The 109,985-nt window shown below is 71.5% G+C and carries 111 protein-coding genes, 3 tRNA genes and 1 pseudogene (2 of these 115 cut by a window edge); 44 read left to right on the plus strand and 71 right to left on the minus strand.

What is annotated here, in order from left to right; genetic code table 11:
* From FHX46_RS06690 to FHX46_RS06705, 4 genes are all read right to left on the minus strand, one after another.
* On the minus strand, positions 1 to 326 hold the start of the coding sequence (locus FHX46_RS06690) for a J domain-containing protein (RefSeq protein WP_167111619.1). It extends 730 nt beyond the left edge of the window; only the first 326 of its 1,056 coding nucleotides appear in the window; its start codon is at positions 324 to 326; its stop codon lies off the left edge, out of view.
* 163 nt (positions 327 to 489) lie between these two features.
* On the minus strand, positions 490 to 882 hold the full coding sequence (locus FHX46_RS06695; RefSeq protein ID WP_167111621.1) for a DUF2237 family protein: 393 nt from the start codon (positions 880 to 882) through the stop codon (positions 490 to 492).
* An 87-nt stretch (positions 883 to 969) separates the two neighbouring features.
* Positions 970 to 2,307 carry an MFS transporter gene (locus FHX46_RS06700; protein WP_167111623.1) on the minus strand — a complete coding sequence of 446 codons (1,338 nt, stop codon included), beginning with the start codon at positions 2,305 to 2,307 and terminating at the stop codon, positions 970 to 972.
* A 110-nt stretch (positions 2,308 to 2,417) separates the two neighbouring features.
* Positions 2,418 to 3,056: a TetR/AcrR family transcriptional regulator gene (locus FHX46_RS06705; protein WP_167111625.1), complete on the minus strand. Its 639-nt coding sequence runs from the start codon at positions 3,054 to 3,056 to the stop codon at positions 2,418 to 2,420.
* 65 nt (positions 3,057 to 3,121) lie between these two features.
* Between FHX46_RS06705 and FHX46_RS06710 the strand changes: the two genes are divergently transcribed.
* The 3 genes from FHX46_RS06710 (at position 3,122) to FHX46_RS06720 (ending at position 6,298) form a co-directional block, all read left to right on the plus strand.
* A complete protein-coding gene (locus FHX46_RS06710; protein WP_167111627.1) occupies positions 3,122 to 4,918 on the plus strand; it encodes a bifunctional sugar phosphate isomerase/epimerase/4-hydroxyphenylpyruvate dioxygenase family protein in 1,797 nt (598 codons plus the stop codon).
* 92 nt (positions 4,919 to 5,010) lie between these two features.
* Entirely contained in the window at positions 5,011 to 5,454 is a 444-nt protein-coding gene (locus FHX46_RS06715) for an SRPBCC family protein (RefSeq protein ID WP_313886047.1), read from the plus strand.
* A gap of 46 nt (positions 5,455 to 5,500) precedes the next feature.
* Positions 5,501 to 6,298 (plus strand): aminotransferase class IV family protein, encoded by a 798-nt coding sequence (locus tag FHX46_RS06720; RefSeq protein ID WP_167111629.1) that lies wholly within the window; start codon positions 5,501 to 5,503, stop codon positions 6,296 to 6,298.
* A 50-nt stretch (positions 6,299 to 6,348) separates the two neighbouring features.
* Here the strand turns inward: FHX46_RS06720 and FHX46_RS06725 are convergent, their stop codons facing one another.
* Positions 6,349 to 7,824: a flavin-containing monooxygenase gene (locus tag FHX46_RS06725; protein ID WP_167111631.1), complete on the minus strand. Its 1,476-nt coding sequence runs from the start codon at positions 7,822 to 7,824 to the stop codon at positions 6,349 to 6,351.
* Positions 7,825 to 7,960: 136 nt separating this feature from the next.
* Between FHX46_RS06725 and FHX46_RS06730 the strand changes: the two genes are divergently transcribed.
* Both FHX46_RS06730 and FHX46_RS06735 read left to right on the plus strand, forming a co-directional pair.
* A complete protein-coding gene (locus FHX46_RS06730) occupies positions 7,961 to 8,512 on the plus strand; it encodes a TetR/AcrR family transcriptional regulator (RefSeq protein ID WP_167121197.1) in 552 nt (183 codons plus the stop codon).
* A 230-nt stretch (positions 8,513 to 8,742) separates the two neighbouring features.
* Complete coding sequence (locus tag FHX46_RS06735; RefSeq protein ID WP_208400033.1) at positions 8,743 to 9,213, plus strand: hypothetical protein; 471 nt, start codon at positions 8,743 to 8,745, stop codon at positions 9,211 to 9,213.
* 4 nt (positions 9,214 to 9,217) lie between these two features.
* Here the strand turns inward: FHX46_RS06735 and FHX46_RS06740 are convergent, their stop codons facing one another.
* Positions 9,218 to 9,439: a DUF3618 domain-containing protein gene (locus FHX46_RS06740; RefSeq protein ID WP_167105021.1), complete on the minus strand. Its 222-nt coding sequence runs from the start codon at positions 9,437 to 9,439 to the stop codon at positions 9,218 to 9,220.
* Between the two features lie 101 nt (positions 9,440 to 9,540).
* On the opposite strand from FHX46_RS06740, the gene FHX46_RS06745 reads away from it, so the two are divergent.
* Together FHX46_RS06745 and FHX46_RS28765 are read left to right on the plus strand one after the other, a co-directional pair.
* Positions 9,541 to 9,614 (plus strand) — tRNA-Leu (locus tag FHX46_RS06745).
* 97 nt (positions 9,615 to 9,711) lie between these two features.
* Positions 9,712 to 9,834 (plus strand): hypothetical protein, encoded by a 123-nt coding sequence (locus FHX46_RS28765; protein WP_279589422.1) that lies wholly within the window; start codon positions 9,712 to 9,714, stop codon positions 9,832 to 9,834.
* A gap of 296 nt (positions 9,835 to 10,130) precedes the next feature.
* Here FHX46_RS28765 and FHX46_RS06750 read toward each other — a convergent pair whose 3' ends face one another.
* The 5 genes from FHX46_RS06750 to FHX46_RS06770 form a co-directional block, all read right to left on the minus strand.
* Complete coding sequence (locus tag FHX46_RS06750) at positions 10,131 to 10,604, minus strand: helix-turn-helix domain-containing protein (RefSeq protein WP_167111635.1); 474 nt, start codon at positions 10,602 to 10,604, stop codon at positions 10,131 to 10,133.
* 192 nt (positions 10,605 to 10,796) lie between these two features.
* Positions 10,797 to 12,515, minus strand: a complete 1,719-nt coding sequence (locus tag FHX46_RS06755) for an LCP family protein (RefSeq protein ID WP_167111637.1) — start codon at positions 12,513 to 12,515, stop codon at positions 10,797 to 10,799.
* 85 nt (positions 12,516 to 12,600) lie between these two features.
* On the minus strand, positions 12,601 to 14,739 hold the full coding sequence (locus tag FHX46_RS06760) for a phospholipase A2 (protein ID WP_167111639.1): 2,139 nt from the start codon (positions 14,737 to 14,739) through the stop codon (positions 12,601 to 12,603).
* Between the two features lie 682 nt (positions 14,740 to 15,421).
* Positions 15,422 to 16,717 (minus strand): diguanylate cyclase, encoded by a 1,296-nt coding sequence (locus tag FHX46_RS06765; RefSeq protein ID WP_313886048.1) that lies wholly within the window; start codon positions 16,715 to 16,717, stop codon positions 15,422 to 15,424.
* A 548-nt stretch (positions 16,718 to 17,265) separates the two neighbouring features.
* Positions 17,266 to 18,459: an MFS transporter gene (locus FHX46_RS06770; RefSeq protein WP_167121201.1), complete on the minus strand. Its 1,194-nt coding sequence runs from the start codon at positions 18,457 to 18,459 to the stop codon at positions 17,266 to 17,268.
* A 437-nt stretch (positions 18,460 to 18,896) separates the two neighbouring features.
* On the opposite strand from FHX46_RS06770, the gene FHX46_RS06775 reads away from it, so the two are divergent.
* A complete protein-coding gene (locus FHX46_RS06775; protein ID WP_167111641.1) occupies positions 18,897 to 19,790 on the plus strand; it encodes an SDR family NAD(P)-dependent oxidoreductase in 894 nt (297 codons plus the stop codon).
* 26 nt (positions 19,791 to 19,816) lie between these two features.
* On the opposite strand, the gene FHX46_RS06780 is transcribed toward FHX46_RS06775, so the two are convergent.
* A complete protein-coding gene (locus FHX46_RS06780) occupies positions 19,817 to 21,604 on the minus strand; it encodes an AMP-dependent synthetase/ligase (protein ID WP_167121203.1) in 1,788 nt (595 codons plus the stop codon).
* A gap of 141 nt (positions 21,605 to 21,745) precedes the next feature.
* Between FHX46_RS06780 and FHX46_RS06785 the strand changes: the two genes are divergently transcribed.
* Positions 21,746 to 22,906 (plus strand): kynureninase, encoded by a 1,161-nt coding sequence (locus tag FHX46_RS06785; protein WP_167111643.1) that lies wholly within the window; start codon positions 21,746 to 21,748, stop codon positions 22,904 to 22,906.
* A 165-nt stretch (positions 22,907 to 23,071) separates the two neighbouring features.
* Here the strand turns inward: FHX46_RS06785 and FHX46_RS06790 are convergent, their stop codons facing one another.
* Genes FHX46_RS06790 through FHX46_RS06805 form a run of 4 tightly spaced genes read right to left on the minus strand, consistent with a single transcriptional unit; the run spans position 23,072 to position 26,544 of the window.
* A complete protein-coding gene (locus FHX46_RS06790; protein ID WP_167111645.1) occupies positions 23,072 to 23,713 on the minus strand; it encodes a response regulator in 642 nt (213 codons plus the stop codon).
* Positions 23,713 to 25,209, minus strand: coding sequence for a GAF domain-containing sensor histidine kinase (locus FHX46_RS06795; RefSeq protein ID WP_167111647.1), 1,497 nt, complete (start codon positions 25,207 to 25,209; stop codon positions 23,713 to 23,715). The genes FHX46_RS06790 and FHX46_RS06795 overlap by 1 nt, the downstream gene beginning before the upstream one ends.
* Before the next feature lie 46 nt (positions 25,210 to 25,255).
* Positions 25,256 to 25,669, minus strand: a complete 414-nt coding sequence (locus FHX46_RS06800; protein WP_313886049.1) for a pyridoxamine 5'-phosphate oxidase family protein — start codon at positions 25,667 to 25,669, stop codon at positions 25,256 to 25,258.
* A 56-nt stretch (positions 25,670 to 25,725) separates the two neighbouring features.
* Positions 25,726 to 26,544: an inositol monophosphatase family protein gene (locus FHX46_RS06805; protein ID WP_167111651.1), complete on the minus strand. Its 819-nt coding sequence runs from the start codon at positions 26,542 to 26,544 to the stop codon at positions 25,726 to 25,728.
* Between the two features lie 45 nt (positions 26,545 to 26,589).
* Between FHX46_RS06805 and FHX46_RS06810 the strand changes: the two genes are divergently transcribed.
* Complete coding sequence (locus FHX46_RS06810) at positions 26,590 to 27,105, plus strand: FBP domain-containing protein (protein ID WP_243871235.1); 516 nt, start codon at positions 26,590 to 26,592, stop codon at positions 27,103 to 27,105.
* Positions 27,106 to 27,532: 427 nt separating this feature from the next.
* Here FHX46_RS06810 and FHX46_RS06815 read toward each other — a convergent pair whose 3' ends face one another.
* Positions 27,533 to 30,124: a bifunctional FO biosynthesis protein CofGH gene (locus tag FHX46_RS06815; RefSeq protein ID WP_167111653.1), complete on the minus strand. Its 2,592-nt coding sequence runs from the start codon at positions 30,122 to 30,124 to the stop codon at positions 27,533 to 27,535.
* A gap of 147 nt (positions 30,125 to 30,271) precedes the next feature.
* Here FHX46_RS06815 and FHX46_RS06820 point away from each other — a divergent pair, with 147 nt between their 5' ends.
* Entirely contained in the window at positions 30,272 to 31,852 is a 1,581-nt protein-coding gene (locus tag FHX46_RS06820) for an IS1634 family transposase (RefSeq protein WP_243871236.1), read from the plus strand.
* A 4-nt stretch (positions 31,853 to 31,856) separates the two neighbouring features.
* Here the strand turns inward: FHX46_RS06820 and FHX46_RS06825 are convergent, their stop codons facing one another.
* Positions 31,857 to 33,458 carry a RecQ family ATP-dependent DNA helicase gene (locus FHX46_RS06825; protein ID WP_167111655.1) on the minus strand — a complete coding sequence of 534 codons (1,602 nt, stop codon included), beginning with the start codon at positions 33,456 to 33,458 and terminating at the stop codon, positions 31,857 to 31,859.
* 50 nt (positions 33,459 to 33,508) lie between these two features.
* Between FHX46_RS06825 and FHX46_RS06830 the strand changes: the two genes are divergently transcribed.
* Positions 33,509 to 34,030 (plus strand): NUDIX hydrolase, encoded by a 522-nt coding sequence (locus FHX46_RS06830; protein WP_167111657.1) that lies wholly within the window; start codon positions 33,509 to 33,511, stop codon positions 34,028 to 34,030.
* Here FHX46_RS06830 and FHX46_RS06835 read toward each other — a convergent pair.
* Complete coding sequence (locus FHX46_RS06835) at positions 34,027 to 34,353, minus strand: hypothetical protein (protein WP_167111659.1); 327 nt, start codon at positions 34,351 to 34,353, stop codon at positions 34,027 to 34,029. The two genes, FHX46_RS06830 and FHX46_RS06835, sit on opposite strands and share 4 nt — an antisense overlap.
* A 119-nt stretch (positions 34,354 to 34,472) precedes the next feature.
* Here FHX46_RS06835 and FHX46_RS28985 point away from each other — a divergent pair.
* Positions 34,473 to 34,550, plus strand: a pseudogene (locus FHX46_RS28985) (four-helix bundle copper-binding protein); the annotation flags it as partial.
* Here FHX46_RS28985 and FHX46_RS06845 read toward each other — a convergent pair.
* The 3 genes from FHX46_RS06845 to FHX46_RS06855 are packed head-to-tail and all read right to left on the minus strand — an operon-like array spanning position 34,542 to position 37,752.
* Complete coding sequence (locus tag FHX46_RS06845; RefSeq protein WP_167111661.1) at positions 34,542 to 36,074, minus strand: glycoside hydrolase family 13 protein; 1,533 nt, start codon at positions 36,072 to 36,074, stop codon at positions 34,542 to 34,544. The pseudogene FHX46_RS28985 and the gene FHX46_RS06845 sit on opposite strands and share 9 nt — an antisense overlap.
* Entirely contained in the window at positions 36,071 to 36,511 is a 441-nt protein-coding gene (locus FHX46_RS06850) for a hypothetical protein (protein WP_167111663.1), read from the minus strand. The genes FHX46_RS06845 and FHX46_RS06850 overlap by 4 nt, the downstream gene beginning before the upstream one ends.
* Positions 36,512 to 36,546: 35 nt before the next feature.
* On the minus strand, positions 36,547 to 37,752 hold the full coding sequence (locus FHX46_RS06855) for a site-2 protease family protein (RefSeq protein WP_167111665.1): 1,206 nt from the start codon (positions 37,750 to 37,752) through the stop codon (positions 36,547 to 36,549).
* A gap of 170 nt (positions 37,753 to 37,922) precedes the next feature.
* On the opposite strand from FHX46_RS06855, the gene FHX46_RS06860 reads away from it, so the two are divergent.
* On the plus strand, positions 37,923 to 38,285 hold the full coding sequence (locus FHX46_RS06860) for a hypothetical protein (protein ID WP_313886050.1): 363 nt from the start codon (positions 37,923 to 37,925) through the stop codon (positions 38,283 to 38,285).
* A gap of 28 nt (positions 38,286 to 38,313) precedes the next feature.
* Here FHX46_RS06860 and FHX46_RS06865 read toward each other — a convergent pair whose 3' ends face one another.
* From FHX46_RS06865 to FHX46_RS06880, 4 genes are all read right to left on the minus strand, one after another.
* Positions 38,314 to 38,526, minus strand: a complete 213-nt coding sequence (locus FHX46_RS06865; RefSeq protein ID WP_167111669.1) for a hypothetical protein — start codon at positions 38,524 to 38,526, stop codon at positions 38,314 to 38,316.
* Complete coding sequence (locus FHX46_RS06870) at positions 38,523 to 39,203, minus strand: PfkB family carbohydrate kinase (protein WP_313886051.1); 681 nt, start codon at positions 39,201 to 39,203, stop codon at positions 38,523 to 38,525. Before FHX46_RS06870 ends, FHX46_RS06865 begins: the two co-directional genes overlap by 4 nt.
* Positions 39,204 to 39,267: 64 nt before the next feature.
* The gene (locus FHX46_RS06875) at positions 39,268 to 39,495 is read right to left on the minus strand and encodes a hypothetical protein (RefSeq protein WP_167109605.1); all 228 of its coding nucleotides are present in this window, start codon (positions 39,493 to 39,495) and stop codon (positions 39,268 to 39,270) included.
* A 20-nt stretch (positions 39,496 to 39,515) separates the two neighbouring features.
* The gene (locus FHX46_RS06880; RefSeq protein ID WP_167111671.1) at positions 39,516 to 39,989 is read right to left on the minus strand and encodes a hypothetical protein; all 474 of its coding nucleotides are present in this window, start codon (positions 39,987 to 39,989) and stop codon (positions 39,516 to 39,518) included.
* Positions 39,990 to 40,037: 48 nt separating this feature from the next.
* Here FHX46_RS06880 and FHX46_RS06885 point away from each other — a divergent pair, with 48 nt between their 5' ends.
* Positions 40,038 to 40,631, plus strand: coding sequence for a TetR/AcrR family transcriptional regulator (locus FHX46_RS06885; RefSeq protein WP_167111673.1), 594 nt, complete (start codon positions 40,038 to 40,040; stop codon positions 40,629 to 40,631).
* 66 nt (positions 40,632 to 40,697) lie between these two features.
* Here the strand turns inward: FHX46_RS06885 and FHX46_RS06890 are convergent, their stop codons facing one another.
* Positions 40,698 to 41,900 carry an FAD-dependent oxidoreductase gene (locus tag FHX46_RS06890; protein WP_167111675.1) on the minus strand — a complete coding sequence of 401 codons (1,203 nt, stop codon included), beginning with the start codon at positions 41,898 to 41,900 and terminating at the stop codon, positions 40,698 to 40,700.
* A gap of 106 nt (positions 41,901 to 42,006) precedes the next feature.
* Between FHX46_RS06890 and FHX46_RS06895 the strand changes: the two genes are divergently transcribed.
* On the plus strand, positions 42,007 to 43,032 hold the full coding sequence (locus FHX46_RS06895) for a glycosyltransferase family 4 protein (protein WP_167111677.1): 1,026 nt from the start codon (positions 42,007 to 42,009) through the stop codon (positions 43,030 to 43,032).
* A 95-nt stretch (positions 43,033 to 43,127) separates the two neighbouring features.
* Complete coding sequence (locus tag FHX46_RS06900; RefSeq protein WP_167111679.1) at positions 43,128 to 43,589, plus strand: DUF4383 domain-containing protein; 462 nt, start codon at positions 43,128 to 43,130, stop codon at positions 43,587 to 43,589.
* Here FHX46_RS06900 and FHX46_RS06905 read toward each other — a convergent pair.
* Entirely contained in the window at positions 43,586 to 44,191 is a 606-nt protein-coding gene (locus tag FHX46_RS06905) for a maleylpyruvate isomerase family mycothiol-dependent enzyme (protein ID WP_167111681.1), read from the minus strand. The genes FHX46_RS06900 and FHX46_RS06905 overlap by 4 nt on opposite strands.
* Before the next feature lie 75 nt (positions 44,192 to 44,266).
* On the opposite strand from FHX46_RS06905, the gene FHX46_RS06910 reads away from it, so the two are divergent.
* Entirely contained in the window at positions 44,267 to 44,686 is a 420-nt protein-coding gene (locus FHX46_RS06910) for a MarR family winged helix-turn-helix transcriptional regulator (protein ID WP_167111683.1), read from the plus strand.
* 24 nt (positions 44,687 to 44,710) lie between these two features.
* Here the strand turns inward: FHX46_RS06910 and FHX46_RS06915 are convergent, their stop codons facing one another.
* From FHX46_RS06915 to rfaE2, 3 genes are read right to left on the minus strand one after another with little or no spacing between them, the layout of a single operon-like run.
* Complete coding sequence (locus FHX46_RS06915; protein ID WP_167111685.1) at positions 44,711 to 45,418, minus strand: methyltransferase domain-containing protein; 708 nt, start codon at positions 45,416 to 45,418, stop codon at positions 44,711 to 44,713.
* 5 nt (positions 45,419 to 45,423) lie between these two features.
* On the minus strand, positions 45,424 to 46,224 hold the full coding sequence (locus FHX46_RS06920) for a glycosyltransferase family 2 protein (protein ID WP_167111687.1): 801 nt from the start codon (positions 46,222 to 46,224) through the stop codon (positions 45,424 to 45,426).
* Positions 46,221 to 47,726 carry a D-glycero-beta-D-manno-heptose 1-phosphate adenylyltransferase gene (gene rfaE2, locus FHX46_RS06925; RefSeq protein WP_208400035.1) on the minus strand — a complete coding sequence of 502 codons (1,506 nt, stop codon included), beginning with the start codon at positions 47,724 to 47,726 and terminating at the stop codon, positions 46,221 to 46,223. Before rfaE2 ends, FHX46_RS06920 begins: the two co-directional genes overlap by 4 nt.
* Positions 47,727 to 47,879: 153 nt before the next feature.
* Between rfaE2 and FHX46_RS06930 the strand changes: the two genes are divergently transcribed.
* Positions 47,880 to 48,917, plus strand: a complete 1,038-nt coding sequence (locus tag FHX46_RS06930) for a glycosyltransferase family 9 protein (RefSeq protein WP_313886052.1) — start codon at positions 47,880 to 47,882, stop codon at positions 48,915 to 48,917.
* 7 nt (positions 48,918 to 48,924) lie between these two features.
* Here FHX46_RS06930 and FHX46_RS06935 read toward each other — a convergent pair whose 3' ends face one another.
* Positions 48,925 to 50,025, minus strand: coding sequence for an FUSC family protein (locus FHX46_RS06935; RefSeq protein ID WP_167111693.1), 1,101 nt, complete (start codon positions 50,023 to 50,025; stop codon positions 48,925 to 48,927).
* Positions 50,026 to 50,056: 31 nt separating this feature from the next.
* Between FHX46_RS06935 and FHX46_RS06940 the strand changes: the two genes are divergently transcribed.
* Positions 50,057 to 50,587 carry a GNAT family N-acetyltransferase gene (locus tag FHX46_RS06940; protein ID WP_167111695.1) on the plus strand — a complete coding sequence of 177 codons (531 nt, stop codon included), beginning with the start codon at positions 50,057 to 50,059 and terminating at the stop codon, positions 50,585 to 50,587.
* On the opposite strand, the gene FHX46_RS06945 is transcribed toward FHX46_RS06940, so the two are convergent.
* Both FHX46_RS06945 and FHX46_RS06950 read right to left on the minus strand, forming a co-directional pair.
* The gene (locus FHX46_RS06945) at positions 50,535 to 51,281 is read right to left on the minus strand and encodes an ANTAR domain-containing response regulator (protein ID WP_167111697.1); all 747 of its coding nucleotides are present in this window, start codon (positions 51,279 to 51,281) and stop codon (positions 50,535 to 50,537) included. The two genes, FHX46_RS06940 and FHX46_RS06945, sit on opposite strands and share 53 nt — an antisense overlap.
* Positions 51,282 to 51,584: 303 nt before the next feature.
* Positions 51,585 to 52,013 carry a cupin domain-containing protein gene (locus FHX46_RS06950; RefSeq protein WP_167111699.1) on the minus strand — a complete coding sequence of 143 codons (429 nt, stop codon included), beginning with the start codon at positions 52,011 to 52,013 and terminating at the stop codon, positions 51,585 to 51,587.
* A 94-nt stretch (positions 52,014 to 52,107) separates the two neighbouring features.
* On the opposite strand from FHX46_RS06950, the gene FHX46_RS06955 reads away from it, so the two are divergent.
* From FHX46_RS06955 to FHX46_RS06965, 3 genes are all read left to right on the plus strand, one after another.
* Entirely contained in the window at positions 52,108 to 52,905 is a 798-nt protein-coding gene (locus FHX46_RS06955; RefSeq protein ID WP_167111701.1) for an SDR family NAD(P)-dependent oxidoreductase, read from the plus strand.
* 154 nt (positions 52,906 to 53,059) lie between these two features.
* Entirely contained in the window at positions 53,060 to 54,133 is a 1,074-nt protein-coding gene (locus FHX46_RS06960) for an NAD-dependent epimerase/dehydratase family protein (RefSeq protein WP_167111703.1), read from the plus strand.
* Between the two features lie 11 nt (positions 54,134 to 54,144).
* Positions 54,145 to 55,734: a phytoene desaturase family protein gene (locus tag FHX46_RS06965; protein WP_167111705.1), complete on the plus strand. Its 1,590-nt coding sequence runs from the start codon at positions 54,145 to 54,147 to the stop codon at positions 55,732 to 55,734.
* A 451-nt stretch (positions 55,735 to 56,185) separates the two neighbouring features.
* On the opposite strand, the gene FHX46_RS06970 is transcribed toward FHX46_RS06965, so the two are convergent.
* Both FHX46_RS06970 and FHX46_RS06975 read right to left on the minus strand, forming a co-directional pair.
* On the minus strand, positions 56,186 to 56,620 hold the full coding sequence (locus FHX46_RS06970; RefSeq protein ID WP_167111707.1) for an SRPBCC family protein: 435 nt from the start codon (positions 56,618 to 56,620) through the stop codon (positions 56,186 to 56,188).
* 56 nt (positions 56,621 to 56,676) lie between these two features.
* Positions 56,677 to 57,042: an STAS domain-containing protein gene (locus tag FHX46_RS06975; protein WP_167111709.1), complete on the minus strand. Its 366-nt coding sequence runs from the start codon at positions 57,040 to 57,042 to the stop codon at positions 56,677 to 56,679.
* Between the two features lie 244 nt (positions 57,043 to 57,286).
* Here FHX46_RS06975 and FHX46_RS06980 point away from each other — a divergent pair, with 244 nt between their 5' ends.
* On the plus strand, positions 57,287 to 57,718 hold the full coding sequence (locus tag FHX46_RS06980; RefSeq protein WP_167111711.1) for an ATP-binding protein: 432 nt from the start codon (positions 57,287 to 57,289) through the stop codon (positions 57,716 to 57,718).
* Positions 57,719 to 57,761: 43 nt separating this feature from the next.
* Here FHX46_RS06980 and FHX46_RS06985 read toward each other — a convergent pair whose 3' ends face one another.
* From FHX46_RS06985 to FHX46_RS07005, 5 genes are read right to left on the minus strand one after another with little or no spacing between them, the layout of a single operon-like run.
* A complete protein-coding gene (locus tag FHX46_RS06985; RefSeq protein ID WP_167111713.1) occupies positions 57,762 to 59,069 on the minus strand; it encodes a PP2C family protein-serine/threonine phosphatase in 1,308 nt (435 codons plus the stop codon).
* The gene (locus FHX46_RS06990) at positions 59,066 to 60,064 is read right to left on the minus strand and encodes an ATP-binding protein (RefSeq protein ID WP_167111716.1); all 999 of its coding nucleotides are present in this window, start codon (positions 60,062 to 60,064) and stop codon (positions 59,066 to 59,068) included. The genes FHX46_RS06985 and FHX46_RS06990 overlap by 4 nt, the downstream gene beginning before the upstream one ends.
* Complete coding sequence (locus FHX46_RS06995; protein WP_167111718.1) at positions 60,061 to 60,486, minus strand: anti-sigma regulatory factor; 426 nt, start codon at positions 60,484 to 60,486, stop codon at positions 60,061 to 60,063. The genes FHX46_RS06990 and FHX46_RS06995 overlap by 4 nt, the downstream gene beginning before the upstream one ends.
* The gene (locus FHX46_RS07000; protein ID WP_167111720.1) at positions 60,483 to 60,860 is read right to left on the minus strand and encodes an STAS domain-containing protein; all 378 of its coding nucleotides are present in this window, start codon (positions 60,858 to 60,860) and stop codon (positions 60,483 to 60,485) included. The genes FHX46_RS06995 and FHX46_RS07000 overlap by 4 nt, the downstream gene beginning before the upstream one ends.
* Entirely contained in the window at positions 60,860 to 61,732 is an 873-nt protein-coding gene (locus FHX46_RS07005) for an STAS domain-containing protein (protein WP_167111722.1), read from the minus strand. The genes FHX46_RS07000 and FHX46_RS07005 overlap by 1 nt, the downstream gene beginning before the upstream one ends.
* 150 nt (positions 61,733 to 61,882) lie before the next feature.
* On the opposite strand from FHX46_RS07005, the gene FHX46_RS07010 reads away from it, so the two are divergent.
* The 6 genes from FHX46_RS07010 to FHX46_RS07035 all read left to right on the plus strand — a co-directional run bounded on the left by FHX46_RS07010 (position 61,883) and on the right by FHX46_RS07035 (position 69,240).
* The gene (locus tag FHX46_RS07010; protein WP_167111724.1) at positions 61,883 to 62,251 is read left to right on the plus strand and encodes an STAS domain-containing protein; all 369 of its coding nucleotides are present in this window, start codon (positions 61,883 to 61,885) and stop codon (positions 62,249 to 62,251) included.
* A 166-nt stretch (positions 62,252 to 62,417) separates the two neighbouring features.
* Entirely contained in the window at positions 62,418 to 62,831 is a 414-nt protein-coding gene (locus FHX46_RS07015; protein ID WP_167121211.1) for a DUF6292 family protein, read from the plus strand.
* A gap of 80 nt (positions 62,832 to 62,911) precedes the next feature.
* The gene (locus FHX46_RS07020; RefSeq protein ID WP_167111726.1) at positions 62,912 to 63,265 is read left to right on the plus strand and encodes an STAS domain-containing protein; all 354 of its coding nucleotides are present in this window, start codon (positions 62,912 to 62,914) and stop codon (positions 63,263 to 63,265) included.
* Positions 63,266 to 63,274: 9 nt separating this feature from the next.
* Positions 63,275 to 67,327: a SpoIIE family protein phosphatase gene (locus FHX46_RS07025; protein WP_243871237.1), complete on the plus strand. Its 4,053-nt coding sequence runs from the start codon at positions 63,275 to 63,277 to the stop codon at positions 67,325 to 67,327.
* A gap of 143 nt (positions 67,328 to 67,470) precedes the next feature.
* Complete coding sequence (locus FHX46_RS07030; protein WP_167111727.1) at positions 67,471 to 68,274, plus strand: helix-turn-helix domain-containing protein; 804 nt, start codon at positions 67,471 to 67,473, stop codon at positions 68,272 to 68,274.
* 69 nt (positions 68,275 to 68,343) lie between these two features.
* Complete coding sequence (locus FHX46_RS07035) at positions 68,344 to 69,240, plus strand: sugar kinase (protein WP_167111729.1); 897 nt, start codon at positions 68,344 to 68,346, stop codon at positions 69,238 to 69,240.
* A 69-nt stretch (positions 69,241 to 69,309) separates the two neighbouring features.
* On the opposite strand, the gene FHX46_RS07040 is transcribed toward FHX46_RS07035, so the two are convergent.
* Positions 69,310 to 70,386 carry a carboxylate-amine ligase gene (locus tag FHX46_RS07040; protein WP_167111730.1) on the minus strand — a complete coding sequence of 359 codons (1,077 nt, stop codon included), beginning with the start codon at positions 70,384 to 70,386 and terminating at the stop codon, positions 69,310 to 69,312.
* A 151-nt stretch (positions 70,387 to 70,537) separates the two neighbouring features.
* Here FHX46_RS07040 and FHX46_RS07045 point away from each other — a divergent pair, with 151 nt between their 5' ends.
* Positions 70,538 to 71,164 (plus strand): SAM-dependent methyltransferase, encoded by a 627-nt coding sequence (locus FHX46_RS07045; RefSeq protein WP_167111732.1) that lies wholly within the window; start codon positions 70,538 to 70,540, stop codon positions 71,162 to 71,164.
* A gap of 289 nt (positions 71,165 to 71,453) precedes the next feature.
* Here the strand turns inward: FHX46_RS07045 and FHX46_RS07050 are convergent, their stop codons facing one another.
* The 11 genes from FHX46_RS07050 to FHX46_RS07100 all read right to left on the minus strand — a co-directional run bounded on the left by FHX46_RS07050 (position 71,454) and on the right by FHX46_RS07100 (position 83,532).
* Positions 71,454 to 72,080 (minus strand): class F sortase, encoded by a 627-nt coding sequence (locus tag FHX46_RS07050; protein ID WP_167111734.1) that lies wholly within the window; start codon positions 72,078 to 72,080, stop codon positions 71,454 to 71,456.
* On the minus strand, positions 72,077 to 72,682 hold the full coding sequence (locus FHX46_RS07055) for an excalibur calcium-binding domain-containing protein (protein WP_167111736.1): 606 nt from the start codon (positions 72,680 to 72,682) through the stop codon (positions 72,077 to 72,079). The genes FHX46_RS07050 and FHX46_RS07055 overlap by 4 nt, the downstream gene beginning before the upstream one ends.
* A gap of 491 nt (positions 72,683 to 73,173) precedes the next feature.
* The gene (locus FHX46_RS07060; RefSeq protein ID WP_167111738.1) at positions 73,174 to 73,971 is read right to left on the minus strand and encodes an SDR family NAD(P)-dependent oxidoreductase; all 798 of its coding nucleotides are present in this window, start codon (positions 73,969 to 73,971) and stop codon (positions 73,174 to 73,176) included.
* A gap of 70 nt (positions 73,972 to 74,041) precedes the next feature.
* Positions 74,042 to 74,911, minus strand: coding sequence for an alpha/beta fold hydrolase (locus FHX46_RS07065; RefSeq protein ID WP_167111740.1), 870 nt, complete (start codon positions 74,909 to 74,911; stop codon positions 74,042 to 74,044).
* A 145-nt stretch (positions 74,912 to 75,056) separates the two neighbouring features.
* Positions 75,057 to 76,157: a substrate-binding domain-containing protein gene (locus tag FHX46_RS07070; protein WP_167111742.1), complete on the minus strand. Its 1,101-nt coding sequence runs from the start codon at positions 76,155 to 76,157 to the stop codon at positions 75,057 to 75,059.
* Between the two features lie 75 nt (positions 76,158 to 76,232).
* Positions 76,233 to 77,540, minus strand: a complete 1,308-nt coding sequence (gene mmsB, locus FHX46_RS07075) for a multiple monosaccharide ABC transporter permease (RefSeq protein WP_167111744.1) — start codon at positions 77,538 to 77,540, stop codon at positions 76,233 to 76,235.
* A complete protein-coding gene (mmsA, locus tag FHX46_RS07080) occupies positions 77,537 to 79,090 on the minus strand; it encodes a multiple monosaccharide ABC transporter ATP-binding protein (protein ID WP_167111746.1) in 1,554 nt (517 codons plus the stop codon). Before mmsA ends, mmsB begins: the two co-directional genes overlap by 4 nt.
* Before the next feature lie 41 nt (positions 79,091 to 79,131).
* Entirely contained in the window at positions 79,132 to 79,983 is an 852-nt protein-coding gene (locus FHX46_RS07085) for a fumarylacetoacetate hydrolase family protein (RefSeq protein WP_167111748.1), read from the minus strand.
* Positions 79,980 to 80,933, minus strand: coding sequence for a VOC family protein (locus FHX46_RS07090; RefSeq protein WP_167111749.1), 954 nt, complete (start codon positions 80,931 to 80,933; stop codon positions 79,980 to 79,982). The genes FHX46_RS07085 and FHX46_RS07090 overlap by 4 nt, the downstream gene beginning before the upstream one ends.
* Positions 80,934 to 80,963: 30 nt before the next feature.
* Complete coding sequence (locus tag FHX46_RS07095) at positions 80,964 to 82,400, minus strand: aldehyde dehydrogenase family protein (RefSeq protein WP_167111751.1); 1,437 nt, start codon at positions 82,398 to 82,400, stop codon at positions 80,964 to 80,966.
* Positions 82,401 to 82,428: 28 nt separating this feature from the next.
* Positions 82,429 to 83,532 (minus strand): NAD(P)-dependent alcohol dehydrogenase, encoded by a 1,104-nt coding sequence (locus FHX46_RS07100; RefSeq protein ID WP_167111753.1) that lies wholly within the window; start codon positions 83,530 to 83,532, stop codon positions 82,429 to 82,431.
* 162 nt (positions 83,533 to 83,694) lie between these two features.
* Here FHX46_RS07100 and FHX46_RS07105 point away from each other — a divergent pair, with 162 nt between their 5' ends.
* Positions 83,695 to 84,366 (plus strand): GntR family transcriptional regulator, encoded by a 672-nt coding sequence (locus tag FHX46_RS07105; RefSeq protein WP_167111755.1) that lies wholly within the window; start codon positions 83,695 to 83,697, stop codon positions 84,364 to 84,366.
* A 24-nt stretch (positions 84,367 to 84,390) separates the two neighbouring features.
* Here FHX46_RS07105 and FHX46_RS07110 read toward each other — a convergent pair whose 3' ends face one another.
* The 3 genes from FHX46_RS07110 to FHX46_RS07120 form a co-directional block, all read right to left on the minus strand.
* Entirely contained in the window at positions 84,391 to 85,065 is a 675-nt protein-coding gene (locus FHX46_RS07110; protein ID WP_167111757.1) for an HAD-IA family hydrolase, read from the minus strand.
* Positions 85,066 to 85,143: 78 nt separating this feature from the next.
* On the minus strand, positions 85,144 to 86,214 hold the full coding sequence (locus tag FHX46_RS07115; RefSeq protein ID WP_167111759.1) for a Gfo/Idh/MocA family protein: 1,071 nt from the start codon (positions 86,212 to 86,214) through the stop codon (positions 85,144 to 85,146).
* Positions 86,211 to 87,041 carry a sugar phosphate isomerase/epimerase family protein gene (locus FHX46_RS07120; protein WP_167111761.1) on the minus strand — a complete coding sequence of 277 codons (831 nt, stop codon included), beginning with the start codon at positions 87,039 to 87,041 and terminating at the stop codon, positions 86,211 to 86,213. Before FHX46_RS07120 ends, FHX46_RS07115 begins: the two co-directional genes overlap by 4 nt.
* 147 nt (positions 87,042 to 87,188) lie before the next feature.
* Here FHX46_RS07120 and FHX46_RS07125 point away from each other — a divergent pair, with 147 nt between their 5' ends.
* Positions 87,189 to 88,208, plus strand: coding sequence for a Gfo/Idh/MocA family oxidoreductase (locus FHX46_RS07125; protein ID WP_167111763.1), 1,020 nt, complete (start codon positions 87,189 to 87,191; stop codon positions 88,206 to 88,208).
* 123 nt (positions 88,209 to 88,331) lie between these two features.
* On the opposite strand, the gene FHX46_RS07130 is transcribed toward FHX46_RS07125, so the two are convergent.
* The 3 genes from FHX46_RS07130 to FHX46_RS07140 are packed head-to-tail and all read right to left on the minus strand — an operon-like array spanning position 88,332 to position 90,966.
* Positions 88,332 to 89,123, minus strand: a complete 792-nt coding sequence (locus FHX46_RS07130) for a crotonase/enoyl-CoA hydratase family protein (protein ID WP_167111765.1) — start codon at positions 89,121 to 89,123, stop codon at positions 88,332 to 88,334.
* Positions 89,120 to 90,160: a quinone oxidoreductase family protein gene (locus tag FHX46_RS07135; protein ID WP_167111767.1), complete on the minus strand. Its 1,041-nt coding sequence runs from the start codon at positions 90,158 to 90,160 to the stop codon at positions 89,120 to 89,122. Before FHX46_RS07135 ends, FHX46_RS07130 begins: the two co-directional genes overlap by 4 nt.
* Positions 90,160 to 90,966 (minus strand): MBL fold metallo-hydrolase, encoded by an 807-nt coding sequence (locus FHX46_RS07140; RefSeq protein WP_208400037.1) that lies wholly within the window; start codon positions 90,964 to 90,966, stop codon positions 90,160 to 90,162. Before FHX46_RS07140 ends, FHX46_RS07135 begins: the two co-directional genes overlap by 1 nt.
* 118 nt (positions 90,967 to 91,084) lie before the next feature.
* On the opposite strand from FHX46_RS07140, the gene FHX46_RS07145 reads away from it, so the two are divergent.
* Complete coding sequence (locus FHX46_RS07145; RefSeq protein ID WP_167111771.1) at positions 91,085 to 91,435, plus strand: winged helix-turn-helix transcriptional regulator; 351 nt, start codon at positions 91,085 to 91,087, stop codon at positions 91,433 to 91,435.
* Between the two features lie 101 nt (positions 91,436 to 91,536).
* Here the strand turns inward: FHX46_RS07145 and FHX46_RS07150 are convergent.
* A tRNA-Lys gene (locus FHX46_RS07150) sits at positions 91,537 to 91,609 on the minus strand.
* Positions 91,610 to 91,785: 176 nt separating this feature from the next.
* Between FHX46_RS07150 and FHX46_RS07155 the strand changes: the two genes are divergently transcribed.
* On the plus strand, positions 91,786 to 92,976 hold the full coding sequence (locus FHX46_RS07155; RefSeq protein WP_167111773.1) for a L,D-transpeptidase: 1,191 nt from the start codon (positions 91,786 to 91,788) through the stop codon (positions 92,974 to 92,976).
* Positions 92,977 to 93,390: 414 nt separating this feature from the next.
* On the opposite strand, the gene FHX46_RS07160 is transcribed toward FHX46_RS07155, so the two are convergent.
* The 4 genes from FHX46_RS07160 to FHX46_RS07175 form a co-directional block, all read right to left on the minus strand.
* A tRNA-His gene (locus tag FHX46_RS07160) sits at positions 93,391 to 93,466 on the minus strand.
* Positions 93,467 to 93,538: 72 nt separating this feature from the next.
* Complete coding sequence (orn, locus tag FHX46_RS07165; RefSeq protein WP_167111775.1) at positions 93,539 to 94,147, minus strand: oligoribonuclease; 609 nt, start codon at positions 94,145 to 94,147, stop codon at positions 93,539 to 93,541.
* 83 nt (positions 94,148 to 94,230) lie between these two features.
* Positions 94,231 to 95,157 carry a S1C family serine protease gene (locus tag FHX46_RS07170; protein WP_167111777.1) on the minus strand — a complete coding sequence of 309 codons (927 nt, stop codon included), beginning with the start codon at positions 95,155 to 95,157 and terminating at the stop codon, positions 94,231 to 94,233.
* An 80-nt stretch (positions 95,158 to 95,237) separates the two neighbouring features.
* Entirely contained in the window at positions 95,238 to 96,017 is a 780-nt protein-coding gene (locus FHX46_RS07175) for a ribosomal RNA small subunit methyltransferase A (RefSeq protein ID WP_208400038.1), read from the minus strand.
* A gap of 236 nt (positions 96,018 to 96,253) precedes the next feature.
* Here FHX46_RS07175 and FHX46_RS07180 point away from each other — a divergent pair, with 236 nt between their 5' ends.
* Positions 96,254 to 97,237: a DNA-3-methyladenine glycosylase family protein gene (locus FHX46_RS07180; protein ID WP_208400039.1), complete on the plus strand. Its 984-nt coding sequence runs from the start codon at positions 96,254 to 96,256 to the stop codon at positions 97,235 to 97,237.
* 55 nt (positions 97,238 to 97,292) lie between these two features.
* Here the strand turns inward: FHX46_RS07180 and FHX46_RS28415 are convergent, their stop codons facing one another.
* Complete coding sequence (locus FHX46_RS28415; RefSeq protein ID WP_390622592.1) at positions 97,293 to 97,643, minus strand: hypothetical protein; 351 nt, start codon at positions 97,641 to 97,643, stop codon at positions 97,293 to 97,295.
* A 533-nt stretch (positions 97,644 to 98,176) separates the two neighbouring features.
* Here FHX46_RS28415 and FHX46_RS07190 point away from each other — a divergent pair.
* Positions 98,177 to 98,905, plus strand: a complete 729-nt coding sequence (locus FHX46_RS07190; RefSeq protein WP_167111779.1) for a M50 family metallopeptidase — start codon at positions 98,177 to 98,179, stop codon at positions 98,903 to 98,905.
* Between the two features lie 51 nt (positions 98,906 to 98,956).
* Positions 98,957 to 100,198, plus strand: coding sequence for an aldehyde dehydrogenase family protein (locus FHX46_RS07195; protein WP_167111781.1), 1,242 nt, complete (start codon positions 98,957 to 98,959; stop codon positions 100,196 to 100,198).
* A 60-nt stretch (positions 100,199 to 100,258) separates the two neighbouring features.
* Here FHX46_RS07195 and FHX46_RS07200 read toward each other — a convergent pair whose 3' ends face one another.
* The 3 genes from FHX46_RS07200 to FHX46_RS07210 form a co-directional block, all read right to left on the minus strand.
* Complete coding sequence (locus FHX46_RS07200; protein WP_167111783.1) at positions 100,259 to 101,212, minus strand: adenylate/guanylate cyclase domain-containing protein; 954 nt, start codon at positions 101,210 to 101,212, stop codon at positions 100,259 to 100,261.
* 7 nt (positions 101,213 to 101,219) lie between these two features.
* On the minus strand, positions 101,220 to 101,669 hold the full coding sequence (locus tag FHX46_RS07205) for a universal stress protein (protein WP_167111785.1): 450 nt from the start codon (positions 101,667 to 101,669) through the stop codon (positions 101,220 to 101,222).
* Positions 101,670 to 101,986: 317 nt separating this feature from the next.
* A complete protein-coding gene (locus tag FHX46_RS07210) occupies positions 101,987 to 103,048 on the minus strand; it encodes a chromosome segregation protein (RefSeq protein ID WP_167111787.1) in 1,062 nt (353 codons plus the stop codon).
* 278 nt (positions 103,049 to 103,326) lie between these two features.
* Here FHX46_RS07210 and FHX46_RS07215 point away from each other — a divergent pair, with 278 nt between their 5' ends.
* Together FHX46_RS07215 and FHX46_RS07220 are read left to right on the plus strand one after the other, a co-directional pair.
* The gene (locus FHX46_RS07215) at positions 103,327 to 103,701 is read left to right on the plus strand and encodes an SPW repeat protein (protein ID WP_167111789.1); all 375 of its coding nucleotides are present in this window, start codon (positions 103,327 to 103,329) and stop codon (positions 103,699 to 103,701) included.
* Between the two features lie 29 nt (positions 103,702 to 103,730).
* A complete protein-coding gene (locus tag FHX46_RS07220; protein WP_167121218.1) occupies positions 103,731 to 104,321 on the plus strand; it encodes a TetR/AcrR family transcriptional regulator in 591 nt (196 codons plus the stop codon).
* Here the strand turns inward: FHX46_RS07220 and mce are convergent.
* Positions 104,318 to 104,761, minus strand: a complete 444-nt coding sequence (gene mce, locus FHX46_RS07225; RefSeq protein ID WP_167111792.1) for a methylmalonyl-CoA epimerase — start codon at positions 104,759 to 104,761, stop codon at positions 104,318 to 104,320. The two genes, FHX46_RS07220 and mce, sit on opposite strands and share 4 nt — an antisense overlap.
* A 117-nt stretch (positions 104,762 to 104,878) precedes the next feature.
* Here mce and FHX46_RS07230 point away from each other — a divergent pair, with 117 nt between their 5' ends.
* Both FHX46_RS07230 and meaB read left to right on the plus strand, forming a co-directional pair.
* Positions 104,879 to 106,066: an acetyl-CoA C-acetyltransferase gene (locus FHX46_RS07230; protein WP_167111794.1), complete on the plus strand. Its 1,188-nt coding sequence runs from the start codon at positions 104,879 to 104,881 to the stop codon at positions 106,064 to 106,066.
* Positions 106,066 to 107,031, plus strand: a complete 966-nt coding sequence (gene meaB, locus FHX46_RS07235) for a methylmalonyl Co-A mutase-associated GTPase MeaB (protein WP_167111796.1) — start codon at positions 106,066 to 106,068, stop codon at positions 107,029 to 107,031. The genes FHX46_RS07230 and meaB overlap by 1 nt, the downstream gene beginning before the upstream one ends.
* Here the strand turns inward: meaB and pdxR are convergent.
* Positions 107,015 to 108,382, minus strand: coding sequence for a MocR-like pyridoxine biosynthesis transcription factor PdxR (pdxR, locus tag FHX46_RS07240; protein WP_167111798.1), 1,368 nt, complete (start codon positions 108,380 to 108,382; stop codon positions 107,015 to 107,017). The genes meaB and pdxR overlap by 17 nt on opposite strands.
* Positions 108,383 to 108,428: 46 nt before the next feature.
* On the opposite strand from pdxR, the gene FHX46_RS07245 reads away from it, so the two are divergent.
* Both FHX46_RS07245 and FHX46_RS07250 read left to right on the plus strand, forming a co-directional pair.
* On the plus strand, positions 108,429 to 108,893 hold the full coding sequence (locus FHX46_RS07245; RefSeq protein WP_167111800.1) for a carboxymuconolactone decarboxylase family protein: 465 nt from the start codon (positions 108,429 to 108,431) through the stop codon (positions 108,891 to 108,893).
* Positions 108,890 to 109,603, plus strand: a complete 714-nt coding sequence (locus FHX46_RS07250; protein WP_167111802.1) for an isocitrate lyase/PEP mutase family protein — start codon at positions 108,890 to 108,892, stop codon at positions 109,601 to 109,603. Before FHX46_RS07245 ends, FHX46_RS07250 begins: the two co-directional genes overlap by 4 nt.
* A 49-nt stretch (positions 109,604 to 109,652) precedes the next feature.
* On the opposite strand, the gene FHX46_RS07255 is transcribed toward FHX46_RS07250, so the two are convergent.
* On the minus strand, positions 109,653 to 109,985 hold the end of the coding sequence (locus FHX46_RS07255; protein WP_167111804.1) for a class I mannose-6-phosphate isomerase. Its footprint extends 693 nt past the window's final position; the window shows 333 of its 1,026 coding nt (coding positions 694-1,026); its start codon lies off the right edge, out of view; it ends in the stop codon at positions 109,653 to 109,655.

Genomic DNA, 109,985 nt, shown 5'->3' on the forward strand with positions numbered 1-109,985 from the left:
GCCGCGTCCCACCACTCCAGCGCGTCCGGGTCGAGCACGGGCAGTTCGGCCGTGAAGCTCGGATCCTCGCCCAGCCGACGGCCCGGCCGGCGCGCCCGGACCGGGCTGGCGGTCGCGGCCGCGCGATCCAGTGCCCGGTCGTACGCGGCGCGCTGCAACGGGTCGACCAGCACCTCGTACGCCTGCCGCAGCGCCTGGAACTCGTCGGGTGAACCGCCGGCGTCCGGGTGCACGGTCCGCGCCTTCTGCCGGTAGGCGGACTTGATCTCCGCCGTGGAGGCATGCCGGTCCACCCCGAGCAGGTCGTAGTAGCCCTCGCCGCGCACGCGGTCACTTTATGTGGTCCCCGGTTCCCGCCCGCAGCTGGATGGAGTCGTGCGGTGACCGCTTCCCGGGCGCTCGACATCGTGGGCAGGCTCGGCTCTCGCACGAGCCGGATCGCCGCCACGCCGACCGGGCTGGTGGCCGCCGTGCCGGCCCGCCGGAGGCTCAGGTCAGCGAACCAGGATCCGCGGGCACATCCACCGCGTGCTGCCGCAGGGCTTCCAGCGGAACGATGTCCAGTGCGCGTTCGTGGGTCGACGCCAGCACCACCGGCGCCGCCACCCCGGCTTCGTACGCCTGCCGCCACCGCGCGGCGACGACGCACCAGCGGTCCCCGGGTTGCAGCCCCGGGAAGCCGTATTCCGGGCGCGGCGTGGACAGGTCGTTGCCGACGGTGCGCTGGTACTCCAGGAACTCCTTGGTCACCACGGCGCACACGGTGTGGCTGCCGAGGTCGTCGTCACCGGTGGTGCAGCAGCCGTCCCGGTAGTACCCGGTCATCGGATCGGTGCCGCAGGGCTCGAGTTCGCCGCCCAGAACATTGCGATCGGTCGTCATGGCAGTCCGTGCTGTCGTTTCCCATCGGCCTCGGCCAGAGCGTACTCGACCGGGCCGGGTTTCGGTGCCCGGAAAACCTGATGCGCGTCAGGCCGCCGCACCGCCTGGCGAGGTCATCGTCACCCGGTCCGCGTCCCGGCTCTTGCGGCCCAGGTCGGCGGTCGGCACCCGGTAGTTGTCCCGGCCGGTGAGCACCGCGAGCACGGTCAGCAGGCACAGACCCGCGGTGAAGGTCGCGACGCCGACCCAGTTGGCGCTCTTCGCCCCGGCGATGCCGGCGGCGATGGTCGGCGTGAACCCGGCGATCGCGAACCCGATCTGCGTGCCGATCGCCATGCCGGACAACCGCACGCGGGCCGGGAACATCTCGCCGTAGAAGGCCGGCCACACCGCGTTCGTCGCGCTGTAGACGACACCGAACATCAGGATCCCGGTCACGAACACCAGCACGTAGTTGCCCGCCGAGATCGCGCCGAGGTAGGCGAAGATCAGCACCGCGCAGCCGAGCGAGCCGCCGATGAACACCGGCTTGCGCCCGACCCGGTCCGCCAGCCGCGCCCACAGCGGGATCGCGGCCAGCGCGACGATGTTGGCGAGCACGCCGACCCAGAGCATCGGGGAGCGGGCCAGCCCGGCCGAGTTGACCGCGTAGGACAGCGCGTAGACGGTGAAGATCGTGCTCACCGCGGCGATCAGGGCTGCGACGACGACCCGCAGCACGTCGGCCCAGTGGTCCCGGAACAGCACCGCGACCGGCAGCTTCGCGCGTTCCTTGCCGGCGACCTCGCGCTCGAACACCGGGGTCTCCTCCAGCCTGCGCCGGATCACGAACGCGACGACGACGACCACCGCGCTGGCCCAGAACGGCACCCGCCAGCCCCAGCTCTGCAACGCGGCGGTGGGCATCGCGGCGACCGGCAGGAACACCGCGGTGGCCAGGATCTGCCCCGCCTGGGTGCCGGACAACGTGAAGCTCGTGTAGTACGCGCGCCGGTGTGCCGGGGCGTGTTCGAGCGACATCGAGTTGGCACCGGCCTGTTCACCGGCCGCGGACAGGCCCTGCAGCAGGCGCAGGATCACCAGCAGGACCGGCGCGAGCACGCCGACCTGCCGGTAGGTGGGCAGGCAGCCGACCAGGAAGGTTGCGGCGCCCATCAGCAGCACGGTGAGAACCAGGACCTTCTTGCGGCCGAACTTGTCACCGACGTGGCCGAGGATGAACGCGCCGACGGGCCGGGCCAGGTAGCCGACGCCGAACGTGGCCAGCGCGAGCAGTGTGCCCGCCGTGGGGTCCGAGCTGGGGAAGAAGATCTTGCCGAAGACCAGCGCAGCGGCGGTGCCGTAGATGAAGAAGTCGTAGTACTCCAGCGCGCTGCCTATCCAGGCCGCGACCGCGGCTTTCCGGGGCTTTCCGTGCTCGGCCACGTCACTGCTCCTGTCGCTCCGGTGCGGGAGTGTTAATGTACCGTTTGGTTACGTACCAAATGGTGAGTTAGCGGTCCGTGGCTTGTCAACCCGCGAAGGGAACGAAATCGTCAGTGCGCGGTCAGGTATTCGACCAGCAGGTCGCCGAGCATCTTCCGGTAGTGCTCGCGCCGGCCGGGGTCGAGCATGTCGCGTTTGAAGATCGCGTTGAACGTGTACCGGTTGGCCGTGCGGAACACGCAGAACGCGCTGATCATCATGTGCACGTCCAGGGCGTCCACGTCGTCCCGGAACGCCCCGGCGGCCCGGCCCCGGTGCAGGATGCGGGTCAGCACGTCCAGCGCGGGGTTGGCGAGCCGGGACAGCACCTCCGAGCGTCCGATGTGCTCGGCGTTGTGGATGTTCTCGATGCTGACCAGCCGGACGAAGTCCGGATGCGACTCGTGGTGGTCGAAGGTCAGCTCGGCGAGCTGCCGCAGGGCCTCGACCGGGTCGAGGTGGTCGACGTCGAGCTCCTGTTCGCGGGCGCGGATGCCGGCGTAGGCGCGTTCGAGCACCGCGATGTAGAGGCCTTCCTTGCTGCCGAAGTAGTAGTACAGCATCCGCTTCGTGGTGCGGGTCTTCGCCGCGATCTCGTTGACGCGCGCCCCGGCGTAGCCCTGGTCGGCGAACTCGCGGGTCGCCACGTCCAGGATCTCGGCGCGGGTGCGCTCGGCGTCGCGCAGGCGTTCGGCGCTTTCGGTCGGCATATCGGCACCGTAGGACTCACCGCCTGGTTCATCCAACACCGGCCCGTGCGAGAGGAGCCCCGGCCATGAGGCGAGGGATCGCGACCGTGTGCCTGTCCGGCACGCTCGAGGACAAGCTGGCTGCGGCGGCGGCCGCCGGTTTCGACGGCGTCGAGATCTTCGAAAACGACCTCGTCGTCTCCCCGGCCTCGCCGGCCGAGGTCCGGCGCCGCTGCGCGGACCTCGGCCTGTCGATCGACCTGTACCAACCGTTCCGGGACTTCGAGGCGGTGCCGCCGCCGGTGTTCGAGGCGAACCTGCGCCGCGCCGAGCGCAAGTTCGACGTGATGGAACAGCTCGGCACCGACACCATGCTGGTCTGCTCCTCGGTGTCCCCGGACGCCGTGGACGACGACGATCTGGCGGCCGCGCAGCTGCACGAACTGGGTGAGCGGGCGGCCCGGCGCGGGATGCGGATCGCCTACGAGGCGCTGGCGTGGGGCCGGTTCGTCGACACCTACGACCATTCGTGGCGCATCGTCCGGCGGGCGGACCACCCGGCCGTCGGCCTGTGCCTGGACAGCTTCCACGTGCTCTCGCGCGGCAGCGACCTGTCCCTGATCCGCACCATCCCCGGCGCGAAGATCTTCTTCCTGCAGCTGGCCGACGCGCCGCGGCTGCACATGGACGTGCTCCAGTGGAGCCGGCACCACCGGCTGTTCCCCGGGCAGGGCGCCTTCGACCTCACCGCGTTCGTCGGGCACGTCCTGGCCACCGGGTACGCGGGTCCGCTGTCGCTGGAGGTCTTCAACGACGTGTTCCGCCAGGCCGATCCGCACCGCGCGGCGGTCGACGCGATGCGGTCGCTGCTCGGGCTCGCGGAATCGCTGGGGGAGCCGGCGATCGCGGCGCCGGAGCTGACCGGGCACGCGTTCACCGAGCTGTCCGTGGACGAGACCACCGGGCCGCAACTGGCCGCGGCGTTGTCCGCCATGGGGTTTGCGTGCACCGGGGAGCACCGGTCCAAGCCCGTGCAGCTGTGGACGCAGGGCGACGCGCGGGTCCTGCTGAACGCGACGGGCGGACCCGCCGAAATCAGCGCACTGGCCGTGGCGAGCGCGGACCCGGTCCGCTCCGCGCGGCGGGCGGAGTCCTTCCACGCCCCGGTGCTGCCGCGCGAGCACCGGGCGGACGAGGCCGACCTGTCCGCGGTGGCCGCCCCGGACGGGACGGCGGTGTTCTTCTGCCGGGACGGGTGGCTGTCGGACTTCACCCCGACCGGGGCGGTCGGCGTGACGTCCGCGGGTGCCGGGCTGCGCGGAACGGACCACGTGTCGCTGACCCAGCCGTTCGACAACTTCGACGAGGCCGCGTTGTTCTACCGCACGGTGCTCGGGCTGCAGCCGGACCTGCCGACCGAGTTCGCCGCGCCGTTCGGCCTGATCCGCAGCCGCGCGGTGACCAACCCCGCGAACACCGTCCGGATCGCGCTCAACGTGGCCCTGCTGCGCCGCGGCGAGTGGGCGCCCGGGGTGCCGGACCCGCAGCACATCGCGTTCACCAGCGACGACGTCCTGGCGAGCGCGAAGGCGATGCGGGCGGCCGGTGCGCCGCTGCTGGAGATCCCGGCGAACTACTACGACGACCTGGACGCCCGGCTGGCCCCGCCGCCGGACCTGCTCGCGGCGCTGCGCGAGTACTCGGTGCTCTACGACCGCGACGAGCACGGCGAGTTCCTGCACTTCTACACCGAGGTGCTGGGGTCGCGGGTGTTCCTCGAGGTCGTTCAGCGGATCGGCGGCTACCGCGGGTACGGCGCCGCGAACGCCCCGGTGCGGATGGCCGCGCACCGGCGGTTGCGGCTGGCGCGCCGTTCCGGCTGACGCCGGGATCCGGCCGGTCGGCTGGGGAGTCCATTGAGGACGACCGACGCCGTGGGTGCGGCTGGTCGTGGTGTTCGCGACGCCGGTGGACGGTGCGAGTCGACGTGCGCGCCGAGGTCGTGATCGCTCGGGCGCGGGAGGCGGTGGCGGCCTACGTCGCCGATCCCGCGAACGCGGCGGAGTGGTGCGCGAACGTCGTCGACGTGGAATGGCGAACGCGGCCGCCGCTGCGGGAGGGTTCCCGGCTCGGCTTCCTCACGCGATTTCTGGGCCGCACGGCGCGCTACACCTACCAAGTGGCCGAACTCGTGCCCGGGGAACGGCTCGTCCTGCGCGCCGCCCGGCCGTTCCGCCAGGAAATCGCTTGTACCTGCGCATCGGTGTCCCCCTGCCGCACCGGCCGGACGCTGCACCACCGCGCCGATCCGAAGTTCGGCGGCCGGGTTCCTCGCCGGCAGCATCCGGCACGGGAACCGGCGGGACCTGCGGCGGCTGCAGAACGTCCGGGAAACCAGGCGCCGCTGATGCGCCCCTAGTGGCCGGTTGACCTTCACAGCGGTATGAAGCCCTAGCGTCGCATCCATGAACGTTTTCGTGGCCCAGCGGAACGGACGGGCGGCGACGGCCGAGGACCTGGCACCGCTCGCCTTCGCCGGTTACGCGCACTTCACCGCCATGCAGGTCCGGGACGGCCGGGTGCGCGGCCTGGACCTGCACCTGGCCCGCCTCCGCACGGCGTCGGCGGAGTTGTTCGACCGCACGCCCTCCGACGAACTGGTGCGGACGGCGCTGCGGTCCGCGATCGCGGCGGGACCGCGCGACCTGTCCCTCACCGCGACGGTGTTCGAGCCGTCGGGGGAGTTCACCGGCTCCGGCCGCGAACCCGAGGTGCTGGTGCGCACCGGACCGGCGGCGGTGCCTCCGGCCGGCCCGCTGTCGCTGGCGGCGGTCGAGCACGAGCGCGCTCTGCCGGCGGTCAAACACGTCGGCGAGGTGGCGAAGACCTACCACCTCCGCCAGGCACGCAAGCGCGGATTCGACGACGCCGCCTTCGTGGACCGCCGCGGCAGGCTGAGCGAGGCGACGATCTGGAACCTGGCCTTCTGGGACGGCAGCACCGTCGTCTGGCCGGTGGCGGACATGCTCGGCGGGGTCACGATGGGCATCGTCCGCCGGCAACTGGACCGGCTCGGCGTGCCGCAACGCGCGCAGGAGATCACGACGGCCGACCTGCCCGCGCTGCGCGGCGCGGTGGTGATGAACTCGTGGACGCCCGGCGTGCCGGTGCACCGGATCGGCGGTGTCGAGCTGCCGACGCCGCCGTCCTTCGTCGAGACGCTGCACCGCGCCTACGAGGCGGAGCCGCTCGTCGCGCCCTGACCCACCCGGCCGGCGTGCGACGTCGTCGCCGCACGCCGGCCGGGCAACCGTCAGTGCGTGCCGACGAGCTCGAAGTCCGACGGCCGCAGCTTGCGCGTCGCCAGCCAGTACCGCCAGGTGAACCCCGGCCAGATCGTCCGGTTCACGCCCTTCGCGTCGAGGTACCAGCTCTTGCAGCCGCCCTGGGTCCACACACCCTTCGCCAGCTTGTGCTGGATCTCGGCGTTGAACCGCTCCTGCACCTCCGCCCGCGGCTCCAGCGCCGCCGCTCCACTGGCCTCGACCAGCCGGATCGCCTCGGCGACGTACCGGATCTGGGACTCGATCATGAACACGACCGAGTTGTGCCCCAGGCCGGTGTTCGGCCCGAGGAGGAAGAACATGTTCGGGAACCCGTTGACCGTGATCCCCAGGTGGGTACGCATGCCCTCGGTCGCCCACTCCTTGTTGAGCTTGCGTCCCTCCAGCCCGATGATGTCGAGGTGGTCGAAGGCGTCGGTGACGTGGAAGCCGGTGCCGAAGATGATCGCGTCCACTTCGCGCTCCACCCCGTCGGTGCCGACCACGCCGGTCTCGGTGACCTCCGCGACGCCGTGCGTGATCACGTCGACGTTGTCCCGGTTCAGCGCCGGGTAGTAGTCGTTGGAGATCAGCACCCGCTTGCAGCCCATCACGTAGTCCGGCGTCAGCTTCGCGCGCAGCGCCGGATCGTCGATGTGCTTGTCGATGTTGGCCTTGGCGAGCTTCTGCGCGAGCTTCATCAGGCCCTGGTGGCCGTTGAACCCGATCGCGCGTGCCTCGAGCAGCCAGTACAGCAGGTTGCGGTAGGCGCGCTGCGTGCCGGGGATCTTCGCGAACGCGGCCTTGGCCCAGTCCGGCATCGCGTGGTCGGGCTTGGGCATCACCCAGGCCGGGGTGCGCTGGAAGACGTGCAACTGCTCGACCTCGGGCGCGATGGCCGGGATGAACTGGATCGCGCTGGCACCGGTGCCGACCACGGCGACGCGCTTGCCGCGCAGGTCGTAGTCGTGGTCCCACTGGGCGGAGTGGAAGGTCCGGCCGCGGAACCGCTCGATGCCCTTGAGGTCGGGGATCTGCGGCAGGTGCAGCGCGCCGACGCCGTTGACCAGGAACTGGGCGCTGAACGTGTCCCCGCTGCGCGTGGTGACGTGCCAGCAGTGCTCGTCGGGGTCCCAGCGCGCGCCGGTCATCTCCTGGCCGAACCGCGTCCGCGCGTACAGGTCGTACTTGCGGGCGACGCCGCGCAGGTAGTCCCAGATCTCCGGCTGCGGCGAGAAGGAGCGGCTCCAGTTGGGGTTCTGCTCGAAGGAGAACGAGTACATGTGCGACTGGACGTCGCAGGCGCAGCCCGGGTAGGTGTTGTCGCGCCAGGTGCCGCCGACGTCGTCGGCCTTCTCCAGGATCACGAAGTCCTCGCGGCCCTCCTTGCGCAGCTGGATCGCCATGCCCAGGCCGGAGAACCCGGTGCCGACGATGATCACGCCCGTGCGCGTGTGCTCTGCCATGTACCTTCCTCCACACTGAGCATTAGGTGTTACCGCGAGTCCATCTTACTTGGAGTAGGTTACTTCCGGTAGAGTCAGTTTCATGACCGGGCCGACGCGCCGCCGACGCATGCCGCGAGCTCAGCGCGAACAGCAGATGCTCGAGGTCGCCGAGGTCGTGTTCGCGGAGCGTGGGTTCGCCGCGGCGTCGATGGACGAGATCGCCGAGCGGGTGGGCGTGTCCAAGCCGATGCTCTACGAATACTTCCACTCCAAGGAGGGGTTGCTGCTCGCGTGCGTCGCGCAGGCCAGGGCGGAGCTCCGCGAGGTGACCGAGCGCGCGGTCGAGGGCTGCACCGATGCCCGTACGGCCCTGCGCAGCGGACTACGGGCGTTCTTCGTGTTCGCACGCGAGCGGCGGCAGGGCTGGTCGTTGCTGCGGCACGAGCTGGCGCTGATCGGCACCTCGGCCTCGGAGGCGCTGGAGGCGACCCGGCGGCAGCAGACGGACCTCATCGCGAGGCTCATGGCGCAGTACTTCGACGCCGGGGCGGGAGCGCTGCTGCTCGACGCCGCGGCCGAACTCGTGGTGGGCGCGAGCGAACGACTGGCGATCTGGTGTGAACAACACGATGAGGTGACACCCGATCTAGCGACAGATCTCGCCATGGAAATTCTGTGGCCCGGGCTGGCCCTTCGCGCTCAGTGATCAGACGTTCGCGCAGCTCGTTGCTCCATCTGGTCGTCACGCATCGCACATTTCCGCCCAAAACTTGTCACGCAGAGTTCTGTTGATGTATCGATAGAAGCTGACAGAGCGTTAAGCGAATGGCGGCAGAAGCACGCCCGATCGGATGAACACGATCGGCGTCATGACGGGGCTTCGGAGTGCTCCCTCAAAGTGGAGTTGCAGCCGAGAGCGGCAGGGGTGTGAGACTCATGGCGGTACCGATCACGGCGATCTACGTGCAGGAGGACGACGACTGGGCGGTCACCGTGACCGGTCAGGGCAGGAGTCTGACCGCGCGGGCGCCCGGCATCATCGCGGCGCGGGACCGCGTCGACCAGTTCGTCGAGGAGCTGGGCGAGGTGGCGAAGGGGGCCACCGTCGTCCACCTGCTCAACGGGAGTGCGCTGGAGTTCACCGCGGCGTACATGACGGCGCGGCTGACCCGGCCGGAAGCGGCACCCGTCGACGTTCCGAAACCGGCCGCGGCGGCGACCGCGGAGGAGGCACCGGCTGACGTACCAGAGCAGCCGGCGCCCAAGCCGGACAAGAAGCCCAAGGCGAAGCTCACCGCGGACATCGGGGACGCCCTGACGGCCGCGCGGCCGGCATCGCCGGTGCCGGCGGCCACCTCGTCGGTCAAGGTGACCGCGGCGGCGACGACGCCGGCCGCGCGGGCCTGAGACCTCAGCGGAAGAGCTTGCGCAGCAACAGCGTCGCCACGAGCGCGCCCACCCCGATCAACGGGAACTTGACCCTGGGGTCGTCGAGCTTGGCGCGCACGGTCGTCTTGGCGTTGTCGGCCAGCCGCTTGGGGCTGGCTTTCTCGCCCAGCTGATCCAGTGTCGACGCGAGCGCTTCGCGGGCCTTCACGATCTCCCGCTCGATGGTGTCCGGGTCGCGAGCCACAGGTCCTCCTCACCTTCGCAGGGCACAACCGTAGATCACCGCCTCGGACGGGCGGCACCGGCCACGCCGTACCGCGCCCGGACGATAGGCTGGGGCGGTCGGGGCCCGTAGCCCAATTGGCAGAGGCACATGGTTTAGGTCCATGCCAGTGAGAGTTCGAGTCTCTCCGGGCCCACAGTTAAGCTCTGACCACCGGCAACAGCATAGAGCTGACCGGCCGCCGCCGCGCGGGCGCGGGGAACGCCGGTCCCGCTGCCGCCGGATGTCCTCTGGTGCTCGTCATCACCCAGGACCTGTCTCCGGTCGAAGCCCTCCTGACCGGGCGCGGCGCGGCGGATGATGCGGGCCTCGCCGCCGGCACCGTGTCGTTCGTCGTGTCGCCGCGCCTCGCCTGATCGTGCTCAGCCGGACCGGCACGACCTTCGGGTCCGGTAGCCCTGGCGGCCGGTGCGCGTCGATCTTCCTCGGCTCCGGGTTCCCGCGCGGAAGCAGAACAATGTGGACAGTCAGGGCGGATTTCGTGCTCGTCGCGGGTGACCGCGCTCGCCGACCGACGCGTGCCGTCCTCGGTGGACGTGCGCCAGGAGATGCGCGGGCGGGTTCGGGTCCACGGCCGTCGTGTTCTCCTGGCGCCGGCACCGTTCCCCGCCGCCGCGGTGTTCTCAGCTGAACGCCCGGCGGGGAGGGTGTCCTAGTCGTCTTCGACGCCGGCGATGGCGTGCAGGCGCTCCAGCAGTTCGGGAACCGTGAGACCGCACAGCTGCGCCATCCACGTCATCGCGGAGCGGTCCAGCCGCACCTCGCGCGGGGCACTGGGCTGGCGCAGCCGGTCCTCCGCCCAGCGGCGCAGGGGCAGCAGCTCGGCCCGGTCGTCGGCGACGATGTGGGTCAGGTCCAGCCGCACCTTGCCCGGCTCGTCGGCGAACACCCGCCGGTGCACGCGGGCGAGCAGATCCTGTGGCAGCTCGTCCATCGCCAGGCACAGCTCCACCAGCCGCACCACTGAGCACTGCCGTGTGCCCAGCTCGTAGGTCGCGAGCGTCTGCAGCGAGATGTCGCTCTGCAGGTGCTGGTTCAGCTCCTTGCGCGTCCAGCCCCGGCGCCGGCGCAGCTTGCGAAGTTCCTCCCCCAGGATTCGCTGGTAGAGGTCATTGTCGATGTGCACTCCCCGTCCCCTGCTCTGACCTTGCGGCGCGCCGCACCCCTGCCCTGGTACGCCCGGTCGGACTTCAGTGGTGTTCACGGGTATGAAAGTCGCTGAACGCGGATTCCTTACGCGACTTTGCCAACTCGGTGTCGTTGACAGCGGTTATTAGGCCGAACGGGCTAACCCGGAAGTGGGTGCCCCGGCCGGGGGTCAGTTGACGCAGGTGATGCCGTTGGCGGTGATCGGCTGGTCGTCGCCCGGGGCCGGCGCCGGGTTCTCCGTGGGCTCGGCCGCCGCCTGCTGCGCCACCCGGTCCGACGAGGCCGAATAGTCGTTCCCGATCAGCACCACGAGATGGCCCGCGGTGACCGTCGGGTCCTGTTCGATGGTCGCCCCCGACCCCAGCGCGTCGGCGACCTGCTGGGCTGCCGCCTGGCCACCCGCGGGGTAGCGGACCACGGTGGACTTGCGTGCGGTGGTGTTCGAGGTCTGGCCGCCGGTGTAGCCCTTGCTGGTGAGGGTCTGCAGGACCGTCGACGCCAGACCCGCGCGGCTGGTGCCGTTCCGGACGTCCACGGTGGTCGCCGGTTTCGCCGGTCCGGCCCCGGTGGGCTGGGCGGGCTGGGACTCCCCGGTCGTGCCGCTCACGAACTTGCGGATCTGGGCCGGGTCGACCTGGATCGCCTGGCCGTCCTCGGGGGTGTTGTAGTCCATGTTGAGGACCGGGATGGTGCGGAACTCCAGCTGGCCGCCGGTGAGGCCCTTCATCTGCTGGGCGAACCCGATGATGTCCCAGCCCTGGTTGAGCACGACCGATTTCTTGACCGCGTCCGCGAGGCTGCTCAGCTTGCCCGGGTCGGCGAGGGTGCCCGCGGAGAGCACCTTGCGCGCCATCCCGGCCATGAACACCTGCTGGCGCACGACCCGGTCCAGGTCGCCGCGCGGCAGCCCGTGCCGCTGGCGGACGAACTCCAGTGCCTCCACGCCGGAGATCGTGTGCTGCCCCTTGGTGAACTTCGCGCCCGAGTACGGGTCGTCGACGTTGTCCTTGAGGCACACGTCCACGCCGCCGATGGCCTTGGTGATCTCGGAGAAGCCGAGCAGGTTGACCGAGGCGTAGTTGTCGATCGTCGAGCCGGTGAGCTGCTCGACGGTCTGGATGAGCGTCCTCGCCCCGGCCTGGTTGCTCTGCACCTCGATGGACTTGCTGTCCGTCTGGCCCGCGTCCTGCAGCTTCTTGCGTTCGGCCGCCTTCGCGCGCGCGTACGCGGAGTTGATCTTGTGCTTGCCGAAGCCCGGGATGGCGACGTAGGAGTCGCGGGGCAGGGAGATCGCGACGGCTTTGCTGCCGTCGTTGGGGATGTGGACGAGGATCAGGGTGTCGGTGTTCGCCTCGCCGTCGGAGACTCCGGCGCGGAGCTGGTCGAGGAGGCCCTCGGGCAGCGGGTTGCCCTGGGCGTCCGTGCGGCTGTCCATGCCGACCAGGAGGATGTCGCGGGCCCCGTCGGCGGGCTTGTTGCCGTCGATGACGTCGGTGGTGGTCAGTGCGCTCACCAGGCCTTGCATCGCGGCCCACGCGTACCCGGTCAGGCTCATGACCAGCAGGGACACCAGTCCGACGGCGATCTTCGCGCCGCGGTGCGACTGGTCCTGCTTCCGTGGCGGCGGGGGCGGTGGGCGGCGGCGGACCGGGGCGGGCGCCGCCCGGCCCCGGGAGGCCGGTGGCCGCCCCGCGCGGCTCGCCGGTGGGCGGCCCGCGGAGGTCCGGTTGCCTGCCGGCCGGCCGGCACGATCGGTGGGAAGGCGCCCGGCCGAGGTCCGTTCACCCGGGGTGCGCCGGACGGGGCCTTCATGGCGGGCGTCGATCTGGCGCGGCTGACGCGGCCGAGCGGGCCGGCCGGTCCCACGTTCGTTCCGCGGGTCGTCCACGCCAGGTACTCCTCTCGCGACCGTCGTCCACCTACTTGGCCGTAGCGTCGCACACGGCCCTCCCGAAGTGGCTCACAACACTCGGTTACGTGTTCTGCACCACCGCCTTGGCGGGAACGAGCGTGCTCGCCACCGCCACGAGCGCGACCAGGGCCGTTACGCCATGTACCGCCATCGTCACCGCGTCCGCTGCTTCCAGCAACGCCGGAAGGCACGCCAGCCCGGTCACGACCCACGTGCTGCGCGCCGCGCTGAACCCTGTCCGCACCGTGTGCAGCAGGAATACCCCGATCAGCAGCTGGATAAGGTTCTGAATCGGGTCGACCGGCAATCCGACGATCGTGCCGTGGTCGCCGCCCAACCGCGTCAGCGCGAAGCCGAACAGCCCGACCACCGCGAACCCGGTGCCCAGCACCGTCGCCGCATGGGCCTGCCAGCCCCCCGCGCCGAGGGTGTCGAGCACCGGAACGGCCCGGCGGGGGTGGCGCTCGAACCACCAGAACACCATGACCGCCGGGACGGCGAGCAGCGCCAGTGCGACCCAGGTGCGCGGGTCGGCGAGCCAGACCAGGATCGCCGACGGGTGGTCCGGCAGGTAGACCAGCGCGACGACCAGCAGCATCGTCGCGAGGAACCCGAGGTACAGGCTCATCGGCGCGCGCAGCGCCACTCGCGCCGCACCCGCGAAGCGGGCGGCGAGCTGGGTGATCGGTTTCGGGGCCAGCCCGAGCAGGGCGATCTGGGCGGCGCCGAGCAGCAGGACCGGCAGGGCCGGCGCGGACAGCGCGGGCGGCGTGCCGGGTGCGCCGAGGAGGTCGCGGCTGACCCCTCCGACCGTCGTGAGCAGGACCAGTCCGGTGACACCCGCCGCGAGGACGGCGGCCGGCACCAGGCGGTGGGTGGCGCGGATCCGGCCGAATGCGACCTGCTGGGCGAGCAGGGCCAGGGCGAACGCCGCGAGGTAGTGCGGGACGGCCGAGCCGAGGGCGTGGGCGGCCAACTCGGCCAGCCCGACGAGCACGACCAGGCCGGCGACCGAAGCCACGGCGGCGCGGCGGTGCAGGGCGAGCATCAGCGGGGTCGCGACCACGGTGAGCAGGTAGACGCCCACCAGCCACAGCGGGTGCAGCGCGATGCGCATGATCGCCGCGTTCGTGCCGTCCGGGATGCCCAGCAGTTCGAGCGCCAGCGGGACGAGCAGGGCCACGACGACGAAGATCAGGGCGGGCCGGAGGAGCCCGCTCGCCCGGTGGGCCAGGTACTGCCGGTACCCGCCGCCGCTGTCCCGGGTCGCGCACCATCCCACCGCGTTCGCTCGACCCCCGGCGAAGAAGAACACCGGGGCCAGCTGCGCGAGCCAGGTGAACGGCCACAGCCACTCCGGGCCGGCGCCGGCCCACCGCGCCAGTGCGATCGCGGATTCGCCGAGGATCAGCAGCACGAGACTGCCCACGGCGAGCGTGACCCACGGCGACAGCGGCGCCGGCGCGACGGGCGCGGGAGCCGGGGCACGGACGTGCCGCTGCTGGAGCCAGCCGCGGAGACGGAAGACCAGGAGGCACGCGATCACCGCGACCCCGGCGAGGAGCGGCCCGATCGGGTCGCCCACCGGCGGTCCCCAGCGCTGGTGCCAGGAGTTCACGACGAGGCCGGCGGAGTAGAGGCTCGCCACCAGGCGGCACTTGCGCGGCGAGCCCATCGGGTTGATGCCGCAGGTCGCGTGCATGTCCGTGGACAGCCGCTGGTCGAGCGCCGCGCGGATGTCCGGGCCGAGCGGGTGCCCGACCGCTGCGGCGTAGCGGAGCAGGTCGTAGCCCAGGTCGTGCGCCTTGCACGGGACCGCGTAGTCCCACTTCGTGTTGTCGTCTCCCCAGGGCGTGGAGCAGCCGCCGTCGACGTGGACGGCGCGGACCGTGCCGTCACGCGCCTGCATCTGGCCGGGGACGACGCCGGTGACCCGGGTGAAGTCCTTCGGCAGCAGTGCCAGGGCGGTCGGCTGCGGGCCCGGGTGGACCAGCGCCTCGATCGCCTGCTGGGCCGCGAGGGCGCCGCCCGTGGGCGGCCGCTGGTCCGGCGGGGTGTGCGGGCGCGACGCGACGAACCCGAAGGTGAGTACGGCCAGCGACAGCACCAGCAGCCAGGCGGAGGTGGCCAGGCGGCGGCGTACCCGCGGCGCCGGCCGGGCGCCGGGCGGGTGGTCGGTGAAGGTCGCTGGAGTGATCATCGCCTCCCAGGGTGGCAGGGGATCGGCCATGGCGGCCACCAGGGAAACCCCGGATCGTGGTTCCTTGAGCGCGCCACTCTAGTGGGTGACCGAAGGCGGGTCGGGGCTCTGGGGTTCGTCTGGACGGTGAATCGCCTGGTCAGATGGGGTGTGGCCGGCCGGGCGGCGGTCGGCGCGTACGAGTGGACACGTCGTGTAGGGGCGAATGCGGTTTTCGGGTTCTGGGTGAGTGGACCAGTGGTGCGACGAGGTGGTGCGGGATCGGTGCATTCGCGAGTGCCGGGCGTGGCGGCGCTCGGTGCAGGTTTCCGGAGTGGGGTGCGGGGCGGGGGATTGGCGCGGTTCGGCGACTGGGGCGTGACGAGGCCGACCGGTCCGGCGTTGCGTGCGGCTGGCATCGGCCGTGTGGGAGGTCGGCCGGTCGCGTCGGGTGGAGCAGCCAGACGCGGCAGCGGTGCTCGGGCGGCACGGCGTGACTGAGGCTCGGCACGGCGGTGCCAGGGCCGGGGCAGCGCGCAGTGGGTGTCGGACGCGGTGGCCGGGCTCCGGCGGGAGGTGCTCGCCCGTGCCCTGCGCCGGTCCCGGGACCGGCGCAGGGCGCTGTGGTGCTCGATGGGCGCGGGGACGAGCCAGGTGAGGGAGGCGGGGCGCGGTCAGGGGCACCTGGGCACGGCAGCGCGGGTCAGTGGCTGACGTGCCTCGCTTCCCGCGGAGGGCTCGCCGGGGGCTGCGGGGGGCGGGCGATGCGGACCTGGTTGCGTCCGCTCTCCTTCGCCTCGTAGACGGCCGCGTCGGCGGCCTGCATCAGGCTCGGGAGGCTGTCGCCGTGCTCGGGGAACACCGCGACCCCGATGGAGGCCGTCCGTTCGGACACCAGCGTCCACTCACCGCGCTTGTTGGTCGTCCTGATCCGCAGCGCCGCCACCGCCGCGCGGATGCGCTCCCCGGCCACTGTCGCCGCCGCCTGGTCGGTGCCCGGCAACAGCACCAGGAACTCCTCGCCGCCGAACCGGCCGACCACGTCGCTCGGGCGCGTCACCTCGTCCAGCAGCTGCGCGAGGTTCCGCAGCACGTCGTCGCCCGCGGGGTGGCCGAACGTGTCGTTGATCCACTTGAAGTGGTCCAGGTCGATCATCAGGATCGCCACCGGATCGGCCGCTTTCGCGGCCCGGCTCAGCGCCCGTTCGGCCGACTCGGTCCACCCGCGCATGTTCGCCACCTGCGTCTTCGGGTCCGTCCGCACGTCGGCCTGCAACTGCTCGATCTCGGCGAGCCGGTTGAAGACCACCGTCACCACCGCCATGATCGCGACCGCCGGTGGCATGATCACCAGCAGGATGGCCGTCACCGCCCCGAGACCGATCGTGATCGCCTCCAGCACGTTGTCCGCCGGGCTGCCCAGCACCGTCCGCGCGTTCGCGTTCTGCGGCGCGGCGAGCGCGATCACGGTGCCGATGTAGACGATCTGCACCCCTTCGTAGACCAGACCGGCCACCAGCATCCAGGCGAAGTCCACCAGCGACCCGCCGATGCCCAGCGCGCCCCAGGCGTGCGGGCCCAGCGCAACGAACACCTGGTGCGCCAGCGTCGCCGCCAGCATGTGGGCCACCGTGGAGTACACGAAGTTGTGCGCCGGCCGCCGCGCGACGAACCAGCGCTGCACCCGGACCAGACCGACGACCAAGATCGTCAACGGCACCGGGAGAATAATCGCGGCCGGAACGATCCACACGGCGGTGAGGTCGATGAGCACGCGGCCGCCGGCATTTCGCCGCCGTTCTTCCTGTCGCCGGGTCAGCTGAATGTGCGCCGTCGCGCCCGCGGTGAGAATCGCGAACCGCAGCCAATCGAGACCGCTCGGCGCGCTCGCGTTCACGAATGCGATCGCGAGCCACGCGACCGCAATCAGTTCGGAGACGAGCAGGAAAACGATGAAACGCTTCGGCCGGCGCCACAATGCCCAATTGCGGGGCATCATGGCGCGCGGCGTGCTCGACGCATCACTCTTTGTGTTCGGCTCCGCTCGCAGGGGCGCGGACTGGCGGGGCACCGAATTCTGCTCCTCGATGACCGGAACGCCCTCCCTGAGGTCCGGATCGCCGTGCAGTGTAGGCGATCGCCGACGCGTGTGCGGCAGAGGCACCGGCTCACCTTCCCTCGACATCGAGTACTGCCGCCGGGTAACTTTGCTGTGCCCGGAACGACGCCGGGTACTTTCCATCAACGGGTATCATCTCACCGCACGCGATGCGACGCGTACCTCCGCCACGAGCGGCCGTACCGACGCGACGCGTCCGGACCACAGGCACCGAATGGAGGTGTTCCTCGTGTCTGACCGCGACTTCTGATCCTGGGTTGTGAATCGTTTTCGTTTTCGGTCCCGAGGAAGAGGTGTTCGTCGTGCGCGACCGCGACTTCTGAGCCGTTGTGGATTTGTCATTGTGTCGGCCCGAAAAACGGGAGGTGAATGATCGTGCGTGACCGTGACTTCTGAGACTTCCGATCTTCCGAATGGACGCGTTGCTGTCAGTCCGTGCCGGTTGCATCGCTGTCCGTGCCCAGCACTCGTCCCCACGCCACGGCGAGGGGAACGCCGAGGACCACCCCGGCCGCGCCCGCGATCATGATCGCCGTGGTCGCCGTACCCGACCACTGCGCGAGCAACCCGCCGAACGCCACGCCGACGCCCTGCGCGACCCGCAGGCCGGTCCGGTACAGACCGCCGGCTCCGCCGCGGAGCTCATTGGGCACCCACGTGATGAACGTGGCCCCTACGGTGATGATGTACGCACCCGCCGCACCGGCGAGCGCGAGGACGCCCAGGGCGAGGACGAGCTCCGGCCGCAATCCGAACGCGAGCAGAAGTGCCGTCGGGACGACCGCGAGCACGCCGACCGACCGGCGGCGCGACGAAGCCGAAACGTAGCGGGACAGCACGAACACGCCCAGCGCGAACCCCAGCGGGTCCGCGGCCAGCAGCCATCCCACCGCCTGATCGGGCGCACCGATCTCGCGCGCCAGCGGGGCGGCCAGGCCCGCGGGCACCATCGCCAGTCCGACCAGCCAGGACAGGCCGAGCAGGACGCGCAGCCTGCGCTGCGCGGCCACCCAGTGGATGGCGCCGAACCACGAGCCGTCGCCGTCGCCGGCGGCCGGCCGCGGGCGCACCCAGTGGTGCAGGGCCAGCGCGCTGACCGCGAACGTCAGCGCGTCCAGTGCCAGCGCCAGTGACGGCCCGGCGGCCGTGACGATCACGCCGCCCAGCGCCAGGCCGGCCAGCATCGTGGTGTTCGTGGTGATCCCGCGGATGTCCTGGCTGCGCAGGTAGAGCTCGTCGTCGGTGAAGATCTCGCGGGTCAGCGCGTTCTGGGCCGCGTTGGACGGCGCGCCGGCCAGGCGCGCCAGCATGACCAGCACGCACAGCCACACGACCGGCGTGCCCGGGATCGCCATGACGGCGATGAAGCCGGCCTGCACCGCCGCGGTGACCACGAGGATCGTGCGGCGCGGATACCGGTCGGCCAGCTGGGCCAGCCCCAGCCCGCCGGCCAGTGCGGGCAGGAAGGTGAGCGCGTAGGCGACCGCGGACCACAACGCCGAGCCGGTGCGGTGGTAGACGGTGAGGGCCAGCGCCACCGTGGTCAGCTGGTCACCGAGCACCGACTGTGCCTCGGCCAGCCACACGGTGCGGAACTCGCGGTTCGCGAGCGCCGCACCCATGGATGGGCGAGTCGTGGTCTTCACACCTCTCCCCACTTCCCCCTCGTCGGGTGGCCGCCTGTGCTCACTGATTCTGTCGCTGCCCGCCCCGTTCCTGTGACCGTAGTCACTCAAATGACACGTCCCGCGACAATCAGTATGCCGCGAACCACACGCGAACGAACAGGAACAGCGTGACCGTATCGCGGGATTGCGCCCGTACGGCCGTAGACATTCTTACTTCTGGGTTACGACGAACGGTGGGCAGTTCCGGTGCCCGTGACCGGCGGCGGGGTCAGCCCGGCCGATCAGACGTCACTCGTTCAGCGCAGTGGGCGGACCGTTCGTCGGCCGTGCTGACCGCGGGGCGGTTCGTGCGCCAAGACTGGACGCACAGGCCAGGAGACAGCTGAGGACGGGCTGGAGCTCGGGGACTGGCCGGTGGGGAGTGGAAACCGATGAACATGCTGATGCAGGACCGGGCCGTCGTGGTCACCGGCGCGGCCCGCGGCCTCGGTGAGGCGTTCGCGGTGCACCTCGCGCAGGCCGGCGCCGCGGTCGTGGTCAACGACATCGACGCGGACCTGGCCGAGCGCACCGCGGCCAACATCCGGGCGCACGGCGGCCGGGCGGTCGCGAGCGGGCACACCGTGACCGATCCGGAGGAGGCCCAGGCGATCGTCGACCTGTGCGTCGCCGAGTTCGGGGCGATCGACGGCCTGGTGAACAACGCCGCGCTGAACTACGAATCGCTGCCCTGGGAGGAGGACCTCGACGAGGTCCGCGAACTGGTCGAGGTCAACGTCCTGGGTGTGATGTACACCGGGATCGCGGCGGTCAAGGCCATGGTCGGTCAGGGCCGCGGCGGGTCGATCGTCAACATCTCCTCCGGCGCATCCCTGGGCCAGCGCAAGCTCGGCGTCTACGCGGCGAGCAAAGGAGCTGTGGCATCGCTCACATATTCCTGGGCGCTGGATTTGGAAGATTCCGGCATCCGGGTGAACGCTGTCTGCCCGCTGGCGCACACCCGGATGGTCTGGAAGTCGGAGCGTTCCCTGCGCAACTGCCCGCCCGATCGGACGCCGGCGCGAATCGCGCCCGTCGTGCTGTTCCTGTTGAGCGACGACGCCGAGGGCATCACCGGTCAGCTCGTGCGGTGCAACGGGCCGCAGCTGCACATCGTCGGCCAGCCCTACCTCAAGGCGCCGATCCTGGAGCGGCAGACGTGGGACACCGAGACCGTGCGGCAGGCGTTCGACGAGGTGTTCAGCGCGCACCTCGAGGCTTACGGCCTGGAGAAGCGCGTCCCTCCCCGGCTCCGCAAGTGGACCACCCCGCTCCGGTCGGCCTAGGCGGGCAGGTCACGGGCGGATGACGCCTACTGGTCGGCGGTGTAGAGCGCGGCGATGTCCGCCGCGTAGCGGTCGTTGATCACCCGGCGCTTGAGCTTCAGCGTCGGGGTGACCTCGCCGCTCTCCGGCGTCCACGGCTTGGCCAGGACCTGGTACTTCTTGATCTGCTCGACCCGGGACAGCCGGGCGTTCGCCGACTCGACCGCGCGCTGGATCTCCTCGCGCACGGCCGGGTGCTCGGCGAGCACGACCGGGTCGCCGCCCTCGATGCCCTGCTGGGCGGCCCAAGCCGGCAGGAACTCGTCGTCGAGCACGATCAGCGCGGTGACGTAGGGCTTGTCGTTGCCGATCGCGACCGCCTGGCCGATCAGCGGGTGCTCCTTGAGCAGCCCCTCGATGCGGGTCGGCGCGATGTTCTTGCCGCCCGAGGTGATGATCAGCTCCTTCTTGCGGTCGGTGATGGTGACGAAGCCGTCGGCGTCGATCGTGCCGATGTCGCCGGTGTGGAACCAGCCGTCGGCGTCGACCGCGGACGCGATCGAACCGTCCTCCTGCAGGTAGCCCATGAACACCAGCGGGCCGCGCACCAGCAGCTCACCGTCCGGCGCGACCTGGATCTCGGTGTCGGCCAGTGCGCGCCCGACACTGCCGGCGCGGAACGCCTTCGCCGAGTTCGACGTGACCGCGCCGGAGGTCTCGGACAACCCCCACACCTCGTGGATCTCCACACCCAGCCCGGCGAGGAAGTACAGCACCTCGACCGGGAGCGCGGCTGCGCCGCTGGCGCAGAAGTGCACCCGGTCGAACCCGAGCAGGGTGCGCACCGGGGCGAGCACGGTCCGGTCGGCCTCCGCGATCTTCGCCGCCAGGTCGTCCGGCACCGCCGCACCGGCGTTGCGCAGCCGGTAGCCCTGCTGGAGCAGCTCGCTGGCCGCCAGCAACGGGCTGCGCCGGTCCTCCGGCAGGTTCGGCAGCATCGCCTTGAGCCCGGCGGCGATCTTCTCCCACACCCGCGGCACGCCGAAGAAACCCTGCGGGTGGACGCGGCCGAGCGCCGCCGCGACCTGCGTCGGATCGGCCAGGGTGTGCACGTGACCGGCGTAGACGATCGGCATGTAGATCGAGATCTCCCGCTCGGCGATGTGGGCCAGCGGGAGGTAGGCGATGTTCGCCGGGTGCATCGGGGTCTCGTGCAGCGCGTGCACGGCGTACGCCTCGAAGATCACGTTGTGGTGGGACAGCACCACGCCCTTCGGGTCGCCGGTCGTGCCCGAGGTGTAGATCATCGCGATCGGGTCCTCCGGGCGGATCCCCGCCCAGCCGTCCTCGAACACGCGCGGGTCGGCGCGGTGCAGTTCGGCGCCGCGCCGGCGCAGCTCGGCGAGGCTGACGAACCGCTCGTCGCCCGCCGGCACCGCCTCCGCGTCGATCATCACGACGTGGCGCAAGGCGGGCAGCTCGTGCAGAACCTGCTGCCACCGTTTCAGCTCGTCCATGCCCTGCAGCACGACCACTCCGGCCGCGCTGTGCCGGGCCACGTAGGAGATCTGGTCCGGGCTGAGCGTGGCGTACGCCGTGCACGAGATGGCGCCCAGGTGGGTGGCGGCGAGGTCGGCGATCAGGTGGTCGGGGGTGCTCGGCGCCATGATCAACATCCGCTCGCCCCGCGGTAGGCCCAGGTCCGCCAGTCCGCGGGCGACGGCCGCGACCTCGTCCCTGAGGGCGGACCAGCTCAGCGTCTCGCGGTCCGGGTCGTCCAGCGACGTGAGCGCCGGCGCCTCGCCGTACTCCGCGGCGTTGCGACGGAGGAGCATGGGGATGGTCAAGCCCTCGGCCTGCTCGGCGACGGACGGTTGGCTGGTCAACTGCGACCTCCTCGTGATCGGCTGGCGAAGACAACCGGAGCCACCACTCTATGTGACCGCCGACACAGGCGATAGAGAGAAAGGGACACGATGTCGCTGCGAGACGAAGCGGCCGAACTGGACATGCGGGACCCGCTCGCCGGGAAGCGCGCCGAGTTCGACGTCGACCCCGATCTGTCCTACCTGGACGGCAACTCGCTCGGCGCGCCGCCACGCGGGGTGGCCCCGCGGCTGGCGGAGGTCGTGGGCGAGCAGTGGGGCCGACGGCTCATCCGGTCGTGGGACGAGGGCTGGTGGGACGCGCCCGAGCGGATCGGGGACCGGATCGCGCCGCTGGTCGGAGCCGCGCCGGGTCAGGTCGTGGTGGGCGACTCCACGACCGTGAACCTGTTCAAGGCTCTGGTCGCGGGCGTGCGGCTGAACCCGGATCGGCCGGAAATCCTGCTCGACGCCGCGACGTTCCCCACCGACGGCTACATCGCCGAGAGCGCCGCGCGGCTGACCGGTCACCGCGTGCGACGGGTACCGGTGCGGGAGATGGCTTCCGCGGTCAGCTCGCGGACCGCGCTCGCGCTGGTCAACCACGTCGACTACGTGACCGGCGAGCTGCACGACCTGCCCGTGGTGACCGAGGCGTTGCACTCCGCGGGCGCGCTCGCGGTGTGGGACCTGTGTCATTCCGCCGGGGCGGTACCGGTGCCGCTGGACGCCGCCGGCGTGGACCTGGCGGTCGGCTGCACCTACAAGTTCCTCAACGGCGGGCCGGGGGCACCGGCCTTCCTGTACGTCGCCCGGAAGTGGCTCGACGTGTTCGACCAACCGCTGAGCGGATGGGCCGGGCACGCCGACCCGTTCGGGATGACGCCGTCCTACGCCGGCGGAACCGGGATCAGGCGCGGCCGCACCGGGACGCCGGACATCCTGTCGATGCTGGCCCTGGACGCGGCGCTGGACGTGTGGGACGACGTGACGATCGACCAGGTCCGCGCCAAGGGGCTCGCGCTGGGGGAGTTCTTCCTGCGGTGCCTGGACGAGCTGGTCCCGGACGCCGACGTCGTCACCCCGCGCTCCCGCGGCAATCAGATCTCCGTGCGCCGGCCGGACGCCAAGGCGACGATGGGGGAGCTGATCGCCCGCGGTGTCATCGGCGACTACCGGCCGCCGGACGTGCTGCGGTTCGGCTTGGCCGCGTTGTACGTGCGGTACGCGGACGTGCTGCGGGCCGCGGAGGAACTGCGGGCGTTGCGCTGACGGTCCACAACGGACAACAGTGGGCCGGGGCAGCGGGAGGGTTGGGAGGCCGCTGCTCCGGCCCGTCCTCTCAGCCCGCGGCGACCGGCGCGGCCGAGAATTTTCTGTTGGCTCCGCCAGCTTCACCGACGCCGGGCATGCCGACCAGGGTCCAACGGCCCTGTTTCAGGGGCTCCGCCGCCGGGTGGCGTAGACCGCGGCTTCGGTGCGCCGCGCGAACCCCAGCTTGTGCAACACCGCCGACACGTAGTTCTTCACGGTCTTCTCCGCCAGGTGCAACTGCCGGCCGATCTGCCGGTTGGTCAGACCGTCCGCGATCAGGTCCAGCACCCGCCGCTCCTGCGGGCTGAGCTGTGCGTACCGGGGATCGGCCGGACCGGTCCCGCCACGCAACCGGTCCATGACCGCCGTGGTCAGCTCCGGGTCGAGCAACGACGCGCCGGCCGCGATCCGCCGCACCGACCCGATCAGGTCGGTGCCGGACACCTGCTTCAGCAGGTATCCCGCCGCCCCAGCCATGATCGCGCCGAACAACGCCTCGTCGTCCGAGTACGACGTCAGCATCAGGCACGCCGGCGGCGGTTCCATCGCCGACCGGATCTCGCGGCACACGCCGATCCCTTCGCCGTCGGGCAGGCGCACGTCGAGGATCGCCACGTCCGGGGTGAGCGCCGGGATCCGCCGCAGCGCCTCGGCGGTGGTGCCGGCCTCGCCGACCACGCGGATGTCGCCTTCGGACTCCAGCACCGTCGTCAAGCCGGTCCGGACCAGCTCGTGGTCGTCCAGCAGGAACACCGAGATCGTCATCACGCACCCTCCGCACCGGCGAGTTCGGCCGTCCACACGAGTGTGGTGCCACGCTTCCCGGCGCGCCGGACGGAACACCGGCCGCTCCACCGCGCTGCCCGCTCGCCCAGGTTGACCAGCCCGCTGCGCCGTCCGGACTCGTCCGCGATCCCGACCCCGTCGTCACTGACGGTCAGGGTCAGCGACCGCGCGGAGCGGTCCACCGCGACCTCGATCGACACCTCACCGGCCCGCGCGTGCCGCGCCACGTTCGCCAGGGCCTCCCGCACGGTCGCCACCAGGTCCACGCGCACCTGGGCCGGCACCGCCGAGTCCACCGGACCGGTGAACCGCAGGCGTGGCGCGAAACCCAGCGCCTCCGTGCAGTCCTGCGCCAGCCGCAACAGCTCCGCGCGCAGGCTCCCGTCCGGCTCCTCCGGCTGGGTGAGGGAGAAGATGCTGTTGCGGATCTCCCGGATCGTGCGGTCCAGCTCGTGCACGAACCCGGTGAGCCGGTCGGCGACCTCGGGCTGCGTGATCAGCGGCCGCAGCCCCTCCAGGCCAAGGCCGGTGGCGAACAGCCGCTGGATGACCAGGTCGTGCAGGTCGCGGGCGATCCGGTCGCGTTCGGTGAACACGGCCAGCCGCTGCCGGTCCTCCTCGGCGCGCGCGAACTCCATGGCCAGCGCGGCGTGCCCGGCGAACGTCCGGGCCAGCACGACCTCGTCGTCGGTGAACGGCGACGTGCCGCCGACTCGCGCGACCAGCAGCACGCCCAGCGTCTCCCCGCCGACGGCCAGCGGCACCGCGACCGCCGAGTCCAGCGCCCTGATCGCCTCGGGCACCTCGATCCCCGCCTGTTCCCTGGCGACGTACCGTCCGTAGTCGCGCACCACCACCGGCGTGCCGGACCGGAACGCCGCACCGCTGGCCGTGCCGTGCAGCGGCACCGTCAGGCCGGCGAGACCCGGCGGGGCGTCCGCACCCGTCGCGACCACGTCGAACGACAACGTGTGCGGATCGTCCTCACGCGGGACCGCGACCGCCGCGGCGGAGGCGCCGGACACCACCCGCGCGTGCTCGGCGATCAGCCGCAGCGTGCGCTGCGGATCCTCGCCGGTCAGCAGGGCCGCGGTGACTTCGTGCGACGCCTCCAGCCAGCGCTCGCGGCCCCGCGTGCGCGCGTACGCGGCCGCGTTGTCGATCGCCATCCCGGCCGCGGTGGCCAGCGCGGCGACCGCCTCCCGGTCGGCGCCGGTGAAACCGCCCGCCTTGCCGGTGACCCGCAGCTCACCGAACCGGCCGCGGCCGGCGTGCAGCGGCACGCCCAGCGCCGGACCGGGCGCCGGATCGCCGGAACTGACCGGCGCGGCGTGCGGTACCTCGACGACGGCGTGCCGGGCGCCGGTGAGCGCGCGAGCGCTGGCGACGACCTTGGTGAGGATCCCGGGCAGACTGAGATCAGCCGCGATCCCGACGACGGCTTCGACAAGCGCGCGTGCGTCCGGTCCGATCACCGCTGCCCTCCCGGCGGCCGGCCGCCCGGCGGGTGTGCCTCCGGCGTTACCTCGTGAGCCGCCGCCCCGAGACTACGTCGAGCGGCAGCCTGATCCAACGGTCGTCCGCGGACGACGCCGGCCACGCGTGGCCCGGCCGCCGGGTGGCGTGGGCGCGGCCCAGCACCGTCACCCACCAGCCGGCCTCCAGGTCCGGGTCGAAGGCGTCGGCTTCGAACGCGACGACCCCGTCGCTGGCCGCGGCGAACAACGGGCCGGCGGCCGGGGCGGCGAACGACACGGCGTCACCGGCCAGCACGAAGCGGACCGGCTGGACCGCGGGCAGGCCGCGCATGGTGAACACGATGCGCCCGAAGCCGGCGGTGGCGAGCAGCTCGAGGCACTGCTCCCGGCCCAGCACTTCCAATCCGAACGGATCGAGCATCGAGGGGACCGGCCCTTCGCGCACGGGAAACGTCACGGTTGGCACGATCACCCGGTGCGGTCCGGAACCGGTAGGGCCATTGGACCCGGTGCTCAGCCGAGGACGGTGGCGGCCAGCTCGTCGGCCAGGGCGCGGGTCGCGGCGGCGACACCGGACCAGCGGCGCGTCAGGTCCGGGTCGATCTCCAGCGGACGGCCGTGCACGTCGATCACCGCGCCACCCGCCGCGGGCACGGTGACCATCGCCGTCGCCAGGTCCACCAGACGGTGGGTGTCCGAGCCCGGGTCGCAGAACGCGTCGACCGAGCCCTCCGCGACGAGCGCGCATTCCAGCACCGTGGTGGACAGGATCCGCACGCGCTGCGCCCGGCTCGCGACGCGCAGCCACGCCTCGGCGTTGCGCTGGTGGGGGCGGAGCAGGTTCACGGTCGCGCCGTCGAGGCTCGCGCGGCCGCTGGTGCGGAACGGCACCGGCTCGCCGGCGCGGGCGTGCCAGGCGCGGCCGGTGTCCAGCCACACGGTGAGCGCCTCGGTCGCCCGCCCGTCGACGGCGACGGTGCCGCCGAAGCAACTCAGCGGGACCCCGGAGGCGGCGTTGTTGGAACCGTCGACCGGATCGACGACGAGGGTGACCGCGGAACCGTTGTCGACGAAACCGACCTCCTCACTGAGCAGGTTCACGCGGTGCCGGTCCGCCTCCTCGGCGATCGCGCCCTCGACGATCTCGTCCACCCGCATGGTCGGGGTGCCGTCCGCGCCGTCGGCGACCTTCTCGGCCAGCTCGGCGCGTGTGTGCCGGCGGCGGGCGTCCCCGTAGGCCGCGCTGGCGGCGCGGGCCATCGCGGCGAGTGCGGGGTGGACGGTCGCGGGGAGTTCCGGGGCGGGCACCGGCCACGTGATCTTCGTGCTCATCACCGCCGATCCTAAATGACTTGCCCGGTCACGGCGGTGCGACGGATGATGCCCGCCGTGCAACCCCTCGACGAAACCCGGATCCGCAAGTCGTTCATCAACTGCTCCAAGGGGGAGGCGCAACGACTGGCACTGCCGCCGGGACTGACCGGACTGGACTGGTCCGAAGTGGACTTTCTCGGCTGGCGGGACCCGAAGGCCGCGCAGAACGCCTATCTCGTGGCGCCCTACGGTGACGAAGTGGTCGGCGTCGCGTTGCGCGCGGCGGCCAAGCACCGGAGCTCGGTGAAGTCGTCGGTGTGCGCGTTCTGCGGGACCATCCACGCGGCGACGGACGTGTCGCTGTTCGCGGCCCGGCGGGTCGGTGCGGCCGGGAAGCAGGGCAACACCGTCGGTACCTACGCGTGCGCGGACCTCGCCTGCGGGCTGTACCTGCGGGGCAAGCGCCGCCCGGCCGTGCACAACCCGGTGGATCGGGCACCGCTCGAGGAGCGGGTGGAGCGGATGCTGGCCAACCTCGCCCGCTTCCTGGACGAGGTCACGACCGACAACGTCAGCTGACGCCCAGCGGCAGACACGCCGCCCGCGGCGGCCGACACGCCGCCGGGAGCGGTGAACACGGCGCCGGGAGGGGCGAACACGGCGCCCGGGGCGGTGAACACGCCGCCGGGAGCGGTGAACACGGCGCCCGGGGCGGTGAACACGGCGCCCGGGGCGGTGAACACGGCGCCCGGGGCGGTGAACACGCCGCCGGGAGCGGCGAACGCGCCGCCGGGAGCGGCGAACACGGCGCCCGGGGCGGCGAACACGCCGCCCGGAGCGGCGAACACGCCGCCCGGAGCGGTGAACACGGCGCCCGGAGGGGCGAACACGCTGCCCGGGGCGGTGAACACGCCGCCGGGAGGGGCGAACACGCTGCCCGGGGCGGCAAACACGGCGCCGGGAGGGGTGAACACGCCGGGTGGGCGGCGTGTTCACCGCTCGGGTGTCAGCTGACGATCGGGAGGGACAGCGGGCGCCGCACGGCCTGGGCGACCCCGTCGGAGGCCAGCGCCGCCGCCACCCGGTCCGGGGACGGGCGGCCGTAGGTCGTGGTCCGCTGGACCAGCGGGCGGCCGATCGGCTCGACCATCGCTGCCAGCTCGCTGATCGTCTTGTACGAGCCGTTGTCCGCGCCGGCCATGCGGCTGATGGTCTCCTCCATCAACGTGCCGCCGAGGTCGTTGACCCCGCCGTTCAGCACGTCGCGGCAGGTGTCCTCACCAAGCTTCACCCACGAGCACTGGATGTTGTCGATCAGTCCGTGCAGCAGGATCCGCGACAGCGCGTGCACCGCCCGGTTCTCCCGCTTGGTCGGGCCCGGCCGGGACAGCCCGGCCAGGTAGATCGGCGAGTTCTGGTGGATGAACGGCAGCAGCACGAACTCGGTGAACCCGCGTCGCCCGGTCCTCTCCAGCGCCCGCCGCTGCAGGTCGGCGATCAGCTTGATGTGCCCCACCCAGTGCGCCGGCGTGTCCACGTGCCCGTACATCATCGTCGAGGTCGTCGGGATGCCCAGCTCGTGCGCCGTCGAGACCACCTCGATCCAGCTCGACGTCGGCAGCTTGCCCTTGGTCAGCACCCACCGCACATCGTCGTCGAGGATCTCCGCCGCAGTGCCGGGCAGCGAGTCCACACCGGACTCGTGTGCGCGCGTCAGCCAGTCGCGGATGGACAGGTTCGTCCGGGACGCGCCGTTGACCACCTCCATCGGGCTGTAGGAGTGCAGGTGGATGTCCGGCTGCCGCCGCTTCACCTCGGCCGCGAGGTCGAAGTACGCGGTGCCGGGCATGTCCGGGTGGATGCCGCCCTGCATGCAGATCTCCGTCGCCCCGGCCTCCCACGCCTGGTCGACCCGGTCGCCGACCTGGGACAGCGACAACGTGTAGGCGTCGGCGTCGGTGCGCCGCTGGGCGAACGCGCAGAACCGGCAGCCGGTGTAGCAGACGTTGGTGAAGTTGATGTTGCGGGTGACGACGAACGTGACTTCGTCGCCGTTGACGTCGCGGCGCAGGCCGTCGGCCAGCGAAGCCAGCGCCGTCAGCTCGGCGCCGTCCGCGTGCAGCAGGGCCAGCGCGTCCTCATCGGACAGACCGGCCGGGTCGCGTTCCGCGCGGCGCAACGCTTCCGCGATGTCGGTGTCCATCCGGCGTGGCGCGGTCGGCACCTTCTCCGCCAGTTCTTTCCAGTCGCCGTAGACGGAGTCGAAGTCGCTGCGCCGGTCCTCGGTGCGTCCGGTGGTGTCCACCTCGACGTGCAACTCCGTCCGGCCGGTACCGGCCTGGTCCTGCCAGCCGCCGTCCGGCTCCTGCCACGGCCGGCCCTCCAGCACCGCGTCCTCGCGCGCCAGCCCGGTCTGCGGATCGGCCAGCGCCGCGACGTGCCCGGCCACGCGCGGGTCCAGCCAGGGCTCACCGGCGAGCAGGTACTCCGGGTAGATCGTGAGCCGCTCGCGCAGCGTGTAGCCGGCCCGCTCGGTCTGCCGGGCCAGTTCGTCGATCTGCGGCCACGCGCGCTCGGGGTTGACGTGGTCCGGGGTGAGCGGGGACACCCCACCCCAGTCGTCGATGCCCGCGCGGATCATCAGGTCGTACTGGCTGCCGATCAGGTTCGGCGGTGCCTGGATGCGCATCTTCGGGCCGAGCACGAGGCGCGCGACGGCGATCGTGGCGGCGAGCTCCTGCAGGTCGGCGTCGGGGGTGGCGCGCATCTTGGTGTCCGGCTTGGCGCGGAAGTTCTGCACGATGACTTCCTGGATGCCGCCGTACTGCCGCGCCACCTTGCGCATGGCGAACAGCGCGTCCGCGCGTTCTTCGTAGTTCTCGCCGATCCCGATCAGGATGCCGGTCGTGAACGGCACCGACGAGCGGCCGGCGTCCTCCAGCACCCGCAGCCGCACGGCCGGGTCCTTGTCCGGCGAACCGTAGTGCGGACCGCCGCGCTCGCTCCACAGCCGGGTCGCCGTGGTCTCCAGCATCATCCCCATCGACGGTGCCACCGGCTTGAGCCGCTGGAAGTCCTGCCAGGTCAGCACGCCGGGATTGAGGTGGGGCAGCAGACCGGTCTGCTCGAGCACCAGGATGGCCATCGCGCGCACGTAGGACAGCGTGTCGTCGTAGCCGTGCGCGTCGAGCCACTCGCGGGCCTGCTTCCAGCGGTCCTCCGGCCGGTCGCCGAGGGTGAACAGCGCCTCCTTGCAGCCCATCGCCGCGCCCTGCCGGGCGATCTCCAGCACCTCGTCCGGCGACAGGAACGGGGCGTCCAGTTTGCCCGGAACAGTCGCGAACGTGCAGTACCCGCACCGGTCCCGGCACAGCCGGGTGAGCGGGATGAACACCTTGCGGCTGTAGGTGATGATCCCGTCGCGGCCGGCCTCGGCCAGCCCGGCGTCGCGGATCCGGGAGGCGTGCTCGGACAGCGTGCGGAGGTCTTCGTCGCGCGCGTGCAGCAGCACGGTCGCCTCGGTGACGTCGAGGGTCTTGCCGTCGCGGGCACGGGCCAGCGCGCGGCGCATCGCGGAGGCGGTGGGAGCGGATGCCATACTGGAAACGCTAGGACCGGCGTCCCCGGACCTGCCAGGACCCGGCCGCGCAAGATCGGCCACACCGCACCGGCGGCACCCTGTTTGCGCTGCTCACCGTGGCCGGGGTCATTGCGCCGCGGGGCGCGCGAGCGTATTACCTAAAGTGTGGCTTCGGTGATCGGCAAGCGGGTCGGCGGCAGGACCTACTACTACCTCGCGAAGACCGAGCGGGTGAACGGCAAGCCGAGGATCACCTCGCAGCGTTACCTCGGTACCGCCGAGGACATCGCGGCCGGCCTGGACGGCGCGGCCGGTTCCCCCGACGGCACGTGGCACCTCGCGTTCGGTGACGTCGCCGCCGTCTGGTCGACCCTGGAGCGGCTCCAGGTGCGTGCCGCGATCGACGAGGCACTGGGTGCGCGCAGCGTGCCGATCGGCACCTACCTCGCGCTGGCGGTGCTGCACCGGGCGACGGCGCCGGGTACGGATCTGGCGCAGTGGTGGGCGGAGAGCGCAGCGAGCCGGTTCGTGCGGCCCCGCGTTCCGGCGGCCGCGGTGCACGACGACGAGTTCTGGCGGGCGACGCGGCGGTTGACCCGGCCGCAGCTGGAGCGGGTCGAGGACGCGGTGGCGGCGCGGGTGCGGGCGCACGTGGGGGAGCCGATCCTGCTCGCGGTGGACGTGCCCAACTTCGCGACGTACGCCGAATCGGAGACCGCGGCGGCGTCACCGGCGGGACTGAGCACGGTGGTCACGCGCGACGGCGCGATCCCGCTCGCCTCGGCGGTCTACCGGCGCGAGGGTGCGGTGCCGTTCGGGGTGGCGGCGGACCGGCTGGCCGGGCGCGTGTCCGGGCCGGTGACGCTGGTGTTCGAGACCGGCCAGCACGCGCAGCTCGACCTGGACGACGGCCGGCACTTCGTCGGCGCGGTGCCGCTGGGGGACCACCCGGAGCTGCTGGCGCGCCCGGCGTCGGCGCGGCGGCCGGTGGAGCCGGGCCGCTTCGCCGGGGTGACGGCCCTGGACACGCACGCGACGGTGTCCGGCGCGGTCCGCCGGGTGATCCTCACGCATTCGGCGAAGCTGCACGCGGCGCAGGCGCGCGGGTTCGCGCAGGCGCTGAGCAGCGCGACGCGGCAGCTGGACGGCCTCGCGCTCGCGCTGGCTGCCGGCACCAACCGCCGACCACGCGACCAGGTGCTGACGGAGATCGCCCGCATCACCCGGGTGCGCTGGGTGGACCGGGTGGTGCCGACCCGGCTTACCGGCACCCGTCCGGCGGAGCTGCGCCTGGAGTGGCGGGTCGACGAGAAGGCCCGGTCGCGGCTGGACGAGGAGTACTTCGGCAAGCAGCTGCTGGTGACCGACCACGACTGGCCGGTCGCCGACGTCATCACCGCCTACCGCGCGCGCTACCACCTGGACTCGACGTTCCGGCAGCTCAACGGCCCGTTCGTGGCGGCGACCGCGCCGCGACGGCACTGGACCGAACACCGGATCGCGGTGCACTCCCTGGTGAGCGTGCTGGCGACCGCGGTGACGCACGTCATGCGGCAGGAGGCCGACCGCGCCGGGCTCGACCTGTCCGTGCGTGAGTTGCTGGACCTGCTCTCGCGAATCGGCGAGACGGTGCTGCGCTACCCCTCGACCGGCGGGCGCCCGCGCACCCGGCGGTTGCTCACCTGCCGGGACGAGGTGCAGCAGAAGCTGTTCGACCTGTTCGATCTGGGGGCCTACGCACCCTGAGCGGTCACTCCTCGGTGAGCAGCCCGCGTTCGCGGACGGCCGGGATCGACAGCGAGCGGTAACCGGCCTCGTCGAACAACACGGTGACCTTCTCCGCCTCCCGGCGGACCACCTGGCCGATGCCCCACTCGGCGTGCCGGACCGAGGCGCCCGGCTGGAACTCGCCGTCGGCCGCGACCTGCTCGGCGGCGGTGCCGGCGTCGCAGGTGTCGCAGAACCCGCACGGCTCCGCCAGGGTCTCGCCGAAGTAGCCGAGCAGGAACTGGCGGCGGCACGCGGTGGTTTCGGCGTACTCGCGCATCACCTCGACCCGGGACCGGTCCAGCTTCCGGCGCCGCTGCGACACCTCGGCCGCGCGTTCGGCCGCTTCCGCCGGACCGGTGCCGGTGTAGCTGAACCTGCCCTGTGCGGTCTCCTCGACCAGCCCGGACTGCTCCAGCAGGTTCAGGTTGTTCATGGCGCGCCGGTGCGACTGCTGCACCTCGCCGTCGATCTCCTGCGGGCTGGCCGGGCCGTGCTGCTCGCGGAGCGTCTCCGCGAGCTCCTGGACACCCTTGTCGTCGAACGGCCGTGCGGTGAGGAACTTCTGCAGGCCCAGGTCCTCGGGCCGGTAGAACAGCTGCGCGTCGGCGCGCTCACCGTCCCGGCCGGCGCGGCCGATCTGCTGGTAGTAGGAGTCCACCGAGTCCGGCACCGAGGCGTGCACCACGAAGCGGACGTTCGGCTTGTCGATGCCCATGCCGAACGCCGAGGTCGCCACCACCACCTCCACCCGGTCGGCGAGGAAGTCCTCGTGCACGCGCTTGCGGTCGGCCGCCTTCATCCCGGCGTGGAAGGCGACCGCGCCCAGCTCCTCCGCGTAACGTTCGCTGTCCTTGCGGGTCGCCGCGTACACCAGACCGGGTTTGGGTGCCTCCCGGACCCAGCGCAGGACGGCGTTGCGCTTGTCCTCCTCGGTGGTGGAGCGGTGCACCGCGAGGTAGAGGTTCGCGCGGTCGAAGCCGGAGACCACGCGCACCGGGTCACGCAACCCGAGGTGCTCCACGATGTCGTCCCGCACCGGCCCGCCCGCGGTGGCGGTCATCGCGAGCACCCGCGGACGCCCGAGCCGCTCGATGACGTGCCCGAGGCGCAGGTAATCGGGACGGAAGTCGTGCCCCCAGGACGAGACGCAGTGCGCTTCGTCCACCACGAACAGGCTCGGCCGGATCTCCGCCAGCTGCTCCAGGACCTCGTCCTTGGCGAGCTGTTCGGGCGCGAGGAACAGGTACTCGGCGTCGCCCTCGGTCACCGCGTCCCAGGCTTTGGTCGTGGTGCGCGCCGGCTGGGCGGAGTTGACCGCGACCGCGTCCGGCGCCTCGCTGTCCGCGATCTGCCCGACCTGGTCCCGCTGCAAGGCTGTCAGCGGTGACACCACCAGCGTCGGCCCGTCCAGCAGCAGCGCGGGAACCTGGTAAATGGCGGACTTGCCGGACCCGGTCGGCATGACGGCGAGCACGTCGCGGCCGTCGAGCAGGGCCGCCATCGCGGTCAGCTGGTCCTCGCGCAGGTCCGGCCAGCCGAAGGTTTCCCGTGCGGCGCGGCGGAGTTCGTCGTGTCTGGACACCGGCGGGGTGTTCCCCCTCGGGTCGGGCGGAAACGTCTACGCTGCGGGGCATGCTGGTGGGATATCGCGCACGGGACGAGGTCGAGCGCGCCGACGTGGCGCGCATCCGGGAGTTGCTGGCCGCGACGGCGGATCCGTTCGCACGGGACACGCCGTTGCACGTCACGGGGTCCGCGGTGATCGTGCACCCGGGCACGCGGCGCGTGCTGCTGCGCTGGCACGAACGCCAGCAGGCGTGGCTGCAGGTCGGCGGCCACGGCGATCCGGGCGAGACCGATCCGCTCGCCATCGCGTTGCGGGAAGGGCGCGAGGAGACCGGACTGGGCGATCTGGTGCCGTGGCCGACGGCCGACCTGCTGCACGCGGTGGTCGTGCCGGTGCCGGCCAAGGGCGCCGAGCCCGCGCACGAGCACGCGGACCTGCGGTACGTGCTGGCCACCGGACAGCCGGACGCGGCGCGCCCGGAGAAGCCGGACGCGCCGCTGAAGTGGCTCCCGCTCGACGAGGCGATCGACACCGTCTCGGAGGACAACGTGCGGGAAACCCTGCGCCGCGTGCGTGAGCGGTTCTAGGGACGGCCGCGGTTCGGGGTCTGGCCGGCGACACCGTGCCGCAACGGGGTGGTCGGCTCGGCCGCGGTCTGCTCCTTCGCCGGTGAGCCACCGGGGTGGGCCGTGACCTCGGGAATGGCCGTGTGCTGACCGCCGGAGGGTTCGGCGCCGTCGTCGAGCTGTTGTTTGCGCATGCGCATCAGCTCGAGTACCGGCAGCCGGTTGGCGTGCTGCAGCTCGTAGGACATCAGCCGGTCGAGCTGTTCGGCGTCCAGCGACCGGATGCGGTGCTGCAACGCGGCCAGGGGCAGCTCGTCGTATTCGGGCAGCGGTAGTTCGGACATGCGCATGGCCTACCCGGGCGGCGGCCGCGCAAACCGTTGGACGCGGCCGCGCCGGGTAGGCGGCGCGGAAGACATGCCGGGCCTGTGCCGGGGAATGCGAGAAGCACGCCGAGCACCACGAACACTGCGCGGTCTGCGCCGACGCCTGCCGCAGCTGCGAGGATGCCTGCCAGCAGCTGCGCGCGCACCTAGGCTGACAGCCACACGGCCGAATCGGGGGCCAGTTCGCCGCCGGGATCGCCGGGTTCGCTGGCGAGGAGCACCTTCCGGTGGGGCGGCAGCGCGACCGGCACCGGGCCGAGGTTGACCACGCACACCACGCCGGGCTCGCGGCGGAACGCGAGCACCTCCGGTGGACTGTCCATCCAGGACAGTCCACCGTCGCCGAAGGCGGGGTGCTCCTTGCGGATCCGCAGCGCGTCCCGGTAGAGCCACAGCGTCGAGTCCGGGTCGTTCTCCTGCGCGGCAACCGTCTGCTCCGCCCAGTGGGCGGGCTGCGGCAGCCACGGGGTGCCGGTGGAGAACCCGAACGGCGGCGCCGCCCCGGACCACGGCAGCGGTACCCGGCACCCGTCGCGGCCGCGCCGGGTGTGCCCGGAGCGCTCCCAGGTCGGGTCCTGCAGCACCTCCTCCGGCAGGTCCTCGACCTCCGCCAGACCGAGCTCCTCGCCCTGGTACAGGTACGCGCCGCCGGGCAGCGCGAGCATCAGCAGCAGCGCCGCCCGCGCCCGCGGCAACCCGCCGCCGTACCGGGTGACGTGCCGCGTCACGTCGTGGTTGGACAGCACCCAGGTGGCCGGCGCGTCCACGGCCGACAACGCCGCGACGCTGGAATCGATCACCGACCGCAACCGCGCGGCATCCCACGGGCAGCGCAGGAAGTCGAAGTTGAACGCCGTGTGCAGCTCGTCCGGCCGGACGTACCGGGCCAGCCGCTGCGGGCTGTCCACCCACGCCTCGGCCACGAAGACCCGGTCCTCGCCGTAGTGGCGGGCCAGTTCCCGCCACGAGCGGAAGATCTCGTGCACCCCGGGCCGGTCCCAGTGCGGGTGGTCGCTGCGGTCCGGTGGTTCGACCAGGCCCTCGTGGTCCAGACCGAGGTCGGGCAGCGCCGGGTCCTTGATCAGCCCGTGCGCCACGTCGATCCGGAACCCGTCCACCCCGCGATCCAGCCAGAACCGCAGCACGTCCAGGAACTCCGCGCGCACGTCCGGGTGGTCCCAGTTCAGGTCGGGCTGGGCGGCGTCGAACAGGTGCAGGTACCACTGGCCGTCCGGCACGCGGCTCCACGCCGGGCCGCCGAACACGCTGCGCCAGTCGTTGGGCTCGTCGCGGAACACGTACCACTCGCGCTCGGGTGAGCCGGGGCCGGCGGCGAGCGCGGCCCGGAACCACGGGTGCCGATCGCTGGTGTGGTTGGGCACGATGTCGACGATGACCCGCAGGCCGTGCCGGTGCGCCTCGTCGAGGAGCGCACCGGCGTCGGCGAGCGTGCCGAACCGCGGGTCGATGTCGCGGTAGTCGGCGACGTCGTAGCCCCCGTCGGCCATCGGGGACGGGTACCACGGCGTGATCCACAGCGCGTCCACGCCGAGCCCGGCGAGGTAGGGCAGTTTCCCGCGAAGCCCCGCCAGGTCGCCCACGCCGTCGCCGGTGCCGTCGGCGAAACTGCGGAGGTAGACCTGGTAGATGACGGCGTCGCGCCACCAGCCGCCGGTCACGGGCGCGGCAGGTCCTGCGCCCAGGCCACCAGGTGGACCAGCGCGTCGACCTGCCCGGACGGATCCGGGTCCGCCGCGATGAACTCCAGTTGCGTGGCCACGCCCGCGGCGTCGCCGTGCAGCTCGGCGAGCACGGCCCGCAGCACGGCCCGCAGCGACGGCTGGACGTCGTCGATCGGCACGCCCCCCTCGCCCTCGTCCGACAGGGCCACGGTGAACAGCTCACCGCCGTCGGGGCGGGCGCGGGTGAGCACCCCGCGGGCGATCACGGCGACCAGTTCCGCGCACAGCGGGCGCAGCAGTTCGCGGTCCGGGGCGTCCGCGCCGATCATCCGGGGCACCAGGTGGGCGACCGAGTCGAAGTCCTGCCTGCCGAGGTCCTCGACGAGCTGGTCCGCCAGGCGCCGGACGTCTCGCTGGGTGTTTTCGTGGCTCATCGTCGGCAGGATTCCCGCTGGTGATCCGCCGAAACTCAGGGCCAGCGCTGGGCGGCCGGCCGGCCCAGCGGCGGGCTGACGCGGCTGCGTACGACGGCCACGTCGGCACCGCCGTGCCAGTCCAGGCCGAGGCCGCGCAGCGTGACCGCGCGGCTGATGTCCGACGGCGACACGATCCCCACCAGGCGGTCGGCGTCGAACACCAGGGCACGCCCGTCGGCGCACCCGGACATCCGCGGCAGCAGCGCGAGCAGCGGCTCGTCCGGCGTGGCGCGCGGGATTTCCGTTGGCGCACAGGCGATTTCGCCGAGCAGGGTGCTGGGCCGTTGCCCCGGCGGGACCGCGCGCAGGCGGGTCAGGGTGACCAGCCCGGCGAACCGGCCGACCGGGTCGACCAGCGGGTAGGCCGAGTGCTGGCGCATCATCGCGTTGTCCCGCAGGAACGTCGCGACCGTCGTGGCGGCGGGCGCGGTGGCCGGGCGCACCGTCATCACGTCCCGCACCCGCATCGCCGCCAGGCTGGTGCCGAGCTCGGCGTCGCGTTCCTCGGCCAGCGCCAGGTTGACCACGAACAGGCCGACCAGCAGCGGCCACACACCGAGCCCGATCGGCCCGCGCAACAGGGTCAGCACCCCGAGGGCGCACACCGCGAACCCGAGGAACCGGGCGGCGCGGGCGCTGCCGATCGTGGCGCGGTGCCGGTCGTGCCACGCCGCCCACAGGATCGAGCGCAGCACCCGCCCGCCGTCCAGCGGTGCTACCGGGATCAGGTTGAACCCGCCGAGGATCAGGTTGAGCACCGCGAGGTAGCCGAGCACCGCGCCGGACAGCGAGTCCCCGATCGGCGAGGTCATCCAGGTGGCGAACCCGAAGATCGCCGCCAGCAGCAGGCTGACCAGCGGCCCGGCGAAGGCGACGCGGAACTCCACGCCGGGCGACCGGGGCGCTCCGCGCAGCCGGGTCACCCCGCCGAGCAGCCACAGGGTCACCTCGCGCACCTCGATGCCGGACCGGCGCGCCACGAGCGCGTGCGGTAGTTCGTGCGCGCACAGCGACAGCACGAACAGCACCGCGGTGATCACGCTCGCCACGATCGCGGCGAAGATCCCCTGCCCCGCCGCGAGCGGCGACCACTGCGTGATCGGCAGCCCGGCGACCAGGAGCCCGGCCATGCCGAACACACTCCAATGCAGACCCACCCGGATCCCCTCGAACCGGCCCAGCCACACGGTCGGCACCATCCCCGTCTCCCCTCTCCCGCGATCCCCGGGTCACAGGTACCCGCGTCGGCCGGTTGCTGAACGTTTCGGCTGCCACGGTTTGGTCCCGCGGGGGAACGGGAAGGCTCGAGTACCTACGACCGGCGTCAGACAGGGGACCGGCGAACATGGACGTGTCACGGAACAGTGAGGTGACGGCCAGCTGTGGCGGGCTGGCGGAACAGGCGCAGCAGGCGATGCGCGGGCTGTACCACCGCGCATCGGGTGTCGGCGGGGTCGCCGGCATCGGCGGTGCGGACGAGATCCAGCAGGTGCTCGGGTCGCTCAAGGCGCTCTCGCAGAACGTCGCCCGGAGCCTGCCCGAGCTGGGTACCTGGCTGGAGCGGCAGCTCTGGCTGGGAAACCTGGACGTGCCGGCTGATCAGGGCGGGTACGAAACGCTGATCACGTCGGTCTTCGACGCCACGGCCGCGCTGGCGCGGGCGCAGGAGGTCACGGTGCAGCTGTGCCAGGAGCTCGCGACGGCCCAGGCCGCCGCTCGTGAACTGTCGTAGTGCACCCGCCCCCCGGTACCGCATGGCGTCAGGGGTTCCGCGGCGCGGGCATCTCGGGCAACGGCGTGTGCGTGCGGCAGTTGGTACACACCAGCAGGGTCGCCAGTGGCTCGCCGGTTTCGTCGACGAGCTTGGCGATCCGCAGGGCGGAGTAACCGCATTCCTCGCACGGTACGGGCGGTGCCGCGCGCTCCGGGGCGATGATGATCCGGGATGCCGGTCGGGGCTGGCTGAGGGTCATGGTTGCTTCCGCGACTCGAGGATGCCGGGGTTCAGCCGGGGACGGCCGCCGGCGTGTCCGGTGGTGCCCGACGCTGCCGCGACCGCTGCGGCGGCGGCGGTGCGCAGGTCCTGACCGCGCGAGAAAGCGCAGGTCAGGGTTGCGATCAGCGCGTCTCCCGCGTAGCCGGCCCGGCTGCGTACGCCGTCGAGCACGATCCGCGCTCCGCCCTCGCGGGCGATCCGGGCGGCGGCCATCGTGGTCCGCGCGGGTTGCTGCAGCTGGAGGATGACCGAGGACGCGGCGCGCAGCAGGCCGGTGGCCGCGAGCACATCGGATTCGGTGACGAGGACGGTGTCCGGGATGTCTTCGAGGTAGCGCCACTGGCCGTGGTCGTCCACGATGTCGACGATCAGCGCCGACCGGGTGCCCGCGCGGATGACCGAGTGGGACACGTCGATGCCGTCGGCGGCGGCGTGGGCGAGCAGGTCGTGCCCGGCGCGGTCATCGCCGGCCACCGACAGCAGCGCGACCGGAATGCCCAGCTGGGCAACGCCGACCGCCTGGTTCGCGCCCTTGCCGCCGAGGATCTCCTCCCGCGAGTGCACCCGGGCCGACTCACCGGCCCCCGGGGCGTCAGCGACCCGCAGGACGAGGTCACGGGCGATCTGCCCGACCACGACCACCTCTGGTCTCACGGCCGGAGCAGTACCCGATAACGATTCGGACCAATCAACCCGAATGGGCGGCGCCCGGTGGGCGTCACGGGACAGCGAGGACCTCGCCGCTGAGAGCGCCTTCCAGGGGCTGCGCGAGCTGCTCGTCCTCGGGCCGCGCGTGCCGCGCCCCGGCCTCGTGCCGGCCGCGGGACAGGAGGGCCGGACCTCCCCACTTCGGGTCCCTGCCCGCGTCGTCGATGCGGTGCCTGCCCATGGCCGTTCCTCCCAGCTCGAACTTGCCGCCCGGATACCCGCCGGGCGTTGCGTCCACACCTCACCCCGGCGTGTTGGTCAGCGGCGCCGGTTGCGCACGGTCGTGGCGAAGGTGGCCGCGGTGACGAACCCGTAGGCCACGTGCGGGACCAGGTCGCTGACCCAGTCGGCGGCGCTCCAGCGGCGCGGGTCGGTGATGCCCAGGATGGTCATCGGAGCGTTCGCGCCGACCAGGGCGGCACCGGTGGCGGCGAGGCCGCCGGTGAGCACACCCGGCCGCCAGCCGGCCCCGTGCGCCGCGCCGTAGGCGGCGCCCACCGCGGTGCCGGTGAGCAGTCCCAGCAGCGCACCGATGCCGCTTTCCCTGGCCTGCTTCTGCTTGTCGTCGCCGGGCACCTCGGTGCCGAGGGCGTGCGCGACCTTCTCGACCGTCTGCTCCGGCGTCGAGCTGGCCGGACGGCCGCGGACGGCCATGTCGACGTAGGTGATGGCGTTGAGGGCGGTGGCCCCGGCGGCCCCGGCGGCCGCGCCCCGCAGGATCGAACTCAGCATTCCGGGCGGATACCCGGCCGCAGTGGGGGCAACCTCTAGGATCGGGGTATGACCCGGCCGATGACTTTCACCGAGCGTGCCCGCCGGGAACAAATCATCGAGTGCACCATCGAACTCATTTCGAGCAAGGGCTACCGCGGCACGTCACTGTCGGCGATCGCCGAGCGCGCCGGGATCTCCAAGGCCGCCGTGCTGTACCACTTCTCGTCCAAGGACAACCTCGCGCAGGCGGCGCTGGAGCAGGTGTTCCAGCAGTTCGGCGACTACGTCCGGGAACGGGTCGAGCAGCAGCCGGACGCGCGGTCCGCGGTGACCGCGTACGTGCGGGCGATGGTCGAGTACCAGTCGGCGCACCGCCGGGACGTCCGGCTCATCACCGAGGTGCTCCTCGACGACGCGGGCGGTACGAAGCTCCGCACCCCCGGGTCGCACGACGCGGGTGACCGCTGGCAGGCGCTGGCCGCGCTGCTCGCCGACGGCCAGCGCGCCGGGGAACTGCGTGCGTTCGACACGCAGGCGGTCGCGCTGGCCATCGGCGGTGCGATCGACGGGGTGGTCGCGCACTGGCTCTCGCACCCGGAGCTGGACCTCGATGCCGCGGCCGGCGAGCTGGAACGCTTCGTCCTCGCCGCGATCACCTAGGGCGGACCGGGAAACCGGTGAGCGCGGCGGTGCCGGTTGCCAGCGGCTCCGCCACGGGAACGGAACCTAGCGCCGCGCGAAGGCGGGTGCGTGCTCCGGCCGCACGCCGATCCCGCCGACGTAGGCGGTGACCCCGGCGAGCGCCGGGAAGCGCTGCACCATCCGAAATGGACCGGGCACGCCGGCCAGGGTGCCGTCGAGTGCCGGCCGCAGCAGCATCTCGTGCTCGCCGAGCTGGGACCGCTGGGCCACGCGCATCGGGAACTCGCGTCGCTTTTGGACCTTCGCGAGGTCTGATGTGGACACGGCGCCGGCGGACAGCGGGCCGGCCAGGATCCGGGCGGCCGCCACGGCGTCCTGCACCGCCAGGTTGACCCCGACGCCGCCCACCGGTGACATGGTGTGCGCGGCGTCGCCCAGGCACAGCAGGCCGTCGGTGTACCAGCGCGGCAGCCGTCCCATCGAGGTCTCCAGCAGTTTCACGTCGTCCCACGAGCGGATGGCGGCCAGCACCTCGCGGTCCCAGCCGAACAGCTCCGCGAGCTGCTGGCGGAACCATTCGACGTCCCGCGTCCGCAGTGCGGCGTCCTCGCCCTTGCGGATCAGGTACGAGGTCTGGTGGTAGTCGCCGCGGTCCATCGTCACCGCGGCCTGGCCCCGGGTGAACACACCGAACACGCGCCCGTCGCGCTCGGCGTGCGACGGTGCCGGAACCCGGACCTGCCACACGTCCATCGGCATCGGGAACTCCTGCGGTTTCAGGCCCGCCGCCCGGCGCACGACGGAATCCCGCCCGTCGCACGCGACCACCAGGTCGGCGGTCAGCTCACCCGTGCCGTTCTCGTCGCGGTAGGTCACGCCCGTCACCCGGCCGCCGATGCGGCGCAGGCCGGTGACCTCGGTGCTCATGCGCAGATCCAGCTTTTCCGACCCGGCCAGCAGGTTGAGGAAATCCCACTGCGGCACCATCGCGATGTACTTGTGCCGGCCCCGCAGGCGGCCGAAGTCCGCGGCGACCACGGTCTCGTCGCCGATCCGCATCCGCATCTGCTCCAGTTTCCGGTGCGGGAGCGCCGCGAACCGGTCACCGAGGCCCAGTTCGTCCAGCAGGCGCAGGGTGGACGGGTGGACCGTGTCCCCGCGGAAGTCGCGCAGGAAGTCCTGGTGCTTCTCCAGAACGGCCACCTTGACTCCGGCCCTGGCCAGCAGGACGCTGAGCATCACCCCGGCCGGGCCCCCGCCCACCACACAACACGTCACATGCTCCATGTGGACGAGTCTAACCGATCGGTCAGGGTGCTGACCGGACGGTTAGGTGTCGGGTGATCCCGGAACGGGTAGAACGTGTCCGATTTGCCGACTACGTGAGGTGGCGATGGAACGCCTGAACGTGGCACTGGTGGTGGACAACGAGGCGTTCGGAGGTGCGGAGACCTACGTCCGGCGGCTGTTGCGGTTCTTGCCGGCCTGGGTCGTGCCGAGCCTCGTCGTGGGCGAGAACCTGGCCGGTGCGTTCGCCGAACGGCTGCCGGTGCAGATCGTGGCCCCGGCGGTGCGGGCGGTGTGGGCGCCGCAGATCGAGAACGCGCTGCGCGCGCTGGCGCCGGACGTGGTCCTCGTCAACCTGGCCGACGCCGGGATGAACCTGGCCGCGATGCAGGCCGCGGAGGCGGTCGCGCCCACCGTCGCGACGCTGCACCGCACCGGTGGTGCGCCGGTCTCCGGCGCGGTGTGGGACTGCTACCGCCTGCTGGCCGGTGCCCTCGCGCCGTCGCGGATCGTCGAAGCCAGGCTGCGGGAGCTGGGCGTTCCCGCGGAGCGGGTGACCCGCATCCCGCCGGGCGTGGAGATCCCGCCCGAGCCCGTGGCGCACCCGGACCGCACACCGGTCGTCATCGGCGCGATCGGCGGGGTGACCGGTCTGGACCTGCTGCCCGCGGTGGCGACCCTGCGGCGCCGCGGGCGCGAGGTGCGGGTCCTGGTCGCGGGCGACGGACGGGACCTGGCGGAACGGGCGCGCGGGCTGCCGGTCCGGTTCGCCGGGCGGGTGCCGGAGGTGAGCGCTTTCCTGCGGGAGCTGGACGTGGTCTGCCTGCCGTCCCGGCGGGACGCCTTGTCGCCGGCGCTGCTGGAGGCGATGGCGCACGGGCTGCCGTGCGTGACCACCGCGGTCGGCGAGACGGTCGAGGAGCTGGCCGGCGCCGCGATGATCGTCCCGCCCGGTGAGCCGGCCGCGCTCGCCGAGGCGCTGGACCGGGTGAGCACGGACGGCGCGCTCCGGCGCAAGCTCGCCGCCGCGGCACGCGCCAAGGCCGAACGCGACTTCGACGTCCGGCGGATGGCCCGCGAGACCGCGGAGGCGCTGGCGGCCGCGCACGCCCTGAGCGGCTCGGCTCGCTGACGGCACCCGGACGTGGTACTTCCGCCGGTGTCCCGGCCGGGTTTCGGCGCGCCCGGCGGGGCTACCCGGGGCCTATTCGTCCCTGAGGAGTAGCCATGTCCGCTCGTTCCGCAACCTCCACCGGGGTCCGCAGGCCGGTGCAGATCGCCGCAGCCGTGGTCGCCGCGGTCTTCCTGCTGGTCGGCATCCTCGGGTTCATCCCCGGCATCACCAGCCACTACGGCGAGCTCAGCTTCGCCGGCCACCACTCGGGTGCCATGCTGCTCGGGGTCTTCGCCGTGTCCGTGCTGCACAACATCGTGCACCTGGTGTACGGCGTGGTCGGCCTGGTGCTGTCCCGCTCCCCGGGTCCCGCCCGCGCCTACCTCGTGCTGGGCGGGTTCGTCTACCTGCTGCTGTGGATCTACGGACTGGCCATCGACCAGGACAGTGCCGCGAACTTCGTCCCGCTGAACAGCGCCGACAACTGGCTGCACCTGGCGCTGGGCGTGGGCATGATCGCGCTCGGCTGGGCGCTCACCGCGGTCGAGCGCGCCCGGGAGAACCGCACCGCCTAGATCCCGGTCAGCTGGGGGATGGTCGCGGTGCGGCCGGCGAGCAGCATGACCAGTGCCTGGATCGGGCCGCGGATCTCCGCGCCCGATCCCGCGGCCCAGTCGGCGTCCGTCGCGATGAGACGGTGGCCGGCGAGCCGTTTGCGGGCGTGGAAGGGAAAACCGATCTCCCACAGGTGGTCCGCGGACGCGACCGCCGCCTCGGCCGGCATCACCAGCCGGCGGCCGAGCGGCATCGCGATGTCCTGCGCGTGGACGTGCACGTCCATCAGTGCGTTGTCGAGGGTCTGCCGGGGCGCCAGGCGGCGCAGGCCGGCCGCGTCCCGCAACATGGCCGTCACCTCGGCTGCGGAGCGCCGGGCCGCCTCGCGCTTGGTCAGGTCGTGGACCATGCGGTTGAAGCTCCCGCGCGCCTTGACCGCCGCCTTCAGGACGGTGCCGAACCGGACGTAGGGCGCCAGTGCCACGTGCGTGGCGACGTCGTGGATCGTCCAGCCGTCGCACAGCGACGGGGCGGCCCGCTCGACGTCGGTGAGAGTCGCGAAGAGGTCGGCCAGGCGCGCGCGTTCCGCGTCGATCGCCAGCCACTTGTCGTTGTGGTCCATCAGAACCTCGCCCGAAAGTGGTAAGATTGTCTGACTAGTTTAATCAGATTCTCTGACTATCGTCAAGGAGTGCGCGTGAACACCGGCCTGCTGCTGTACATCCCGTACCGGCACCTGGAGAACCGGGTGATGAACGCCGTCCGCGCCGCCGGGTTCGAGCTCACGCTGGCGCAGGCGCGGTTGCTGCAGCGGCTGAACCCGGGTGGCAGCCGCCTGACGGAGCTGGCGGAGGCGGCGCAGGTGACCAAGCAGACCGCCGGGTTCCTGGTCGACCAGCTGGAGAAGGCGGGCTACGTTTCGCGCATGCCGGATCCGCGGGACGGCCGGGCGCGCCTGGTCCACGCCACGGACAAGGCCCGCGAGGCGGCTCCCTTCGCGGACGCCGAGATCGCGCGCATCGAGGCCGAGTGGGAGAAGCACGTGGGCACGCGCCGGATGGCGCAGCTGCGGGAGACGCTGGCGAAGCTGTGTGAGATCACCGATCCGTACCGCTGACGGCCGCCGCACGAGCCGGACCGCTCAGTCGAAGAACCGGGCCAGGTGTCCCGCATCCGGGTGCGGTCCGTCCTTGAGCGGGCGCAGCTCGGCGAAGATGCTCGCCCCGTCACAGCCCGCGTGCAGCGGGTACCAGGTCCGCGACGAGCCGGGACGGCGGCAGATGCCCTTGATCGTCTGGACGTCCAGCAGCCGCACGTGCGTGGGGTCGGCCACCGCGTTCACGTAGCGCCACCACGGCGACAGCACGAAGGCGGCGCCGTCCGGCCGCAGCACCCGGTGCACCTCGTCCACCAGCGGCAGGAAGTCGATCAGGTGCTCCAGGATGTGCACCAGGAACACCCGGTCCGCGCACGAGTCGGCGAACGGCAGCGGCCCGGACAGGTCCGCCACCACGTCCACCTCCCCGGTGGTCATCAGGTCCACGCCCAGGTTGCCCGGGTACTGCTTCTGCCCGCCGCAGCCCAGGTCCAGGATCAGCGGCTCGCGGCCGCCGACCCGCACCCGGTCCCACACGCCGAACACCCCGTCCAGCCGCCCGATCAGCTCGCGTGCGGTGTCCAGCTGGGCGGGCGCGGCGACCTCGCCGGTCAGGTGCGCCACGCCGCGGTCGAAGCGCACCTCCAGGTCGAGGCCGCGCAGCCGCTCGTCGAACTTGAACATCTCCGCTGCCGCCTGGCTCAGGAACTCGTCCCGGAGCCGGAGGCGCTGCTGGGATACGGGCTCGATCATGATCCTCAGGGGGTGACGACGTCGTAGGCTTCGGTGTCCCGGTTCACCACGGTAGTGGGTGACTCCAGGTGCACCGCGCCGGTGGGCAGGATGCCGGCGGCACCGTATTTGGCCGCGACCTTCATCTGGGCCAGCACGTCCTCGCCGCAGTGCTCCACCGGCAGCTCGCGCCAGAAGTCGAACCCGCCGGCGTTCACCAGTGCCTCGCGGTCGAACATCACGCACCCGCCGATCCAGGCGACCTTGTACGGGGTCCACTTCGGACGGTTGCGTACGTGTTCGGACAGGTGCGTCGGGTTGGCCGCGTTGTGCAGCGTCCAGCGCTGCCACTCGCGGGTGCCCGGCATGACCTGCTCCGGCTCCGGCCGGCCCTCCCACTCCTCGTAGGGTTCCAGCTCGTGCGGCCGCCGGTCGTCCACATAAGACAGGCCGGTGACCGCGTTGCCGACCATCCCGCAGCCCAGTTCGGTGATCGCCGAATGCAGGCGGCTGATCGCGCCGGGCTCGAGCCACACGTCGTCGTCGAGGAAGAGCACGTGGTCCGCGCCCGACTGTTCCAGCAGGTGCGACCGCTGCTGCGCCAGGCCGCGGCGGGGCAGGTTCCGGCCGAGGTGGACCGGGTGCCCGCGGTGCCGCAGCACCCGGACCATCGCCTGCGCGGGAGGCGAGTCGTAGGAGGCGGCCCCGTCGGACTGGTCGGCCACCCGCACCGTGAAGTCCGGGAAGTCCTGCGCGGCCAGCCCGGACAACGTCACCGCCAGCTCGGCCGGGCGCTCGCACGTCGGGATGAGGACGTCGACGCTCACGCGCCCTCCCCGACCGGTGCGGAGGTGCGGATCTTCTCGATGACCGAGGTGGTCGAGTGGTCGGCGACGTAGCCGAGCACCCGGACCTCGCCACCGTAGGACCGCACCGTCGGCGCCTCGGGCAGCATGTTCTCCGTGTAGTCGCCGCCCTTGACGTACAGCTGGGGCTGGAGCAGCTCAAGCATCTCGATCGGCGTGTCCTCCTCGAACACGGCCACGTGGTCGACGCAGCTGAGCGCGGACAGCACGGCCGCGCGATCCTGGGCGGTGTTCACCGGACGGTCCGGGCCCTTGAGCCGCCGGACGCTGTCGTCGGAGTTGACCGCGACGACCAGCACGTCGCCGAGCCGTTTGGCCTCGTTGAGGTAGGTGATGTGCCCGCGGTGCAGCACGTCGAAGCAGCCGTTGGTGAACACCACCCGCCGCCCGGCCTGGCGGTGCGCGGCGACCGCGCGGGCCAGCTCCCCGGCGGGCACCGCCGCCTCGCGTTCCCGGCTCAGCGCCAGCGACAGCTCGGCCGGCGTGCAGATCGCCGTGCCGTCCTTGTGCACCACCACGTTCGCCGCCGCCTGCGCCAGCTCGATGCAGCTGGTGGTGGGCAGACCCGCGGCGCGCGTCAGCACCAGCGCGGCCGCGAAGGTGTCACCGGCACCGCTGGCCTGGCTCTCCGGCGCGGGATCGGCCCAGGTGCGGTAGCCGCGGCCTTCACCGGTCAGCAGCATCGCGCCGTGCCGGTCCATGGTCACGACCGCGGCCGCGGCGCCGGTCTTGTCCAGCAACGTCCGCCGTTCGTCCTCGAACAACCGCGCCCGCTCCTCACCGGCTTCCGGCAGCTCGGCGCCGAGCAGGCTCGCGGCCTCGGCCGCGTTCGGCGTGACCAGGTCGGGCCGGACCTGCTGCCAGTGTTCGAAGTCGTGTGCGTCCACGACCAGCAGCGGGATGTCCGGCCGGAGCCGCGCCACCGCGTCCCGCAGCGGGGTGCCCAGCAGGCCGTTGCCGTAGTCGCACACCATCAGGGCGTCCGCGCCGGCGAGAGCCTTCTCCAGGGCCGTGGCGAGGCGGTTCGTCTGCACCGCGGGCAGGTCCGCGCGGTCGCCCTCGTCGAAGCGCAGCAGCACCTGGTCGTCCGCGACGACCCGCTGCTTGCTCATGCTGCGCCGCGACGGGGCGGTGAGCAGGTTCTCCGTGTCGACGCCGTGCGCGTCGAGCAGTCCGGCCAGTTCGCGGCCGGGTTCGTCGTCGCCCACCACGCTGACGAACCGGACCCGCGCACCCAGCGCGGCCAGGTTGGCCGCGGTGTTCGCCGCGCCGCCCGGCGAGGTGGTCCGTGCCCCCACGTCGACGACCGGTGCCGGCGCCTCCCGGCAGATGCGTTCGCAGTGGCCGGACAGCCACACGTCCAGGATCGCGTCGCCGAGCACCACGACTGTGGGCGCGGTCTCCGACAGCAGCCGGACGAGGTCCGGCGTGATGGGGGCCACGTCCTTGGTCTCGCCTGCCATGTCCACCTCCACCTCTCCTTCTGCTCCACCAGTAGCCGGATCTTGGGCGGCGAAACATTTCCGTTTGCTGCCTGCGGAAACGGGCACCTCCTGCGCGTGGTGAACTCGGAGGCAGGGCCGTCGGTCGGCCCGATCGAAGCAAGCTGGCCGGACGTGCGCAGGATCGCCGTGCTGCGGGGTGGCGGGCTCGGGGACCTGTTGTTCGCGGTGCCGGCGATGGCCGCGCTGCGTGGTACCTACCCGGACGCGGAGATCGTGCTGCTGGGCACGGAACTGCACCGCGAGCTGTTCGCCGGGCGCCCGTCCCCGGTGACCGAGGTGCGGCCGCTGCCGCCGTACCCGAACGTGCACGAACCCGCCGGGAAGCCGTTCGACGAGGCCGAGCAGCAGGCGTGGTTCGACGCGCTCAAGCCGGTCGACCTGGCCGTGCAGCTGCACGGCGGCGGCCGGAACTCCAACCCGTTCCTGCGCCGGCTGGAGCCGCGGTACCTGGTCGGGGCTCGCACGCCGGATGCGGCGGAGGCGGACCGGTGGCTGCCGTTCCGGTACTACCAGCACGAGGTGCTGCGGGCGCTGGAAGTGGTCGGGCTGGCTGGGGCGCGGCCGGTGGAGCTGGAGCCGTCGATCGCGGTGACCGGCGCCGACCGCGCGGCGGCGGCCGAGGTGCTGGCCGGACTGCCCGACCCGCTGGTCGTGGTGCACCCCGGGGCCGGCGACCCGCGCCGGCGGTGGCCGGCGGAGCGGTTCGCCGAGGTGGCGGCGAAACAGGCGTCCAGCGGCCGCGGGGTGGTCGTGATCGGGGCACCGGACGAGCGTGACCTGGTCGAGCGGGTCGCGGGCATGGCCGGGGAACCGGTGCGGCCGCTGACGTCGCTGACCATGTCCGCGCTGATCGGCGTGCTCGACCGGTGCTCGGCGTTCGCGGGCAACGACAGCGGGCCCCGGCACCTGGCGGCGGCAGTGGGCGCCCCGACGGTCAGCGTGTACTGGATGGGCAACGTGGTGAACGCCGGCCCGCTCGGCCGGGCGCGGCACCGCGTGCTGATCTCGTGGATGTCGCACTGCCCGGTCTGCGGGATCGACTGCACCCGCGAGGACCTGCCGCGCTGCGCACACGACGACTCGTTCGTGGCCACCGTCTCCGTCGACGACGTGCTGGGCGAGCTGGAGGAACTGATCGCCGGCCGCTGACCCGCGGTCAGCGCGGGGCGGCCGTCTCCAGGACGCGCGTCGAGCGGTCCACCGCGAGCAGCGCGGCGTCCTGGGCCTGCCGCATCACGGTGGTGACCTGATCCACCCGGATCCGGCGGTCCAGCTCGCGGCGCCGCTCGGCGACCTCGTCCAGGCGGGCCGGCAGGTCGGCGAGCCGGTCCTCGGCCTGGTCCAGGCACGCGACCGCCCCGGCCAGCCCGTCCAGCAGTCCCGCGTACCCGGTGGTGAACTCCGGATCGGCCTCGTCCTGCCCGGCGGCCGCCACCAGCGCCTCGGTGATCCGCTTGACCTGTTCGGTGACCTCTTCCAGGACGCTGAGCGGTGATTCGAACGACGACGGCAGCGGGCTGCGACCGCGGCGGTGGTGCACCAGCCAGCGGATGTTGAACCGCACGCTCTCCCGCCCCCAGCTCAGCGCGTCGTCCGCGCGCACCACGGTCGAGTCGAGCCGGCGCGCGTGCCGCAGCCAGCGCTCGGCCGTGTCGGAGTCCCAGTCGCCGCGCAGGTCGTCGGCGATCGACTGCACCAGGTCGCGCACTTCCCCGGCCAGCACGCTCACCGCGTCCCGCGCGTGCCGCAGGTGGACCGGGGGCAGGACCACCGTGTTCACCGCGACCCCGACGGCCGCGCCGAGCAGGCTCTCCGCGAGCCGTTCCACCAGGTAGACGAAGTTGCCCGCGGTACCGTAGGAGATCATCAGCAGGGCCGTGACCCCCACCCAGATACCACTGCTGCCGAACCGGTGCCACTGGCCCACCAGCATGCCGACCAGCACCGCGGCCGCCAGCGCCAGCACCGGCAGCGGGATCAGGTGCGCCGAGACGTAGGCGATCACCAGGCCGATCAGGATCGCGCCGGCCTGCTGCAGCGCGTTGGTCAGCGATCGGTACACGGTCTCGGTCATCAGGAAGACCGCGGTGTAGGGCGCGATGAACGACTGCGGCGACGGGATCACCACGCGCGCGAGCAGCCACGCGAGGACCGCGGCCAGCGCCATCTTCAGCGCCTGCACCACGGCCTCGCGCTCCCGGCCGGGAAACCGCAGCGCCCGCCGGAACCAGTACCAGGGAGACAAAACCCGTGTCATCGATCAAGCGGTACCCGCCACACTGGAACCCATGCGGATCCGCAAACCGACGGCGGCAGACCTCACACGCCTGCCGGAGATCGAACGCTCGGCGGGGGAGTGCTTTCGCGGCATCGGCATGCCCGAGATCGCCGACGACGTGCTGCCCACCCCCGAGGACCTGGCCCGTTACCCGTACGCGTGGGTGGCCGGCGAGCCGGAACCGGTGGCCTACCTGGTCGCCGTGCCCGTGGACGGGAGCCTGCACATCGAGCAGGTGTCGGTGCACGCGTCCTGGGCGCGGCGCGGGATCGGCCGCGTGTTGATCGAGGAGGCCGCGCGGGCCGGGTTCCCCGCGCTGACGCTGACCACGTTCGCCGAGGTGCCCTGGAACGCCCCGTACTACGAGCGGTGCGGCTTCGTCCGGCTGGACCCGGCCGCGCTCACGCCGGGGCTGCGGCGGATCCGCGCGGCGGAGGCGGCCCGGGGCCTGGACCGGTGGCCGCGGGTCGCGATGCGCCGTGACGAGCTCACCGGGAGCGCACCGAATCCAGCAGGCCGAGCGCGACCTGGCGGAGCTTGACGTTCTGCCGCTGTGACTGCTCCACCAGCCGGTCGAACGCCTCGCTCGCGCTGATGCCGTGCACCGCCATCAGCACCCCTTTCGCCTGGTCGATCTCCGCCCGCGAGGTCAGCGCGTTCTCCAGGTGCCGGATCTGCTGGCGCGCGTGGTACCAGCGCCGCGCGTTCCGGATCGCCGCGGAGGCGGCGCCGGTGAACAACCGCATCAGCTGCTGGTCGAACGGGTCGAACGCGCCGTCGACCCCGCTGTACAGGTTCAGCGACCCCACGAGCTCGTCGCCGTCCCGCGTGCCGCTGCCCAGCAGCAACGGGACCGCGAGGAACGCCAGCACACCGGAGTCCTGGGCGGCGGCGGCGAACTCCGGCCACGCCCCATCGTCCGGTTTGGACACTGCCCGCACCGGTTCGCGCGTCCGCACGGCCCGCAGGCACGGTCCGTCGCCCGCCGCGTACTGGGCCAGGTCGATGCCGATCAGCTGGTCGTGGGTGATCGCCGCGGTGCGCGGGCCGGTCTCGTCGAGCACGGTGACACTGACGGCGTCGGCGTCGGCGATCGCGTTCACCGCGGTTTCGGCGAGCCGCTGGAGCACCGCGTCGAGCGGTTCCTCTTCGTCGATACCGTCGCGCAGGTTCTCCAGTGCGAGTGTGACGTCGTCGAGTCTGGCCAGTGGCTCCGGCCGCCCGGGTCTGGTCATGTGTCGGTTTCTCTCCGCGTGTGCGCTGCCTGGCACACCGCCGGACCGCGGTCGGCGGGTGCTCGCGAGGTCTGGACGGTCCGGGATCCCAGGCGGATCAGAACCGGATCACGGCCGGCGCGGACGGGCGCGGATGCACGGATATACGCGAGAAGTCGTTCATCGTCAAGCCTTTCGCCTGTGTGGTCCCGTCCGCCCCGCGGACGGTACTGGGCGCCGGCTGCTTGACGCTGGCGGAATCATACGTGGCCCGGGACGGCGGCCGACCGGAGCCCGGGAGAAGCGGCGCCGAGCCGGTCCGGATCAGGAATCCGGCTTCTCCACCGGAGTCCACAGGCTGGGCAGGTTGACCACGATCCCCTCCTGGCTGCTGCGGGCGATGACGACCACCGCGTCCTCCGCACCCGGGTTCTCCTCGCGGTGCGGCACCCACGGCGGCACGAAGATGTAGTCGCCCGGCTCCGTCTCCAGCCGGATCTCCTCGTCACCGTCGGCGAAAACGAACACCGGGTGCCCGGACTTCACGTAGATCGCGGTCTCGGCCTCGCCGTGGTGGTGGTCACCGGAACTGGTGTGCGGGCCGACGTGCGTCTCGCCCATCCACACCTTCGCCGAGCCCGCCGTCCTGCCCGACACCGCTTCCAGCCGCCGCATCCCACTGGTCTGCGCCGTGTCGCCAGTCAGTTCGCTGCCCTTGATGTGCCGCAACGGGCGGTGCCAGGCCTCGGTCACGGTCGGTCCTCCCGGGTCCGGTGGAAGCTCTGCGTGCCACGGTAGCCGACCGCGCGGGCGGAGTGGGCCGCCCGCGCCGGGGGTAACCGGCGCCATGACCAGTGCGCAGACCAAACCCCTCGCGGTCGTCACCGGTGCCTCCACCGGGATCGGGCGGGAGCTGGCCAAGCAGTTCGCCCGGCACGGCCACGACCTGGTGATCGCCGCGGAGAACGCGGAACTCGACGACGCGCGGCGCGAACTGACCGATCTCGGGGCCCGGGTGCTGGCCGTGCGGGGTGATCTCGCCGGCTACGACGGCGTGGAGAACCTGGTCGCCGCGCTGGCCTCGGTGAACCGGCCGGTCGCCGCGCTCGCGGTCAACGCCGGCGTCGGGGTCGGAGGCGCGTTCGTCGACGGATCGCTGCGGGACGAGCTGACCGTGATCCACCTCAACGTCACCTCGGCCGTGCACCTGACCCGGCGGCTGCTGCCGGCCATGGTCGAGCAGGCCGCCGGGCGGGTGCTGTTCACGTCCTCGCTCGCGGCGATGACCCCCGGCCCGTTCCAGGCCGTCTACAACGCGACGAAGGCGTTCCTGGCCTCGTTCGCCGAAGCGCTGCGGGACGAGCTGAAGGACAGCGGTGTCACGGTCACCGTGCTGATGCCCGGCCCGACCGACACCGCGTTCTTCGAGCGGGCCGGGATGACGGACACGAAGATCGCGCGCGGTCCCAAGGACGATCCGGCGGACGTCGCCGAGCAGGGGTTCGCCGCGATGATGGCCGGCAAGGACAAGGTGGTCGCCGCATCGGCGCGGAACAAGGTGCAGGCCGCGGCCGCACGTGCCGTGCCCGACCCGGTCAAGGCGGCCGTGCACCGCCGGATGGCCGAACCCGGCTCCGGCTCCTAGTCCTCTGTGGACGACTGGAGCACCAGGGCGCGGTGTGTCGCCCGGTGACCCACTGACACGCGGCTCGGCGTCCGCCCGGCCACTCCGGTGCGTCACCGTGCAGCGAGTCGCCACCGCGGGGTTAGCCGGCCGCGCCGGGTGGAACACGAGGGGCATGAAGGTCGTGGTCACCGGCGCGTCCGGGAACATCGGGACCGCCCTGCTGCGCGCCGCGGCACGCCGGGCGGACTGGCAGATCGTCGGGCTGGCGCGGCGCGTGCCGGACGGCCCGCCCTACGACACCGCCGGCTGGGTCGCCTGCGACCTGGACTCCGACGACGCCCCGGACGTCCTGCCCAAGGTCTTCGCGGGCGCGGACGCCGTGGTCCACCTGGCCTGGGCGATCCATCCCGGCTCCGACGAGCCGCCCCGCCACCGGACCAACATCGACGGCTCCCAGGAGGTCCTGGCCGCCGTCGCCGCAGCCGGGGTGCCGCACCTGGTGTGCGCGTCCTCCGTCGCCGCCTACACCCCGGCGCCGCGCTGGACCCGGATCGACGAGGACTGGCCGCGCACCGGCGTACCGGGCAGCGCCTACAGCCGGGACAAGGCCCGGCTGGAACGGCTCGTCGAGGTGTTCGCGCGGCAGCGCCCGGACACCCGGGTCGCGGTGTTCCGGCCGTGCGCGGTGGCCCAGTACGACGCGGGTTCGCAGCTCACGCGCTGGACGCTCAGCCCGCTGCTGCCGGCCGGTCTGATCGGCAACCGGTGGCTGCCGGTGCCGCTGTGGAACGGCCTGCGCGCGCAGGTGGTGCACTCCGACGACGTGGCCGAGGCCATCTGCCTCATGCTGGAACGCCGCGCGGAGGGCGCGTTCAACCTCGCCTCCGAACCCGTGCTGGGCGTGCACGACCTCGCCGAGCTGTTCGGCGGGTTCCGGGTCCCGGTGCCGCGGCGGCTGGTCACCGGCGCCGCGTTGCCGACGTGGCGGCTCGGTCTGCAGCCGATGCACCCCGGCTGGCTGGCGCTGGCCGACCAGGCGCCGCTGATGGACACCACCCGTGCGCACGCCCACCTGGACTGGCAGCCCCGCTACGACTCGCAGGAGGCGATGGCGGAGCTGGTCGCCGGGATCCGCGACGGCGCCGGCACCGCGAGCGGGCCGCTCGCCCCGGAAGGTGCGGAACCGTGGCTGTCGCGGTTGGCTGGGATCAGGCTCGGGCGGCCCAGCCGCCAGACACAGGCCTAGGGAGGGGCGTCGTGACCGAAACCGTCGACGCGGTCGTCGTGGGAGCTGGGCAGAACGGGCTGGTGGCCGCGAACGTGCTCGCCGACGCGGGCTGGAGCGTGCTGGTGCTGGAGGCCGAGCCGGAGCCCGGTGGTGCGGTGCGCAGCGCGGAGATCACCGCCCCCGGGTTTCTCAGCGACCTGTGCAGCGCGTTCTACCCGCTCGGCTACGCGTCCCCGGTGCTGCGGGAACTCGGGCTGGACTCCTACGGGCTGGTGTGGCGGCACGCGCCGCTGGTGCTCGCGCACGTCCGGCAGGACGACCGGTGCGTGGCGCTGTCGCGCGACGTCGACGAGACGGCCGCGTCGGTGGCCGGTTTCGACGCCCGGGACGCCGGCGCCTGGCGAGACGCGTTCGACCAGTGGCAGCGGGTGCGCCACGACCTGCTGGAATCGGTGTTGCGGCCGTTCCCGCCGGTGCGTTCGGCGACGAAGCTGGTGCGGCGGATCGGGGTCGCCGACACGCTGCGGCTGGCCCGGATGGTGACCCTGCCGGTGCGGCGCCTGGGGGAGGAGCTCTTCGACGGCGAGGGCGCGCGGTTGTTGCTCGCCGGCAACGCCCTGCACACCGACCTCGGCCCGGACAACGCCGGCAGTGGCGTGTTCGGGTGGCTGCTCGCGATGGCGGGGCAGGACGTCGGGTTCCCGGTGCCGGAGGGCGGCGCCGAGCGGATCACCACGGCGCTGGTCCGCCGCCTCGCCGACCGCGGCGGCCGGGTCGAGTGCAACCGGGCGGTGCGGAACGTCCTGGTCGCGGGTGGCCGCGCGATGGGGGTCCGGGACGAGCACGGTGAACTGGTGCGGGCGCGGCGGGCGGTGCTGGCGGACGTGCCGGCGCCCGCGTTGTACCGGGAGCTGGTCGGCGAGGAGCACCTGCCGTCGCGGTTCGTGGCCGACCTCGACCGGTTCCAGTGGGACAACGCGACGATCAAGGTCGACTGGGCGTTGTCCGGGAAGATCCCGTGGACCGCGGAGGAGGCCCGGCGGGCCGGCGTGGTGCACCTGGACGCGGATCTGGACGGCCTGACCGCGTTCGGGGCCGCGCTGACGTGCAAGCAGGTGCCGGAGCGGCCGTTCCTGCTGCTCGGCCAGATGACGACGGCCGACCCGTCCCGCTCGCCGGAGGGGACGGAATCGGTGTGGGCGTACACCCATGTCCCGCGGGGTGACCGGTGGGACAAGGGCAAGCTGGACGAGTACGCGGACCGCATGCAGGAGGTCGTCGAGCAGCGGGCGCCCGGGTTCACGAGCTTGGTCCAGGCCCGGTGCGTACAGGGGCCGGAGGACCTGGAGGCCCACAACCCGAGCCTCGCCGAGGGCGCCATCAACGCCGGGACGGCCGCGATCCACCAGCAGTTCGTGTTCCGTCCGGTGCCCGGGCTGGCGCGCGCGGACACGCCCGTGGACCGGCTGTACCTGGCGAGCGCATCGGCGCACCCGGGAGGCGCCGTGCACGGCGCCTGCGGAGCCAACGCCGCCCGCGCCGCCCTGGCCCGCAACGGACTGGCAGGCGGACTCTACGGAGCCACGATTCGCACCGCCCAGCGGGCGATCTACTCCTGACCTCCTGCCGCCCGCGTCGGCGTGTTCGCCGGGTGGCGCGGCGTGTTGGCCGGTCGCGTCGGCGTGTTGGCCGACTGGCGCGGCGTGTTCGCCGGGTGGGGTGGCGTGTTGGCCGGCTGGGGCGGCGTGTCGGCCGGCTAGGGCGGCGTGTTCGCCGGGTGGGGCGGCGTGTTGGCCGGGTGGGGCGGCGTGTTCGCCGGGTGGGGTGGCGTGTTGGCCGGCTGGGGCGGCGTGTCGGCCGGCTAGGGCGGCGTGTTCGCCGGGTGGGGCGGCGTGTTGGCCGGGTGGGGCGGCGTGTTCGCCGGGTGGGGTGGCGTGTTAGCCAGCTGGGGCGGTGTGTTCGCCGACGAGGGCGGCGTGTTTGCCGGTCGCGTCAGGGTGTTGGCCGGCTGTGTTAGCCCGCCTGGTGGGAGATCACTGGAACCGGCCGCGGCCGGCCACCTGCTGGGTGCTAGCGGTGTACCGCGATGTCCGCGAGCCGTTTCAGGGATTCGGTGTTGCGGGGGCCGAGCAGGACGTTTTGCACCGGCTGCGGGAGCAGGCTCAGGGGGCCCTTCACGAGTTTCTCGGCCATCTGGATCTCGGTGCCGCCGTCGCTGTCCGGAATCAGGGTGAGGGTGATCTTCGCGGCGCCCATCGGCCACATGCGGGCCTCGAGTTCGAGCAGTTTGCCGTCCTCGACGGCGAGTACGCAGCTGGTGTCCTGCACCTGTGTGGGCCAGGGCCCGATGCTGTGGTGGATCCGCGCACCGGTCTGCGGCCAGTGGCCGTCCACCTGCCGGATGTGCGACGCGCCGACGACCCAGCTCGCGTACAGCCATCCGTCGGAAAGGACGGCGAACACTCGCTCGGGCGGGACGGGCACCCGCTGGCTCACCACGACCATGTCTCGCTCCCCGGATCGGCTCACCGGCAGCGAGTACCCGCCTCCGCCGCGGGCAATCAGCTCGCTTCGGTCGCGGGCGGAGCTACTGCCTCTTCGAGCGAAGAGGTGATGTGCAGCTGCTCGTCGAGCCGCGTCACCTGCAGCGGGCGCAACACCGCGCGACTAGTGGCCACGACGCGCAGCTCCACCGACTTCTCCTGGCACTTCTGCTGCGCGTTGACCAGCATGCTCAACCCGATCGAGCCCAGGAACGACACCCCGGACAGGTCGACCACCACAGGACCCGGTGGCTGGGTTTCGGCGCAGGCGGACTGGACCTGCTTGTCCAGCTCCGGCGCACTGGTCAGGTCGACGTCGCCGATGGCGGCAACGACGATCGCCCCGTCCACGAGGCGTCGCGTGACGCGCAACTCGGTGGTCACCCGAGATACCTCCTACTGTCGTCTCTCACCGCGTCCTGCCATCGGCGACCACAGGGAAGCTGCACCGATATCCGCAAAGCCGCCACGGCAACAGGCTGGCGGCTCAACCGTCCGCCGATCCTAACCGGGCTGCCCGCCGGATGAGGATCGGGGCGGGATGTGGTTAACCCGCCCCGTGCGGGGAATGTCCCGGACAGGTGATCCGCGAGCAAAGGACCGCTGGCAGGAGGACCGGGAGGGCAGTGTGAGGACCGACGGCTCGCGCCGACCGACCAAGCAGCACAGCACGACACCCGAGTTGCGCCGGGCCGTGACGCGGTTGCCGGAGGAGGCCACCGCGGCCGGGCGGGCCAGGGAGTTCACCACGTCGGCACTCAAGGCGTGGGAGGTGCCGGCGGACCTCCGCGAGGACATCGTGCTGGCCGCGTCCGAGCTGGTCACCAACGCCGTCGAGCACGGGCACGGCGAAGTCACCGTGGTGCTGCGTCAGAACGGGGACCGCCTGCTGCTGCGCGTGTGGGACGAGGACGTGCGCGTCCCTGCTCCGCGCCCGGTCCAGCGCGGCCCGGTGCGCGGGAACGGGCTGGTGATCGTCGACGCGCTCAGCGAGAGCTGGGGTTATGAGGCCGCGGCCGACGGCAAGTGGGTGTGGGCCGAGTTCGCGGTGCGTTGCTGACCGGTCGGTGCGGCCGGCCCGTGCAGCGGGTCAGTGCAGCCGGTCAGTGCGACGCGGTGACGTGCCGCGCACCGTGGCGCGCCGCCCGGCCGGGCCGCGCCGACCACCGGCACAGCAGCAGGCACACGTCGTCGTCGTGCTCGTTGCGGCCGAGCATCTCCGACAGGATGGCGTCGCCCGCCTCGTCCGTGGGGAGCCCGGCGATCCCGCCGACTGCCCCGGTCAACCGGGCCAGGCCGTCGTCGAGGACCTCGCTCCGGCGTTCCACCAGCCCGTCGGTGTAGAGCAGCAGGTCGCTGCCCGGCGTGATCGTCTCCTCGTGCTCGGCGATGTCGAACGCGAACGGCACGCCGAGCATCGGCGCATTCGGTCGTTCCAGGAAGCGGATGCCGTCGGCCCCGGAGATCAGCATGGGCAGGTGCCCGGCGCTGGCCCACCGCAACCGGCCGGTCGCCAGCTCCAGGTCGGCGACCACGGCGGTGGCGAACAGCGTGCTGTCCAGCCCGCGGAGCAGGTGGTGGGCCAGCCGCAGCGCCTCCGCGGGGCGGTGGCCCTCGGCGGTGTAGGCGCGCAGCGCGTTCTGCAGCTTCCCCATCACCACGGCGGCGTCGAGACCGTGCCCGGTGACGTCGCCCACGGTGAGCACGATCGTGCCGTCGGCCCGCGTGAACGCGTCGAACCAGTCGCCGCCGATGTTCACGCCGGTCGCCGCGGGCCGGTACCGCGCGCACAGTTCCAGGTCGTCGGGCGTGCTCAGGGTGGGCAGCATCGCGTGCTGCAGGCGTTCGGCCAGCTCCCGCTCGCGCTCGTACTCGCTGGCGTTGCGCAACCCGACCGCGGAGCGGGCCGCGACCGCGGTGAGGAAGGTGACGTCCTCGTCGGTGAATTCGGTGTCGCGGTGCAGTTCGAGTACGCCCAGCAGGTGCGGTCCGACGGTCAGCGGCAGCAGCAGCCGCTTCGGCTCGACGTGTGGCTGGTGCTTGGCGACCACGCGCATCACCTCGGAGTCGGGCACGTCGTCCGGCCCCGGCAGGCGCTTGAGGGCGCGCGGCTCGGTGGTCACCAGCCACACCGCGGCGGAGTCGGCCACCTGCTCCCGCTCGATGAGCGTGACCAGGGCGTCGACGACCTCCCGGCCCCGCAGGGACGCGGACACGCTGCGGCTCACCTCGTCCAGGAACGCCGAGCGCTGGCGCTGCAGCTCGACCTCGGCGTGCAGGGCGAGCAGGCCGGCGTTGGTCTGCTCCAGTTCCGACTGGTGCAGCCGCAGCTCCCGTTCCTGCCGCGCGATGGTTTCGCGCAGCTCGCGCACGAGCTCCTCGGTGGTCTCGCCGGGGCGGGCTTCGGTCATGACGGGCCACCTCCGGTGACGACCACCACGCAGGCGTCGTCCCGTCCGCGGCCGCGTTGCCCGAGGATCCACCCGGCGACCGTGGCCGGGTCGTGGTTGAACAGGCCGGGCCAGTCGGTGCTGCTCCACCTGTCCGAGATGCCGTCGCTGTGCAGGATCAGCCAGCTGCGCCCGGTCCACGGGTGGGCGGAGTCGGTGGGCCGGGGCCGGGCGGCGACGCCGACGATGCCGTGGCGGGACACGATGCGCTGCACGGGCCCGTCGGGGTCCGCGTAGAACCGGGTGGACACGTTGCCCACCCCGCAGAACCGCATGCGCCCCTCCGCCGGTGTCAGCTGCGCGACAGCCACGGTCGCGCCGCGAGTGGAGGCGAGGGACGGCTGCATCAGCTCCAGGATACGAGCCGGTCTCAGCTCCGTGTGCGCGGCGACAGTGGAGATCGCCACGTCACTGGCCCGGGCTGCTAACTGTCCGTGCCCGAGTCCGTCACTCACGGCAATGGTGACGGTAGCGTCGGTGACTTCCGCCGTCCACCGGTCCCCGCACTCCGTTTCGCCCGGTGCGGTGAGGATCGCGCTGCCCACCCGCAGCCCGCCCGGCAGCGGGGATGGGGTCACGCGCCACCGCGCCAGCACCACGGTGCCCTGGCCACGCCGGCTGTAGAGATCGAACTCCTCCGCGGCGCGGCGCACCGCGCCGAGGCCCCCGCCGAGCGTGCCGGTGGTCGAGTAACCGTCGCGCATGCTGTCCTCGATCCGGCCGATCCCGGGGCCCGCATCGGCCGCCAGGACGTCCAGCCTGCCCAGCCCCGGTACCACGCTGACGATGCCCCGGCCGGCGTGTTTGAGCAGGTTGGAGGCCAGTTCGGTGGCGGCGAGCGACACCCGGTGGACCCGGTCCACGGGCAGGCCGGCCCGGGCGGCAGCCGCCGCGGCGATCACCCGCGCCCGGCCGACGTGACTCGGTTCGGTCACGACGAGGTCGTCGCGCGTCACGGTCCCGCGATTCTGCGGACCGACATGCTGATCTCCACCATCGTCCCGCGGCCCGGTTCCGACTCGATCCGGAAGTGGTCGGCCAGCCGTTTCGCGCCGCCCAGGCCGAGACCGAGGCCGGACCCGGTGGTGAACCCGTCCGCCATCGCCGCGTCGATGTCCGGGATGCCCGGACCCTTGTCGGTGAACGACATCCGCACGGTCGGGTTGCCGCCGAGGTTCTCGACGACGATCTCCGCCTGCCCGCCACCGCCGTAGACCAGGGCGTTGCGGGCCAGCTCGCTGGCGGCGGTGACCAGCTTGGTCTGCTGGACCAGGCTGAACCCGGCGGTCGACGCCGCCTCCCTGGCGGCGTGCCGCACATGCACGATGTCGTACTCGTCGTGGATGGCGACCGTGCTCGTCGAGGCCGCGCGTGTCACGGCCGGGCCGTCCGCGCAGGCCCCGTCCCCGGGGCGAGGAGCGACAGGCCTTCCTCGACGGAAAGCGCCGTGTCCAGGCCGGGCAGGGTCAGGCCGAGCTCGACCAGGGTGATCGCCACGGCCGGCCGCATCCCGACCACGACGGTGCGGGCGGCCATCAGGGACGTGATCGCCGCGATGTCGTGGAGCGTGCGGGCCAGGAACGAGTCGATGATGTCCAGGACGGACACGTCGATGAGCACGCCCCGGGCGCGGGTCTCCACGACCTTCTCGGTGAGTTCCTGCTCGAACTCGGCCACCGACTGGTCGAGGAGTTCCTCCTGGATCGTGACCAGCAGGACACCGTTCAGGCTGACGATGGGGACGCCCGCCATCAGAGCACGCCCGGGCCCGCCGGCGACGACCCGACCTGGAGGCCCAGCCGGTGGAGGGCGTAGGCGAGCGCGTCGGCCAGCCGGGCGCGCGTGGCGACCTCGCCGAGGTCGATGCCGAGCTGGACCATCGTGTTGGCGATCTGCGGGCGGATGCCGCTGATCACGCACTCGGCGCCCATCAGCCGCGCCGCCATAGCCGTCTTCAGCAGGTGCTGGGCCACCATCGTGTCGACCGTGGGCACGCCGGTGATGTCCAGGATCGCGACCTTCGCCTGCTGGGTCATGATCGCCTGCAGCAGGCTCTCGGTGGCGACCTGGCTGCGCATGCTGTCCAGCGTGCCGATGAGCGGGATCGCCAGCACGCCGTCCCACAGCTTGATCACCGGGGTGGACAGCTCGGACAGCTGTTCCCGCTGGATCGCCAGGGTGTCCTTGGCCGCCGCGAGCGCCGACTCGACGAGCACCAGGCGGAGCGTGTCGACGGCGCCGACGAGCATCACCGCGCCGGGTGTGAGCAACTCCGCATCCGCCTGCTCCTGCCACAGCCGCAGCAGGGGCTGCTTGAGCTCGCTCACCTCGACGGCGGTGCGCGCGCTCACACCCTCGTTCCCGTCCAGCTGCGAGGCGAGCGCGGTGAGCAGCGAACGCAGGTCGTTGAACCCGTCGGCGCCGGGGTTGTCCGCCTGACCGGCGGCGATGGCCCGGCGCACCCCGCGCAGCACCTCGGCGCTGTCGCCGGCGGCCTGATCGGAATCCTGTGCCACGGAGCGGAAGAACGACGAGCCGGCCCACTGGGCGACGATCGCATCCTTTTGCGCGTCAAGGAAATCGCTGACCACGGTGGTGATCTGGCGGTCGGAGGTTGTCGTCATCGCTCCCAGGCTCCAGCATGGTGGGAAGGTCGCGAGCACGCGAGCGCAATCCACGAAGTTCGTTGCTTTGCGGCAAACTTATTGCACGCGGCCGCCGGGGGACAACCGGGGCCGGAGCCGACGCCACGATTTTTGGAGAGAGTTCGAACCATGACGACGGACGAAGGCGCGACCAGGTCTGCCGGCGCTTCCGTGGTGCGCACGGAGATCAGCGGCGACACCGGGCGGGTGCTGCTGCTCGGCGAGATCGACCACGGCGCGGTCGACCAGCTGGACCAGGCCGTGGAGGAGCTGCTGGGATCCGGCGTGGTCCACCTGGTGCTCGACTTCGCGGGCCTCAACTTCTTCGATTCGGCCTGCATCAGCGCTCTGATCAGGGCGAAGACCCGCGCCGAGGAGCGCGGCGGCACCGTGAAGCTGGCCAACGTGGACCGTTACGCACGGCGCATCCTGGACATCACCGGACTGCTGGGTTCGTTCACCATCGAGGGAGAGGAATCACCCAGCCCGAGCGCGTGACCCCTCTCACGTGCACCCACGGTGAAACCGGCAGGTTTGGCATTCCCGAACGCGGGTACTCCGCGCGAGCCGTGAGCGGTTTCAAACCCGTCAAGGGGCCGGTTTCCGGCGTGGCGTCAAGCAGCGGCGCCCCGCCGGCGGACTGGTGGGCGAAGTGCGAGGGCAGATGTACCTGGAATACGAGGATGCGCAGGCGCGGGGACTGCGGCGTTATGTGCGACTGGTGACCGAGGCTCTGGGATTGGGTGGCAACGCCTACTTCGTGCAGATGGATCCACCACCGGCCAACGCCTACCTGGCGCTGGAACGGCGCCTCCCGGAATTCCCCGATCGCGACGCGGCCCTCCTCTGGAGCGAGGACACCGGATGGTCCCTGGTGGTGGAATCCCACTGCGGCGAGGACCTGATCGTGCTGTCCTACCTGGGCACCGACATCCTGCCCGCGCCGCGGGTGGTGGCGCGGTTCGCCGAGGACCTCTGCGACGGCACCGCACGCGGTGTGCTCGAGCCGCCGGTGTGCGATCCGGTGGACGTCCGGGAGCGGCTCGCGGCCTACGCCGCACCCGCGCTGGCGGGGTGATGCGCGGGATCGCCGACCTCCGGTGCGCGCACTAGGCTGAGCTCGTCCACGAGGACCTGTTGCGCGTCCAGGAGGTTTCGTTGCCCGAAGATGTTTTCGCGGTGCGTCACCGCGTGACCGGGGACGCCGTTGTCGTCACGGTGAGCGGCGGCGTGGACCTCTGTTCCGCGCCCGCGATGATCAGCGAGATGGACCAGGCCCGGCGGGCGGCGCGCCCGCCGCAGCCGGTGATCGTCGACCTGTCCCGCGTGGACTTCCTCGGCTCCGCCGGGTTGTCCCTGCTGGTCGAGGCCGAGCAGCGGTGTGCCGAGGCCGGCACGCCGCTGCGCCTCGTGGCGTCCAGCCGCGTGGTGCTCCGCGCACTCGAAGCGGCCGATCTGAGGCAGGTGTTCACCGTGTCCGGGTCCGTCGAGTGCGCACTGGGCGAGGGCTGACCCGCGGCGATGGCGAAACCGGCGGACACGTCTTATTTGGACAGTCTGGGCGAGATGGGGGAACGGATCGCTGCCCGTGACTGGTCCGCGACCGCGCTGGGACCCATCGGGGACTGGCCGGAGGAACTGCACAGCGCGCTGCGGCTGGTGCTGTCGTCGCGGTTCCCCATGCTGGTGTGGTGGGGTCCGGAGCTCACCACCTTCTACAACGATGCCTACCGCCCCGCGATGGGCGAGAAGCACCCGCGCTACCTCGGGCGGCCCGCGGCGGAGTGCTGGGCGGAGGCCTGGGCCGAGCTCGGTCCGCTCACCCGGCACGTACTGGCCGGCGAGGGCGCCACGTATTCGGAGAACCAGCTGCTGTTCCTCGACCGGCACAACTACCTCGAAGAGACCTACTGGACGTTCTCCTACAGCCCGATCTCCAACGACCGCAACGAGGTGCTGGGCATCCTGATCGCGGTGCAGGACACCACGGTGCAGGTGGTCCGGCAGCGGCGGCTGGCCGTCCTCAACGACCTCGGCGAGGTTTCCGCGGCCGGGACGGTCACCCGGACGGCGCGCTCGGCGGTCGCCGCGCTCGGCAGGCACGGCGCCGACCTGCCGTTCGCGCTCGCGTACCTGTTCGAGGACGGGCAGGCGTCGCTGGCCGCCGCCTACGGGGTCGGGCCGGGCGAACGCGCCGCGCCGGCGGTGCTGGAGCGCACCCCGGAACCGGTGTGGCCGCTGTGGGCCGGTGAGACCCGCGTGTGTTCCGGGCTGCGCCGGCGGTTCGGCCCGGACTTCGTGCAGCCGGTCGTGGTCGGTACGGCGTCGCCGGACGAGGCGGTGGTGCTGCCGCTGATCGCGTCCGGCCGGGCCGAGCCGGTGGGTGCGCTGGTGCTCGGGGCGTCGGCCTACCAGGCGCTGGACGCCGACCACCGGGCCTTCCTCGACTTGGTCGGCGGGCAGGTGTCGAGCCTGATCACCGACGCCCTCGCCTACGAGAGCGAGCGGCGGCGGTCGGCGGCGCTGGCCGAGCTGGACCGTGCGAAGAGCGAGTTCTTCGCCAACGTCAGCCACGAGTTCCGCACCCCGCTGACCCTCATCGCGGGTCCGGCCGAGGACGCGCTCGCCGACACCGCGGAGCCGTTGCCGCCCGGCCAGCGGGAGCGGCTGGAGCTGGTGCACCGCAACGCCGGGCGCCTGCGCCGGCTCGTCAACGACCTGCTCGACTTCGCCAAGATCGAGGCGGGACGGCTCCAGCCGGACACCGCACCGCACGACCTCGCGGCGCTGACCACGGAGATCGCCGAAAGCTTCGCCCCGGCGCTGCGGCGGGCCGGGTTGCGGTTCGAGATCGACTGCCCGCCGCTGTCCCGCGCCGTCGACGTCGATCCGGACATGTGGGAGAAGATCGTTCTCAACCTGCTGTCCAACGGGCTCAAGTACACCCGTCAGGGCGGCGTCGTCGTCCGGCTGCGGGAGAAGGACGAGCACGCCGAGCTGACCGTCACCGACACCGGCGTCGGCATCCCGGCCGACGAGGTGCCCCGGCTGTTCCAGCGCTTCCACCGGGCACGCGGGCGCGAGGGCCGGTCGCACGAGGGCGCCGGGATCGGGCTGGCGCTGGTGCAGGAGCTGGTGCGGCTGCACGACGGATCGGTGACGGCCGAGTCGGTGGAGGGCGCCGGCAGCACGTTCACGGTCCGGATGCCGCTGGCGGAGGTCCCGCCGCCACCCGCCGCCGAGCTCACGTTGTCCGCCACCGTGGCCTACCGGGACGAAGCACTCCAGTGGCAGGCGGACGGTGACGGCCGGCCGGTGCCGGCGCCGGCGGGCGACGCCCCGACCTTGCTGGTGGTGGAGGACAACACCGACCTGAGCCGGTTCATCGCGCGGTTGCTGCACCCGGTGGGGCGGGTGCTGCTCGCGCGGGACGGTGCCGAGGGGCTCGAGCTGGCCCGCCGGCACCGGCCGGACCTGGTGCTCTCGGACGTGATGATGCCGCGGCTGGACGGCATCGGGCTGGTGCGGGCGTTGCGGTCGGAACCGGCGACGAAGTCCGTCCCGGTGCTGTTCCTGTCCGCGCGCGCCGGGGTCGAGGCGGCGGTGTCCGGGCTGGAGGCCGGTGCGGACGACTACCTGCCGAAACCGTTCTCCGGCACGGAGCTGCTCGCCCGGGTGCGGGCCAACCTGGCGCTGTCCGATCTGCGCCGCCGCGAATCGGAGTTCCGGCGCGCCCTCGTCGAGTCGTTGCGGGAAGGGGTGTTCGTCGCCGACAGCGACGGCACCATCGTCGAGGCCAACGAAGCGTTCAGCACGATCACCGGGTACGGCGCGGACCACCTCCCGATGGCGTGGCCGTACCCGTGGCTCGGCGCGGACGCCGCGCGCGTCCCGGCCGCGGGCCTGGTGTCGCACCTCGGTGACGGGCTCGAAGTGTCGCTGGTGATCGAGCGGCCGGACGGTGGGGAAGCCTGGGCCGCGCTGACCCTCACCCGTGTCGCGGAGGCCGAGGGCGGTCCCGGATGGATCGTCGGGACGCTGCGGGACGTGACGGTCGAGAAGAAGGCGGCCGACCGGGAGTCGGTGCTCGCGGCGTTCGCGGCCGACCTGGCCGCCGCCACCGACGTGGCCGAGGTGCTGCACGCCGGGGTGGGCGCGCTGAAGGCGATCCTCGGCGCGACGCGTGTGGTGGCGGCGATCTGGCCGGACGCGGAGACCGGCGGGCTGCTCGCCGCCGTCCCCGACGCCGGCACGTTCGACGAGCTGGACCCGGAGCTGTACGAGCGGCTGGACCGGGTGCGGCAGCAGGCACCCGGACAGATCTGGCCGCCGGAACCCGGCCACGAACTGGGCGCCACCCTCGGCGGCGGCGATTCCGTCGTGTGGGCCGAACGCACCGATCAGGCGCTGGGTGGCGAGGACCGGGCGCTGTTCGGGATGCTCGTCGCGCAGCTGGGGCAGGCGCTGGGCCGCGCCCGCAGCTACGACCAGGCGCGGGCGGTCGCACTGACGTTGCAGCACGCCATCCTCGGTCCCACCGACCTGCCGGGCGGATTCGCCGTGCGGTACGAGCCGGCGGTGCGGCCGCTGGAGGTCGGTGGTGACTGGTACGACGTGGCGCGGTTGCCGGACGGCCGGATCGCCGTGGTCGTCGGTGACTGCGTCGGCCGCGGGCTCGCGGCCGCGTCGGTGATGGGGCAGCTGCGCAGCGCGTGCAGCGCCCTCCTGCTCAGCTACGGCGATCCGGCGCGGGCGCTGGACCAGCTCGACGGGTTCGCCCGGCAGATCCCTGGCGCGTTGTGCACCACGGTGTTCTGCGCGGTGGTCGATCCGGTCGCCGGGCTCGTGACCTACTCCAGCGCCGGGCACCCGTCCGCGGTGCTGAGCCACCCCGACGGCAGCGACGAACTGCTCGACGGCGCGCTGTCGGTGCCGCTCGCCGTGCGCCGGCGGAAGCCACGGCCGCGGTCGACGGTGCCGCTGCAGCCCGGTTCGGTGCTGCTGCTCTACACCGACGGGCTCGTGGAACGGCACGGCCTGCCCATCGACGAGGCGATCGAACGGGCCCGGGCGACGCTGCGCGAGGCGCCGCGCCGCCAGTCCGGCGACATCACCGAGCACCTGCTCACCAGCCTGCTGCCGGCCGCGGGCCACAACGACGACGTGGCGGTGCTGGTGTACGTGCACCCGCCGGGCCCGTTGCGCCTCGACCTCCGGGCCGAGCCGGACAGCTTGATCGACATTCGACGCGAACTGCGGCGGTGGCTCGCGCTCGCGGACGTGCCCGAGGACCCGGCGGCCGACGTGATCCTGGCGGTGGACGAGGCGTGCACGAACTCGATCGAGCACGGGTACGGCGGCCGCGGCGACGGCATGCTCACCCTGACGGCGACCGCCGGGGACGGCAGCGTGGAGATCGTCATCACCGACGACGGAACCTGGCGGCCGCCGCCCGCCGATCCCGGGATCCGCGGGCGCGGCGTCGGGCTGATGCAGGCGCTGATGACCGAGGTTGAGATCACGCCCGGGGAGAACGGGAGCCGCGTCCGCCTCACGCGGAACTGGCAGGAATAGCCGGTTCCGGCGAGCCGCCGGCGGCTCGACGCGGCGTCGCGGGTTTCGCGGGAGCTCGTGGATCCGAGATCGGCGAAGTCCACCGAACCACGATCCAGCTCGACCCGGAACTACTTCCGGAGCCGCTCACCAAGCTCGGATTCGTGGTGGAGCCGGTCGAGCGGGACAGTCGCGGCATCCTGCATCCGCGGGCCGGGCTGCGGCGGTTCGACCTGGTGCGGTTCCCGCCCTCGCCGGAGGTCGGCCGGTTCGTCGACCGCTACTGGCTGGTGTCGTGGGACCTGCCGGACGTGCACGAGCAGCACGTGCTCGTGCACCCGGTCGTCAACGTGGTGTTCGAGGCGGGCCGGGCGGCGGTCCACGGCGTCCAGACGCGACGGTTCACGCGGCGGCTGTCCGGCCGGGGCCAGGCGCTGGGCGTGATGTTCCGCCCGGGCGGGTTCCGGCCGTTCCTGGGTCGCTCGCTCGCCACGATCACCGACACCGTCGGCCCGCTGGCCGAGGAGTTTCCGGCGCTGCGGGCCGCCGAGCCGACCGTGGTGGAGGCGCTCACCGGGGGCGCCGGTGGTGCCGAGGTGGCCGGCCTGGTCGACGCGGCCATCGCCGCGCTCGTCCCCGCCGCGCGCCAGCCGTCCGAGGAGACCACGGCACTGGCCGAGCTCGCGGCGCGCGATCGGGACTTGCGCCGGGTCGAGGAGCTGGCCGCGGCGGGTGGTGTGAGCGTGCGCCGGCTGCAGCGCGCCTTCCGCGACCACGTCGGCGTGAGCCCGAAGTGGGTGCTGCGGCGCTACCGGCTCTACGACGCGGCGGAACGCGCGGCGCGGGCGGAGCCGGTGGATTGGGCCGCGCTCGCCGCGGACCTCACCTACGCCGACCAGGCCCACCTGACCCGCGAGTTCACCGCCGTGGTGGGGGAGCCGCCCAGCTGGTACGCGCGCCGGGCCTGACGCCGCGTGCCCCTGCTACATTCCGTTACCGGCACTCGGATTGCCGTGTGCGCAACGAAAGGCGGCCCCGTGGACGTGCTGGCGGTGGGCGAGACCATGGTCGTGGTCACGCCCGAGGCGGGAGGTCGGCTGGCCTCGGGCAGCCGGTACCTGCTCCGGCCCGGCGGCGCCGAGTCCAACGTGGCGGCCCTCCTCGCGCGGCTCGGGCACAAGGCCGCCTGGGCGAGCGCGCTCGGCGCCGACCCGCTCGGCGACCTCGTTCTGGACGACCTGGGGCGCCACGGGGTCGACGTGTCGCTCGTGCGGCGGGACGGGCAGCGCCCCACCGCGGTCTACTTCAAGGACCCCACCCCCGCCGGCACCCGCGTCTACTACTACCGCGGCGGCTCGGCTGCCTCCGCCATCTCCCTCGCTGACATCGCGCACTGGTCCGCCCAGCCCGCGCGGCTCGTCCACGTCTCCGGCATCACGGCGGCCCTGTCCGAACAGACCCGCGAGGCCACCCGAGCGCTCGTCCGCGGTTCCGGCCTGGTCAGCTTCGACGTCAACCACCGCCCGCAGCTGTGGCACGGCGACGCCCCCGAGGTCCTGCTCGACCTGGCCCAGGACAGCGACATCGTGTTCGTGGGCCGGGACGAGGCCGAAGCTCTGTGGGGCACCACCGACGCGGAGAGCGTGCGCGCGCTCCTCGACCGGCCGCGCTACCTGGTGGTCAAGGACGCGGCGATCGAGGCGGTCAGCTTCACCCCCACGGGTGTCCACCGGGTGCCGTCGGCGGAGGTCGACGTGGTGGACGTCGTCGGCGCAGGTGACGCGTTCGCGGCCGGGTGGCTGAGCGGCTTCCTCGACGACCGCGATGAGACGACCCGTCTGCGGCTGGGGCACTACGCCGCCGCGCGCGTGCTCGAATCGCCCTCCGACTTCGCCGACCTGCCGCCCGCCACCGAGATCGTGGCGGGCCTGTGATGTGCCGGACCGCCGCCCGCGCGATCGTCGTGTTGCCTGGACGGGAAGCGCTTTCCACCAGCGACCCGGTCAGTGCAGGCTGAGCAGGTCGATCACGTCGCACAGCTCCTGTCTGCGGGCATAGGCCCGGCGTTGCCGCTGGGCGCCGTTGCCGTGCTCGCGCACCCAGGCCAGCGACTCGGTCACGAAATCCAGGTCGCCGGCGTGCGTGAGGGCCGGCCGGACCCGCTCGACGAGCTGGCCGACCAGCGCCGGGACCGGGGTGAGCCGGCCGGTCTCCGGGTGCAGCGCGGAGCCGTCCAGCCCGTCCCGCGCGGCGCGCCACAGGTTGGCGCGCAGCACCTCGCCGGGTACCCGCGGGGGTGGCCAGTCCAGTTCGGACAGTTCGGTGAGGACCAGGGCACGCACCAGGGCGGCGAGCGTGGCCGCCTCGCGGGCCGTCGCGGTCACGTCGCTGATCCGGAACTCCAGCGTCGGGCGTTTCTCGGACAAGCGGATGTCCCAGTAGATCATGCCGCGGTCGAGCATCGCGCCGGCTTCGAGCAGCGCCGCGACCCGGCTTTCGTAGTCGTCCAGCGAGGCGAACAGCGGTGGCGGCCCCGCTGAGGGCCACCGCGACCACAGCACGTACCGCCAACTGCTGTAGCGCGTGTCCCTACCGCCGTCGAACGGCGAGTTCGCGGTGAGCGCGAGCAGCACCGGCAGCCACGGCCGCGTGTGGTTGCTCACCCGCACCCCGGTGGCGCGGTCCGGGATCCGCACGTGCACGTGGCATCCGCAGGTGGTGCCGGTGCGGGCGATGAGGCCGAAGTGCTCACCCATCCGCCGGTAGCGCGGGGTGGGTGTAATACCGGGCGGGTGCTGCTCGGCCAGCAGCGGGGTCGCCGTCGCGACCAGGCGGAGCTGCCGTTTCCCGGCCTCGCCGGCCAGCCTGGAGCGGAAGTGGGTGAGCCGGTCGAGCAGCTCCGCGGCGTCCTGGCACACCTCGCTCGCCAGCTCGACCTGGCTGCGCGCCAGTTCCCGCTGCACGTCGCCGTCCGGGCGCGCGGACGCCTCGACCACCTCCGGGCCGCGGTCCGACAGGTGGCCCTGCTCGTCGACGAGCAGGAACTCCTCCTCGACGCCGAACGTCGGTATCTGCTCCACCCTGCGCCCTCTCCACTCGGTCGCCGCTGGTTACCCGCTCCCCGGCGCTTCAAGCCCGGGCGCCGCGAGTTGCCGGGTGCTTGTCGCGACGGTCGGGTGCGGGGGATAGTCGCCGGCATGGACGACGAATTCGTGCCGGGGGTGTGCCGCCATGGGGCCTGAGGAGGAGTACGGCGAGCAGTTCTGGGAGGAGCGCTACGCCTCCCGCCCGTCGGTCTGGAGTGGACAGCCGAACCCGCAGCTGGTCGCGGAGGTCGCGGACCTGCCACCGGGCACCGCTCTCGACGTCGGTGCCGGCGAAGGAGCCGACAGCTGCTGGCTCGCCGAGCGCGGCTGGCGGGTGACCGCGCTGGACCTGTCCGCGACCGCGTTGCGGCGCGGCGCCGAGCACGCCGCGCGGGCGGGGGTCGGGGAGCGGATCGAGTGGGTGCGCGGGGACGTGCGGACCTGGGACCCGGGCGAGCGGCGGTTCGACCTGGTCTCGGCGCAGTTCCTGCACCTGCGCAACGAAGAACTGCGGGACCTGCTCCGCCGGCTCGCCGGGACGGTGACACCGGGCGGGACGATGCTGGTGGTGCAGCACGACGCGCACGACCTCGACACCACCGTGGGCCGGCCGCACCTGCCCGAGCGGTTCGCCGCCGCGGCGGACGTGGCGGCCTGGCTGCCCGCCGGGTGGGCCGTCGAGGTCGCCGAGGCCCGCCCGCGGCAGGCCACCGACCCCGACGGCAACCCGGTGACGGTCCACGATGCCGTCGTGCGCGCCCGCCTGCCCTAACGCCCGCGACGAGACCACCGGCGCCCTCGGCCCGCTACCCACGTCCCCCCGAGACGCACGACCGCCCCACCGGCCGGCCAACGCGCCGCCACGAGCGGCCAACACGCCGCCACCTGCGGCCAACACGCCGCCACGAGCGGCCAGCACGCCGCCACCTGCGGCCAACACGCCGCCACGAGCAGCAAACACGCCAGGCGGTGGCGTGTTGGCTGGCGCGGGCGTCGTGTTTGCCGGTGCGGGCGCCGTGTCTGCCGGTGCGGGTGGCGTGTTTGCTGTTGGCGGACGAGTGTCAGCCGCGGTACGCCTGGGACAGGCGTGCGTAGGCGACGATGTTGTCCTCGTAGTTGTGGGTGGACCGGTCGAACGCGCCGCCGCAGGTGATCATCCGCAGCTCCGGTCCGGCGGTGTCGCCGTAGACGTCGTCAGTCGGGAAGGCCGATTTCGGGTACCGCTCGACGCGGTAGACGGTGAACACCGCGGTGGTCCCGTCGGCGCGGTGCACGATCGCCTGGTCGCCGGGTTTGGTGTCCTTCAGCCGGTTGAAGGTGCCGGGCACGTGGTTGTAGTCGACGTGCGCGGCCAGCACCGCGGGGCCGGTCTCGCCGGGCGACGGGCTGCCGGTGAACCAGCCGGTCGTGACGGCGTCCTCGGGCACCTCGAGCGCGCCGTCACCGGCGAGCCCGAGGTCGACGATGGGGCCGGTGCTGACCCCGATCGCGGGCACCTCCAGCCGCACCGGGCGCGCGTGCGGCAACGGACCGTCGGCGGTGGCGGCCTGAGCCGCGCTGGATGGCGCCGCGGCACTCGACGGTGGTGCCGGTGGGGTGGGCGCCGGCGCCGCGGGAGCGCCGCAAGCGGTGAGAGCGGCGCCGATGGCCGCGATCGCGAGCCATCGGCGCCAACGTGCGCTGGTCATCGGCCGGCGCGCCGCCGCATCAGCAGCACGGTGCCGGCGCCACCACCGACCAGGGCGAGCGCGCCGACCGCCACGGCCGGGCCCGCGCCGGGCTCGCCGGCGTCACCACCGCCGGTGGCCACGCCGCCGACCGGCTTGACCTTGACCTGCGTACCGCCGCCGACTGCCTTCTTCTCGCCGAAGCGGGACTCGCAGGCGTAGCCGTCGTGGTCGGCGTCCAGGTGGTTCGGGTCCCTTCGGTCGGCGTCCAGGACCGCCTGGGCCTGCGCCTGGGTCGCGAAGTCGGCGCAGTCCAGGTCGGCCGGGCTGGTCTTCGTCGGGGTGACCGGCGGCGCCTCGGGGCTGTGGCTGCTGGTCGGCGTGGACGGGTGACCGCCGGCCCGGTGCGGCAGATCTTCGCAGGCGACTCCGTCCTTGTTGCGGTCCAGGTGGTTCGGGTCGGACCGGTCCTGGTCGAGAACGGCCTGCGCGTCTTCCTGGTAGGTGAAATCGCTGCAGTTGTACCGGTCGGCCGCCGGCGCGGCGAACACCGCGGGTGCCGGGCCCAGCAGGGCGATACCGGCCACCGCGGCCGTGCCGAGAACGCGACTGATCATACGCATGGGGGGACGTCCTTTTCCGGGAAAACGATCTCGGGGCAATTCAGCCGCTTTGTCGTTTCCGTGATCGCGAACGTTACCGCGGCAATTCAGGAAATTGTTGTCCCGATAATGACGGTATCCGGACGTTGTTCACCGTGCAAGGGAGGCAACGCGCTGCGATCTCGAACCGCGCCCGGCGGGGTAGACCGGCCCGCGATGCTCGTGGAACGGAAACGGTCAGCGCCCAGGCCAGTTCGAGCTCGCCAACCACCGGGTTGGACGGTCCGCTTGGTGGTGCTGTCCTCCGCGCACAGGTCACCCACCAGGAGGCGGACATCCGGATCGGCCGGGATCGTCCGCCCGCGCGCAGGCCGGCCACGCACTGCTGGGCGACGCGGTGTTCCACGGTTCGCCACCGGGAGTACCGGCCCGCCGAGGCGGTCCCGGTCGCGCCGGTGGTACCGGCCGGCGCGAGCCGGTGATCGCACCCGAGTGCACGGACCGGGCTCCCGTCAGAAGAAGACCTGCTCACCACCGGTCAGATTCAGCGCGGCTCCGGTGATGAACCCGCCGTCATCGCTGGCCAGGAACGCCGCCAGAGCGCCGATGTCGCCGGGCACGCCGAGGCGTCCGACCGGAATCCTGTCCGCGACGTAATCCCGGAACGCGGTATCGAGATCGACGCCCAGTTCGGCGGCGTATTCCATGCCGGGCCGTCCGTCAGCCGTCGACAGCAGCTGGGTGGCCATGGTGCCGGGGCAGATCGCGTTGGCGGTCACTCCATACGGTCCCAGCTCGAGCGCCAATGCCTGGGTCAAGAGGATCACGGCGGCCTTGGATGCCGAATATATGCCGTAGCCTTCACGTGCAACCTTGCCCAGCTGGGACGAGGTGTTGATGATGCGGCCCCAGCCCTGGTCGCGCATGTTGCGTGCAGCAGCCCGCGACCACGCGAACACCGCGTAGGTGTTGACCTCGAACTGCTGCCGGAAGCTCTCAACCGTCTCGTCGATGAGGTTGCGCACGTGGTAGGTCCCGGCGTTGTTCACGAGGATGTCGAGCCGGCCGTGCCGGCCGACCGCTTCGGCAATCACCATTTCGGCCATCGCGCGGTCGGTCACATCGGCGACGACCGCGGTCGCCTTCTTGCCCGCGCTGCTCAGCGGCAACTCGGCCGCCAGCTCGGAGGCGTCGGTGCGATCCACGATGATCGTCGTCGCGCCCTCGCCGGCGAACCGCCGCGCGATACCCTCACCCAGTCCTTGTGCCGCCCCCGTCACGATGGCGGTCTTGCCGTCGAGTTTTCCCACGACTCGTTCCTCCCTGTCGTACCGGCTGTTCCGGTTGAAACCATTCCCGGGGGAAGAAACACCGCCGGGTTCAGTCGCCCTGGAAGAAGCCGAGCAGGATCTCGGTCAGCTCGTGCGGCTTTTCCAGGGCGAGGCTGTGCCCGCAGTCCATGGACACGTAGGTCCAGTCCTCGGCGATGCTGCTGACGATCCGCTTGACTTCGTCGCCCAGCCAGTAACTCGCGCCGATGCCGAGGGTTTTCTGCTTCAGCTTCGGGTTCTTCAGGGTCTGCTCGGAGTTTTCGAACGCGGCGCGGTACACGCTGAGGATCGCGCGTAGCCCGCCCGGCGCGGTACAGCCGCGCAGGAAGATGTCGATGTCCTCATCCGTGATGGCGTCGGGGTTGACGCACTCGTCGCGCATGAAGGCGGTCCAGAACTCGCGGTCGTGCCCGGGGATGAGCATCTCCGGGTAGTCGCGGAGCGCGAACAGGTTGAGGTGCCACACCCAGTGGCCGGACTTGACGTTCTCGGGCGTGTAGTAGGCACCTTCGGTCAGGCCGTAACCCGGCAACAGCATGTCGGCGTAGGACAACTTCTCCACCAGTTCCGGGTGGTACGCGGCCAGCGCATACCCGAACGCCGCTCCCCAGTCCTCACCGTGGACCTTGACGGAGGAGTAGCCCAGTCCGGTGACCAGTTCGGCCACGTCGTCGCTCACGGTGCGCATGTCGTAGCCGGAATCGGGGCGGGCCGAGTCGCCGAAGCCGCGGATGTCGGGGGCGATGACCGTGTAGTGGGGGGTCAGCAGGGGCAGCACCAGGTGCCAGTAGTGGAGTGATTTCGGGACGCCGTGCAGCAGCAGGAGCGGTTCGCCCGAGCCGGCGACGACATAGTGCAGACGAGTGCCGTTGACGGCGATCCGGCCGTGGGTGGCGGGCCGTCCTTGATGATCCAGCATGAGCCGGCTCCTCCTGGGATTCTCCGTGGGGTTCACCGCGCCCGGGTTCCGGGAGCGGACGGCGGGTACAGCGTGGGCGCCGGGGAAGCCCCGGCCAAGTGGGGAGGCGACGACACCGTCGCCTCCCCGCACGCCGGTGCCCGCGCTAGTTGTTCGTCTTCGCCAGGGCCGCGAGTTCGGGATTGCCCTGGAACGCCTCGGCCGCGTTGTCCTTGGTGACCAGCACTGGCGGGACCAGGACCGCGGGCACGACCTTGACGCCGTTCCAGGCGTTGTCCTTGTCGTCGGCCACGACCGTCGGCTGCTTGCCCTGAGCCAGCTGGCTGATCAGATCGACCGCGGCCTGTGCCTCGACACCGCTGTCCTTGTACACGGTGCAGTACTGCGTTCCGTCCATGATCAGGGGGACCGACGCCTTGTCGCCGTCCATGCCCGTCACGACCTGGCCGGACAGCCCGGCTTGCCGGAGGGCGGTGATGATGGAGCGGGCCAGGGTGTCGTTCGGCGAAAGCACTCCGTCGAGCTTCCTGCCGCCGGCATAGGTGCTGGTGATCAGGTTCGTCATGCGGGTCTGGGCGTTCTGACCGAGCCAGCCCTCGGTCGCCACCTGCTGGAATCCGGTTTGCCCGGAGGGCACGACGACCTGCCCGGACTTGATGAGCGGGTCGAGCACGCTCATGGCGCCGTTGAAGAAGATGGTCGAGAGGTTCGTGGTGGCGGCTCCGGCGAACAGCTCGACGTTCCACGGCCCGTTCGGATTCTTCTTCTTGAGCCCCTCGAGGAGTGACTGGGCCTGCAGCTGCCCAACCCTGAAGTTGTTGAAACTCACGTAGTAGTCGACGTTTTCCGTGCTGACGATGTTGCGATCCCAGGCGATGATCGTCACGCCCGCCTTCTTGGCCTGTGCCAGCTGGTTGCCGAGCTGGCCGCCGTCCTGCGCGGAGATCGCGATGACCTTGTAGCCCTTGGTGACCATCGACTGGATCTGGTTCTGCTGGTCCGGCACCGGGTTGGAGTTCGACGCGTACTGGATGTCGGCTTTGAACCCGGCCTTCGTCAGGGCGTCCTGCCAGTATCGCTCGTAGTTGGCGACGTTCTCGGAAGTCTTGGTGGGGAGGGCGACCCCGATGGTGTCGCCCACCTTGAGGGCCGTCGCCCCGGATTCGGCGTTCCGCTGGGAACACCCGGTCAGAGCGATCGCCGCGACGGCGGTGGCTACGGCAGCGGCCAGTAGTTTTCTACGCATGTCGTCAATTCCTTGCTGTGTGGAGGCAGGCGCGGTCCTCGTTGACCGGCCCGTGATCGCCGCGGCTGAGCGACATCAGCCCAGCGATGCTTTTTCCCTGCTGTCACGCGCTTCGGATGGCAGTTCCCCGGAGATGCGCTCGGGTGCGGGACGAGCTCGGGTGCGTCGGATACCGTTCAGCACGAGTCCCGTCAGCGACGGCTTGCCCTGCGTCTTGTTGTAGACGTCGAACGCGACAGCTGCGAGCAGCACCATGCCGCGGATGATGGACACGATGTTCTGGTCGATGCCCTTCAGCGACAAGCCGTTGGCGAGGAAGGCCATGACGAAGGCTCCGACGATGGACGCCGGCACGGTTCCGACGCCGCCGAAGATGGCCGCGCCGCCCACGAAGACCGCCGCGATGGCGTCGAGTTCCCAGTTGGTCCCGTCGGAGGGCCCGGAAGCGTTCGAGTTTCCGACGAACACCATTCCGGCGACCGCCGCGAGCACCGACATGTTCATCATGACGAAGAAGCTGACGCGCCGGGTGTCGACACCGGACAGGGCGGCGGCTTGGGAGTTGCCGCCGACCGCGTAGATCTGGCGGCCGAACACGGTTTTCGAGGTCACGAACGAGTAGACGATGACCAGGACCCCGCTGATGATGCCCGCGATCGGGAGGCTCGTGCCGATTCGCCCGCCACCCAGCAGCAACGTCGCGTAGACCGTGATCCCGCCGAGCACCAGGACTTTCAGCACCGAGACCCACCGGGGGCGGGGGACCTCGCCCATCTTGTGACGACGTCGGCGAGCCCGGATCTCGAGCCAGGCGATGGCCGCCACGACGACTGCGCCGAGGACGAGCGTGGGATTGTTGTAACCGGTGTCCGGGCCGAAGTCGGGGAGGAATCCCGCGCCGATCCAGTTGAACGACGCCGGCGTGGTGGTCGCGGTCGAGTTGCCCACCACCTGGTTGGCGCCGCGGAAGATGAGCATGCCGGCGAGGGTGACGATGAACGCCGGTACGCGCACGTAGGCGACCCAGAAGCCTTGCCAGGCGCCGACGAGCGCGCCGATGCCCAGCCCGAGGAGCATCGCGAGTCCTGCCGGGAGGTGCCAGACCGACATGGATTGGGCCACGACGATCCCGACGAAGGCCGATACCGACCCGACGGACAGGTCGATGTGCCCGTTGATGATCACCATCACCATGCCCACGGCCAGGATCAGGATGTAGGAGTACTGCTGGACGACGTTGATCACGTTCGTCGGGTCCAGTGTCACACCGCCGGTCCACAGCTCGAAGACGAGGATGATGACGACGAGGGCGATGGTCATGCTGTACTGGCTGATGCCGCGGCCGCCGGTGAGCGCGCGCACGGGTGAAGGCTTGGTACTCATGCGGCGGCACCCGCCTTTCTGGTGGAGGTCATGCTGACCATCAGCGCCTCGGATGTCGCTTCGGCGGCCGTGAACTCGTTGGTGATCCGGCCTTCGAAGATCGTGTAGATGCGATCGGAAAGACCCATTACCTCGGGCAATTCGGACGAGATCAGGATGATCCCGGTGCCGGCGGCCGCCAGGTCGTTGATGATCTTGTAGATTTCGTACTTGGCGCCCACGTCGATCCCCCGTGTCGGTTCGTCCAGGATCAGCACGTCGGGATCGGTGAACATCCACTTCGACAGGACGACCTTCTGCTGGTTGCCGCCGGACAGCTTGCCCACGCTGGCGTCGACGCTTGCCGTCTTCGTTCCCAGCGCGGCGCGGTATCGCTCGGCGATCTCGTGCTCTTGGAGTTCGTCGATGACACCGGCGCGGGAGGACACCTTGTCCAGCCGGGCGGACACGGTCGCGCGCCGCACACTGTCGAGGAGGTTGAGGCCGAGACCTTTGCGATCCTCGCTGACGTAGCCGATGCGGTGCCGGATCGCTTCCCGGACGTTGCCCACCTTGATCGGGCGGCCGTTCTTGAAGATCTCACCGCTGACGTAGGTGCCGTAGGAACGTCCGAACACGCTCATCGCGAGCTCGGTTCGCCCGGCGCCCATCAGCCCGGCGAGGCCGACGATTTCGCCCCGCCGGACCGAGAGGTTCACGTCCTTGCAGACGAGGCGGCTGGGATCGAGCGCGTGCTGAACCGTCCAGTTCCGGACCTCGAAGAGCGTGTCGCCGATGTCCGGGGTACGGGGTGGGAAGCGGTTTTCCAGCGATCGTCCGACCATACCGCGGATGATGCGGTCCTCATCGACGTTTCCGCCTTCGAGGTCGAGCGTTTCGATGGACTGTCCGTCCCGCAGCACGGTGATCGAGTCGGCGACCTGTTCGATCTCGTTGAGCTTGTGCGAGATCATGATCGAAGTGACGCCGCGCTCCTTGAGACCCACGATGAGATCCAGGAGGTGCTGCGACTCGGTCTCGTTGAGCGCCGCCGTCGGTTCGTCGAGGATGAGCAGCTTGACCGACTTGTGGAGTGCCTTCGCGATCTCCACGAGCTGTTGTTTGCCCACTCCGAGGGATTTGACGAGCGTGTCGGGGTGGTCGTCGAGCCCCACCCACTCCAGGAGCTCGCGGACCCGTCGCTGAGCGCTGACCCAGTCGATGACGCCGAACCGGGCGGTTTCGTTGCCCAGGAGGATGTTCTCGGTGATCGACAGCTGGGGGATGAGCGCCAGCTCCTGGTGGATGATGCCGATCCCGGCTGCCTCGCTCTGCCGGACGTTGGCGAAGCGCATTTCTTCGGAACGGTAGATGATGTCACCCTCGTAGGACCCGTACGGGTGGACACCCGAGAGCACCTTCATCAGGGTGGACTTGCCGGCGCCGTTCTCCCCGCAGATCGCGTGGATCTCGCCGCTGCGCACCGCGAGGTTGACGCCGGAGAGCGCGGTCACACCGGGAAACTTCTTCGTGATGGAGCGCATCTCCAAGATGTATGAACGTTGGGTCATCGTGTGGTCCCTTGGACATCGTTGTCGGACTCCGGAATCTGCTACCCGACCGAGGCGGGCCTTTCTCCCGCTGCGACCTCGTCGACGACTGTGCTCGTGATCCGCCCGATACCGTCGATCTCGACCCGGATCTCGTCACCGTTCTTGAGGAAGACCTGCGGATCCCTGCGGTAACCGACACCTCCGGGTGTCCCGGTGAGGATCACGTCGCCGGGTTCGAGCGCGGTGAACTCGGACAGCTCCGACACCAGCCGCGGGACGTCGAAGATCAGCTTCGACAACGTGGACTCCTGCACGACTTCATCGTTCAGGATCGTCCGGATGCCCGCGGTGGTCAGGTCCACCTGGTCGGGAGTCACGATCCACGGTCCGAGCGGGGTCGAGCCGTCCCATGCCTTCCCCTGCAACCATTGGTGGGTCTTGTACTGGTAGTCCCGGACGGTGATGTCGTTGGCGATGGAGTATCCGAGGACGTGGTCCAGTGCCTCCGCGCGCGCGATGCGCCGCCCGGGCCTGCCGATGATCACGGCGAGCTCACCTTCCCAGTCCACCTGACGCGACTCGGGCGGAAGCTGGATGGGCGCGCCGGCTGCGATCAGGTTGGAGGCGAACTTCGGGAAGAGCACTGGGTATCGGGGGAGTTCCCGCTTGGTTTCCTGGACGTGATCGAGGTAGTTGAGCCCGACGCAGAAGATCTTCTTCGGGGCTGGGCTCGCCGGCAGCAGGCGCACCTGCGCGAGCGGGATGCGACGGGCCTCGTGCCGGGGGGCCGCTTGCAGGGCGTCGACTCCGGCGTTGACGGTGAGCGTGGCGTCTCCGAGCGGGACGATCGTGTCCCCTTCGACGACGCCGACGCGTGCAGATCCCTCGATCTGGTAGCTGGCGTACTTCACCGGCCCGCCTCCGCGACTCCGCGGTGGCCTTCGCTGGTCTTGCGCCAGTGGGGAAGCTGACCACCCCAGAGGTTCACGCTCTCGGGTACCGGATGCCACTTACGGGCCACGTACTCCACCTGGTCGTCGTAGAACTTCTCCATCTCGGCCGACAGCTCGATGTGGTTGCCGGCGGGGTCGTCGAAGAACACGAACAGGTTGTTGCCGGGTCCGTGTCGCCCCGGTCCCCACTGCACGGTGACACCGAGCTCGGTGAGCCGGTCACACCAGGACTTGAAGTCCTCCCACTCCGCGAGGTCGTACGAGTAGTGGTCCAGAACCCCGGACTTCCCCACGTTCACGATCGCGAGCGTGTGGTGGTCCTTGTTGCTGCGCAGCCAGCAGAAGCGGCCGTCGGAGAGCTGGTCGGTGACGCGGAAGCCGACGGCATTGGCGAAGAAGTCGACCTGCCGCTGCACGTCGTCCGTGCCGATGGTGGTGTGCTGGAACTTGACGGGACGCCGGCCGGTGTCGGCGGCGGTTTCGCCCTGCCGCCACACCGCCGAGTGGAAGTGCACGGGGACGCCGTCGGGGCTGACGGCCGAGATCGCCTCGACCGGTTCCGCGGCGAAGTCGACGAAACCCGGGTCCAGATCGGTGACCTGGAAACCCGCCGTCTTCAGCCGATAACGGATTCCGGCCACGCCCCCGGCGTCGCGGACCTCGAACCCGAAGTGGTCCAGCCGTGACTCACCGGGCAGCAGGTCGACGACGTGGTGGCCGGTCCCCCACCCGAGCCGTACGCCGCCGTCGGGCAGCTCCTCCTGCCGGACCAGACCGAGGACGTTGGCGTAGAACGCCTCGCTCGCCGGTACGTCCGGCACCCGGAACCCGATGTGGGAAACTGCGGTGTCCCGCAAGATCCCGGCGTTGTCGTTCTCGATGATGGCAACGCGATTTTCTTCACCCATGTGTGAAACCTTCGTGTCGTGCTGGTGCGCTCAGGCAGCAGCGCGGTAGACGTGCTTGACTTCCTGGAATTCGGCGAGTCCGCCCGGGCCGTTGAGCCGGCCGACTCCGCTGTGCTTGTAGCCGCCTTCTTCGAACTGGTCGAATATCTGCGCCCAGGCGTTCGTCCAGACCGTGCCCGCCTCGATCGCGCGGGACACCCGGAGCGACCGCCCGCCGTCGGCGGTCCACACCGACGCGGACAGCCCGTAGTCGGTGGCGTTCGCCCTCCGCACCGCCTCGTCCTCGTCACCGAACGTCTCGAAGGTGGCGACGGGGCCGAACAGTTCCTGCTGGATCAGGGGTGACTGCAGGTCGGTCACGCCCACCAGGGAAGGACGGTAGAACGCGCCCGGACTGTCGACCGGACCGCCGGGCAGGATGACCTCCGCCTTGTTGCCGTTGACGAGCCGGTCGACGCGGTCGACCGAGGCGTGGTCGATCAGCGGGCCCATCTCGGTGGCCGGGTCGATGCCCGGGCCGAGCTTCACCGACGCGAGTGCGGCGGCGAGGCGGTCGCGCAGTTCGTCGGCGATCGCTTCGTGGGCCAGCACCCTGCTGCCGGTCATGCAGAACTGGCCGGCGAAGGTGGTCACTGCCGCGCGGAGCGTGGGGACCACGGCGTCGAGGTCGGCGTCGTCGAACACGATCATCGGCGTCTTCCCGCCGAGCTCCAGGGACACTCGTTTGAGTTGCGGTGCCGCGGCGGCCATGATCCGGGCGCCGACGGCCGAGCTTCCGGTGTAGCTGATCACCCCGACGGCCCGGTTCGCGACGATCTCCTTGGCGCCCTCGTCGCCGGACTCGGTGAAGAAGTTCACCACGCCCGCCGGCAACGACTCGGCCTGTGCGAACACCTCCGCGACGAGTGCGTTGGTGAGTGCCGTCTGGGCCGGCATCTTCACCGCGACGGTGCATCCGGCCGCCAGCGCCGGCGCGAGCGACCGGATGGTCAGTACCCCGGGGGAGTTCCACGGGACGATCACGCCGGCCACCCCCACCGGTTCCCGCAGCAGCATCGACATGCCGCCCGGGGTCTCGGCGGCCGTGCCCAGATCCGTCAGCGCGAGCCCGGCGAAGTAGCGGAGTTTCGGCGCTGCGATGCTGAGTTCGAACTGCGCCTCACGCAGCGGCTTGCCGTTCTCCAGGGTGATCGCGGTCGCGATCCGGTCGAGGTTGCGCTCCAGCACCAGCGACAGCTCCCACAGCGCCCGCGCCCTGGCTTCGCGGTCCGACCGCCACCAGCTCGTCCTGAACGCCACGTCTGCGGCCTCGATCGCGGCGTTGGCGGCTTCCGATCCACCGTCGTGGTAGGTGCCCAGAACTTCGTCCGTGGCCGGATTCCGCGATTCACGTACCGGACCGGTCGCGACCCACTCGCCGTCGATGTAGTGCCGAGCTGGTCCGGACGTGAACGGGTTCGATGGCATGTGCACTCCTGCCTGGTGGATGAACGGTCTAGAAGACCAGGACGGGCTTGACTGTCCGGCCCTGCTCGGAGTCGGCGAACGCGGTCGCGATGTCGCTGAGCCGGTAGTGGCGGATGATCTTGTCGAACGGGAAACGCCCCTGCTGCCAGAGGCCGATCAGCTGCGGGATGAAGACCTGCGGCACCGAGCTGCCCTGGATGATCGTGCGGAACGACCACCCCTTGTTCAGGGATTCGCCGATCTCGAAGGAGACCTCGGTGCCCGGTAGCGATGCGCCGACGAGGGCGACCGCACCGCGTGTACCGAGCGCGTCGGCGGCGGCGCGGAGCACCTCGGGCCGTCCCGTCGTGTCCAGTGCGAAATCCAACCCGGCGCCACCGGTGATCACGTCGAGCCGGTCGGCGACGTCCTCGGTCCTGCTGTTGATCACGTCCGTGGCGCCGAGCTCGCGCGCGAGGTCGAGGCGGGAGTCGTTGATGTCCACGGCGACGATGCGCGAACACCCGGCGATGACCGCGGCCATGATCGCGCCTGCACCGACCGCCCCGGCGCCGAACACGGCGAAGGTCGATCCCAGCGCCGGCTGCAACTCGTTGAGAACGGCGCCGGCACCGGTCTGGATCCCGCACCCCAGGGGTGCAACGAGAGTCAGATCCACGTCCGGGTCGATCTTGACCAGGCTGCGCTCGGCGACATTGGCGTAACTCGCGAACGACGACTGGCCGAAGAAGTGGGAGGAGACGGTCTGCCCCTGGTCGTCGGTGAAAGACGTGCTGCCGTCCGGGCGCCGGCCGCCGAAGTTGCGGGCGAAGAGGTCCGCGCAATAGGCCGGGCTGCCGCTCAGACACGGTGTGCATTGCCCGCACGAGTTCGCCGACAGGAGCACGTGATCGCCCACGCTGACCCGCGTCACCGCGGAACCGACGAGCTCGACGACCCCGGCACCTTCATGACCGAGGACCGCCGGCAGCGGCGTTGGGTACACCTGGTCGCGAATGATCGCATCGGTGTGACAGACGCCCGAGGCCACCATGCGCACGCGGACCTCATCCTCGCGGGGCGCGTCCAGCTCGACACGAGTGACGGTGGGCGTTGCGCCCCGGGAAGCGATGACGGCGGCTTCGACGTGCATCGATGGTGCTCCTTGTGGATCGGAAGTCGCGGAGGTGCCGCCCTGCGGCGCCTCTCCCTGGGGCATCATCGAAACAGGCGGTCAGCGAAAAAGCAAGATTATTTCGAAAATTCCATGGAATTGAGGACGATGCTATGCTTGGCTCATCGAAGGAGGCAGACAATGACTGAGGGCGCGGGGTCCGCCCCGATTGCCACAACTCGGAGCGCGGTCGTCTTCGAGGCGATCCGTGCGGAGATTCTGGGGGGACTCCTCAAGCCAGGGGCGCGCTTGCCCTTCGCGAAGCTGGTGGAGAAGTACGACTGCTCGATGGGAACGCTGCGCGAGGCCCTGCAACGACTTGCGGAGATCGGGCTCGTCGAGTCGTTTGCGCAACAAGGGTTCCGCGTGGTTCGCCTGTCGGACGAAGACCTGGCCGATCTGACCGAGGCGCGCATCGACATCGAGGTGGCGGCCTTGCGCCACGCCGTTCGCGAGGGCGACATCGCGTGGGAAGGCGCTGCTGTCGCGTCCCTGCACGTGCTCGAGCGCACGCCCCGGCACGACGAGACCTCGCCCGATCACCTCACCGAAGAGTGGGCGGTGGCCCATGCCGCCTTCCATCACGCCCTCCTCAGCGGCTGCCGCAATCGTCGCCTGCTCAACGTGGCAGCCCAGTTTCGCGATGCAGCCGAGCTGTACCGGCGATGGTCCGTACCACCCAGCCGCGATACCGCACGGGACCCGGACGAAGAGCACCGCGCGATCTTGAAGGCGGCGGTCGACCGCGACGAAGAGCTCGCCTGCCGGCTGCTGCGAGAGCACATCGAAAAGGCCGCGTCCCATCTGGAATGACCCGACGGGCGGTCTTCGCCGGTCTCACGGCCGGCGAGGTTCCCGCCGGGTCACCGGCGCGTCGCGGGTACTCGAGATCGTGACCGCCCCCGCGCTGCCGCTGACGGACACGTTCGTGAAATCCGGCAGTCTCGGAAGCGCATTGGCGCGCGGCGATTCGTGGTCGCCCACCACCACGGTGAACGCCCCGGCAGTCATCGCCGCGGCCAGCCCGGCTTCGGCGTCCTCGAACGCCAGGCACGCCGCTGCGGCGATCCGCAGTCGCCGTGCGGCCAGGAGATAGCCCTCCGGCGCCGGCTTGCCGGTGCGCACGTCGTCACCGCTGATGAGGACGTCGGGGATCGGCACCCCGGCCGCCGCCATCCGCGCCTCGGCGAGCCGGCGCGGAGCAGATGTCACGATGGCCACCGGCACCTGTGCGGCGACCCGCCTCAGGAACTCCGGGGCCCCGGGAACCGGCTTGATCTCCTCGAGCCGGTTGAGTTCTTCCTCGAGGAGCGCGGCGGTGGCCGCGTCGACGCTCGTCTCGGGCAGGAACCGCGCGACGATGTCGCGGCTTTGCCGCCCGTGTGCGTAGCTCAAGATCCGGGCGGGTTCGATGCCGTGCCGCGCACCGAACTCCGTCCACAATGTTTCGACCACCTCGGTCGAGTCCACGAGGGTGCCGTCCATGTCGAAGAGGGCGGCACGGCCTGACATCGTGGGAATGCACCCGTCCCGCACCACGCCCCCTTCGACATCGCCGGCTTCCATCCCGGTTCGGTCCGCAGACCTGGCTCAGACCTTGATTTCAGCTCCGCCCGCGGCAGAGGAGCGATACACGGTCTCGATCACGTGCGCCGCGTTGTAAGCGTCCCGCGGCGTAACGACAACCTGTGCTTCGCCCCTGACCGCGCGCAGGAAAGCGTCGCCCTCGATGTCGAAGAACTCGGTGTTCGCGATCTCCGCGAGCTCCGGAGAGTACTCGGTCGTGTGCGCGGCCCATGGCTCCGGGAACGCGCTTTCCGACCATCGCGTCCACCCCTTCGGATAACCCGCAGAACCGTTGGCGAGGAACAGGTCGAAGCCGACCGGGAGCGGGCGCGTGTACAGGCTGCCGCCCGTTCCGTGTGTCTCGACGACCCAGCTCTCCACCCAGGGCATGGAGTCCCAGGAGAAGAAGTCGATCGAGACGGCGCGGTCCGGGTAGTTGAGGATGGCGATCGCGGCGTCTTCGCGGTAAGCGGCACGCTGGTCGCCAGGAAGCTTCGACACCCGTCCGTTCACGGATGTCGGAAGCCCGAACTGGGACAGGACGAGGTCGACGATGTGTGAACCGATGACCCAGAACGCACCGCCCATGTCGTCCGGCAGGTTGATGTGCGATGTCGAAGCCTCGTCCAGCGAACAGGCGCCGTGCGCCCGTACCTGAAGCACGTCCCCGAGAGCGCCCGATCGCAGGATCTCGTTGGCCGCCGTGATCGCCGGTGAGAAGCGGTACGTGAACCCGACCTGGCAGACCGACCCGGTCTCTTCCGCCACCTCGGTGAGTTCCTCCAGGTCGGAGACCGACGCCCCGCCCGGCTTCTCGACCAGGACCGCCTTGCCCGCGCGCATGGCGCGTACTGCCAGTGGCGTCATGTCCTTGCTCTTCGAGTGGATCAACACCGCGTGGACGCCCGGATCCGCCAGCAGCTCGTCGGTGGACTTGCGCGGGATGTTCAGCAGCCGGGTGAACGGCTCGATGACATCCGCGTCGTCGGCCGCGCCCATCACCCGCACGCCCGGCGTCCCGATCATCTTCCGGACCCGTCCGGAAGCGTGCGGATGAGTGACGCCGAGGCAGGCGATGCCAATCGTGTCCGTCACAGGAACCTCCTGGCCGTCCGGTAGGACTCGTGCGCCTGGTCCTTGAGCGGGCGAGCGCGGTGTTCGTCGGAGATGATTTCCACGCCCCACGGACCGGAGAACCCGGTCGCACGGATCGCGGCGACGAAGCCCGCCACGTCCATCCCCCCTTCCCCGGTCAGGTTCCGGTCGTGCAGTGTCTCGTGGAGCAGATCGTCGCCGAGCGGCTCGGCGGGTCCGTCATCGAGTTCGACGCCGACCACGTAGTGGCCGGGCAGCGCCGCGATCTCCTCGAACGTGCTGGCCGACCGGCTGATGTGCCAGAGATCGATCATCAACCCGGCATTCGCCCGGTTGGCCCGGTCGACGATGGCCACGCCCTTGTCGATCGTGTTCACGTTGCCGTGCGGCATGATCTCGAATGCGACAGCGCAGCCCGCCTCGGCGAAGTCGTCGCACACCGAGCCGAGCGCATCACCGACGACGGCCACGTCGAGTACCTCACCGTCGATGCTGCCGCCGACCTTCACGTGCCGGGGGCGGAAGAAGTGAGCCGCCCGCAGGAGGTACGCGCGGTCCTCATCGGACTTCCGCCGCGCTGGGCCCGTGCGGAACCAGTCGTTGAGCATCTCGATCTCGATGTGCTCGATGCCCGAGGCGCGCAAGTGGTCGCGGACCTGGGACCACCCGACGGACTTCTCGGCGATCTGCAGGTCCTCCAGGAGCAGTCCGAAACCCGTGAAGCCCGCTTCGGCCGCTGCCGAGATCCGATCGAGGAGCCCGAACTCGCTGTGGTCGTTGCCGATGAGCGGGCCGGCGGAGCCAGCCGTCGTCCAACACGTTGCCAAGAGATCAACATCCTGCGCCATTGCCTGGGGCCTTCCACGGTGAGGAGTCCGACGACTACGTAACGAATATCTCCGACTATTTCGAAAATACAGGATCTGAGGCTATGGTCAAGCCACTGGTCACCAGCGGACACGAGGGAGTGCTCTATGACCGACATCGCGCTACTGGGCTTCGGCCGGATCGCGCAGGTCCACGCGAAGGCCATCGCCAGCGGGAACCTGCCGATCAACGTCCGTGCGGTCGCGGACGCGAATCCGGACGCGCGGGCAGCCGCCGCGCAGCTCGGGGCGAAAACCTTCGAGTCGGTGGACGAGCTCCTGTCCGCCGGTCTCGAACTCGATGCCGCTCTCGTCGCCTCGAGCACTCCGTTCCACGTCGAGCACACCACGCTGGCGCTCGACGCCGGCCTGCACGTGCTGTGTGAGAAACCGTTGTCCGAAGACGTTCAGGAAGTACGGCACCTCACGGAACTGGCCGCTGAGAAGGGTTTGGTGCTCCGGACGGCCTTCAACCGGCGGTTCGACCCGCTCTTCCGGGATCTCAAGTCGAGAATCGGCACGGAGACCGGACCGGTCCGCTCGGTCCACATCATCTCGCGCGATCCGTTCCCGCCGCCTCCCGGCTACCCGCGCTCGGCGGGCAGCATGCTGCGCGACATGACCATCCACGACTTCGACACGGCGCGGTATCTCGTCGATGACGACATCGTGGCCGTGACCGCCCGCGGGACCGGGACCTTCGACACCGACGCGCTGGCCGTCGGCGACACCGACACCGTCTTCCTCATCCTCGAAATGGCCCGCGGCACGCTCATCGGGATCGACAACTGCCGCGCCACCTCGTACGGGTTCGACCAGCGCATCGAGGTGCACGGCGAAGCGGGCACGCTGCACGCCGGGAACGAGGCGCTCCCGCAGGCCACGCGAATCGGTGCGGCAGGATTCACGACTCCGCGCCTCGTCGACTTCTTCCCCACGCGTTACGCGCAGTCCTACATCGACCAGCTCAGCTCGTTCGGCAACGCCATCGCTGCGGCCAAAGCGGGTGCGGCCCCGGACGACATCGCCGCCGACGGCCGCGACGCGCTGCAAGCCCTGCAAGCAGCGTTGGCAGGCTGGCGTTCGATTGTCGAAGGACGCCGGGTCACGTTGGAAGAAGTCGAGTGACGACCGGCCCCGCGCCGCTCGAACGCGTGGGTTGATCTGGCTGTCGTTCGGATCCCGGCGAGGCCGGACCGGGGCGGGGCCCGGTCCGGCCGGCCTGCGGTACGAGCGCGCTGAAGCGTGCTCCTACCGGCCGGTGAAAACGGCCTTGCGCCGCTCGATGAACGACTGGATGCCCTCCTGACCGTCGGCGGTGGCGAACAGCCGGGTGACGGTGGGGGTGAGCTCCTCGATGGCGGCCGCGTCGCCGTGGTCGCGGGCGCGGTGTGCCGACTCGAGCACGGCGCGGACGCCCAGGGGTGCGGCGGTGTCGGCGATGCTGCGGGCGATCGCGACCGCGTGTGCCACGGGGTCGGCGCTGACGACCTCCTGGACGAGACCGATGCGGTGGGCCTCGGCGGCGTCGAACTCGTCGCCGGTGAGCATCCAGCGCATGGCGTTGCCCCAGCCGGTTTCGCGCGGGAAGCGCAGGGTCGCTCCGCCGAACGGGTAGATGCCGCGGCGGACCTCGAGCTGGGAGAAGCGGGTGTCGCGGGCCGCGACCCGGATGTCGGCGGCGAGGAGCAGCTCGATGCCCAGCGTGAGCACGCGGCCCTGGGCGGCGGCGACGACCGGGGTGGTCCAGTCCCCGTCCAGGCGCCACGGATCGCGGCCGTCTTCGGGGTAGAAACCGGTGCCCGACTGGATTGCCGGGCCGACGTCGGCCAGGTCCAGTCCGGCGGTGAAGTGCTCGCCGTGCGCGAACAGCACACCGCAGCGCAGGTCGTCGTCCGATTCGAGCAGAGCGTAGGCGCGGGAGAGGTCGTGCAGCATCGCGAGGTTGAACGCGTTGTGCTTCTGCGGCCGGTTGAGGCCGATCAGCAGGATGTGCCCGTCGCGTTCGAGCGTGATCGTGCCGTGCTCGGAGGTGGGGGTCATGTGGTCGCTCCCTTGGTGTCGGGACGATTCTGGTGGTCGGTGCTGGTCGGGTCGAGGAACACCCGGCCGGGCGGACGGTCCTCGACGACGCGCCGTTGCGCGTCGGCCGCCTGTTCGAGCGGGTAGATCCGGTCCACCGCCGGTTTCAGGGCCCCGGTGCCGAGCTGCTGCAGGAGGGTGCGGTAGGTGTCGGCGATGTCCTGCTGGGTGAACGCGGTGAAGAGGAATCCCGTGATCTTCGCCGTTTTCCAGATGAGGTCGGTGACGTCGATCGTGGCCTTGGTGCCCGCGGTGTAGCCGATGCTGACCAGGGTTCCGCCGGCCCGCAGGGTGCCCAGCGCCTGACCGGTGATGTCGCCGCCGAGCGGGTCGAGCACGATGTCCACGCCGGAGCCGCCAGTCACCCGTGCGACGCCCTCGGCCAGGGTCTCGCGGCCGAGGTCGATGATCGTGAGCTGGTCGTCGTGCGGTACCGCGGCGACCCGGTCGGCGCCGCGAGCGGTGGAGATGACCTGTGCGGCGCCGAGGATCGGCGCCACCTGAGCTGCGGCGGAGGCCACCGCGCCGTGGATGCCCGGTGCCAGCACGACCTGTCCCGGGCGCAGGGGCACGACGCTGGTGAGCGCCAGCCAGGCGGTGAGATATCCCGACCCGGCCACCAACGCCGCCGCCTCGTCGTCGGTCACGCCGTCGGGGATGGCCACCAGGTGGGTCGGCGGAACCGCCAGCACTTCCCGCCAGGTCCCGTCGGTCTTCGTGCCGTAACCCCACCCGCACAACAGAACTCGCGTTCCCGGCGCGTACCCGGAACCACCCGGATCGGTCACCCGGCCCACGGCGCTGGCGCCGGGTACCAGCGGCAGCGGCTTGCGCATCGACGGCGGCAGCACACCGGCCCGGACCTTGTCGTCGAGCGGGCTGACCCCGGCACGGGTGACCCGGATCAGCACGTGTTCGCCGTCCGGGTGCGGATCGGGCAGCTGCTCGACGCGAAGGTGTTCCGGTCCGCCGAACTCGTGGAATCGAACTGCCCGCATCACGTCAGCCTCTGCGCGTTCAGCCAGACGGTGCCCGGGTTGAGCCGGTCCGGGTAGTGCCGGACCATCTCGTCGAAGAACTCGCGGGGGGCGGGTTTGCCGGCCAGCACCCGCTGGGCGGTGCGCAGGTAGTCGGCGGTCTCGTCGAGGATGCCGGGATCGTCGGCGCGGGCGGGATCCTTGTGACCGGCGACCACGGCCGTGGGCGCGAGGCCCCGCACCTTGTCGAGGGCTCGCAGCCAGGCGTCGATGCCGCCGGCGAGCCCGCCGTCGGCGAGGTACTGGTGCACGTTGTTGTAGGCGACGTCGCCGGCGACGACCAGCCCGAGGTCGGGCACGTGCAGCACGGTGGAGTCGTCGCAGTCGCTGTGGCCGACCTCGACCGGGATCAGCGGGTGTCCTTCCAGCACCAGGGTTTCGGCGGGCAGCGGCCGCGCGATCACCCGGGGATCGGGTATCTGCCCGGGAAAGAGCCTGTCCCAGAACGCTTTCCGCGCTCCGGACGCGGAGGCGTGCATGAGCGCGATGGTGCCTTGGGTGGCGTGCACGGTCGCAGTGGGGAAGCGCTCGACCAACGCCGCCGCGCCGAACCAGTGATCGCCGTGGCCGTGCGTCACGTAGATGTGCGTCAGCTGCTTGCCGGAGCGCTCGATCCAGTTACCGGCCCGCCGGGTCTGCTCGACCGTGAACGGCGGGTCGACCAGCACCGCGTCGGTCGCGCCGGAGATGAGCGTCGTCGAGAGTGGTGACCACAGTTGTGGCTTCCCGGTGGGGAGGATGCCGGTGGTGGGGATGGGCTCGGACACAAATACGTCGTACGACAGCGCAGCCGTAGGGGGCTCGGGCATATCCTTCTCCTCGGTCAAGTTAGTGACTATCCTGAAGATAGGCACTTTCGTTGTGCGAGTCGTCGAGGAGTGAGCCATGACACATCGGGAGCTGGACATCGACTCCATCCGGCCGTACTGCCCGTACTTCGCGTCGGCGATGGACATGCTGGGCCGTCGCTGGGCCGCGACGGTGTTGCGCGCGCTCCTGGCCGGGGCCACCCGGTTCAGCGACATCTCCAGCGCGGTTCCCGGCATGACCGACAAGCTGCTGTCGCAGCGCCTGAAGGACCTCGAAGCCGACGGGCTCGTCGAGCGGACTGTGCAGGCCAGCACGCCGGTGCGCATCGAATACCGGTTGACCGAGAAGGGGGCGGCCCTCGGCAAGGTCCTGCTGGAACTCAACCAGTGGGCACTGGAGTGGATCGACCTTCCCGCGAGCCGTTGATGCCCCGCGCCGGTCTGTGCTGGACGTCGACCAATTCCGGCGGTTCGGCGGCATCGAGCCCGGAAAGCGAAAACCCCAGGCCCTAGGACCTGGGGTGACTGTGCGCCATCAGGGACTCGAACCCCGAACCCGCTGATTAAGAGTCAGCTGCTCTGCCAGTTGAGCTAATGGCGCTGGCGTTGGCCGCCTGGTCTCCCTGGCGACGTGGAAAAGATTAGCACGCCCTGCGGGGACCCTTGGCGGAGGGTCCCGTAACACGTTTCGGCAGGTCGCGCGTCTGCGCGGGCGCTGATCGGGCAAACTGGAGCTACAGGTCCGAAGCGGACGATCTTCACCCGGTTGGGGGCACGATGCGGCGTTCGGTGGTGGCGGGCGGATGGGCAGGGCTGGTGCTGGCGGCCGCGTTGCTGGTGGGGTGCACGGCGGGGCCGGCACAGGGCGGCGCCGGCGGGCATGACGCTCCGGCGGGCCAGTCCGAGGTGGCCAAGCCGGCGTCGCTGGCCGTGGTTCCCCCGGCCGGTGCCGTGGACGTCGCGCCCGGGGAGCCCGTGTCGGTGCAGACGACCGACGGCAAGCTGACCGAGGTCACGCTCCGCAATCCCGAGGGTGCGGCGGTCCCGGGCGTGCTGTCGCCGGATGGCAGGTCGTGGGAGTTCGCCGGAGGGCTCGGCTACGGCAAGCAGTACGCGCTCACCGTCGTGGCGGTGGGGGCGGACGGGAAGCCGGTCACCTCGACCTCGGGGTTCACCACAGTCGGGAAGCCGCGGCGGACGGTCTCCGTCTCGCTGAACGTGCAGGAGGGCGAGACGGTCGGCGTGGGGATGCCGTTGATCTTCACGTTCGCCTCGAAGGTGGCTGATCGGGCGGCGGCGGAGCGCGCGTTGCGGGTGGTGACCGAGCCGGTCACCGAGGGCGCCTTCCGCTGGACGGAGGACAGTACGGTGATCTGGCGGCCGAAGGACTACTGGCGGCCGGGCACGAAGATCTCGGTGGACGCGGCGATCTACGGCAAGCCGCTGGGTGGCGGCGCGTTCGGCCTGGAGGACCGGTCGGCGCACGTCACGGTGGGCGACAAGGTGGTCGTGGTCGCGGATGGTGGCTCGCACCGGGCGACGGTGTCGGTGAACGACGCCGAGGTGCGGACCCTGCCGATCTCGATGGGCAAGCCGGGGCACACGACGCCGGCGGGTACGTACACCGTGATGAGCGAGCACGAGGGTTACACCATGGATTCCGGGACCTACGGTGTCCCGGCCGACACGCCGGGTGGTTATCGCACGTTCGTGAAGTACGCGGTGCGGTTGTCGAACAGCGGGATCTTCTACCACTCGGCGCCGTGGTCGGTGGGTTCGCAGGGACGCCGGAACGTGAGCCACGGCTGCATCAACCTGTCGAACGACAACGCCAAGTGGCTGATGGACTTGTCGAAGAAGGGCGATGTGTTCACCGTCGTCAACAGCGGCGGCCCGTCGCTGGAGCCGACCGACGGCTGGTCGGTCTGGCAACTGAGCTGGCCCGCCTGGACCACCCCAGCAAACTAAGCCCGCCAGCCAGCCGCAACTACCGAAAGCGGCAGCGCGGGGCCGGAGAGTGAGGTTCGCCAGCCCGTTAGGCCGAGCGACGCGACCTCTGGCCCACGAGGCCGCGACGCGCCGAGTGGGGCTTTACCTGATGCTGGTCAGTCGTCAACGTCACCAGCGCCCGCCCAGGTGAGGAGCTCGCACCGTGGGGGTCTGGGGGCTCGGCCCCCGGAAGCAATGACGAACCCCACCCCAGCGAGGCCGCGAAGCGACCGAGCAGGGTGGGGCCTCACGTGATGCTGGTCAGTCGTCAACGTCACCAGCGCCCGCCCAGGTGAGGAGCTCGCACCGTGGGGGTCTGGGGGCTCGGCCCCCGGAAGCAATGACGAACCCCACCCCAGCGAGGCCGCGAAGCGACCGAGCAGGGTGGGGCCATGGGGTGAGTGACGGGACTCGAACCCGCGACTTCCTGGACCACAACCAGGTGCTCTACCAACTGAGCTACACCCACCGCGCGGGGCGTCTTTCGATCGCCACCAGCCGGGATATCGTAGCGTGGCCGCGGCGCGGGCCACGCGCGGGGTCACTTGCCGTGTTCGAGCTGCACTTTCGCGGCGGCGGCGCGGGCTTGTTCGCTGCTCGGGCCGGGCATGGGCACGAACGCGGTGCGCCGGTAGTAGTCGAGTTCGCTGATGGATTCCTTGATGTCGGCGAGGGCCCGGTGGGCGAGGCCCTTCTCGGGCTTGGCGTAGTAGATGCGCGGGTACCAGCGCCGGACCAGTTCCTTGACGGAGGACACGTCGACCATGCGGTAGTGCAGGTGGGCGTCGAGCGCCGGCATGTCGCGGGCGATGAACCCGCGGTCGGTGGCGATGGAGTTGCCGGCGAGCGGGGCGCTGTTGGGTTCGGGGACGTGGGTCCGGATGTAGTCGAGGACGTGTTGTTCGGCTTCTTGGAGGGTGATGGCGGAGCGGCGGACTTCGTCGGTGAGCCCGGATTTCGCGTGCATCTCGCGCACGATGTCGGGCATGCCGGCGAGCGCGTCGTCGTCGGCGTGGATGACGAGGTCGAGGCCGTCGCCGAGGATGTTGAGGTCGGCGTCGGTCACCAGGGCGGCGATTTCGATCAGGGCGTCCTTCGCGAGGTCCAGCCCGGTCATCTCGCAGTCGATCCAGACAAGACGGTCGGTCACCGGGAAACCCTAACGCGGTCCGCGCGCGGGGACCGCCCGGCACAGCGATTCGGGCCGCCCCGACCGCGGCCCGAACCGGTGTGTCAGCTGTTCTCGATCTGCTGGACGATCGTTTTGGCGTCGTTGCTGGGGATGGCGAACCCGATGCCGACCGATCCGGCGGAGGTGGGCGAGGGGCTGTAGAGGGCCGAGTTGATGCCGATGACCTCGCCGTTCGTGTCGACGAGCGGGCCGCCCGAGTTGCCTTGGTTGATGGGTGCGTCGGTTTGGATGGCGGTGTAGCTGGGGCTGTCGCCGGTGCGGTGCGCGGTCTGTCCGAACGGGCTGTTCTGTTCGCCGCTGGAGATGTCGGAGAGCTGCCGGCCGAGGGCGCTGACGATGCCGGAGGTGACTGTGTTCTGCAGGCCGCCGGGGGAGCCGATGGCGACGACCGGCTCGCCGACCTGCAGTTTGCTGGAGTCGCCGAGTTGGGCGGGGGTGAGTCCGCTGGCGCCCTTGGCCTGCAGGAGGGCGATGTCGGCTTTGGTGTCGGCGCCGAGCACGGCGGCCCGGTACTTGGTGCCGTCGGACAGCGTGATGGTGACGTCACCCTCGGCGCCGGACACGACGTGGGCGTTGGTGAGGATCTTGCCGTCGGCGGTGAGGATCACCCCGGAACCGATGGCTTCGCCGTCGCCGGTGGTGACGTTGACCTGGACGACGCTGGGCAGCACCTTCGCGGCGACCGCGCTGACGTCGGTGTTGGTGGTGCTGGAGATGGTGGTCGCGGCGGACGGCGTGAGCGCGCTGGTCGACGTCGCGTGGTCGAGGCCCACGATGGCAGCTCCGACGGCGCCGCCGACGACGGCCGCGGTGAGTGTGCCGGCGGTGACGAGGACGGCGAGGCGCTTCTTCTTCGGCCGCGGGGGCGTGAGCACCGGTGCGGCCGCGACCGGCTGCTGGTGGTGGGGGTGGCCGTGGGCCGGCGGGTTCCCGCCGGCCTGGCTCGCCGGGAACTGGTTCTCGTTCATGTCCTCGAGGTTGGTCGGCCTCCTTGTGAGAATGCTGTGGAAGGACCTGGAAATCCGCTGAGAAGAATTTCCTGAGAGCGTCAGGTCCGGAGCCTCCGGGGGAGGGCGGGCCAAGTCCGTCCGGGGGACAGGTCGCGGGCGAGCTGGGCCCACTGGTGGGGTGGGACGGTCGCCGTCGGCTGGGACGGCCGGATTCCGGCCCGGCGCAGTGCGTGGCGGTCGAACAGCGTCCGTGCCGGTGTGGCGGGTTGCCGGTAGGCGGTGGACAAAATCGTCCACAGTGCTTCTTCCGCCGACCGGGGGAAGTGGTTCCGGCGGATCGACAGGTGTGCGGAGTCGATGCGCGGTGGCGGCGAGAAGTGGTGGGCACCGACGCGGGACACCAGGTGGAGGTCGAAGCGTGCGGCCCACCACGCCTGTTCCGCGTGCCGTGGCACGGTGGCGCAGATCCGTTTCGCGAAGCCCCACTCGACGAGCATTTCCGCGCGGTGGAGTGCGGTCCGCGGTGTGAGCAGGCGGCGCAGGAGAGTGGTTGACAGCGCGTACGGAATGTTCGCCACGACCAGGAACCGTCGCCGGGGCAAGGGGATCTGCCTGGCATCGGCGTGCACGACGCGCACATTGGGCTGGTCTCGGAACCGGGCGGTCAGCCGGCGCGCGAACCGGTCGTCTCGTTCGACGGCGAGGATGCGCGCTCCGGTGGTGGCGAGGTGGCGGGTGAGGGCGCCTTGTCCGGCGCCGATCTCGAGGACGAGATCGTCACGGCCGATGGCGCAGGACTGGACGAGATGTGCGGCGATCGCTGGTGTGGCGAGGAAATGCACACCGGCCGACCGCCCGGCACCAGGTGCCGAGGGCATGGGTACTCCACGTCATGAGAGCGGGCAGGGGGCTCATGACGCAGCGACTGGCGCGAAGCGCTGTCGTGCAGGAGGCAGCCGCTGCGTCAGCCTCGCCGCAGGCGGGCGAACACGACGCAGGAGCGGGACAACGTACCCATGGGCTCAGACTACCGGCGCCGCCAAGTGGTTTTCCGGAATTGTCGGTGGGCCCCGCTACCGTCGTCCCATCGTCCTCGAGCCGAAGGAGAACAACGATGACGAACACTGTGCCGACAGCCGTGACGAGCGCTGCACGGCGCACTGTGGAGATCCCGGTGCCGGGGCCGTTCGACCTCGCCGCTGCGGCCCGATTCCTGGAGGGGTTCACGCCCGCGGCGCGACCGGATGCGGCGGAAGAGCCGGGCACGCTCCGGTTCGCGTTCCCGCTGCCCGGCAGCTGGGTCCCGTGCGCGGCGCGGGTACGGCAGCGGTCACCGGGAGTGGTGGAAGTGTCCGTGCCGGCGGGCGAATCGGGTCTCGCGAAAGCCGCTGACTTCACGGAGGTGGCGCGTCAGGTGGCGCGCATCCTCTCGCTGGACGTGGACGGTTCCGGCTTCGGCTCGGTCGGTGAGCGTGACCCCGTCGTGGGTGCGTTGCAGAAGCGGTATCCGGGTCTGCGGCCCGTGCTGTTCACGTCGCCGTACGAGGCTGCCTGCTGGGCGATCATCGGGCAGCGGATCCGGTTCGGGCAGGCCGCGCTGTTCAAGCAGCGTCTCGCCGAAACGCACGGTACGCGGCTGAACGTCGACGGCCGTCCATTGTGGTCCTTTCCCGCGCCCGCCGAGTTGCTGGCGATGCCGGCGCCGCCGTGGTTGCCGGAGATCAAAGTGGACCGTTTGCGCGCGGTGGCCGAGGCAGCTCTCGCTGGGCTCCTCGATCCCGTGACGTTGCGCGCCGCCGAACCCGAAGACGCGCTGGAGGCGTTGCGCGGGCTGCCCGGAATCGGGGCGTTTTCGGCGCAGCTGATCCTGATCCGCGGCGCCGGCCACCCGGACGTCTTTCCGCGGGACGAGCGTTACCTGCTCGAGGAGATGCGGCGGGCTTACGACCGTCCTGGTGCTTCCGTCGCGGAGTTGGTCACCGTCGCCGACGCGTGGCGCCCCTACCGCAGTTGGGTCGCCCTCCTGTTCCGCGTGAGCCGCAGTCACCGCACCGCGCCGAAGGGAGGTGACTCGCGCAGCCAGGTGCAGGCCGCCTGAGGCGCGACGATCTGTGCTGTCCACGGCGACCGCTGATCGGTCGTGCGCGGCCGGCTCACCCCGTGCTGATGGCGCGCTCCGCGCCGAGGGCTGATCCTGGGGGCGGTTGGTGCGGCTGGCGGTTGGTCCGACGGAGGGCTGGTCGCGGTGCCTGTTGTCGAGGGGCGGGTGTGGTTGTTGCGGCTCGCGGCTGGTCACGGTGCCGGTCGTCGACGGGCGGGCGCGACCGATCCCCGGCTCTGATCACGCTGGTGCGCACCACACCGCCGCTGATCGCGGTGCGCAGCTCCGCCGTGTCCAGCACCGCGTCGACCCCGAGCGGGACGGTCAGCGACCCCTCGACGTGCCCGAACGGCACCCCGGCCAGCACCGGAACCCCCAGCGGCGCCAGCTGCTCCAGCATCAACGCACCCGTTCGCGCGTGGCCTCCCGACTGTCGTGCCGCCGGTCGGGACGCCGGTGATCGCGCACTGCCGGTGCCCGCTGTCGCTGCCGGATCGCGCGGCGGCTGACCACCGGTTGGCGCCTGGCCACGCGCCTGTGGCTGGCCGCGCTGGGATTCGGCTCACCTGTGGTCGATGCTGCTCGTGGCGGGGCGGGTGATGTTCCAGGAGGTGCCGGGCGGCGGTCGTTGAGGTGGTTGCGGGTCCAACCGCGCCGGCGTGCGTGCACCCCGCACTCGCGGACAGGCCTCGCGGTGGCCGGCCGCTGCCGGGCGCTCCGGAACGGGTCTATCCGACGCGGACGGGCCCGGCCGGGCCGGCAGCGGCCGCTCGGGCGCGCCGCTGGATTCGTGCGCGCAGCGGTGCGCTCTGAGCTCCCCGCCCGCGGGTGGCGCGTGGGAGGCGACATCGATCGGTTCGAACTACCAGGGAAGGAGCTGTGCACGTGATGGGGGTGATAACAGGGAGTGCACCTGGTATGTGGTGAGCTTCGCGCGTGAACGAGGCAACGGCAGAGCTCCACGTGCTGGCGGGTCTCTTCGGGGCGCAGCCCGCTCCGTCCATTCCGGTGCCGCTGGTGACCGGCGGTATCGCGCTGCTGCTGGTGCTGTCCGGCGCGCCGTGGCGGCTGGCTCGCAACGTGGTGACGATCGTCCACGAGGCGGGCCACGCGCTGGTCGCGGTGCTGGCCGGGCGGCGGCTGCAGGGGATCAAGCTGCACTCGGACACGTCGGGTGTCACGGTCTCCCGGGGCAAGCCGGAAGGCCCCGGCATGGTGCTGACCGCGCTCGCGGGCTATCCGGCGCCGGGGATCCTCGGGCTGGTGTTCGCGAGTTTGCTGGCCGCCGGGCGGATCACGGCGCTGCTCGTGCTCGCCGCGTTGCTGTTGCTCGGCGTGCTGGTCATGGTCCGCAACGCCCACGGCGTGCTGTCCGTGGTGCTCACGGCCGCCGGGCTCGCGGTGGTGGCGCTGGTGGCCGGGCCGGAGGTGCAGGCGTGGTTCGTGTACCTGATCACGTGGTTCCTGCTCCTCGGTGCGCTCCGCCCGGTCGTCGAGCTGCAGATGAAGCGGCGACGGGGCGCGGCGCGGGACTCGGACGCGGACCAGCTGGCCCGGCTCACCGAGGTGCCGGCCGCGCTGTGGATGCTGATGCTGGCCGTGATCGCGATCACCTGCCTGGTGGTCGGTGGCGCCTGGCTGCTCGAACCCGCGCTGACGCCGTGACCTGCTCGTGCGGCACACTGGTGTCTCCTGGTTTCACGTGTGGAGGTAGCGGTGTCCGACGAGGTGGCGAAGGCTGTTGAGGAATGCGCGCGGGCGGCCAAGGCGGCGGCTCCGTCGTTGGCCACCGCGTCGGATGCGGCCATCGACGCGGCACTGACCGCCATGGCCGACCGTCTCCTCGACGCGCGGGAGGGTGTCCTGGAAGCCAACCGGGCCGACGTGGCGCGCGCCCGGCAGGACGGCATGAGCGCCGGCCTGCTCGACCGGCTCACGATCACCGAGGAACGGCTCACCGGCATGGCCGAGCAGCTGCGCCTGCTCGCCGGCGCGCCGCACGCGGAGCGCGAGATCCCGGTGAAGGCGCTCTCCGGCGGTCTGCGGCTGGTCGAGCGGCGCCGCCCCGTCGGGGTGATCGGCGCGAACTACGAGGCGCGGCCGAACGTGACGGTCGACGTCGCGTCGCAGCTGGTCAAGTCCCGCAACGCCGGGGTGCTGCGCACCGGTTCCGCCGCGCTGGGTTCCGCGCAGCGGCTGCTCGAGGTCGTCATCGTGCCGGCGCTGGCCGACGCGGGGATCGACCCCGCCGTCGTGCAGCTGGTGCCGCGCGTCGAGCGGGAGGCCGCCGCGGCCCTCGTCCGGTTCCCGGACTTGGTGCCGCTGGTCATCCTGCGCGGCAGCGGTGAGAGCACCCGTGCGCTCGCGCTCGAGGCCGCCCAGCACGGCGTCCGGACGCTGGCCCACGCCGACGGCGGTGGCGTGCTGTACGTCGACGAGGCCGCCGACGCCGGCAAGGTGCGCGACCTGGTCTTCCACAGCCTCGACCGGCTGGGCGTGTGCAACCGGCTGAACCTGCTGCTCATCCACTCCGCGGTGCACGACCAGCTGTGGCCGGTGATCGCCGAGGCACTGGCCGAGCGGAACGTGACGCCTTCCCTTCCGCCCCACGACCACCCCATCGGCTACGAGTGGGCCCTCGACTCCGAGCGCGAGGCCACGGTCACGATCGCGCAGGTCACGGGCGTGACCGAGGCCGTCGAGATCGCCAACGAGCGGACCTCCGGCCTCGCCGCGGGCATCGCCACCGAGGACGCCGGGACCGCCCAGGCGTTCTTCGACGGCTACACCGGCACGGGCGTGTTCTGGAACGCCCCGACCCGCCTGCTCGACGGCTTCAAGCTCCTCGCCGTGCCCGAGACCGGAATCAACCTGGACAAGGTGCCGGGCCCCCGCGGGCCGGTCACCTACACCGACCTGTACGTGCGCCAGTTCGCGGTCCTGCCCGAGAACCAGTGAGCACGAGTGGCTGCCGGGATGCGCCCGGCAGCCACCACCGGCCACCACCGGCACTCGACCTCAGCCGCGCATGAGCACGTACGGGTGCAGTCGCGGGTAGCCCCGCACCGCCACCGGCCGCCGGGACCGCACCGCGAACCCCGGCACATCGGCCAGTGCATCGGCCAAGGCGCGGTCGGCCAGCACGGTTCCCGGGCGCGCGACGGACGTGAGCCGGGCGGCCACGTTCACCACCGACCCGTACACGTCACCGAATCGGCTCAGGATCCGGCCCGCCGCCAGTCCGGCCCGCACCTCGGGCAGCTCTGCGTCCGCCGCTGTGCGTTCGGTCAGCGTCAACGCGATCTCGGCGGCGTCGGCGGGCGCGTCCGCCACGAACAGCACCTCGTCGCCGATCATCTTCACCACCCGGCCGTGGTGATCGGCGATCACCTCGGTGGCGAGCAGCTCGAAGCTCTCCAGCACGGCGCTGAGCTCGCCTTCACCGAGACGGCGGGTCATCCGGGTGTAGCCGACCATGTCGACGAACCCGACGGCCTCGGTTCGCGCCTCCAGGTTCTCCTCCGGCGAGGCCAGCGCCCGCCCCGCGAACGCTGCCAGGTGGCGGCGCCACACGAAGTCCTGCACGCGTTGCAGTTCCGGGAGCAGCCGTTCGACGAGCGTGACGACCTGCGCATCGTCCTCGCCGAGGTTCCCGGTCTCGGTGATCAGCGTCCACAGCATCCGCACCTGCCACTCGGCCAGCCGCGACAGGTGCAGGCCGAGCGTGCGGGCGACCGGAGCCTCCAGGCGCTCGTCGAGCAGCCCGGAGGAGATCAGCTGGTCGGTGGTGCGGACAGCATCGATGTCGGCGTCGGTGAAGACGACCTCGTCATCCCCGACCGTGGCGAACCCGAGCGCCCGCCACAGCCGGGTGGCCCGCTCGATCGGTACGCCCGCCCGCTCGGCCACCTCGAGCCGGGTGTACCGGCGCTTGCCGCCGAGCAGGATGCCTTCCAGACGCTCGGAATCCACGCCCGGCCTACGTCGTGTGCACGATCAGGACGTCGACGCCGGACTTGCGGGCCGCCTCGGACGGCACCGAACCGAGCAGCCGGCCGGTGAGGGTGTTCAGCCCGCGGTTGCCGACCACCAGCAGGTCGGCCGACCGGTCGGCGACGACCTTGCGCAGCGCCTCCACCGGCTCGCCGACCACCGCGACCGTCTCGGTCTTCTCCGCGCCGGCCTTGCGGGCGCGGTCCTGCGCGCTGCGGAGGGTGTCCTCGGCCGGTGCGGAGCCGACCACCTGGTAGGCCTCGTCCCCCAGGACGTCCTGGGCCTTCTCCACGTCCTGCCTGGTCGCCGGGTAGTAGGCGCACACGATGACCAAGGTGGCACCGGAGTCCGCCGCGACGGCGGCCGCGCGATCGACCGCGCGGAACGATGAATCAGACCCGTCCGTACCGACGACCACGGTCCGGTATGCAGCCATCCCAATACCTCCGGCAAGGGTGCGCGCCCTGTGCGCATTCGCGAGTGGCGCCAGGTTACTCGCCAGTCGGTTCCGGCGCAGCCCCAGCACCAGGACGTGCTCCCGGCCGGGTCTGCTGGTCGCCGGGAGGTTGCTGACCCGGTGGCGCAGCGGTGTGGCGGGGCGCGTCGTCGTGGCCGGCCGGTGGTGCGGCGTGGCCGGCGGGTGCCGGCCTAAGCGCGATCCGGCGGCGCTCACGGGCGGCCAACCCCGGCAGGCCGCTGAACCGGGCACCGCCGCGCTGTCGCCCGGCCGGTGCCGACGGGCGGAGCCGCGGGTTACTGGCGTCCGGCCGGCTTGCCCGCCGACGTGGCCTCGCGTTCCTCCGGCAGCGGTTCGATCACCGGTTCGGCGTCGCCGAGGACCGAGTTCGCCTCGACGAGCACTGCGCGCGCCGCCTTGACCTGTTCGGCTATTCCGGCTCGCAGTTTGCGCAGGGCCTCGACCCGGTCGGCCGCCGCGTTGATGCGGCGGTTCGACTCTTCGGTGGCCTCGCGCACGCGGCGCGCCGCCTCGTCGGACGCCTCCGCCAGCCGGGCGTTCGCCTCGGTGATCGACTCCGTCTTGCGCCGGTTGGCGTCCTCGACGGACTCCCGGCGGCGGCGCTCGATCTCGGCGTTCGCGGCGGCCTCCTCCTCGGCGACCTTCTTGCGGATCGCCGCGGCCTCGTCCGACGCTTCGCGCACGCGCCGCTCGGCTTCCGCCTTGCTGGTCGCCTCCTGCTCGGCGAGCACCTGCATCGCCTCCGCGCGGCGCGTCGCCATCGCGATTTCGAAGTCCTCTTCGACCTGGGTGCGGCGCTGCTCGGCCTCGCGGTCGAGGCGGTCGCGCTCCTCCCTGGCCTTGGTCGTGATCGACTCGGCCTCGGCGCGCGCGGTCTCCAGCACCGTGCGGTGCTCGGCCTCCATCTCCTTGCGCCGGGCGTCCAGCTCGGCCAGCAGCTGCTCGTAGCGGGCGCGCATGGCGCTGGCGTCCGCCTCGGCCTTGGCCCGGATGTGCCCGGCCTCGGCCTCCGCGCGGGCGCGGGTGTCGGCGGCTTCCTCCTGCGCCAGCCGCAGCATGCGCTGCAGCCGCTCGGACAGCCCCTCGACGGTGGTCGGCGGCTGGCCCAGCCGTTCCACCTGCCCCCGCAGGTTCTCGATCTCCCCACGAGCCTGCTCCAGCTGCCGGGCGAGGTCGCCGGCCTGCGAGATGGCGGCGTCCCGGTCGGCGGCGAGCATCTTCAGATCGCTGTCCAGCCGTTCGAGGTGCTCGTCGACCTGGTGGCGGTCGTAGCCGCGCTTGACCAGGTCGAAACCCGCGCCGAGCGGTACCAGCTCTCGTTCGTCGCCAAGGCTCATGCGGCTCAGACTACTGAGGTCCGGCGGAACAAACTGATCCGGTCGAGGTGCTCCGGCCGCATCCGCGGGTCGCGCGCTCGCGTTCCCGCCGACCGGCCAAGGCACTCACCTCGGCTTTCCGCTCCCGGCAGGTCCCGGAAATCCGCGAAATGCGAACAAACATCGTGTTCGAATTCATCCCCGGGGGAGTTTGACCGGGCGGCCAATCAAGGCGCACCATGGACCTGCGGAGACCGCGGAACGCGGCCTCCCGGATCGGGTTTCGGAGGTGATCACGAATGGCTGTTCGGTCGAAGCGGGCGTGGACCCGTCCGCACGACTGGGCCGAGGTCGTGCTCGGACTGGTGGCCCTGCTGACGCCGTTGTGGGCGAGTACCGACAACGCCGCGATGTGGACGATGATCGTGCTCGGCGCCCTCATCGCCCTGGACGGTCTGCTGTCGCTGGCCGTGCCGGGTCTGGTGTACGGCGAGGGACTCCAGGTCGTCCTCGGCGCGCTGCTGTTCATCGCACCGTGGGTGATGACCTACACGGGCCTGGGCGTGGCGGCCTGGTCGTCGTGGATCATCGGTGCCCTGACGGTGATCGCCGGCCTGGCGGCCCTGCCGGTGGCGAACTCCGTGCACCGCGGCGGAATGAGGACCGCGCACTGAGCGCGGTGGGGAAGCGAGAGGCGGGCGGAGTGGCGCGGTCCGATCACGAGGACGATCTCCCGGCCAAGGAGCGCATCCTGCGCGCGGCCGAGGACCTGTTCGCGGAAAGCGGTTTCGACGCCACTCCGACCTCCCGGATCGCCGAGCGCGCGGGGGTGCCCAAGGGGCTCGTGCACTATTACTTCCGCCGCAAACCGGACCTGCTCAGTGCGCTGGTCAAGCGGCTGCCCGAGGAGCAGGTCGACGCCGCCCGCGTCGTGGTGCCGGGCGACATCGCGGAAAGCCTGCGGCGGCTGGTTTCCGAGCTCGACGCACGCCTGGCCCGGTCCCGGATGCTGTCGCACCTGCTGTGGCGCGAGGCGGACACGCACCGGGCGGTGCGGGACGCGTTGCACGAGCGGTTCCAGCAACTGGTCCGGCAGGTGCGGGCGGTGATCGTCGCCGCCGGGGGTGGTGAGCTGGCGGTCGCCGACGTGGACAGCGCGGCCGGGCTGCTCGCGCTCGCGGTGAGCTACCGGCATTCGGTGGCGCGGCACGCCGCCGACGACCCGCAAGACCTGATGGAACGCGAGCTGAACTTCGTCGCCGAGGCTCTGACGGCCCGGCCCGCACCGGGTTAGTGCGCGGCGGCCGGTTCCACCAGTTCGACGAGGACGCCACCGGCGTCCTTGGGGTGCACGAAGTTGACCTTGCTGTTCGCGGTGCCGCGCCGGGCCTTGTCGTACAGCAGCCGCAGTCCCTTGGCCCGCAGCGCCTCCGCCGCGGCTTCGACGTCGGTGACGCGGTAGGCGAGCTGCTGCAGGCCCGGCCCCTTGGTGTCCAGGAACTTGCCGATCGTCGAGTCCGGGCGCAGCGGGGCGAGCAGCTGGATCGCCGGGCCGGACTCGTCGCCGGGCGCGTGCAGCATCGCCTCGCGCACGCCCTGCTCCTCGTTGACCTCGGAGTGCGTGGCGACCAGGCCGAAGTTCGACGCGTAGAACTCGATCGCGGCGTCCAGGTCGGCGACGGCGACACCGACGTGGTCGATGGTCGTCACGAACGGCTTCAGCGCGTCATCCATGGTGGTCAGGATAGGCCGCGGGGTCCGGGTCCGGTCGTGCCGCGGCTCACACCTGTACTGGACGGCCGCTCCGGGTATCGTCGAAGCGACCGCCGTTGCTCGTTTTTGGAGGCTGCCGTGTCCGGTTCCGTCATCCTGGGTGCCGCTCGTACCCCGATCGGGCGTCTGCTCGGATCCCTCAAGGACTTCACCGGGGCCCAGCTCGGCGGGATCGCCATCAAGGCGGCGCTGGAGCAGGCCGGGGTGTCGCCGGACGCCGTCCAGTACACGATCATGGGCCAGGTCCTCACCGCGGGCGCGGGGCAGATCCCGGCGCGGCAGGCCGCGGTCGCCGCCGGCATCCCGATGGACGTGCCCGCGCTGACCATCAACAAGGTGTGCCTGTCCGGTCTGGACGCGATCGCGCTGGCCGACCAGCTCATCCGCGCCGGCGAGTTCGACCTGGTGGTGGCGGGCGGCCAGGAGTCGATGACCCAGGCGCCGCACCTGCTGCCCAAGTCGCGTTCCGGCTTCAAGTACGGCGACACCACGCTGCTCGACCACATGGCCTACGACGGCTTGTTCTGCGCGTTCGACCAGTGCGCGATGGGTGCCTCGACCGAGAAGTACAACTCCCGCTACGGCATCACCCGCGAGGATCAGGACGCCTTCTCGGCCCGCTCGCACGAGCGCGCGGTGGCTGCCGCCGGCGCCGGCCGGTTCAAGGCCGAGATGGCCCCGGTGACGATCCCGCAGCGCAAGGGCGACCCGATCGTCTTCGACACCGACGAGGGCGTGCGTGCCGGCACCACGGCGGAGAGCCTGGCGAAGCTGCGCCCGGCGTTCGCCTCCGACGGCACCATCACCGCGGGCTCGGCTTCGCAGATCTCCGACGGCGCAGCCGCGGTAGTCGTCGCCAGCCGGGCCAAGGCGGAGGAGCTGGGTCTGGAGCCGCTGGCCGAGATCGGCGCGCACGGGGTGGTCGCCGGTCCGGACGCGAGCCTGCACGAGCAGCCGGCCAACGCGATCAAGGCCGCGCTCGCGAAGGCGAAGCTCGACGCGAGCGCGCTGGACCTGGTGGAGATCAACGAGGCGTTCGCCGCGGTGGGCCTGGTGTCGACCGAGAAGCTCGGCATCGACCCGGAGATCGTCAACGTCGACGGCGGTGCCATCGCCCTCGGCCACCCGATCGGCGCGTCCGGCGCCCGGCTGGCCGTGCACCTGGTGCACGAACTGCGCCGCCGCGGTGGCGGCCTCGGTGCGGCCGGCCTGTGCGGTGGCGGTGGCCAGGGTGACGCGCTGCTGATCAAGGTGCCCACCCGGTAGTGCCGCTGGACGTCGCGGACCTCGTCGACCGCGCGCGGAACGGGCAACCGCGCGCGGTCGCCAGGCTGATCTCCCTGGTCGAGGACGCGCACCCGGCTTTGCGCGAGGTGGCCGCGGCGCTCACGCCGCACACCGGGCACGCGCGGGTGATCGGCCTGACCGGGCCGCCCGGGGTCGGCAAGTCGACCTCGACGTCGGTGCTGGTGTCGGCGTTGCGCGCGGAGGGCAAGCGGGTGGGCGTGCTCGCGATCGACCCGTCGTCACCGTTCTCCGGGGGTGCGCTGCTCGGCGACCGGATCCGGATGACCGAGCACGCGAGCGATTCCGGCGTTTTCATCCGATCCATGGCGACCCGCGGCCATCTCGGCGGCCTGTCCTGGGCGACGCCGCAGGCGGTGCGGGTGCTCGACGCCGCCGGGTTCGACGTCGTGCTGATCGAGACCGTGGGCGTCGGGCAGTCCGAAGTGGACGTCGTGCGGCTCGCCGACACCACGGTGGTGCTGCTGGCACCCGGTCTCGGCGACGGTGTCCAGGCGGCGAAGGCCGGGGTGCTCGAGATCGCCGACGTGTTCGTGGTGAACAAGGCCGACCGCGAGGGCGTGGACACCGTGGTGCGCGATCTGAAGCAGCTGATCGCCTTCGCCCGCCGCGAGATCCGGGGGGAGAGCTGGCGGCAGCCGGTCGTGCGGACCGTGGCCGCCCGCGGCGAGGGTGTGCCGGAGCTGGTGAAGGCGTTGTCCGGGCACCACGACTGGCTGGTCGCGCACGGGGAGCTGGCTCGCCGCCGGGCCGACCGTGCCGCGAGCGAGGTGGCGGCGATCGCGTTGCGGGAGCTACGGGCCCGCCTGACCGACCCGCACCGCGGTGGACATCTGCCGTCGGTTGCGAAGAAGGTGGCCGACCAGGCGCTGGACCCCTACGCCGCCGCGGACGAGCTGCTGGCCGCGCTCAGGGACGAGGCGTAGCGACGGCGCGCAGCCCCTCCACCAGCGCCGCCACCGCGGGGCCGAACGCGTGCTCGGCGGGGGTTCCGTAGCCGACCACGATTCCGCCGGGGCCGCTCGTCATCCAATGGCGGCTGAGCTGGTCCACCGCCACCGAACGCCTGCGCACCGCCCGCACGGCCGCTTCCTCGTCCGGCACCTTCAGCACCAGGTGCAAGCCGGCGGAAATGCCCTCCGGGACGAACTCCGGTGGCAGCGCGGCGAGCAGCCGGTCGCGGCGACGGCGGTAGGCGGTCCGGCGCTGGCGAACGTGCCGGTCGTAGGCGCCCGAGGTCAGCAGGTCGGCGAGGATCAGGTGGTCCAGCACGGGGGGCCGCCAGCCCAGCTCCGCCATCCGGTCGCGCACCGGCGTGACCAGCCGGCGGGGGAGGACCAGCCAGCCGATGCGCAACGACGGCGCGAGCGTCTTGCTCACCCCGCCGGCGTAGACGATCCGTTCCGGCGCCAGGGACTGCACCGCGCCGAGTGGCTGGCGGTCGAACCGGAACTCGCCGTCGTAGTCGTCCTCGATCACGAGGCCGCCTGCCGCCGCCCAGCCGGCGAGCGCCGACCGGCGTTCCGGCGCGAGCGTGACGCCCAGCGGGTACTGGTGCGCGGGCGTCACCACCACGACCGGACTGTCCAGTTCGGACACGCGGAGGCCGCGCTCGTCCACCGGCACCGGGACGGTCTTCGCTCCGCCCCGCGCCGCGGCCAGGCGGAATTCGGGCAGCGAGGGGTCCTCGAAGGCGATCTCGCCGTACAACTGCCCCAGCACGGTGATGGCTTGCAAGTACCCGCCGCAGACCACGATGCGGTCCGGTTCGGCGAGGACGCCGCGGCTGCGCGCGAGGTACCGCGCCAGCGCTTCGCGGAGCGCGGCCGGCCCGGCCGGGTCGCCGTAGTCGAACGAGCCGGCCGGCATCGCGTGCAGGACGCGCCGGGTGGCCGAGGCCCAGGCCGCGCGCGGGAAGGACGACAGGTCGGGCCGCCCGGGGAACAGGTCCCAGCGCGCGTCGCGCAGCCACGCCGCCGATGCCGGTCCGGCCTTCTCGCGGGCTTCGGCGGGAGCGCGGGTGACAGCGGCGACCCGGGTGGGGGCGCCCTGGCGGCTGCGCAGGTAGCCCTCGGCCGTCAGGTCGCCGTACACACGGGTGATGGTGCCGCGGGCGACGCCGAGGTCGGCCGCGAGCGCGCGGGTGGACGGCAGCGCCGTGCCGGGTGCGAGGCGGCCGTCACGGATGGCGGAGCGCAGCGCGCCGGTCAGTCCGCGGCGGCCCGTACCTGGATCCCAGTCGAGGTGGAGATCGGAACTGGACCACGAACGTGCCATGAAACTGGACCATACCCGTAGGCCAGCGCGGGCTAGGTTGGGTGTCATGACGAAGCGAATCCAGTTGTCGGCCGCGCTGCCCGACGCCTACCGCGCGATCCGCGACCTGCACACCGTGGTCGAGAAGGCGGCCGCGAACGCCGGTCTCGACCAGCGGCTGATCGAGCTGGTCAAGATCCGCGCGTCGATGCTCAACGGGTGTGCCTTCTGCCTCGACATGCACTCCCAGGACGCGCGCAAGCTCGGTGAGAGCGAGCGCCGGATCGTCATGGTCAGCGCGTGGCGGGAGACCGACCTCTACACCGAGCAGGAGCGGGCCGCGCTCGCGCTGACCGAGGCGATAACCCGGCTGTCGGAGCACCAGGACGTGCCCGACGACGTGTACGAGCAGGCGACGAGCGTGTTCACCGAGGAGCAGTACGTCGCAGTCGCCTGGGCGGCGGCGGTGATCAACACGTTCAACCGGGTCGGCGTGACCAGCCGCAAGGCGCTGCCGGCGGAGCCGAAGTGACGGCCGCGGCGTTGCGGGCACTGCACGTGCCGGGTGACCCGCTGATCCTGCCGAACGCGTGGGACGCCGACAGCGCCCGGCTCGTCGCGGAGGCCAACTTTCCCGTGGTGGCCACGTCGTCGGTCGCGGTGGCCGCGTCGCTCGGCTACCCCGACGGGGAGGTGGCGCCGGTGCAGGAGATGTTCGCCGCCGCGGCACGCATCGCGCGGGCCGTGCCGGTGCCGGTGACGGTGGACGCCGAGGGCGGGTACGGCTTGCCCGGGCCCGAGTTCGCCGACCGGCTGCTCGCGACCGGGGCGGTCGGGTGCAACTACGAGGACACCGATCACGCCGGTGGCGGGCTGCGACCGGTGGACGAGCAGGCCGCCCGCCTCGCCGCGATCCGCGAAGCCGCGGGCGCGGACCTGGTCCTCAACGCCCGCATCGACGTGTTCCTGACAGCCGCCGACGCGCGCGCCGTGCTGCCCGAGGCGATCGAGCGGGCCCGCGCCTACCTCGACGCCGGCGCGGACTGCGTGTACCCGATCCTGCTGCGCGACCGCGACGTGCTGGCCGAATTCGTGCAGGCGGTGCGCCCGGCCGCGGTGAACGCGAACGGCCCGGACTTCGCGGCGCTGGCGGAACTGGGCGTGGCGCGGATCTCGCTGGGCGCCGGCCTGTGGCGGGACGCGCGCGGCTGGCTGGCCGAGCACCTGAAGTCCCTGCGCTGAACGCCCGGGGAGGAGCGCACCTCCCCGGGCGCCGGGCCGGACGAACCCGTCAGCGCGCCCGCGGGACCGGCGGCCGGCAGCGGATGACGGTCAGGTCGCCGGACAGTTCGAGCTGCCCGGCGGCGTGCGGCACCACGAGCGTCTCGCCCTTGGCGAGGGACAGCTCGCCACCGCGCTCCGTGCGCAGCGTGCCCTGCCCGTCGAGCACCACCAGCACGGCGAACGACGGGTCGAGCGCGAGCGCGGGCGCGGGGCGCAGCTGGTCGGCGCGGAAGAACTCCGCCGACCCGGCCGCCAGCAGGTCCACAGTGGACCCTTCGGCGCCGGCGGTGCGCTTGACGATCGACGCCAGCCGCTCGTCGTCCCAGCCCGAGGTGTCCAG

The organism is Amycolatopsis viridis, assembly GCF_011758765.1.
GTDB lineage: Bacteria > Actinomycetota > Actinomycetes > Mycobacteriales > Pseudonocardiaceae > Amycolatopsis_E > Amycolatopsis_E viridis.

Excerpts from the sequence above, each read along its gene's own strand:
- FHX46_RS07090 (WP_167111749.1), bottom strand. The coding sequence starts at position 80,933 with ATGGGTGAAGAAAATCGCGTTGCCATCATCGAGAACGACAACGCCGGG.
- FHX46_RS06900 (WP_167111679.1), top strand. The coding sequence starts at position 43,128 with ATGTCCGCTCGTTCCGCAACCTCCACCGGGGTCCGCAGGCCGGTGCAG.
- FHX46_RS06720 (WP_167111629.1), top strand. The coding sequence starts at position 5,501 with ATGAACGTTTTCGTGGCCCAGCGGAACGGACGGGCGGCGACGGCCGAG.
- FHX46_RS06780 (WP_167121203.1), bottom strand. The coding sequence starts at position 21,604 with ATGCTCCTCCGTCGCAACGCCGCGGAGTACGGCGAGGCGCCGGCGCTC.
- FHX46_RS06890 (WP_167111675.1), bottom strand. The coding sequence starts at position 41,900 with ATGGAGCATGTGACGTGTTGTGTGGTGGGCGGGGGCCCGGCCGGGGTG.
- FHX46_RS07025 (WP_243871237.1), top strand. The coding sequence starts at position 63,275 with ATGGCGAAACCGGCGGACACGTCTTATTTGGACAGTCTGGGCGAGATG.
- FHX46_RS07045 (WP_167111732.1), top strand. The coding sequence starts at position 70,538 with ATGGGGCCTGAGGAGGAGTACGGCGAGCAGTTCTGGGAGGAGCGCTAC.
- FHX46_RS06970 (WP_167111707.1), bottom strand. The coding sequence starts at position 56,620 with ATGGTCGTGGTGAGCCAGCGGGTGCCCGTCCCGCCCGAGCGAGTGTTC.
- FHX46_RS06765 (WP_313886048.1), bottom strand. The coding sequence starts at position 16,717 with ATGATGCCCCGCAATTGGGCATTGTGGCGCCGGCCGAAGCGTTTCATC.
- FHX46_RS06725 (WP_167111631.1), bottom strand. The coding sequence starts at position 7,824 with ATGGCAGAGCACACGCGCACGGGCGTGATCATCGTCGGCACCGGGTTC.
- FHX46_RS07000 (WP_167111720.1), bottom strand. The coding sequence starts at position 60,860 with ATGGCGGGCGTCCCCATCGTCAGCCTGAACGGTGTCCTGCTGGTCACG.
- FHX46_RS07065 (WP_167111740.1), bottom strand. The coding sequence starts at position 74,911 with ATGCTGGATCATCAAGGACGGCCCGCCACCCACGGCCGGATCGCCGTC.
- FHX46_RS07050 (WP_167111734.1), bottom strand. The coding sequence starts at position 72,080 with ATGACCAGCGCACGTTGGCGCCGATGGCTCGCGATCGCGGCCATCGGC.
- FHX46_RS06960 (WP_167111703.1), top strand. The coding sequence starts at position 53,060 with ATGAAGGTCGTGGTCACCGGCGCGTCCGGGAACATCGGGACCGCCCTG.
- FHX46_RS06815 (WP_167111653.1), bottom strand. The coding sequence starts at position 30,124 with ATGGCATCCGCTCCCACCGCCTCCGCGATGCGCCGCGCGCTGGCCCGT.
- FHX46_RS06805 (WP_167111651.1), bottom strand. The coding sequence starts at position 26,544 with ATGAGCACGAAGATCACGTGGCCGGTGCCCGCCCCGGAACTCCCCGCG.
- FHX46_RS06850 (WP_167111663.1), bottom strand. The coding sequence starts at position 36,511 with ATGAGCCACGAAAACACCCAGCGAGACGTCCGGCGCCTGGCGGACCAG.
- FHX46_RS07210 (WP_167111787.1), bottom strand. The coding sequence starts at position 103,048 with ATGAGCCTTGGCGACGAACGAGAGCTGGTACCGCTCGGCGCGGGTTTC.
- FHX46_RS06735 (WP_208400033.1), top strand. The coding sequence starts at position 8,743 with ATGGCGGTACCGATCACGGCGATCTACGTGCAGGAGGACGACGACTGG.
- FHX46_RS06830 (WP_167111657.1), top strand. The coding sequence starts at position 33,509 with ATGCTGGTGGGATATCGCGCACGGGACGAGGTCGAGCGCGCCGACGTG.
- FHX46_RS06835 (WP_167111659.1), bottom strand. The coding sequence starts at position 34,353 with ATGTCCGAACTACCGCTGCCCGAATACGACGAGCTGCCCCTGGCCGCG.
- FHX46_RS07155 (WP_167111773.1), top strand. The coding sequence starts at position 91,786 with ATGCGGCGTTCGGTGGTGGCGGGCGGATGGGCAGGGCTGGTGCTGGCG.
- FHX46_RS07070 (WP_167111742.1), bottom strand. The coding sequence starts at position 76,157 with ATGCGTAGAAAACTACTGGCCGCTGCCGTAGCCACCGCCGTCGCGGCG.
- FHX46_RS07170 (WP_167111777.1), bottom strand. The coding sequence starts at position 95,157 with ATGAACGAGAACCAGTTCCCGGCGAGCCAGGCCGGCGGGAACCCGCCG.
- FHX46_RS07125 (WP_167111763.1), top strand. The coding sequence starts at position 87,189 with ATGACCGACATCGCGCTACTGGGCTTCGGCCGGATCGCGCAGGTCCAC.
- FHX46_RS07110 (WP_167111757.1), bottom strand. The coding sequence starts at position 85,065 with ATGTCAGGCCGTGCCGCCCTCTTCGACATGGACGGCACCCTCGTGGAC.
- FHX46_RS06915 (WP_167111685.1), bottom strand. The coding sequence starts at position 45,418 with ATGATCGAGCCCGTATCCCAGCAGCGCCTCCGGCTCCGGGACGAGTTC.
- FHX46_RS06705 (WP_167111625.1), bottom strand. The coding sequence starts at position 3,056 with ATGCCGACCGAAAGCGCCGAACGCCTGCGCGACGCCGAGCGCACCCGC.
- FHX46_RS07175 (WP_208400038.1), bottom strand. The coding sequence starts at position 96,017 with ATGCCCTCGGCACCTGGTGCCGGGCGGTCGGCCGGTGTGCATTTCCTC.
- FHX46_RS06940 (WP_167111695.1), top strand. The coding sequence starts at position 50,057 with ATGCGGATCCGCAAACCGACGGCGGCAGACCTCACACGCCTGCCGGAG.
- FHX46_RS07055 (WP_167111736.1), bottom strand. The coding sequence starts at position 72,682 with ATGCGTATGATCAGTCGCGTTCTCGGCACGGCCGCGGTGGCCGGTATC.
- FHX46_RS07010 (WP_167111724.1), top strand. The coding sequence starts at position 61,883 with ATGACGACGGACGAAGGCGCGACCAGGTCTGCCGGCGCTTCCGTGGTG.
- FHX46_RS06760 (WP_167111639.1), bottom strand. The coding sequence starts at position 14,739 with ATGATCACTCCAGCGACCTTCACCGACCACCCGCCCGGCGCCCGGCCG.
- FHX46_RS06710 (WP_167111627.1), top strand. The coding sequence starts at position 3,122 with ATGAGGCGAGGGATCGCGACCGTGTGCCTGTCCGGCACGCTCGAGGAC.
- mmsA (WP_167111746.1), bottom strand. The coding sequence starts at position 79,090 with ATGACCCAACGTTCATACATCTTGGAGATGCGCTCCATCACGAAGAAG.
- FHX46_RS07015 (WP_167121211.1), top strand. The coding sequence starts at position 62,418 with ATGTACCTGGAATACGAGGATGCGCAGGCGCGGGGACTGCGGCGTTAT.
- FHX46_RS06935 (WP_167111693.1), bottom strand. The coding sequence starts at position 50,025 with ATGACACGGGTTTTGTCTCCCTGGTACTGGTTCCGGCGGGCGCTGCGG.
- FHX46_RS07100 (WP_167111753.1), bottom strand. The coding sequence starts at position 83,532 with ATGCACGTCGAAGCCGCCGTCATCGCTTCCCGGGGCGCAACGCCCACC.
- pdxR (WP_167111798.1), bottom strand. The coding sequence starts at position 108,382 with ATGGCACGTTCGTGGTCCAGTTCCGATCTCCACCTCGACTGGGATCCA.
- FHX46_RS06985 (WP_167111713.1), bottom strand. The coding sequence starts at position 59,069 with ATGACCGAAGCCCGCCCCGGCGAGACCACCGAGGAGCTCGTGCGCGAG.
- FHX46_RS07245 (WP_167111800.1), top strand. The coding sequence starts at position 108,429 with ATGACGAAGCGAATCCAGTTGTCGGCCGCGCTGCCCGACGCCTACCGC.
- FHX46_RS06785 (WP_167111643.1), top strand. The coding sequence starts at position 21,746 with ATGTCGCTGCGAGACGAAGCGGCCGAACTGGACATGCGGGACCCGCTC.
- FHX46_RS07180 (WP_208400039.1), top strand. The coding sequence starts at position 96,254 with ATGACGAACACTGTGCCGACAGCCGTGACGAGCGCTGCACGGCGCACT.
- mmsB (WP_167111744.1), bottom strand. The coding sequence starts at position 77,540 with ATGAGTACCAAGCCTTCACCCGTGCGCGCGCTCACCGGCGGCCGCGGC.
- FHX46_RS06905 (WP_167111681.1), bottom strand. The coding sequence starts at position 44,191 with ATGGACCACAACGACAAGTGGCTGGCGATCGACGCGGAACGCGCGCGC.
- rfaE2 (WP_208400035.1), bottom strand. The coding sequence starts at position 47,726 with ATGGCAGGCGAGACCAAGGACGTGGCCCCCATCACGCCGGACCTCGTC.
- FHX46_RS07215 (WP_167111789.1), top strand. The coding sequence starts at position 103,327 with ATGGCTGTTCGGTCGAAGCGGGCGTGGACCCGTCCGCACGACTGGGCC.
- FHX46_RS06810 (WP_243871235.1), top strand. The coding sequence starts at position 26,590 with ATGATGCCCGCCGTGCAACCCCTCGACGAAACCCGGATCCGCAAGTCG.
- FHX46_RS06865 (WP_167111669.1), bottom strand. The coding sequence starts at position 38,526 with ATGACCCTCAGCCAGCCCCGACCGGCATCCCGGATCATCATCGCCCCG.
- FHX46_RS07145 (WP_167111771.1), top strand. The coding sequence starts at position 91,085 with ATGACACATCGGGAGCTGGACATCGACTCCATCCGGCCGTACTGCCCG.
- FHX46_RS06880 (WP_167111671.1), bottom strand. The coding sequence starts at position 39,989 with ATGCTGAGTTCGATCCTGCGGGGCGCGGCCGCCGGGGCCGCCGGGGCC.
- mce (WP_167111792.1), bottom strand. The coding sequence starts at position 104,761 with ATGGATGACGCGCTGAAGCCGTTCGTGACGACCATCGACCACGTCGGT.
- FHX46_RS06790 (WP_167111645.1), bottom strand. The coding sequence starts at position 23,713 with ATGACGATCTCGGTGTTCCTGCTGGACGACCACGAGCTGGTCCGGACC.
- FHX46_RS07105 (WP_167111755.1), top strand. The coding sequence starts at position 83,695 with ATGACTGAGGGCGCGGGGTCCGCCCCGATTGCCACAACTCGGAGCGCG.
- FHX46_RS06945 (WP_167111697.1), bottom strand. The coding sequence starts at position 51,281 with ATGACCAGACCCGGGCGGCCGGAGCCACTGGCCAGACTCGACGACGTC.
- FHX46_RS06855 (WP_167111665.1), bottom strand. The coding sequence starts at position 37,752 with ATGGTGCCGACCGTGTGGCTGGGCCGGTTCGAGGGGATCCGGGTGGGT.
- FHX46_RS06730 (WP_167121197.1), top strand. The coding sequence starts at position 7,961 with ATGCTCGAGGTCGCCGAGGTCGTGTTCGCGGAGCGTGGGTTCGCCGCG.
- FHX46_RS06955 (WP_167111701.1), top strand. The coding sequence starts at position 52,108 with ATGACCAGTGCGCAGACCAAACCCCTCGCGGTCGTCACCGGTGCCTCC.
- FHX46_RS06895 (WP_167111677.1), top strand. The coding sequence starts at position 42,007 with ATGGAACGCCTGAACGTGGCACTGGTGGTGGACAACGAGGCGTTCGGA.
- FHX46_RS07095 (WP_167111751.1), bottom strand. The coding sequence starts at position 82,400 with ATGCCATCGAACCCGTTCACGTCCGGACCAGCTCGGCACTACATCGAC.
- FHX46_RS07005 (WP_167111722.1), bottom strand. The coding sequence starts at position 61,732 with ATGACGACAACCTCCGACCGCCAGATCACCACCGTGGTCAGCGATTTC.
- FHX46_RS06695 (WP_167111621.1), bottom strand. The coding sequence starts at position 882 with ATGACGACCGATCGCAATGTTCTGGGCGGCGAACTCGAGCCCTGCGGC.
- FHX46_RS06885 (WP_167111673.1), top strand. The coding sequence starts at position 40,038 with ATGACCCGGCCGATGACTTTCACCGAGCGTGCCCGCCGGGAACAAATC.
- FHX46_RS07130 (WP_167111765.1), bottom strand. The coding sequence starts at position 89,123 with ATGACCCCCACCTCCGAGCACGGCACGATCACGCTCGAACGCGACGGG.
- FHX46_RS07205 (WP_167111785.1), bottom strand. The coding sequence starts at position 101,669 with ATGGCTGCATACCGGACCGTGGTCGTCGGTACGGACGGGTCTGATTCA.
- FHX46_RS06775 (WP_167111641.1), top strand. The coding sequence starts at position 18,897 with ATGAACATGCTGATGCAGGACCGGGCCGTCGTGGTCACCGGCGCGGCC.
- FHX46_RS06770 (WP_167121201.1), bottom strand. The coding sequence starts at position 18,459 with ATGGGTGCGGCGCTCGCGAACCGCGAGTTCCGCACCGTGTGGCTGGCC.
- FHX46_RS07135 (WP_167111767.1), bottom strand. The coding sequence starts at position 90,160 with ATGCGGGCAGTTCGATTCCACGAGTTCGGCGGACCGGAACACCTTCGC.